The 108260-nt window shown below is 61.1% G+C and carries 131 protein-coding genes, 1 tRNA gene and 2 pseudogenes (1 of these 134 running past the window's edge); 75 read left to right on the forward strand and 59 right to left on the reverse strand.

Annotated features, from left to right (window positions below; all coding sequences use genetic code 11):
* From K288_RS44560 to K288_RS0103940, 9 genes and pseudogenes are all read left to right on the forward strand, one after another.
* A pseudogene (locus tag K288_RS44560) lies at positions 1-286 on the forward strand (hypothetical protein); the annotation flags it as partial.
* 279 nt (positions 287-565) lie between these two features.
* Entirely contained in the window at positions 566-1840 is a 1275-nt protein-coding gene (locus K288_RS0103905; protein ID WP_043159306.1) for a site-specific integrase, read from the forward strand.
* Complete coding sequence (locus tag K288_RS0103910; RefSeq protein ID WP_027578393.1) at positions 1837-2430, forward strand: hypothetical protein; 594 nt, start codon at positions 1837-1839, stop codon at positions 2428-2430. Before K288_RS0103905 ends, K288_RS0103910 begins: the two co-directional genes overlap by 4 nt.
* Before the next feature lie 185 nt (positions 2431-2615).
* A complete protein-coding gene (locus tag K288_RS44565; protein WP_051334340.1) occupies positions 2616-2831 on the forward strand; it encodes a hypothetical protein in 216 nt (71 codons plus the stop codon).
* 193 nt (positions 2832-3024) lie between these two features.
* Complete coding sequence (locus K288_RS52090) at positions 3025-3204, forward strand: hypothetical protein (RefSeq protein WP_027578394.1); 180 nt, start codon at positions 3025-3027, stop codon at positions 3202-3204.
* 44 nt (positions 3205-3248) lie between these two features.
* On the forward strand, positions 3249-4661 hold the full coding sequence (locus tag K288_RS0103925) for an AAA family ATPase (protein ID WP_160168919.1): 1413 nt from the start codon (positions 3249-3251) through the stop codon (positions 4659-4661).
* A 124-nt stretch (positions 4662-4785) separates the two neighbouring features.
* Complete coding sequence (locus tag K288_RS44575) at positions 4786-5814, forward strand: hypothetical protein (protein ID WP_152535367.1); 1029 nt, start codon at positions 4786-4788, stop codon at positions 5812-5814.
* Entirely contained in the window at positions 5807-6109 is a 303-nt protein-coding gene (locus K288_RS0103935) for a hypothetical protein (protein WP_027578396.1), read from the forward strand. Before K288_RS44575 ends, K288_RS0103935 begins: the two co-directional genes overlap by 8 nt.
* A 163-nt stretch (positions 6110-6272) precedes the next feature.
* Entirely contained in the window at positions 6273-7160 is an 888-nt protein-coding gene (locus tag K288_RS0103940) for a hypothetical protein (RefSeq protein ID WP_152535368.1), read from the forward strand.
* A 282-nt stretch (positions 7161-7442) separates the two neighbouring features.
* Here K288_RS0103940 and K288_RS52095 read toward each other — a convergent pair whose 3' ends face one another.
* The 3 genes from K288_RS52095 to K288_RS53480 all read right to left on the reverse strand — a co-directional run bounded on the left by K288_RS52095 (position 7443) and on the right by K288_RS53480 (position 9002).
* Entirely contained in the window at positions 7443-8216 is a 774-nt protein-coding gene (locus tag K288_RS52095) for a hypothetical protein (RefSeq protein ID WP_152535369.1), read from the reverse strand.
* Between the two features lie 84 nt (positions 8217-8300).
* A complete protein-coding gene (locus K288_RS44580; RefSeq protein WP_051334342.1) occupies positions 8301-8843 on the reverse strand; it encodes a GNAT family N-acetyltransferase in 543 nt (180 codons plus the stop codon).
* A gap of 6 nt (positions 8844-8849) precedes the next feature.
* Positions 8850-9002, reverse strand: a complete 153-nt coding sequence (locus K288_RS53480; RefSeq protein WP_160168920.1) for a hypothetical protein — start codon at positions 9000-9002, stop codon at positions 8850-8852.
* A 612-nt stretch (positions 9003-9614) separates the two neighbouring features.
* Here K288_RS53480 and K288_RS0103960 point away from each other — a divergent pair.
* From K288_RS0103960 to K288_RS0103975, 3 genes are all read left to right on the forward strand, one after another.
* Positions 9615-9902 carry a hypothetical protein gene (locus K288_RS0103960; RefSeq protein WP_027578399.1) on the forward strand — a complete coding sequence of 96 codons (288 nt, stop codon included), beginning with the start codon at positions 9615-9617 and terminating at the stop codon, positions 9900-9902.
* Entirely contained in the window at positions 9899-10189 is a 291-nt protein-coding gene (locus tag K288_RS0103965) for a hypothetical protein (protein WP_027578400.1), read from the forward strand. Before K288_RS0103960 ends, K288_RS0103965 begins: the two co-directional genes overlap by 4 nt.
* Before the next feature lie 185 nt (positions 10190-10374).
* Entirely contained in the window at positions 10375-10578 is a 204-nt protein-coding gene (locus K288_RS0103975) for a cold-shock protein (RefSeq protein ID WP_027578401.1), read from the forward strand.
* 402 nt (positions 10579-10980) lie between these two features.
* Here K288_RS0103975 and K288_RS0103985 read toward each other — a convergent pair whose 3' ends face one another.
* The 35 genes from K288_RS0103985 to K288_RS0104160 form a co-directional block, all read right to left on the reverse strand.
* Positions 10981-12228 (reverse strand): hypothetical protein, encoded by a 1248-nt coding sequence (locus K288_RS0103985; protein ID WP_043159309.1) that lies wholly within the window; start codon positions 12226-12228, stop codon positions 10981-10983.
* Positions 12215-12583, reverse strand: coding sequence for a hypothetical protein (locus K288_RS44585; protein ID WP_152535370.1), 369 nt, complete (start codon positions 12581-12583; stop codon positions 12215-12217). Before K288_RS44585 ends, K288_RS0103985 begins: the two co-directional genes overlap by 14 nt.
* 88 nt (positions 12584-12671) lie before the next feature.
* Complete coding sequence (locus K288_RS53485; protein WP_027578404.1) at positions 12672-13919, reverse strand: hypothetical protein; 1248 nt, start codon at positions 13917-13919, stop codon at positions 12672-12674.
* Positions 13919-14290 (reverse strand): hypothetical protein, encoded by a 372-nt coding sequence (locus tag K288_RS0104000; protein ID WP_027578405.1) that lies wholly within the window; start codon positions 14288-14290, stop codon positions 13919-13921. The genes K288_RS53485 and K288_RS0104000 overlap by 1 nt, the downstream gene beginning before the upstream one ends.
* Positions 14287-16005 (reverse strand): DUF87 domain-containing protein, encoded by a 1719-nt coding sequence (locus K288_RS0104005; protein ID WP_027578406.1) that lies wholly within the window; start codon positions 16003-16005, stop codon positions 14287-14289. Before K288_RS0104005 ends, K288_RS0104000 begins: the two co-directional genes overlap by 4 nt.
* The gene (locus K288_RS0104010; RefSeq protein WP_027578407.1) at positions 16002-16580 is read right to left on the reverse strand and encodes a DUF1643 domain-containing protein; all 579 of its coding nucleotides are present in this window, start codon (positions 16578-16580) and stop codon (positions 16002-16004) included. The genes K288_RS0104005 and K288_RS0104010 overlap by 4 nt, the downstream gene beginning before the upstream one ends.
* Positions 16577-17515 carry an exonuclease domain-containing protein gene (locus K288_RS49400; protein ID WP_160168921.1) on the reverse strand — a complete coding sequence of 313 codons (939 nt, stop codon included), beginning with the start codon at positions 17513-17515 and terminating at the stop codon, positions 16577-16579. Before K288_RS49400 ends, K288_RS0104010 begins: the two co-directional genes overlap by 4 nt.
* Positions 17512-18264: a DNA N-6-adenine-methyltransferase gene (locus tag K288_RS0104020; protein ID WP_027578408.1), complete on the reverse strand. Its 753-nt coding sequence runs from the start codon at positions 18262-18264 to the stop codon at positions 17512-17514. Before K288_RS0104020 ends, K288_RS49400 begins: the two co-directional genes overlap by 4 nt.
* A 184-nt stretch (positions 18265-18448) precedes the next feature.
* Positions 18449-20161 carry a hypothetical protein gene (locus tag K288_RS0104030; RefSeq protein WP_152535371.1) on the reverse strand — a complete coding sequence of 571 codons (1713 nt, stop codon included), beginning with the start codon at positions 20159-20161 and terminating at the stop codon, positions 18449-18451.
* 17 nt (positions 20162-20178) lie between these two features.
* Complete coding sequence (locus K288_RS0104035) at positions 20179-20406, reverse strand: hypothetical protein (protein WP_043159310.1); 228 nt, start codon at positions 20404-20406, stop codon at positions 20179-20181.
* The gene (locus K288_RS0104040) at positions 20406-20789 is read right to left on the reverse strand and encodes a hypothetical protein (RefSeq protein WP_027578412.1); all 384 of its coding nucleotides are present in this window, start codon (positions 20787-20789) and stop codon (positions 20406-20408) included. Before K288_RS0104040 ends, K288_RS0104035 begins: the two co-directional genes overlap by 1 nt.
* On the reverse strand, positions 20789-21613 hold the full coding sequence (locus K288_RS0104045) for a protein phosphatase 2C domain-containing protein (protein WP_027578413.1): 825 nt from the start codon (positions 21611-21613) through the stop codon (positions 20789-20791). Before K288_RS0104045 ends, K288_RS0104040 begins: the two co-directional genes overlap by 1 nt.
* Before the next feature lie 24 nt (positions 21614-21637).
* Positions 21638-22387 (reverse strand): hypothetical protein, encoded by a 750-nt coding sequence (locus K288_RS0104050; protein ID WP_027578414.1) that lies wholly within the window; start codon positions 22385-22387, stop codon positions 21638-21640.
* A 37-nt stretch (positions 22388-22424) separates the two neighbouring features.
* Entirely contained in the window at positions 22425-23303 is an 879-nt protein-coding gene (locus K288_RS0104055) for a hypothetical protein (RefSeq protein WP_027578415.1), read from the reverse strand.
* A gap of 24 nt (positions 23304-23327) precedes the next feature.
* Positions 23328-23864: a hypothetical protein gene (locus K288_RS0104060; RefSeq protein ID WP_027578416.1), complete on the reverse strand. Its 537-nt coding sequence runs from the start codon at positions 23862-23864 to the stop codon at positions 23328-23330.
* The gene (locus K288_RS0104065) at positions 23857-24282 is read right to left on the reverse strand and encodes a hypothetical protein (protein WP_027578417.1); all 426 of its coding nucleotides are present in this window, start codon (positions 24280-24282) and stop codon (positions 23857-23859) included. The genes K288_RS0104060 and K288_RS0104065 overlap by 8 nt, the downstream gene beginning before the upstream one ends.
* Positions 24275-24886, reverse strand: coding sequence for a hypothetical protein (locus K288_RS0104070; RefSeq protein WP_027578418.1), 612 nt, complete (start codon positions 24884-24886; stop codon positions 24275-24277). Before K288_RS0104070 ends, K288_RS0104065 begins: the two co-directional genes overlap by 8 nt.
* Complete coding sequence (locus K288_RS0104075; protein ID WP_152535372.1) at positions 24883-25623, reverse strand: hypothetical protein; 741 nt, start codon at positions 25621-25623, stop codon at positions 24883-24885. The genes K288_RS0104070 and K288_RS0104075 overlap by 4 nt, the downstream gene beginning before the upstream one ends.
* Positions 25620-26267: a hypothetical protein gene (locus K288_RS0104080; protein WP_027578420.1), complete on the reverse strand. Its 648-nt coding sequence runs from the start codon at positions 26265-26267 to the stop codon at positions 25620-25622. Before K288_RS0104080 ends, K288_RS0104075 begins: the two co-directional genes overlap by 4 nt.
* On the reverse strand, positions 26264-27103 hold the full coding sequence (locus K288_RS0104085) for a radical SAM protein (RefSeq protein WP_027578421.1): 840 nt from the start codon (positions 27101-27103) through the stop codon (positions 26264-26266). Before K288_RS0104085 ends, K288_RS0104080 begins: the two co-directional genes overlap by 4 nt.
* The gene (locus K288_RS53490) at positions 27103-27279 is read right to left on the reverse strand and encodes a hypothetical protein (protein ID WP_160168922.1); all 177 of its coding nucleotides are present in this window, start codon (positions 27277-27279) and stop codon (positions 27103-27105) included. The genes K288_RS0104085 and K288_RS53490 overlap by 1 nt, the downstream gene beginning before the upstream one ends.
* Positions 27276-27575: a hypothetical protein gene (locus tag K288_RS0104095; RefSeq protein ID WP_027578422.1), complete on the reverse strand. Its 300-nt coding sequence runs from the start codon at positions 27573-27575 to the stop codon at positions 27276-27278. The genes K288_RS53490 and K288_RS0104095 overlap by 4 nt, the downstream gene beginning before the upstream one ends.
* Positions 27572-28156 (reverse strand): hypothetical protein, encoded by a 585-nt coding sequence (locus K288_RS0104100; protein ID WP_027578423.1) that lies wholly within the window; start codon positions 28154-28156, stop codon positions 27572-27574. Before K288_RS0104100 ends, K288_RS0104095 begins: the two co-directional genes overlap by 4 nt.
* Positions 28153-28569 (reverse strand): hypothetical protein, encoded by a 417-nt coding sequence (locus K288_RS49405; RefSeq protein ID WP_051334345.1) that lies wholly within the window; start codon positions 28567-28569, stop codon positions 28153-28155. The genes K288_RS0104100 and K288_RS49405 overlap by 4 nt, the downstream gene beginning before the upstream one ends.
* Positions 28566-30029 (reverse strand): hypothetical protein, encoded by a 1464-nt coding sequence (locus K288_RS54030; RefSeq protein WP_201449642.1) that lies wholly within the window; start codon positions 30027-30029, stop codon positions 28566-28568. The genes K288_RS49405 and K288_RS54030 overlap by 4 nt, the downstream gene beginning before the upstream one ends.
* Before the next feature lie 18 nt (positions 30030-30047).
* Positions 30048-31157, reverse strand: a complete 1110-nt coding sequence (locus tag K288_RS0104115) for a PD-(D/E)XK nuclease-like domain-containing protein (protein WP_027578424.1) — start codon at positions 31155-31157, stop codon at positions 30048-30050.
* 52 nt (positions 31158-31209) lie between these two features.
* Positions 31210-32559: a hypothetical protein gene (locus K288_RS0104120; protein ID WP_027578425.1), complete on the reverse strand. Its 1350-nt coding sequence runs from the start codon at positions 32557-32559 to the stop codon at positions 31210-31212.
* Between the two features lie 9 nt (positions 32560-32568).
* Positions 32569-33159: a hypothetical protein gene (locus tag K288_RS0104125; RefSeq protein WP_152535373.1), complete on the reverse strand. Its 591-nt coding sequence runs from the start codon at positions 33157-33159 to the stop codon at positions 32569-32571.
* Positions 33160-33300: 141 nt separating this feature from the next.
* Positions 33301-33468, reverse strand: a complete 168-nt coding sequence (locus tag K288_RS53495) for a hypothetical protein (RefSeq protein ID WP_160168923.1) — start codon at positions 33466-33468, stop codon at positions 33301-33303.
* Positions 33465-33716 carry a hypothetical protein gene (locus K288_RS0104135; RefSeq protein WP_027578427.1) on the reverse strand — a complete coding sequence of 84 codons (252 nt, stop codon included), beginning with the start codon at positions 33714-33716 and terminating at the stop codon, positions 33465-33467. Before K288_RS0104135 ends, K288_RS53495 begins: the two co-directional genes overlap by 4 nt.
* Positions 33713-33979 carry a hypothetical protein gene (locus K288_RS0104140; protein ID WP_160168924.1) on the reverse strand — a complete coding sequence of 89 codons (267 nt, stop codon included), beginning with the start codon at positions 33977-33979 and terminating at the stop codon, positions 33713-33715. The genes K288_RS0104135 and K288_RS0104140 overlap by 4 nt, the downstream gene beginning before the upstream one ends.
* Complete coding sequence (locus tag K288_RS0104145) at positions 33940-34176, reverse strand: hypothetical protein (protein WP_027578429.1); 237 nt, start codon at positions 34174-34176, stop codon at positions 33940-33942. The genes K288_RS0104140 and K288_RS0104145 overlap by 40 nt, the downstream gene beginning before the upstream one ends.
* 210 nt (positions 34177-34386) lie before the next feature.
* Positions 34387-34463, reverse strand: a tRNA-Met gene (locus K288_RS0104150).
* 22 nt (positions 34464-34485) lie between these two features.
* The gene (locus K288_RS0104155) at positions 34486-34782 is read right to left on the reverse strand and encodes a hypothetical protein (RefSeq protein ID WP_027578430.1); all 297 of its coding nucleotides are present in this window, start codon (positions 34780-34782) and stop codon (positions 34486-34488) included.
* Positions 34779-35243 carry a hypothetical protein gene (locus K288_RS0104160; RefSeq protein ID WP_027578431.1) on the reverse strand — a complete coding sequence of 155 codons (465 nt, stop codon included), beginning with the start codon at positions 35241-35243 and terminating at the stop codon, positions 34779-34781. Before K288_RS0104160 ends, K288_RS0104155 begins: the two co-directional genes overlap by 4 nt.
* Before the next feature lie 14 nt (positions 35244-35257).
* Here K288_RS0104160 and K288_RS49415 point away from each other — a divergent pair, with 14 nt between their 5' ends.
* Positions 35258-36163, forward strand: coding sequence for a hypothetical protein (locus K288_RS49415; protein WP_051334347.1), 906 nt, complete (start codon positions 35258-35260; stop codon positions 36161-36163).
* Complete coding sequence (locus K288_RS0104170) at positions 36147-36662, forward strand: hypothetical protein (RefSeq protein WP_027578432.1); 516 nt, start codon at positions 36147-36149, stop codon at positions 36660-36662. Before K288_RS49415 ends, K288_RS0104170 begins: the two co-directional genes overlap by 17 nt.
* Here K288_RS0104170 and K288_RS0104175 read toward each other — a convergent pair.
* Both K288_RS0104175 and K288_RS44610 read right to left on the reverse strand, forming a co-directional pair.
* Positions 36649-37050, reverse strand: coding sequence for a hypothetical protein (locus K288_RS0104175; RefSeq protein ID WP_027578433.1), 402 nt, complete (start codon positions 37048-37050; stop codon positions 36649-36651). The genes K288_RS0104170 and K288_RS0104175 overlap by 14 nt on opposite strands.
* Before the next feature lie 286 nt (positions 37051-37336).
* Positions 37337-38113, reverse strand: coding sequence for an XRE family transcriptional regulator (locus K288_RS44610; RefSeq protein ID WP_084799466.1), 777 nt, complete (start codon positions 38111-38113; stop codon positions 37337-37339).
* Positions 38114-38142: 29 nt separating this feature from the next.
* On the opposite strand from K288_RS44610, the gene K288_RS44615 reads away from it, so the two are divergent.
* Both K288_RS44615 and K288_RS50360 read left to right on the forward strand, forming a co-directional pair.
* Positions 38143-38439 (forward strand): helix-turn-helix domain-containing protein, encoded by a 297-nt coding sequence (locus K288_RS44615; protein WP_084799467.1) that lies wholly within the window; start codon positions 38143-38145, stop codon positions 38437-38439.
* A gap of 3 nt (positions 38440-38442) precedes the next feature.
* Positions 38443-38982 carry a GIY-YIG nuclease family protein gene (locus tag K288_RS50360; RefSeq protein ID WP_051334349.1) on the forward strand — a complete coding sequence of 180 codons (540 nt, stop codon included), beginning with the start codon at positions 38443-38445 and terminating at the stop codon, positions 38980-38982.
* Between the two features lie 2 nt (positions 38983-38984).
* On the opposite strand, the gene K288_RS0104195 is transcribed toward K288_RS50360, so the two are convergent.
* Positions 38985-39281 (reverse strand): hypothetical protein, encoded by a 297-nt coding sequence (locus K288_RS0104195; protein ID WP_160168926.1) that lies wholly within the window; start codon positions 39279-39281, stop codon positions 38985-38987.
* Between the two features lie 37 nt (positions 39282-39318).
* Between K288_RS0104195 and K288_RS0104200 the strand changes: the two genes are divergently transcribed.
* The 11 genes from K288_RS0104200 to dnaN are packed head-to-tail and all read left to right on the forward strand — an operon-like array spanning position 39319 to position 45155.
* Positions 39319-39759 carry a hypothetical protein gene (locus tag K288_RS0104200; protein WP_152535375.1) on the forward strand — a complete coding sequence of 147 codons (441 nt, stop codon included), beginning with the start codon at positions 39319-39321 and terminating at the stop codon, positions 39757-39759.
* Entirely contained in the window at positions 39756-40004 is a 249-nt protein-coding gene (locus tag K288_RS0104205) for a hypothetical protein (protein ID WP_152535376.1), read from the forward strand. Before K288_RS0104200 ends, K288_RS0104205 begins: the two co-directional genes overlap by 4 nt.
* On the forward strand, positions 40001-40597 hold the full coding sequence (locus tag K288_RS44625; RefSeq protein WP_064737295.1) for a GcrA family cell cycle regulator: 597 nt from the start codon (positions 40001-40003) through the stop codon (positions 40595-40597). The genes K288_RS0104205 and K288_RS44625 overlap by 4 nt, the downstream gene beginning before the upstream one ends.
* Positions 40594-40830, forward strand: coding sequence for a hypothetical protein (locus K288_RS0104215; RefSeq protein WP_027578437.1), 237 nt, complete (start codon positions 40594-40596; stop codon positions 40828-40830). The genes K288_RS44625 and K288_RS0104215 overlap by 4 nt, the downstream gene beginning before the upstream one ends.
* Complete coding sequence (locus K288_RS0104220) at positions 40827-41183, forward strand: hypothetical protein (protein WP_084799468.1); 357 nt, start codon at positions 40827-40829, stop codon at positions 41181-41183. The genes K288_RS0104215 and K288_RS0104220 overlap by 4 nt, the downstream gene beginning before the upstream one ends.
* A complete protein-coding gene (locus K288_RS0104225) occupies positions 41180-41554 on the forward strand; it encodes a hypothetical protein (RefSeq protein ID WP_027578439.1) in 375 nt (124 codons plus the stop codon). Before K288_RS0104220 ends, K288_RS0104225 begins: the two co-directional genes overlap by 4 nt.
* Positions 41555-41556: 2 nt before the next feature.
* Complete coding sequence (locus tag K288_RS0104230; protein WP_027578440.1) at positions 41557-42225, forward strand: group I intron-associated PD-(D/E)XK endonuclease; 669 nt, start codon at positions 41557-41559, stop codon at positions 42223-42225.
* Positions 42222-42902, forward strand: a complete 681-nt coding sequence (locus K288_RS44630; RefSeq protein ID WP_051334350.1) for an MT-A70 family methyltransferase — start codon at positions 42222-42224, stop codon at positions 42900-42902. Before K288_RS0104230 ends, K288_RS44630 begins: the two co-directional genes overlap by 4 nt.
* A gap of 19 nt (positions 42903-42921) precedes the next feature.
* A complete protein-coding gene (locus K288_RS0104240) occupies positions 42922-43461 on the forward strand; it encodes a hypothetical protein (protein WP_027578441.1) in 540 nt (179 codons plus the stop codon).
* 21 nt (positions 43462-43482) lie between these two features.
* Entirely contained in the window at positions 43483-44040 is a 558-nt protein-coding gene (locus tag K288_RS0104245; protein ID WP_027578442.1) for a hypothetical protein, read from the forward strand.
* A complete protein-coding gene (dnaN, locus tag K288_RS0104250) occupies positions 44037-45155 on the forward strand; it encodes a DNA polymerase III subunit beta (RefSeq protein ID WP_027578443.1) in 1119 nt (372 codons plus the stop codon). The genes K288_RS0104245 and dnaN overlap by 4 nt, the downstream gene beginning before the upstream one ends.
* Before the next feature lie 120 nt (positions 45156-45275).
* Here the strand turns inward: dnaN and K288_RS52105 are convergent, their stop codons facing one another.
* Positions 45276-45698 (reverse strand): hypothetical protein, encoded by a 423-nt coding sequence (locus tag K288_RS52105; protein ID WP_152535377.1) that lies wholly within the window; start codon positions 45696-45698, stop codon positions 45276-45278.
* Positions 45699-45752: 54 nt separating this feature from the next.
* On the opposite strand from K288_RS52105, the gene K288_RS44635 reads away from it, so the two are divergent.
* The 13 genes from K288_RS44635 (at position 45753) to K288_RS0104340 (ending at position 59452) form a co-directional block, all read left to right on the forward strand.
* Positions 45753-47756, forward strand: coding sequence for a DNA cytosine methyltransferase (locus K288_RS44635; RefSeq protein ID WP_152535378.1), 2004 nt, complete (start codon positions 45753-45755; stop codon positions 47754-47756).
* Between the two features lie 334 nt (positions 47757-48090).
* Positions 48091-48897 carry a prohibitin family protein gene (locus tag K288_RS0104275; RefSeq protein WP_244443057.1) on the forward strand — a complete coding sequence of 269 codons (807 nt, stop codon included), beginning with the start codon at positions 48091-48093 and terminating at the stop codon, positions 48895-48897.
* An 89-nt stretch (positions 48898-48986) separates the two neighbouring features.
* Positions 48987-49793: a hypothetical protein gene (locus K288_RS44640; protein ID WP_051334351.1), complete on the forward strand. Its 807-nt coding sequence runs from the start codon at positions 48987-48989 to the stop codon at positions 49791-49793.
* Complete coding sequence (locus K288_RS0104290; protein ID WP_027578446.1) at positions 49790-50146, forward strand: hypothetical protein; 357 nt, start codon at positions 49790-49792, stop codon at positions 50144-50146. The genes K288_RS44640 and K288_RS0104290 overlap by 4 nt, the downstream gene beginning before the upstream one ends.
* Positions 50143-50826 carry a hypothetical protein gene (locus K288_RS0104295; protein ID WP_027578447.1) on the forward strand — a complete coding sequence of 228 codons (684 nt, stop codon included), beginning with the start codon at positions 50143-50145 and terminating at the stop codon, positions 50824-50826. The genes K288_RS0104290 and K288_RS0104295 overlap by 4 nt, the downstream gene beginning before the upstream one ends.
* The gene (gene queD, locus K288_RS0104300) at positions 50823-51200 is read left to right on the forward strand and encodes a 6-carboxytetrahydropterin synthase QueD (protein ID WP_051334352.1); all 378 of its coding nucleotides are present in this window, start codon (positions 50823-50825) and stop codon (positions 51198-51200) included. Before K288_RS0104295 ends, queD begins: the two co-directional genes overlap by 4 nt.
* Complete coding sequence (locus K288_RS0104305) at positions 51200-52312, forward strand: hypothetical protein (protein WP_027578449.1); 1113 nt, start codon at positions 51200-51202, stop codon at positions 52310-52312. The genes queD and K288_RS0104305 overlap by 1 nt, the downstream gene beginning before the upstream one ends.
* Complete coding sequence (locus tag K288_RS44645) at positions 52303-52953, forward strand: HNH endonuclease (RefSeq protein WP_043159315.1); 651 nt, start codon at positions 52303-52305, stop codon at positions 52951-52953. Before K288_RS0104305 ends, K288_RS44645 begins: the two co-directional genes overlap by 10 nt.
* Before the next feature lie 35 nt (positions 52954-52988).
* On the forward strand, positions 52989-54266 hold the full coding sequence (locus K288_RS0104315; RefSeq protein WP_256378814.1) for a site-specific DNA-methyltransferase: 1278 nt from the start codon (positions 52989-52991) through the stop codon (positions 54264-54266).
* Positions 54263-55690 carry a DnaB-like helicase C-terminal domain-containing protein gene (locus K288_RS0104320; protein ID WP_027578451.1) on the forward strand — a complete coding sequence of 476 codons (1428 nt, stop codon included), beginning with the start codon at positions 54263-54265 and terminating at the stop codon, positions 55688-55690. Before K288_RS0104315 ends, K288_RS0104320 begins: the two co-directional genes overlap by 4 nt.
* A gap of 375 nt (positions 55691-56065) precedes the next feature.
* A complete protein-coding gene (locus K288_RS0104325; protein WP_210164426.1) occupies positions 56066-57475 on the forward strand; it encodes a hypothetical protein in 1410 nt (469 codons plus the stop codon).
* Between the two features lie 183 nt (positions 57476-57658).
* A complete protein-coding gene (locus K288_RS0104330; RefSeq protein ID WP_027578453.1) occupies positions 57659-58642 on the forward strand; it encodes a hypothetical protein in 984 nt (327 codons plus the stop codon).
* Positions 58643-59101: 459 nt separating this feature from the next.
* Positions 59102-59452: a hypothetical protein gene (locus K288_RS0104340; protein ID WP_043159316.1), complete on the forward strand. Its 351-nt coding sequence runs from the start codon at positions 59102-59104 to the stop codon at positions 59450-59452.
* A 412-nt stretch (positions 59453-59864) separates the two neighbouring features.
* Here K288_RS0104340 and K288_RS0104350 read toward each other — a convergent pair whose 3' ends face one another.
* The 13 genes from K288_RS0104350 to K288_RS0104435 form a co-directional block, all read right to left on the reverse strand.
* The gene (locus tag K288_RS0104350) at positions 59865-60200 is read right to left on the reverse strand and encodes a hypothetical protein (RefSeq protein WP_027578456.1); all 336 of its coding nucleotides are present in this window, start codon (positions 60198-60200) and stop codon (positions 59865-59867) included.
* Positions 60201-60293: 93 nt separating this feature from the next.
* Positions 60294-60668 carry a hypothetical protein gene (locus K288_RS0104355; RefSeq protein WP_027578457.1) on the reverse strand — a complete coding sequence of 125 codons (375 nt, stop codon included), beginning with the start codon at positions 60666-60668 and terminating at the stop codon, positions 60294-60296.
* The gene (locus K288_RS0104360) at positions 60665-61234 is read right to left on the reverse strand and encodes a hypothetical protein (RefSeq protein ID WP_152535381.1); all 570 of its coding nucleotides are present in this window, start codon (positions 61232-61234) and stop codon (positions 60665-60667) included. The genes K288_RS0104355 and K288_RS0104360 overlap by 4 nt, the downstream gene beginning before the upstream one ends.
* 12 nt (positions 61235-61246) lie before the next feature.
* Positions 61247-61693, reverse strand: coding sequence for a hypothetical protein (locus K288_RS0104365; protein WP_027578459.1), 447 nt, complete (start codon positions 61691-61693; stop codon positions 61247-61249).
* A gap of 396 nt (positions 61694-62089) precedes the next feature.
* On the reverse strand, positions 62090-62368 hold the full coding sequence (locus K288_RS0104380; RefSeq protein WP_027578460.1) for a hypothetical protein: 279 nt from the start codon (positions 62366-62368) through the stop codon (positions 62090-62092).
* A gap of 1 nt (position 62369) precedes the next feature.
* On the reverse strand, positions 62370-62927 hold the full coding sequence (locus K288_RS0104385) for a hypothetical protein (RefSeq protein WP_027578461.1): 558 nt from the start codon (positions 62925-62927) through the stop codon (positions 62370-62372).
* 78 nt (positions 62928-63005) lie between these two features.
* Entirely contained in the window at positions 63006-65306 is a 2301-nt protein-coding gene (locus tag K288_RS49425; protein ID WP_051334353.1) for a DUF3560 domain-containing protein, read from the reverse strand.
* Positions 65307-65882: 576 nt separating this feature from the next.
* Complete coding sequence (locus K288_RS0104395; protein WP_027578462.1) at positions 65883-66446, reverse strand: hypothetical protein; 564 nt, start codon at positions 66444-66446, stop codon at positions 65883-65885.
* A gap of 62 nt (positions 66447-66508) precedes the next feature.
* Positions 66509-66712, reverse strand: a complete 204-nt coding sequence (locus K288_RS0104400; RefSeq protein WP_027578463.1) for a hypothetical protein — start codon at positions 66710-66712, stop codon at positions 66509-66511.
* A 91-nt stretch (positions 66713-66803) separates the two neighbouring features.
* Positions 66804-67256, reverse strand: a complete 453-nt coding sequence (locus K288_RS0104405) for a hypothetical protein (protein WP_027578464.1) — start codon at positions 67254-67256, stop codon at positions 66804-66806.
* Between the two features lie 298 nt (positions 67257-67554).
* On the reverse strand, positions 67555-68433 hold the full coding sequence (locus K288_RS0104420; RefSeq protein WP_027578465.1) for a DUF932 domain-containing protein: 879 nt from the start codon (positions 68431-68433) through the stop codon (positions 67555-67557).
* Between the two features lie 447 nt (positions 68434-68880).
* Positions 68881-69060, reverse strand: coding sequence for a hypothetical protein (locus tag K288_RS0104430; protein ID WP_027578466.1), 180 nt, complete (start codon positions 69058-69060; stop codon positions 68881-68883).
* Positions 69061-69194: 134 nt separating this feature from the next.
* Positions 69195-69515 carry a hypothetical protein gene (locus K288_RS0104435; RefSeq protein ID WP_027578467.1) on the reverse strand — a complete coding sequence of 107 codons (321 nt, stop codon included), beginning with the start codon at positions 69513-69515 and terminating at the stop codon, positions 69195-69197.
* Between the two features lie 1120 nt (positions 69516-70635).
* Here K288_RS0104435 and K288_RS0104445 point away from each other — a divergent pair.
* The 31 genes and pseudogenes from K288_RS0104445 to K288_RS54615 all read left to right on the forward strand — a co-directional run bounded on the left by K288_RS0104445 (position 70636) and on the right by K288_RS54615 (position 101097).
* Positions 70636-71022 (forward strand): hypothetical protein, encoded by a 387-nt coding sequence (locus K288_RS0104445; RefSeq protein WP_152535382.1) that lies wholly within the window; start codon positions 70636-70638, stop codon positions 71020-71022.
* A 170-nt stretch (positions 71023-71192) separates the two neighbouring features.
* Positions 71193-71705: pseudogene (locus K288_RS55655) on the forward strand (terminase large subunit); the annotation flags it as partial.
* Between the two features lie 33 nt (positions 71706-71738).
* A complete protein-coding gene (locus K288_RS55660; protein ID WP_343207742.1) occupies positions 71739-72764 on the forward strand; it encodes a terminase TerL endonuclease subunit in 1026 nt (341 codons plus the stop codon).
* A gap of 63 nt (positions 72765-72827) precedes the next feature.
* A complete protein-coding gene (locus K288_RS44655) occupies positions 72828-74468 on the forward strand; it encodes a phage portal protein (RefSeq protein WP_051334354.1) in 1641 nt (546 codons plus the stop codon).
* Positions 74440-75816, forward strand: a complete 1377-nt coding sequence (locus tag K288_RS49430; protein WP_051334355.1) for a S49 family peptidase — start codon at positions 74440-74442, stop codon at positions 75814-75816. The genes K288_RS44655 and K288_RS49430 overlap by 29 nt, the downstream gene beginning before the upstream one ends.
* 18 nt (positions 75817-75834) lie before the next feature.
* Positions 75835-76884, forward strand: coding sequence for a phage major capsid protein (locus tag K288_RS0104465; RefSeq protein WP_027578471.1), 1050 nt, complete (start codon positions 75835-75837; stop codon positions 76882-76884).
* Between the two features lie 158 nt (positions 76885-77042).
* On the forward strand, positions 77043-78380 hold the full coding sequence (locus K288_RS44665; RefSeq protein WP_051334356.1) for a phage major capsid protein: 1338 nt from the start codon (positions 77043-77045) through the stop codon (positions 78378-78380).
* Between the two features lie 92 nt (positions 78381-78472).
* Positions 78473-78916, forward strand: coding sequence for a hypothetical protein (locus K288_RS0104475; protein WP_027578473.1), 444 nt, complete (start codon positions 78473-78475; stop codon positions 78914-78916).
* Positions 78917-79011: 95 nt separating this feature from the next.
* Positions 79012-79590: a Rho termination factor N-terminal domain-containing protein gene (locus K288_RS0104480; RefSeq protein WP_152535383.1), complete on the forward strand. Its 579-nt coding sequence runs from the start codon at positions 79012-79014 to the stop codon at positions 79588-79590.
* Positions 79591-79656: 66 nt separating this feature from the next.
* Positions 79657-80322 (forward strand): hypothetical protein, encoded by a 666-nt coding sequence (locus K288_RS0104485; RefSeq protein WP_027578475.1) that lies wholly within the window; start codon positions 79657-79659, stop codon positions 80320-80322.
* 71 nt (positions 80323-80393) lie between these two features.
* Entirely contained in the window at positions 80394-80675 is a 282-nt protein-coding gene (locus K288_RS0104490; protein WP_027578476.1) for a hypothetical protein, read from the forward strand.
* Positions 80675-81328, forward strand: a complete 654-nt coding sequence (locus tag K288_RS0104495; RefSeq protein ID WP_027578477.1) for a hypothetical protein — start codon at positions 80675-80677, stop codon at positions 81326-81328. The genes K288_RS0104490 and K288_RS0104495 overlap by 1 nt, the downstream gene beginning before the upstream one ends.
* Entirely contained in the window at positions 81328-81801 is a 474-nt protein-coding gene (locus K288_RS0104500; RefSeq protein ID WP_027578478.1) for a phage tail terminator-like protein, read from the forward strand. Before K288_RS0104495 ends, K288_RS0104500 begins: the two co-directional genes overlap by 1 nt.
* Positions 81802-81812: 11 nt before the next feature.
* Positions 81813-82064, forward strand: a complete 252-nt coding sequence (locus tag K288_RS0104505; RefSeq protein WP_027578479.1) for a hypothetical protein — start codon at positions 81813-81815, stop codon at positions 82062-82064.
* Between the two features lie 63 nt (positions 82065-82127).
* Positions 82128-83615, forward strand: a complete 1488-nt coding sequence (locus K288_RS0104510; RefSeq protein ID WP_027578480.1) for a phage tail tube protein — start codon at positions 82128-82130, stop codon at positions 83613-83615.
* Between the two features lie 35 nt (positions 83616-83650).
* Positions 83651-83980 (forward strand): hypothetical protein, encoded by a 330-nt coding sequence (locus tag K288_RS0104515; RefSeq protein WP_027578481.1) that lies wholly within the window; start codon positions 83651-83653, stop codon positions 83978-83980.
* A gap of 239 nt (positions 83981-84219) precedes the next feature.
* Positions 84220-85314: a hypothetical protein gene (locus tag K288_RS0104520; protein ID WP_152535384.1), complete on the forward strand. Its 1095-nt coding sequence runs from the start codon at positions 84220-84222 to the stop codon at positions 85312-85314.
* A 10-nt stretch (positions 85315-85324) separates the two neighbouring features.
* Positions 85325-85720 (forward strand): hypothetical protein, encoded by a 396-nt coding sequence (locus K288_RS0104525; protein ID WP_027578483.1) that lies wholly within the window; start codon positions 85325-85327, stop codon positions 85718-85720.
* Between the two features lie 127 nt (positions 85721-85847).
* Positions 85848-86639: a class I SAM-dependent methyltransferase gene (locus K288_RS0104530; RefSeq protein WP_027578484.1), complete on the forward strand. Its 792-nt coding sequence runs from the start codon at positions 85848-85850 to the stop codon at positions 86637-86639.
* A 349-nt stretch (positions 86640-86988) separates the two neighbouring features.
* On the forward strand, positions 86989-87432 hold the full coding sequence (locus tag K288_RS0104535) for a hypothetical protein (RefSeq protein WP_027578485.1): 444 nt from the start codon (positions 86989-86991) through the stop codon (positions 87430-87432).
* Positions 87433-87623: 191 nt separating this feature from the next.
* Positions 87624-87830, forward strand: a complete 207-nt coding sequence (locus tag K288_RS0104540) for a hypothetical protein (protein ID WP_027578486.1) — start codon at positions 87624-87626, stop codon at positions 87828-87830.
* 1 nt (position 87831) lies between these two features.
* The gene (locus K288_RS0104545; protein WP_027578487.1) at positions 87832-92184 is read left to right on the forward strand and encodes a phage tail length tape measure family protein; all 4353 of its coding nucleotides are present in this window, start codon (positions 87832-87834) and stop codon (positions 92182-92184) included.
* A 3-nt stretch (positions 92185-92187) separates the two neighbouring features.
* Entirely contained in the window at positions 92188-92559 is a 372-nt protein-coding gene (locus K288_RS0104550) for a hypothetical protein (protein ID WP_027578488.1), read from the forward strand.
* Positions 92559-93086, forward strand: coding sequence for a DUF1833 family protein (locus tag K288_RS0104555; protein WP_027578489.1), 528 nt, complete (start codon positions 92559-92561; stop codon positions 93084-93086). The genes K288_RS0104550 and K288_RS0104555 overlap by 1 nt, the downstream gene beginning before the upstream one ends.
* Positions 93083-93496: a hypothetical protein gene (locus K288_RS0104560; RefSeq protein WP_027578490.1), complete on the forward strand. Its 414-nt coding sequence runs from the start codon at positions 93083-93085 to the stop codon at positions 93494-93496. The genes K288_RS0104555 and K288_RS0104560 overlap by 4 nt, the downstream gene beginning before the upstream one ends.
* Positions 93496-96990, forward strand: coding sequence for a host specificity factor TipJ family phage tail protein (locus K288_RS0104565; RefSeq protein WP_027578491.1), 3495 nt, complete (start codon positions 93496-93498; stop codon positions 96988-96990). Before K288_RS0104560 ends, K288_RS0104565 begins: the two co-directional genes overlap by 1 nt.
* A complete protein-coding gene (locus K288_RS0104570) occupies positions 96990-97433 on the forward strand; it encodes a hypothetical protein (protein WP_027578492.1) in 444 nt (147 codons plus the stop codon). The genes K288_RS0104565 and K288_RS0104570 overlap by 1 nt, the downstream gene beginning before the upstream one ends.
* Positions 97434-97816: 383 nt before the next feature.
* Complete coding sequence (locus tag K288_RS0104575; protein WP_027578493.1) at positions 97817-98302, forward strand: hypothetical protein; 486 nt, start codon at positions 97817-97819, stop codon at positions 98300-98302.
* Positions 98303-98315: 13 nt separating this feature from the next.
* The gene (locus K288_RS0104580; RefSeq protein ID WP_027578494.1) at positions 98316-98777 is read left to right on the forward strand and encodes a hypothetical protein; all 462 of its coding nucleotides are present in this window, start codon (positions 98316-98318) and stop codon (positions 98775-98777) included.
* Entirely contained in the window at positions 98777-99100 is a 324-nt protein-coding gene (locus K288_RS0104585; RefSeq protein ID WP_027578495.1) for a hypothetical protein, read from the forward strand. Before K288_RS0104580 ends, K288_RS0104585 begins: the two co-directional genes overlap by 1 nt.
* A 92-nt stretch (positions 99101-99192) precedes the next feature.
* Positions 99193-101097 carry a hypothetical protein gene (locus K288_RS54615; protein WP_027578496.1) on the forward strand — a complete coding sequence of 635 codons (1905 nt, stop codon included), beginning with the start codon at positions 99193-99195 and terminating at the stop codon, positions 101095-101097.
* Between the two features lie 48 nt (positions 101098-101145).
* Here K288_RS54615 and K288_RS0104595 read toward each other — a convergent pair whose 3' ends face one another.
* Both K288_RS0104595 and K288_RS55495 read right to left on the reverse strand, forming a co-directional pair.
* Positions 101146-102318 (reverse strand): acyltransferase, encoded by a 1173-nt coding sequence (locus tag K288_RS0104595; protein WP_152535385.1) that lies wholly within the window; start codon positions 102316-102318, stop codon positions 101146-101148.
* 602 nt (positions 102319-102920) lie between these two features.
* The gene (locus tag K288_RS55495) at positions 102921-103046 is read right to left on the reverse strand and encodes a hypothetical protein (protein WP_256378812.1); all 126 of its coding nucleotides are present in this window, start codon (positions 103044-103046) and stop codon (positions 102921-102923) included.
* Between the two features lie 114 nt (positions 103047-103160).
* Here K288_RS55495 and K288_RS49435 point away from each other — a divergent pair, with 114 nt between their 5' ends.
* From K288_RS49435 to K288_RS0104615, 4 genes are all read left to right on the forward strand, one after another.
* Positions 103161-103946: a glycosyl hydrolase 108 family protein gene (locus K288_RS49435; protein ID WP_051334357.1), complete on the forward strand. Its 786-nt coding sequence runs from the start codon at positions 103161-103163 to the stop codon at positions 103944-103946.
* Positions 103947-103989: 43 nt separating this feature from the next.
* Positions 103990-104346 (forward strand): hypothetical protein, encoded by a 357-nt coding sequence (locus K288_RS44675; protein WP_043159319.1) that lies wholly within the window; start codon positions 103990-103992, stop codon positions 104344-104346.
* A 1-nt stretch (position 104347) separates the two neighbouring features.
* Positions 104348-104800 (forward strand): hypothetical protein, encoded by a 453-nt coding sequence (locus tag K288_RS0104610; protein ID WP_027578498.1) that lies wholly within the window; start codon positions 104348-104350, stop codon positions 104798-104800.
* Positions 104801-104874: 74 nt separating this feature from the next.
* On the forward strand, positions 104875-105141 hold the full coding sequence (locus tag K288_RS0104615; protein WP_152535386.1) for a hypothetical protein: 267 nt from the start codon (positions 104875-104877) through the stop codon (positions 105139-105141).
* 110 nt (positions 105142-105251) lie between these two features.
* On the opposite strand, the gene K288_RS0104620 is transcribed toward K288_RS0104615, so the two are convergent.
* Positions 105252-106037: a hypothetical protein gene (locus tag K288_RS0104620; RefSeq protein ID WP_027578500.1), complete on the reverse strand. Its 786-nt coding sequence runs from the start codon at positions 106035-106037 to the stop codon at positions 105252-105254.
* A gap of 2 nt (positions 106038-106039) precedes the next feature.
* Positions 106040-108260 carry the 3' portion of a glycosyltransferase gene (locus tag K288_RS49440; protein WP_051334358.1) on the reverse strand. 779 nt of this gene lie beyond the right edge of the window, so the window shows 2221 of its 3000 coding nt (coding positions 780-3000); its start codon lies off the right edge, out of view — the gene reads right to left on this strand; its stop codon occupies positions 106040-106042.

The raw sequence follows: 108260 nt of genomic DNA on the forward strand, positions 1-108260 counted from the left end.
ACTCTACACGGCCTCACCGCGTCCCTACGATGGGCTGCCCGAGCTGGTCTATCCCTTCCACGACCGCGACGTGCTCGTCACAGCTTGCGGACGGCTCTGCCTGCACCGCAAGAGGATCAACATCTCAACTGTGCTGGCCGGTCAGCGGCTCGGCATCAAGGAAGTCGATGACGGCATTTGGCTCGTCAGCTTCATGCACTATGATCTGGGATACTTCGACCTGGAGCAGAAAACCCTGCAGCCCCTCGACAACCCGTTCGGCACGAGGTTGTCACCTATGTCCTAGGTACGTTCTGTTACCTATCTGTCCGGGCTGGACATGATTTTGTTTGGTGAGCGCGGAGGGACTCGAACCCTCGACCCCATGATTAAAAGCTAGGGGTGTGTACACAAGCCAACCATTTCCGAACATTGAATTTTCTCCTATGAGCCAAGAAAACCGCATAATATCAGGCTTTTCTACAATATCCTACACATTCCAAGAATTTCCTTGCGTTGACCTGCCAGTGTGTGCATAGAGTGTGCACATAGACCACGTAACTGATTTGTGTGCACGGGGCAGGCCATGCAGACCAAGATCACCAAAACGCAAATTGACCGCATGACGGCGGGACAGATCCTCGCCGACAAGGAGGTGAAGGGGTTCGTGGCGCGCAAGCTGGACAGCGGCGCCGTCACCTATGGCTACCGATATCGGGACAAGACGACGGGCAAGCAGCGATGGCTGGGTTTGGGGCTGCACGGGAGCATCACAGCGGACAAGGCTCGAGACCTCGCCAAGAAGGCGGCGGGCGAGGTTGCCAATAAGCAGGACCCGGTTGGGGAACTTCAGGAGGCCCGCGCCGAGGCCAAGCGGGAACGGCTGGCCGAGATCAACACCGTCAATGCCGTGCTGGACGCCTTCGAGAAGGACCACGTTGAGGGCCTGCGCAGCGGCGATCAGGTGAAGCAGGCATTTACAAACCACGTTCGCCCGCGGATTGGGGATAAGTCGATTTACGACCTCAAGCGCAGCGACATCACGACCATGCTCAACGAGGTGAAGGAGGGCACCGGGCCCGTCATGGCCGACCGGGTGCTGGCCCATGTCCGCAAGGCCTTCAACTGGCAGATGACGCAGGACGACGAATTTAAGTCGCCGATCGTGCGCGGCATGGCCAAGACCAAGCCGAAGGAGCGAGCTCGCAAGCGCATCCTGGCCGACGACGAGATCCGGGACATCTGGAAGGCCCTGGACCAATGGAAGGATGGGCCGGCCTGCTATCCCCGCTTCGTCAAGTCGCTACTGCTCGCCATGACCCGCCGCAACGAGTCCGCCAGATTGCATACCGAGGAATTGGAGGGCGATCTTTGGACGATTCCTGCGAGCCGGTACAAAAATAAGCGCGATCACGTGATCCCGATTACGTCGGCACTGAGGGAACTGCTTGGGGATAAGCCGGACGGCTGTAAGCAAAACTCATGGTTCGTGTTCTCGACCACGAAGAAAGACGGCAAGCCGGATGGGGCAAAGCCTTTCAGCGGCTTCAGCAAGGCCAAAAAGGATCTGAATAAGTTGATTGCCAAGATCAGGAAAGCCGAAGGCAGGCCACCGATGAAACAATGGCAGTTGCACGACCTGCGCCGCACCGGCCGAAGCCTGATGAGCCGCGCCAAGGTCGATGCCGATCACGCTGAGCGCTGCATGGGGCACGTGATTGGCGGCGTGCGCGAAACCTACGACCGATACGAATACCTCGAGGAGAAGCGCAAGGCATTCGATGCCCTGGCTGCTATGGTGGAGATGATCCTCAACCCGCCGGCAGATAACGTCGTCCAGTTCTCCGGAGAGCGGAAATGAACACCCATTACCAATTGCAGTTACTTCTGGATGCGCTTCGCTATTTTAACGACCACATCACCGCCAACAACAATCTATCCGCCCAGGGAATGGCTAGCCAAATTCGGATCGAGCGGATGCTTGCGGACGCGGTTATGTTCAACGCTGGTTGGCATGCAGCCAAAAGCAATCCCGTCGAAGACCTCAAGGGGAGGGCTTCCACCGAAAAGCTATTGCCACTTCTTTTGGAGGCCAGTGAACGCGCTCGCGATTTCGCGCAGGCCACAAGTCGTGTGCAGGAACTCGATGCCAAATTGGGAGCCGCGAAGAAGCCGGGTAGAAAAAGGGGGTCATATCAGGAGTGGCACTACGAGCCCGGATATCTGGTGGTGGTTGCGATGATCGAAACCCAGCCGGATAAGCACGTGGCCAGCCACATCCGCTGGGCGGTGAAGGAAGGCTGGCTCGACGAAGACACGCCGGATAGCAGGCATGAGCGCCGCATCGGGCTTATAAGAAAGCGCCTGGCTGAAGAAGATGCCGAACGGCTCAAGGCTCTTGGCAGCAACGTGGTGAAGTTCACGCCCCGCAAACGGAAGAAGCTACATTAATGCGGCGTCGCGATTTTGTAGCGGCAATTGGCTACAAAAACTCTGACGCCGATTTTTGTAGGGTCGTTTCGATTCTGTTCTGATTTGTTCTGTGGTGTTCTGTCTCGGTATTCACCTTACCGAGAAATTCCGGAAAAGGTTTAGCGTAACGGGTTTCTCGGTAGCAGAAGCAACCGAGGACTTTGATGGACACTCCGAACAAAGCGCATCGGCCGCCGGTCGATGTGAAGGGCGCCGCAGTTTATACCGGCTTCGGCGAGGGATATCTCAACAAGCTACGCTGCACTGGCGGCGGGCCCGTTTACATCAAGCGCAACGGCACCATTCGCTACGATCTAGACGACCTAGACGCCTGGCTGTCAGCGGGCAAGGTGCGGTCTACTTCGGAGGTTGCCGCTTGATGCAGCCTCATAAGGAAAACCCCGCGCTGGTGACGCGGGGCGTTCCGAACTCTGATCTGGCTGGCGCTTTGATCGGTTCGGAAGATACAAAATCGCTCTGCTATTTTCAAGCAAACAATCTCACTCGCCGCTGCGCCATCTCGTTCGCGATGGCTTCGGTCGTTGCACCTCTCCTGCATGGGGAGGTGTCGCGATGAGGATGCCTGCGCTTGCAATTATCGGGCAGATCCGCGCCATCGGCGAGGTATGCCCGCGGGACTATTGGCTTCCAGAGGAACGGAAGGCCTTTGCCGATGCGATCTATGAGGCCGCCGGCAACATCGAGCAGGCCATCTCCAAACGGCAGCGCCTCCCGAAGGGAGATGCGGCATGAATGCACACGTATTCAATTTCACTCCGCGAGAGGTCGCGCTTGCATTGGGCGGCGAGGTCACTGGCAACCAGGTTCTGGCGCCCGGTCCCAACCACTCACCCAAGGACCGTTCCCTTTCGATCAAGATCGACCCGGCCGCGCCTGGTGGCTTCGTGGTGACCAGCTTCGCAAACGATGATCCGTTGGCCTGCAAGGACTATGTGCGGGAAAGGCTCGGCATTCGTTGGGAGCCGACGCGCCGGCCGCTCGTCGACAGCATCACCAGGATGGCCGATCGCGTGCGCAAGCCGGTTGCGAAGGCCGGCACCCCGCCAGCGGAGTACGTCTACAAGCAGGCTGACGGTACGAACTACCTGCGTGTCGTGCGTCCCGGCTTCTATCAATCGCACTGGAACGGAAGCGCGTGGGTGACTGGCGCGCCCAAGGGGCCGAAGATCCCGTACCGGCTGCCCGAATTGCTCGAGGCTGAGCATGAAACCGTGTTTGTGGTCGAGGGTGAAAAGGACGCGGACAACGTTGCGGCGCTGGGCCTGACGGTCACCACCAACCCTGGCGGCGCCGGGAAGTTTACTCCCGAGCTGGCCGAATACTTTAGGGACAGGGATGTCTATATCCTGCCGGACAATGACGAGGCCGGCGCCAAGCACGCGCAGCAGGTTGTTGAAACCGTGCTCAACGTCGCGCGGTCGGTTCGTATCGTGACGCTCCCGGGCCTGCCCGATAAGGGCGACGTGTCGGATTGGCTTGAGGCGGGCGGCATGGTCGAAAAGCTCGTCGATATAGCGCGCCATACTCCCGAGATCGAGAAGACCGAAGCGCATCATCTGGTCGAAACAAGCGCGGAATTCATCGCAACGTTCGTTCCGCCTGACTACGCAATTGACGGGTTGGTGCAGCGGCGGTTCTGCTACTCGCTCACCGCGCCAACCGGTCACGGCAAGACCGCTGTTGCCTTGCTGATCTCTGCTCACAAGGCTTTGGGCCTACCGCTCGGCAACCGGGATGTTGAACCCGGCCGTGTTCTGTACCTTGCCGGCGAAAATCCCGATGACGTTCGCATGCGGTGGATCGCCCTTGCAGACAAGATGGACTTTGACCCCGAGACGATCGGGGTTCACTTCGTGGCCGGTGTCAAGAAACTTTCAGAGATCGCGCCGCGGATCCGGGAAGAAGTGCAGCGCATTGACGGCGGGGTATCGTTGGTCGTGGTCGATACCAGCGCGGCATTCTTCGAGGGCGACGAGGAAAACGGCAACGTCCAGGCCGGCGCCCATGCCCGCATGATGCGCTCGCTGGTTTCACTGCCTGGCGGACCGTGCGTCCTTGTCATGTGTCACCCGGTCAAGAACGCGCAGCAGGACAGCCTGCTACCGCGAGGCGGCGGCGCATTCATTGCGGAGGTCGACGGCAACCTAACGTGCTGGAAAACGGACATCCACTGGCGCCTCGAATGCTGAAGAGCTGATCTTCGACAACATCGATAGCGGCTATCTGGTCTCTGTGGCGACGCAGGAAGGCGCCGGCCGAAGCTCCACCGCGCAGATGCTGCATGCCTCTGAGGCGGCGTTCTGGGTGTCGTTGATGGAGCAGCTTGCCGCGCTGATGCAGACCATCCCGGACATTGACGGCACCGAGATCATTCTCGAGACGACCGGGAATCAGTTCGGTGACGAATTCCACCAGCTGTGGCGACGCTCCCAGGCCGGGGAAACCGCCTTCGTTGCGATCTTCCTGCCGTGGTCGATCGATGCGACCTATCGCAAGCCGGTGCCCGAAGACTTCACCATGACGGCCGATGAGCAAGAGCTTGCAGACCTGCACAAGCTCGATGCCGAGCAAATCTATTGGCGCCGTTGCAAGATTGCCGAGATTGGCGGCAGTGAAGACTATTTCAAGCGGGAATATCCGCTGACACCTGACGAGGCGTTCATGGCCTCGCAGTTCGATAGCTACATCACCAACGATCTTGTGTTGAAGGCCCGCAAGACCACGGATATTGAGCCATATGGGCCGCTGATTATTGGCGTCGACCCCGCCGGCAAGGGTGCGGATAGCACCGCCATTGCCTGGCGCCGCGGTCACAGCATCACGAAGACACAGCGCTGGAAGGGTCTGGACACGATGCAGGTTGCCGGCCTGGTCGGAAGGATCATCCGCGAGGAGAAGCCGGCCAAGGTGAACATTGACGTTGGCGGCCTTGGTGTGGGTGTCGCCGATCGGCTGGAGGAGCAGGGTTACCAGATCAGCCGCGTGAACTTCGGCGGTAAGCCTGTAGAGCCACCGCCGTTTGATGAGAACGGCAAGCCTGCGGGCGGCCCCGCAAATCGACGTGCGGAGCTATACGTCAACCTGAAGGCAGCGCTGCAGGGGCGTTTCTCGTTGCCGGACAGCGACAGCCTGCATTCTGACCTGGTGAGCATGGGCTACAAATTCATGTCGGACGGCCGTCTGCTGCTCGAGAGCAAGGAAGACATGCGCAAGCGCGGCATGCCGTCGCCTGACGAAGGCGATGCTGTGGCACTGTGCTTCACGGAGCCGGACGGCTCTCCGTTCCCGCATGCGAGTAACTTCCACCGCAAGATTGAATACCCTGGAGGGGCCTATGTCTGAGGTGAAGCAGGTAAGCGCGATCGTCGCCAATCCGAGCATGCTGCGCGACAACGATCCGGGCCAAGTCACGATCGGCTACTACACCCTTAAGGACGATGTGCTGACGATGACGGACGGCACGGGCGAACCGGTGCGAAACCGGTATGGAGAGAAGACGACCCACAAGCTGCAGGCAGGGGAGGCCCCCGATGTCATCGCGAAGCGTCTGACGCTGAAGATCTATCGGCGCATCAGGGGCAGCGATGACATCGGGTTCGGCCGGCGGTTGGTGTATCCGAAAGTCGGGATCGCATAGCCCGTAATTTGGGCCTAAGTCGGGGCGCCCAACGGTTGAGATCGGGCCGAACCACAATCGCGATATCGCCGCTTCTTTTTGGGGCGGTAGCGGTATTTATAAAAATGGTTAACCAGCAGGCGAGGCGAATCTGCTATTGCCGGTTGTATTGGGGGGTACACAGTTGACTATTGCTGCTTGCTATCTTTCGAGCGAAGGGGTGGTGCTGGGCGCTGACAGCACGTCGACGTACACGCTCCCGTCCGGGAATCATTACTTTAATCACGGCCAGAAGATATTCGAGATCGGCGAAAATTCGACGTTTGGGATTGTGACGTGGGGGCTGGGCGGCCTCTCCGTGGGGAGCCATCGCACGTTGGTGGCCTTGCTGGCGGACGATCTCAAGAAAAAGAAACCAAAGAGCATGCAGGAGGTGGCCGACCGTTGGTGCGCTCATTTTTGGACGGCATACAGCTCGTCCTTGAGCGCCGACATCCAGCTATGCGGCACCCTCTCCAAGCTGTTGCCATACGACCCTCTTGCCGTACCGCCGGCCCCTAATTCGCGGACGAAAGACCAAGAAGCTCAATATAATGGCCTACGGAATAACCTGACGGTGGGCTTTTGCATCGCAGGATATGTGTCGCCTGACCGTAAGCCGCAGGCCTTTGAAACCGTATTCGATCCCCAGAACGGGAAGCCGCAACCAAAGGAAATACCGGCCGGGGGGCAGCGCTTTTGGGGGGCGCCGAACATGATTGCCCGCCTGCTCCACGGGTATGATCCCGCTCTACGGCAAGCCTTGCTCAGTTCGGGCAAATGGAGTGGAACCGAGGCCGAACTAGATGGTTTGCTCCGAAAACAGGCTCTAACCCACCTGCCGGCGCCAATCCGCGATGCAGTCGACTTCACGTATACGTGCATTCTGAGCACCATTAAGGCTTTGAAATTCTCGAGCTTTGCACAAACCTGTGGCGGGCCGATCGAGATTGCGGTAATCACCGCCGACCGGCCGTTCAGGTGGGTGCGTCACAAGGCGTGGGATGCAGCCATAACTGAGGGAGAACCGTAATGCCGGACCAGTCAAGGAAGGTAAATCAGTTGGACCCGCACTATTCTAGCGATATCCGATCAGAGATCGTCACGTCGTCTCCCTGCGATCCCAACGATATTTATGGCGTGTTGGGTGATCAGCGCGCACATGTCGAGGTGCGCACCGAGACTGAGTATTCCCTTGCGGCAGCTTGGGCACCGGTTGCTGACGAATAGTCATCCTCAAGCGAGCTGATCGAAAAAAAGCCGCCTGATAACCAGGCGGCTTTTTTATTCCCGGTTTGTCGTAGGTGTGGAAAACCTACTCGCTCCACAATCCGCGGCTGATGGTCTCCACCAGTCGCGTTTCGCCTTCCTGAAACGCCGGCATATCCAGCGAGAGGGGGCCGAACTTGTTGTGGTCTATGCGGTAGCTGGCGCGCACGAACTGGCCGACGTGCTCCGCTATAGCGTTGATGCGCACGCGGCCCGACAGCACAGCCTCCACCATGTCGCTGATGATGTCGTCACGCTGATCTTTTGGAAGCCCGCGGGGCACTACTGCATTGATGCGATCGAGGAGATCCAAACTCGCCACGCGGATGATCGCAGGTGCTGCTGGCTTTATGATCTCGACGCGAAGCTGGCGTTTCTTTTCAAATACGATCTTACGCATTTGCGCTGCGATCTTTGGATAGAAGAAACGCACCGCCCCCCAACGCCATTTGCCGACGATGACTTGTACCTCTGTCATCTGTCCCGTTTGTGCGGCCGTCTCAAACGCGGAAGAAAGCGTCTCGCGACCGATGAGGCTTAAGACGTTCGGGCCGTATCCGTTGCGGGCCTTGCCTTCTGCACGCAGCCTGCGAGATCTGTTGCGACCGTTTCGCCGCTGAGTTTCCTTATATTTTTCCGGATGCGTTGCGCGCCACTCACGTTGAGATGACCTGATCTGCTCTCGGTTGGCCTCCCGCCAATTGCGCGCGTTGATGTTATGGCACGCGCGACATGTACGTTCGCCGGCTTTGGTAATCCTCAGATTGTCGCCTTCGAGCGGGTGGCCATGCTTACAATGAGTTTTCGTGGCCTTCGGCATGAGAAGGGCTCCGTTTGAAGCCCCAAGCCCGCATGAATAGCCGCTCCTGAGTCGCGGCGAAGTGATGGCGCGATAGAAATGGAGTTAGCCAACCAGAGATTCGCGGGCAACACTTAGAGGGAGGAACATCTGGAGCTCACCAGTCGTAAAAAGCTCAAAACCGAGTGCCGAGTAGAATGCTGCAACTTCTTCATCTAAAGCATCGAGCGCTAATGCAAACGCCCCGGCGATTTCTGACACTTCGACCGCCCGCGCAATTGCATGGGCGAGAAGCTTTTTGCCAATTCCGCCCCCCGCGCACTCGTCCGTTACGCCAATCATCGCGAGATAGATCGCCGGCACCGCGGACACGCGAGAGAACTTTTCCTTAGCGGCTTCGGATACGTCTTCGGGAATAAGTGATTTGATCGTCAGGCTATAAAAGCCCAGAACCCTCTTTGTACTAGGCGCCACCGCCACATACACACGCACCTTATATGCGTCGTGATCTTTCCTTGCGTTGTTCCTGCAATAGTTCTGGATCCTTTTGGTCGAAGCGCAACAGAAAGCCCCTCGTTCATGGGTAGAATCGAGGGGCTGGATTTCTATTTCGATCGGATCAGGACGATCACCCTTGGCAGTCGGCATGAACCTCTATTTTGATTTCTTGTAGCTCAGCATCAACCGCTTCAAAGCCTCGCTCGGCTTCTTGGGTTCTTCGATGGCCTGCAACAGCTTGGCAAAACCCTCGTTCGAAACGGGCTGCGACCACTGCTCGGTCTCATGTTCCTTCAAAAGAGCGGCCATCCCGACCTCCTCTCACTGTCTTGTACGTACAGATATGTACCATCTGTACGAGTCTTAGCAAGGCCGCCGGGCTCCAAAATACGGCAATTTTGTTGGCGTTTCTTGCGGGAACCACCTGTGGTTCCACCCCCTTGAGGGTAGATTTTTAACCAAATCAGTGATGGAGTGTTCGCGGAGCCTAGACAACTCCCGAAGCGGTCCCTTGCCGGGGATTGCGCTTCATCCGCGATAGGCGGGCCATCGGCCTTGCCGGGCCTCATGTCCCGCTGAAAGTAACGACGCGCCCATTTGCCGTGGGCTGCGACCGGCGCATTATGCCGGGAGTGCCACGGCTATACAAGACCTTCGGGAAAGGTCGTGGCGCACGCTTCGCGGCGTGTTGTCTAGCTCCCGGCGCCAGCCCGTCGCTGGCATCCCCGGTCTAGACAGCCGGTTACCGCGAGCAACCACCATGAAAACGACCGTAGAACGGCCAGCGGACTCCGCTGGTGCGCTATATTTCAGAACCGACATTTCCCCCGAGCAGATCTTTCAAGCGATCGGCAGACTCCGCAAGGAGGCGAGGGACGAGATTGACCGGCTATCCGCTTCCTGGATGAGACCGACAATCACATGGAGCTCGAGCCGGATGGGGACGACGAGCCCTCGCTAGGCTGGACTGAGCGCGGTGCTGGCTTGTCTGGTACCGACGACCGCGAGCTGGACACCGCGGACGATGAGGACGGCGGCGACGCCGAGCCGAGCCTTGGCAGCCGCGATCACTACCACAGCCAAGAGGCGTGGGCAGTTGGCGATCGGCGGGACCGGGAGGAGGATCCGGCCGAGAGTGGCATCGCGGATTTCGAGGGCCTGCTTGAGCAGGTTGGTTCCGGCGGTTGGATGCAGACGGTGATGGCATGACCGAGACCCCTGCACAGATCATCAGGGCTACCGAGTGGCCGCTATCGCAGATGGACGAGTGCATCACGGCCGTCTTCCAGTATGCGACCCTGCTGAGCGTCCTGACTGCCCAACCTGATGCCGAAACCGCAATGGATGGCATCTGGCGGGTGGTGGGAGACATCCGCGATCGGGCGCAAGACCTGCGGGACTTCCACACCAATGCATCGCAGGCTCTTAGCCGGCTGGCGCGGCTTCAGCAGGACTTACCGACGGTTGTCCGCATTGGAGGTGGTCAATGCGCCTGATCCGGATCCTGATAGCGAGGGCGCTCATACGCACAGCTCTGTGGCTGGCGATCAATGCTCAGCGCACGATGATCTAACCAAGAGATCCCCGCCTGTGTGCTACTGCGTGCAGGCGGTTTTTTCTTGCCGCGGATCGTCCGGCCGCACTAGACTACCGCCATTGGTTCAAAAACGGAGTGCCGGGCGTGGCAACAGGTGTTGTGAAGTGGTTCAATGCAACCAAAGGTTATGGATTTATTCAACCCGACAAGGGCGGCAAGGATGTCTTCGTCCACATCTCGGCGGTCGAGAAAGCAGGACTGAGCAACCTCAATGAGGGTACCAAGGTCAGCTACGAAGAAATGACCAACAGGGGCAAGACCTCCGCTGAAAATCTAAGAGTGGGATGAATTTCAAGTCCGCCAGTTTCAGCGCTGGCGAGCCCTTCGAAATCGACGATCTGGAGAGGACGGCTCAATCTTGGGCCGTCCTTTTTCTTCGTGAGAGAAACCAGCGGACGACGATGGCGAACAGCATGCCTGCAACGAGGCCAGCGATTGCGATCACGGCCTCTCTCCGGTGTGCATGGTGTGTGCACGACCGGATTTTGATCTAGATTTTGGAGGCTTGATTTTAGGGCTAAGTGCTTGATTTTGTTTGGTGAGCGCGGAGGGACTCGAACCCTCGACCCCATGATTAAAAGTGAAGTATTCATGAGGATTTTCGCAGCAAATTCAACGAAGCGAGTTTACAACGGATTGCCTGATTTGTGCCCGAACTGGCGCTAAGAATCGGGGGTTTGTAAACCACTTTCAGCCCTCCTTTTTCTTCGCGCCGAGGACGTGGATGCGCTGCTGCGCCCAGCCGTCTTCGAGCAGCTTCATCGCGGAGCGGGCGAGGCGGAATTTCGAGACCTCCTTGGCGTAGTGCCGCACCATCGCCGGCGACATGCCGACGATCGCCGACACTTGGTCCTCTGTGCAACCGACCTCGAGCAGCATGCAGACCGCGTTCTTGCGCAGGCCGTGGAACACCCAGCGCTTCTCGGTGAAGCACGCCAGCGGTTTCTCGCCATTGACGGTCTTGTCGACCTCGCGCTGCCAGGCGGTCTTGAAGCCCTCATAGGTCCACGGGCTGCCGTCGGCGCGCAGATGCAGATTGAGCTGCGGCGGCTTGCCGGCCTCCTTGTCCTCGCCGTTCGGCGTGGCGTCGATGATGACCCGGTACTCGGAATGGATCTGGACCGGAACCTTGTCGTCGGTCTTCTGCGCAATGATCGGCATTTCGGTCGCGGCCACCTTCGGCCGCAGCATCTTGAGTACGTCGACCTTGCGCTGTCCGGTGAACAGGGCGCTATAGACCGGCAGATGCACGTCGACGCGGGCGTGCTCGAACCAGAGATCGAAGGCTTCGGGCGGCCACGGCGAGTATGTGCCACCGCCGTCGTACCGCTCGGTGTGCTCCACCGGATTGTCTTTCCGAAATCCCCGTGGAATGCCCCAAGAAATGATCCGGCTCAGTGTCGACCGGAAGACGCGGCCCGCGGACGGCGTGTCGGCGAAACCCTTGTCGAGAACCCCTTGGATCGTCGTCGCCTCGAGGGACTCGACAGGGTCGTCGCCCCAAGCCGCCTCGATTATCTCGATGTACCGATCGTATTGTTCCCGCATGCTTTCACCGATGTCTTTGGTGTAAGCGTTGTGCTTCTTGAACTCGGCGATGAGCGCTCGGAAGGACCGAGTGTTGCCTGCCTTGACCTGGATGCCGATTTTCTCTGCCTTGTCGACGGCTTCCCAGAACAGGCGATGGTCGGCGGGTTCGGGCAGGGGGTGGCGCCGGTCGGTGACGTCGGTGAAGAACCACGACCAGACGCCTTCTGCGCTTTTGACGGCGTCAAGCTTGTCCAGCTGTGCGGCCCGCTTTGCGAATTCCTCAGACAGCGGCTCGGCGGTGATACGGACGCGCGGCCACTCTCGCTCTGTCCGGCGGAATTTTGAGTAATAATAATAGGTTCGGCCGTTCGGCTTCGATATCGAATGAACGTGCTCAGGAAGGGCCACGGTTCCCCCTCCCACTCTTGGCCTGCCGTTCTTTCGCATTGAGGAACCGTTCGGTCATACCCGGTTGAGCCTGGGCCTCAGGCTGCGCGGGCGCCGGGGCCGGCGTCAATGGCTGTTCTCGACCAAACCGCAGCTTTCTCCATTCGTCGATCTGGTCGAGGTCGAACATGCCGGTATCCGGATCGGCCGGCGGGAAGCCGCGCTTCAACAGGTTCGGCAGCAGTTCGTTGAATCGGTCCAGCGTCAGGTGCAGACGGCGGGCTGCCTTTTCGGGCGGCACGTCACCGGGATCCACCCGGAAGCGGATGTCTGCCCCGCGCAGCGCCTCCGATCCCTCTCTACGTGCTGGGTTCACTGTGCCGACTCCGTTACGATGCCGCGCTCGACGGAGTCGATCCCCGGCCGCATCTCACGGCTCGTCCCGGAAAGATGCCGGTGCCAGTTTAATAGCGCTGCGGCGGTCGAAATCGTGTGGTGTTTCGCCTTATCAACGTCTCCCGCAGCCGCCGCCGTGGCGGCCTTACCTGCGCCCGGACAGCCTCGCAATAGATCTCGATGGTGTCGGCCGTGTATCGGCGAACCGCAGCCATCTGCTTATCGTATTCGCTGGGCGCGAGGCCGTGGCGGCGCACGCGGTCGAGCACATCGGCGTCGACCTTTGGCGTCTGGGCGAGCCGCGCCTGGACGACGGGATGCTCGGCACCCGCATCGCTGATGTTGAACAGGTTGCCGGTCTGGATTATCGCGGACGCCTCGCCGGCGCTGACATGCATCGCGATCGCGGCGAGTTGGTCGAGGGCGGGCGTCCCGTCGAAAAAGACGCAAACGTTGGCTAACCGGGTTCCATCCGGAGCGCGGAGCTTCACGTCGAGAGCGCCGTGACCGACGGTGGCGATCGAGCGCGCGCGGGCCACCTCGATCGAGACGTCGCAGCCGGCGAACGTAATGGCTTCGCCGCGGGCGAACGCGCCGACGCTGGCCGGACCGAGCACGCCGGCGCAGAACATAGCCGCCCGCCGGATGGCGCGGCGCTCTCGCTCGAGGTCGACGCCGGAGAAGTAGCGCCGCCGTTGCTGCGCCTCGAATTGCTGCCGCGCCCTGTAGTACTCAGCCTTGTAGGCTTCGCGCTGCTCTTGGATGAGGTCGCTGACGAGATCGACGTCCGGCGGGGCCGCGGGCGGTAGCCGCCTCAGCCGGCCGGCCAGCAGCCGCGCCCTCGGCATCGAGCAGTCTTCGTGCCGAGCATATCTCCGGATCGCCGCCGGGGCGTAAAGCTTCCGCCTGGCGCCCGGAGTCGGGTCGTAGTTGGGGGCGCACCGCTGGTACCGTCGGAACGGAATGCCTGCGCCGCCGCGCGTCTCGTCCTCGAAAAAGTAGTGAGCGAGATATTCGGCGATCCGCAGCAGCCGGAGCGGCTCCCAGCGCAGCCCGACAGCCACGAAAGATCGCTGCTCAGGTTCCGGCAGGTCGGCAACCATCTGATGGGCGTAGGCGTCGAGATCGTGGCACTTGCCTTGGCGCGCCCGCAGTAGCCGACCGCCGCCGCCTCTTTCGATGATCTCCGGCACGATCTTCCGGCTGCCGAGCAGCGTCAGCGCGGCATGGGCGAACGAGCCGAGTTCGTCGTACTCAACCGCGGAGTCGAGGAAATACTCGACTTCCGGAGGGAAGGGCGCCCGCTGGTACTGCATTAGCCGCCCCGCATCGGCCGGACGCCTACGGACTCGCCGGCCGCGACCTCGCGCGCTGTCTCGGCCTTGCGCACCGTGCGCGCCGGCGCCGCCGGCGTCTGGACGAGCTCGGCTTTGCCTTCGGACACCATCGCCTCGAAGTCCTCGTCCTTCATGGACAAGGCGCGGTGCTTCAGCGAGTCCTTCACCTTCTTGAGCGGCTTGCTGGTGTCCGGCGCGACCAGGCCGCCGATGCGCGGCTCGATCAGGAAGAACGTGATGCCGGCCTTCATCTTCTTCGCGATGATTTCCAGCATGCGGTCGTCGTTCTCGGCGTCCCAGGTGATGGTGACGTCGCCGGTCTCGTTGAGAATGGTCAGTGCGCGCTTCATGGCCGGAAAAGCTCCGTGAGTTCGGCGATGCCGTTGCGAATTGTGAGAACGTCGTTGTCGCGAAGTTCCTTCCAGCCGGAATTCCAGTGGCCGCCACGGGGCTGCATGTCGAGCACATCGGCCACCTTCGCCTGGGACATCACGCCACCGTTTTCGAAGATAGTACGGAGAAATTTCGGGGCCGCGCCCGATAGGCTGCCGCACCAAAGTTCGACCAGTTCGGCCGGCGGGATGCTGCCCGTCACGGCGGCCGAGCTCGGGGAAGCGATCGAAACGAAATCGCCATCCTCCTTAATCAGCCCCGATCCCTGCAATCCCTTTTTGCCGGTGTTGAAGTGACCGCCGCGCGCCTTGAGTCCAGCGAGAGTGGCCACCTGTCTCCACGTACGCCGGACAGGCGGGTTGGTGTCGAGTACGGCCAGCATCTTCTGGCCAGCTGAGTTGAGAGCGCCATTGCCGCTCGCCGCCGGCAATGGAGGAGGCGTCGCCGGCCGCACCGGTGCGCGAGGTGGGGCTTTCAGGGATGGCGAGCCCGGGTTCAACAGGGAGCGGTGGTTGCGCGGTTCGCGCGCGTGCGGTGGCGCGTGGTCCACTGCATTTTTGTGCTTCGCTTGAACTTCACCAACGCGAGCAAGCAGATTTCGCGTGGCCACGCCCAGCGAATCCAAATCTTCGGACAATTCGAGGAATGGGTGCAGACCGTCCCATAGCCCTTCCTGATATGCGGCGTCGATCTGGTCCTGTGCTGCCGGCGTCGCGGAGCCGCCCTTTGCCAACTCGGCGTTGAGGCGCGTAATCTCAGCCCGCAGCCGCAGGACATCGTCCTCCTCCGTCTGCTTCACGGCGTCGCCAATGATGGCGCGCAGGCGTTCCCGATCGACAGGTGCAGTCTGGACATGCTGGTCGGCCATCTCGCCCGTCGGGGTCGCCGAATTGTCGAACGTCGAGATCTTCGGGAAAAGCAACATCTCGGCCACTTGCGCCTCACCGGAGCAGATCCAGCCGGTACCGGTCTTCAGGGAGGCGAGAGAGGTCGAGACGCGCTCAAAGGTCTCCTTGTTGACGTTCGCCTTCAGCCACTTCTTGACCGGCTCCTGATCCGCCGGCGCCGTCAGGCGATGCGCGATCATGGTGTCGCAGCTACCGAGCACGGCGTTGTGCAGCGACTGCGTCCGCTGCGTCACCACCATTAGGCGGACGCCCTTCGACCTGCCGGCGGTGGCCAACTTCTTCGCGTTGTGAATTGCAAGGTTCTCGGCGCCGATGCCGGCGCGCTCCTTGGGCGCGAACTCGTGTGCCTCTTCGATGACGAGATAGACGACGCCACGCATCCGCTTCATCAAGGCAGGGGCGAAGTCATTGAAGAATTTCTGCAGCCCGCCGGCGTTGAAGTCCGCCATGTCGATGATCGAGAGCGGCAGGTTGCCCGACGCGACGAGCTCGCCGATCGCCTTGCCAGCCGAGTCATGCAGGGGAACGTGTCCGCGCGGACCGCCAAGGATGTAAAACGGCAGGCCGGCCCGCTTGCCGTCGGAGCTCGACGTCATGCCCCACCAATCCGACTTGATTGGATCCAGCACGCAAACTCGAGCGGCGGGGTTGTCGCGAATGATCTGCTCGACGGCGAGCTTTGCGGTCGAGGTCTTGCCGCTGCCGGTCTTGCCGAGAAACGCGGTGTGTTGCTCGATCACCGCGCGCGGGAAAGCAAAAGTCATACAGGAATCTCCTTAAATTCGACAAGAGGCGTGTCGCCCTTGACGTAAAGCGGGTGCTTTGGCGTGCCGCCCTTGTTCACGCCCAGGCACCAGAGCTCGTGGTCATCCGCGCGCAAAGCTGACTCCACCTCGATGGCGTGATCGACGAGCCGCTTATGGATATTGCCCCAGGCGCAGACGATCTTTTGCGCCTGTTTCGCGGTGTCCCGGATGAGCGGTAGGTTGCCTTTGCTGCGCGGCACGACGCCGGGCTTGAGCAGCATCTCGGGCTTAGTCGCGCGGTAATCGCAGACGTTCATCATGGCCAGGCCGTCAAAGCCCCACTCCATGGAGAAGTCGATCACCCTGTTCAGCGTCGGATCGTCGACGTTGGCGTCGGCCGTGGATGGGTTCATCCCGATCCATAGGACGAAGTTGTTCGGCAGCCTGGTGCCGGCGGTGAACAGGTTCACCCACTTCCGGGTCAGCATGGGCCGATAGCATTCGTTCTCGCCCCAGAACATGACGTCGCCGTGGACGCCGTCCATCAGCGTGAGGCGGGCCTTGCCGCCGGGATTGTGCGCGTGCGCGTTCATGTCGCTGCCCCGGGCGGTTCGAACTGGGGCTCGCCGGTGCTGAGCAAGTGTTGCTTCCGGTCGGCGCAGGCGCTGCGCAGCGTCTCGTATTCTTCGGAGCCGACGAGGATGCCGTGCGCTGCCCAATGGTCGGATTGCCCGTGCCACCAGTTCTCGAGATCGCGCACCGACACAGCACCGGGGATGGCGGCGATGGATTGCTCGAGGTATTGCCGGCGGGCGCGCGCGGCTTCCTCAGCCTTGGCGTTGGCGCGCCGCTCGATCTCGCGCCTGGCGTTCCAGCGCCAGTCCTCTCCCAGATTGTGGTCTTTGTTGCCGAGCCAGTCGAGATAGCCGGCGTCAGCGGCCGACAGCGGCTTGCCCTTGAACTGGCCGAAATCGAATTTGGTGAATACCGGCGGCTCGGCGCTCCACGCGATCAGCGTCTCGAGGGTCTGGTGCTTCAGGAGTTCGAGGACGAGCAGGCCGCAAACATAGGCGTCCGGTTGCGCTCGATGGGGCGGCATGGCCAGCGCCGCGTCGGCCGGCGTCAGCTTCAGGGCATATCGAAGCGCCTGCAGCGAGTGGCTTTCCATGTCCGGCCACTGCCGAAATGAGCATTTCCACGTGCAGATCCATCGCGCCTGGATCAATGGATCGAGGAAGGTCCGCTCGAAATGAGCGGAATGGGCTGCGAAGATCAGTTCTTCGGCGTCGTCATCGCGCTCGACCAGCAGGCGCCAGACCGAATTCCAGGCGGGCGCTTCAGCGACATCTTCGTCGACGATGTGGTGAATTGCCGATGAGCTCGGCGGGATCGGCGCCGCCGGCTTCACGAACGACCGGCGGCCGGTGGTGTAGAGGTGCCCGTCCCGGATGTCGTGGTAAGCGAGTTCGACCACCTCGGCGGTAGGCTCGAGGCTGGTGGTCTCGAGGTCGCAAATTCGAATGATCATGACGCGCTCCATTGTCCACGTCCGACCCGCACGCCGGCGCCCATCTGGAGCACCTGTCGGATCTTTGCCTGGTAGTTCGGGTTAGCTGCGGCCTTCGGATGTGCCGCGAACGCTCGGTAGATCTCGGCGAGCGGCACAGGACCCCGCTGCGCGCGCATCCAAGCCACGATTGCCTCACGCCAGGTCGGCTCGATAGCCAGAACAACGACACTCCGCGGCAGTCGGAGAGGCACGAATGCCCCGTTCAGCCCGCAGAAGGCGAGCATCTCGGCGTCGCGCGGGCCGTAGGCGCAGAGCACCGACGGAGCGCCGGCGTTTGCGGCGCGGCCTGACTGCCGCTGCGCCGTCCCGCCGTCGACGGTGTGGAAGTCGAGCCGGCCGCGCAGGAAGAGCAGCGCGGATGCCTGTTCCCAGACGTACCGGAAGAAGGCCTCGGTTTCGGTCCTGGCGAATATCAGCGCGATGCCACGACCGTGGCCGGACATCCGTGCCAACCACTTGCCAATGACGCTCCGATGATACGGCGGGTTGAGGAAGACTCGGCCGAACCACGGCAGAAGCAGCCCGTTGTCGCGGATGGTGTAATGGTGTGCGGCGGTCGGCCATGGCCGCACAATCGGCGCGCACGGATCCAAATCAAACGGGCCCAGGGCTTTCAGCACCGCGGGCGGCGTCAACCACTCGTCGGTGCGAGTCCGCCGCGGCGTCTGGTGGGCGCCGATACCGGCAAAGAGCGGAGCGGTCGTCATGCTGCGTTCCCAGCGTGTATTGCGCGTTGGAGAGCGCGGTTGACGATCTTGATGCGCTCAAGCTGGTACTTCGCGCTCCAACTCGCCTGAGCCTCGGCGATCTTCTTTGCTTCGGCATCACACTCCCGCATGAATGCGGCTTCGGCTGGCGTGAGGTGCTTCCGCCAATTCCACTTCTGCCTCTTCACGGCGCCATCATCATCTGCCAAACGGCGCCGTCGATCAGGTAGACGATCCGCTCGCCCCAGGTCGCCAACTTCATCGCTGTGCTGACGCCGGTGTCGCGCACCTTGTTCACGACACCGGTGGTCGGCACAAAGATCGTGATCTCGAAATCATCGGTGATCGTGGCGACGACGCCGCGGGGCAGGATCGCCATATTGAGCTCGGGGCCGTCAGCCGGGCCGACCCATGCCTGGTAGCGGGTGAACGTCTTGTCGAAGGTGAGTTCGACCCTGCCGTAGACACCCTGCTTATCGAGGACGGTGAAGGCCGCGAACTGGCTGCAGGCCTTGCCAGTGACAACGGTGCGGCCATCGAGTTCCGGCACCCGAATTTGTGAGATGCCGCCGGCATGCGGCAGCACCACGAAGGCGTTGCCGAACACGTCGGTGACGGCGACGTCATCCAACCAGGTTGTGGCTCCGACCAGAATGTTCCAGCGCCGGTCCATGATCATCCGCGGTCGGCTGCCGGTATCGTTGAGCTCGAGCTCGATCAGTTCTCGGTCGGTTACTCCGAATAGGGTCTCGCCGGCCCGGAAGACGCGCCGGAGCGGCACTGGCTGCGCGATAAACCTGCGACCGCCGGTGCCTCCAAATGGGATATGTGCGAAGTCGGTCGTGGTCGGGAGCGATATCACCCAGCCTTCCGGGACCTTGATGACCTCGGCATCGGCCGGCACCTGGTGCGCGATCGTGCCTCCGGTCGCCAGGTCGACGACTTCGCCGGACGTCAGCCGGGCGGCGCCATTCGCCCAGACTCGGGTGACGGGATCGCCGGCGCGTGCGAACAGATTCTCAAACACCAGAGCGCCGCCGGCTGCCGTCGTCACGGCGCGCATGATCTGCGCGGCCTTCGCCGGCTTACCCATCGTGGTTGGCGCCGGCGGCGAGCCGCGCTTTCCATGTTGGAACGTCGCCTGGAACCAATCCAGCAGCGGGCCCGGAATGCAGGAGAAGCCACGGACCGACAGCGGCAGTTTCGCGCGCCGGTCGAAAACTGAGGCATTGTCCTTCATCCGCCGGACGAGATCGCCGGGTTTGTAGCCTTCAATCCTGCCCTTGTAGGGGTGGATGCCGGTGAAGACCTGGAAAGCGACGACCGCCCAGGCAAACCAATCAGTTTCGGTCGAGAAGGTTTTGGCGCTCCAGTCCCTGATGGACGGCATGATGACCGTCGCCGGCCAGCGGCCGATCGCCCAGGAGTCGACATCGATCACAGAGGCGGCCGCGGCATCCCCCTTCGTGAAGTGGACCAGCCAATTCAGTTCGTTGGCGTCGACCAGCAGGGCCTGCTTCGTGTGCGCATAGGCTACGATATCGAACATGCACTGGGTAAGCGCGACGGCATCCCATTCACCGAACCCGGTCCGCGTCCGGTAATCCGAGACGAACACCCGCGACATCGGCTCGCCGTCGACGAACGGCATGTAGAAGCCGATCGGCTTCCCGGAGTCATCCAGCACCAGGCCGTGCGGAGCCACGATGCCGGGATGCTGCAGCCTGGCCAGCATCTTCACCTTCTCCGGCATGCCGTCGCGCGCCATCTTGTCGGCGTCGGTGTACAGTTTCACCACGGTCTGGCCGGTCCTGTAGATCGAACCTTCTCCGCCCGAGGTGACGTAGTCGCCGTCGCGTAGCGTTACCGCACCGCGGCCCTCCAGAACGATCTTCACCGACCCTTTCCTCGAGGTCATGGCTCGACGACCTCGCGAAGATCCGCGGCGGGGATCGTGAAGCTTGGCCGACCACCGTTGGGATCAAGGGTGACCGAAACGTGCTCAACTCCGGTCAAACGACTGTCGTCAGAAGCCAAGTCGTAGTCATGCTGTAGGAAATCAAAGACGATCGTACCGGCGGCGGCGAAGAGCTTGGCGCCAATAACGCGATCCTTCAGCACATGGAATCTCTTCGGTGCCATCAGTAGTATTCCTCCGGCTCGTAGGGTTCGTAGACGTGGTGCTCGATGAGCCATTCCTCCATGCGCTCGCGCTCGGCTTCCGATAGGGCGGCCGGGAGTTCTCTAAGCCAGATCTCCAATCGCAGGATCTGAAGCGCCAGCCAGACAAATGGCTTCTTCCAGCCCGGGTGCCGGCTCCAGTGCAGATCGTTCCGGATCCCGCAAATGCGATCGAACTCCGACGAGTTCGGCCATGACGCTATGATGTAGACGTCGCACGGATCGCCGCCGTCGGCGCCAAACTTCGGCGAATAGGTGGTCTCACTTCCGGGCCGATAGCTGTATTCGACCGTCACCTGGAAGCCGTTGTCCTTGCAGAAATTCTGGAAATAGGTCTGCGCCATCACACCGCCTCGTGGTCGATGTGGATGCAGGCCATCGCGATGTCGTCGATCGGACCTCTGCCGTGCTGCTGGCAATCCTTGAGGAAGCGGAGCATCCGCCGTTTCACGAAAGTGCCCTCGGTTGACTTGAAAGACATGAGCTCGGCGACGACGTCGCGCCAGTCCATGCCGTCGACCTGGGTGACGCCGTCGGAGAACACGGCGAGGAATCTGAACATCCGCAAATCGTGGTCGATGCTGGTTCCGACGAGTCCGTCCTCGACCGTGTGGCGGGCAATAAGTTCGCGGGGATCTTCGTCAGGAGCAAAGATGTGCTGCGAGAAGGCCCTCGTCTCCATCCCGCCATGTGCCGTGACAAACCCGCGATACTCGTCGGTCCGCCAATAGGCACGGTAGACCGGCATATTGTTGGCCCACTCGATCCGGTTCATCACGAGTTGGCCATCTCGATCGATGCCGGCTGCGACGCCATCGCCTACAATCCGAGACGTCGCTCTGTTGCCCCAAATGGCAACGTAGGCGCATGTCGCCAGCAGATCATCGGGTCGAAGACACAGTGCCGCTCGCGCGCGTTCATCGCGACGATGGCTATAATGATCGACAATGCGCTCATTCAACTCTGGCGCCTCTATCAGAGATGTCAGTGTGGAATGCGCGACGATTCTGGCTCCGACGTCAGTACGGCCGCCGCTCGAACAGCCGTCTGACACGACCGCGGCTCCGAAGATGCCGTTGGCTTGCGACAATGCGTAGTCCTGGCACGGCAGGCCGCCGCGGAGATGCTGCGATCCGATGTGAAAGGCGTGGTCGGCTGTGAAGCGCATGGGGTTCTCCGCGGCGGCCGCTGGTCAGATCGTGGCCGCGATGGCTTGGCTCGGGCCACCTGTTCCCAAAGCTTGTGACGTGCTCGAGATCGACTGCGAGACGAACTGCGCCAGCTTCGCCAGCTTGCCCTTGGTCGCGTCGCCGGCGTCGATGTATTGGGTGATGCCGGCCTCCCGCTGGAAGTCACGGAGCGCGCCGCTGCAGCTTCTGGCGTTGATCCCGATTAGGATGCTGACGTGGCTCTCCAGCAGTTCCTCACGTTGTGCCAACTCGATCTCGGCCCTGATCTGAGCCGGCCGAATTGTTGAGTCCGTGTCTTCCCCATCGGTGATGAAGAAGCTGATGGCGTTGGCATTGAACTCCTGGTCGTAGAGCATCTTGGCGTAGGCATTCGACGCGCCGACACCGCTGTAACAGGCATCGAACAGCGGCGTGCCGCCGCCGGCACGTAGCGTGTCGTAGGCGGCAGGATCTATGCTGGAGAGCGGGATGAACCCGTGCACCTCATTGAGGCCTTTATGGTAGGCCGTGCTGAAGGCGGCGACGCGAACCAGCAGGTTCTCGGATCGCGGCGACTTCCGGCAGGCCTCAACGGCCGCCTTCACGGCCTCGATAAGGTCGGCCCGGAACGGAATGACCGATCCGCTCATGTCGACCTCGATGTCGACGAGAGTGTATTCGGTGGCGCCGAGATCCGTGATGCGTGCGCCGGTAAACGAGAAGTTGCCGCCCAAGGTGTGGGTTTCGACATCGGTTCCATCGAGACGGGGCATGAAGTCTCCTTTATGAATTCGGGGTGAGGGGAAGCGATCAGGACAGGAAGGCGTCAGAGGTGGTGAGCACCAGGCCGCGGGCTTCCATGTCCTTGAGGAACTGCTGCGCGATCGCCGGGAAGTCGGGGCCGCCGGGCGCCTGCGGGACCGGTGACATGCAGTCTGCCAGGATGTGGATCTTCCGGAGATGCTCATCGCCGATGTTGTCGACGATCTGCCGGATGGTGGTCGCGACGCAGTGGGACGAGGCCTCGCCGGCGATGCCGATGACATCGGCCTCCTGGAGCACGCTGAGGAAACTGCCGTTCAATTGCGTGGACGGGTCGGCCGGATCCGGCACCTCCGCCATCAAGGCCCCGTAGTGCTCCGTGAAGGTGTTGGTCCCCTTGGTGACGAAATCGACGGTTGCGAAGTTCTCGCGCTCCCAGTCGGCGAGGGTGGTCCGGAGCTCATCGACAACGTTGTGTCCCCAGCTTCCGATCAGGCAGTGCTCCGGCCAGATCATCAGCATGAACTTGCCGGCGGCCTCGAGCGAGGCGGTGTAGTCGAGCATCCGCTGGCGGTATGCCTGGTTTCTCGGAGACCACATGCCCGACTTGATGTCGGCATTGCTGATAATGGTGAAGGGCGTCGGATGCTTCCCGTTCTCGCCGCGCCAGAAGCCTGGATGAGCGACGTCGACGACGCGATGCGAATCCAGGGTAACGTGGATATCGTTGAGGCGCCTGCCGACCCGTTTGATCAGGGCTGCGACGCGCGCCATGTCGCCGAGCGCGCCCGGGACGGGGAGCGTCGAGCGAAACTTGGCGCCGCCAGGCAGCGCGAAGCCGACGGGATCGCCGGGGTTGGCGAGGATATCCATGAAATCATTCTGTGGATCGATGATGACGAGATCGGCTTTGATGGTCTTGCGCATGCGGTGAACCTCCTTTGATGTTGACTAGCCGTAGAAAAACCGGACTCGCTTGCCGCAATGGCACGTCGCTCTGATGCCGCGGATCAGCGGCCCAAACGAGTCCTGTTCGATCATGTAGAATGAGATGCGGGTGTAGCCGCGCTTTTCCAGCGCTGGCCCGAGAATGTCGCGCTCGCCCTCGTAGTATTCGTCGAAGCTGAACTTGTCGGCGTCTGCGCCGAGGAACGACATCAACTCGAGCGCTTCCGCTTCTTCCTGATCTCGCTCGGCCAGACGTTTCTTCCGTTCGGCATGCCTCTCCGCTTCGCCAGGCGGGACCTTGACCGCGGACTTGCTGAGTTCAATTTCGGCGCTGATGTCATGGCCGTGGCTTGCAAGATATTCGGAGTCGGGCTTGGCGCCGTACGCCGGGTTCGTGTTTGCCGGATCGGCGCCGTCGTATTGGAGCACGACCTTGCCGGTGAGGCGATCGGTCCAGACGATGTCGTATGTCCGTTCGTCGGGCTCGAAAGTCGACCGGACATAGCGCGGGATCATCTGCGAAGGTGCGGCTTCAGACATGAATGCCATCCCGCTGCAATGCATCTGCAATCTCCGGTGCGATCGCCCCGCCGGTCATGACGAGGTAGGCCGACAGAAGAGCTGCGGCCAGTGTCTCGCCCTCGAACCTGCGGTCGACCCAACCGGTGTAGTCACCGCAGGCCTCGATCGCGTTGTTGGGGCCGAGATTGAAATCTGGGTTATCGCAAACGAGGGTAACGCTGTGACCTTCCTCGGCGCGCAGGGCCTCGATCAGGATCCATGCCGCCGGCGCCGGCTGCAACCGCGGAACGGACCATGCCTGAATGCTTGCCTCGCAGTGGCAATCCCTGCACTGGACCTTCTTGATCTCCTTCAGTCCGTCGTCGAGCGAAACCCAGTGGCTGAACCTATTCAGGTTGGTCGAGCGGCAGAGCGGGCAAGGCAACAGATCAGCCATTGGCCGGCCTCTTGATGTCGGCGATCACCTGGGCCGCGGCCTTCTCAACGGCGAAAGCAAGCCGGTCCGCGTCGCTACCGTTCATGAAGGCACGGAGCTTGCGCTCCGCAGCACGAGCGCGCTCCTCCAGCTTGTTGTTGAATTGGAGGAGTTCGGTGACACGCGCTTCATGCACCACCTTCGGCACGGTCTCAGGATTGTACTTTCGGGCCCGTTCGGCGGTTTCTTCAGTCGTCATGACGAGTGCGTCGATCAAGTGTCGCTTCGGCTTCAGCCGCCCGCCGAGCGCTCGTATCCACGAATTTTGAATGGATGCGATCTCGATCAAAAGCTGGTCAGGCGCCTCCGGCTTTGGCTCAGCCGGCTTCGGACACATGCCGAGTTCAGCAAGCCGGCAATCAATCTCGTAGATCGTCAGACCGACCGCATGTCTCACCGCGGAACGGATGAACTCGGTATTGATCGTGCCCAGAACATGGGTCTGGTGGCCTTCGTCCCAGACGGTGAAGTCGATCGTCCCAGTCGTGATGACGTCGGCCAGGCGCTGCGCGGCTTGGCGCCTATTGCGCAGATGGAGAGCTTCGTCGAGGAAATCGAGTTTCATGCCGCGCGCGCCTCCAGTGCGTCGATGTTCGCCTTGATGACTCGGAAGCTGATCGCGACGACGTCTGGATTGTCGTCCCAGGACTGCTTGCCGTGCAGGGTGCACCAAAGATTGGCGAACGCTGCTCTGGCGCTTGGAAAGCAGAAGTTGGATCCGAGTGCCGCCTGGTCTGGATTGTGATGCCAACCCTCGGCAAGTTGACCGTCAGCGCGGAAGCCGTGATCGACGTAGACCATACCCTCTGCGATCGCGTCCGTTTCGCTGATCTCTTGGACTGGTTCGATCTTTGTCGATGTCACAAGCAGCGTGATGCGCGACGCCCAGCGCGGCAGATGCATGCTAGCGCGTCGTCGGCCTAGCCATGAAGGACGTTCGCCCGCCGGTGGATAAGATCGATCTGGCGCCCAGGTGCCGGTTTTCTGATTTGCGATCGATCCGCCGGCATCGAAAACCACCGACATCTTGCGAGGCACGAGTTTGGAAGGCGGCACCGCATCCCATCTATTACTGACGCGCCAGTCCTCACGGACCCAGAGCCGATCGCCAGGCTTCACCTTGGTCCAGAAGGACGGCCGGTCGACGACGAAACCACCTTCGACAGCCCGCGCGCCGGCAGGAATCTTGGCATCCGGCCGGTAGAACCGTTCGGTCACGGCCGAGCGCCTCGTCATGGTCTTAAGATCGTCCAGCTCCGCATTGACCATTGGCGCTGAGAATAGAGCAGGAATGTCGGTCACCGCGCGGCTCCATAAATCGCCTCGCGGACAGCGCGGCATTTCTCGATGTCGAACCGGTCGTCGGTCCGTACGCCGCTCTCCATGTCGATCCAGTACCGGCCGGGCATCTGCTCGAGCACGGACATGACGCCACGAATATTCTCAGGGGATATGCCGCCGGCGTATCCGACTAGGCGGTTGCCGCCGGGATGCATGGGCCAGGCGGTCGGGGTCTCGCCGGTCCCACCAGAGCGGTCAAACAGCCAGTCGACTGAGGTGTCGCTCGGGAATTCGTCACCACGGCATTGCGCGATACCGCGCTTGATGCCCCAGCCGCTCCGGAAATAATTGATCCGTGCCGGAACCGGAGCGGCATGGTTGATTTGGCAGCGCTTGAAGTACCAGAAGTCGACGGGCGGCCGCTCGATGTCGCGCCCTTCCATGATCGCGTCGCTGTAATCGCCGCAGATGTGCGCGGACAGGCGAAGATTGCTCCACATGATGCGGGACAAACCATCGCCACCCGGATACCGCGGATCGACACCTTGACGCTTTGGGCTGAAGAGAACGCCCCACTCAATCGGATATAGCGAGGACAGATGTGCCATCGCTCGGACGCAGGTCCAGTTGTCGACACCGGCGAACGTGATGAATTCTGGCGTCATGCTGGCGCTCCATGATGCTGCTGGACGCGCAACGGGTTGTGGTAGCCCGTTGGCAAGTGTTCCTGCAGGTCCCGCTTGACGTAGTGCTTCACGCCGAGCGCCTGGCAGACCTCGATGATGCGGAGGGTGTAGTCATGCCAATCAATCGACCTCGCGACCTTCGGCACGTAATTCACCTTTCCAATTTTGTAGAGGTCGACGAATTCATGGGTCTCCTTGATGATCGCGATCGACGACTCCGCGGACAGCGTCGGCTCGAGCGACACCCAGGTGAAGATGCCGGCTTCGTAGAACCGGCGCAGCGTCTCGATACGGTCCCATGGCAGCGCCGCTTTGCGCTCCCATTCCTTCGAGATCGCGCCGTCCAGAGTCGTCAGCGTGCAAGCGTAGGCGTCGCGGTCGCGGCGGTAGAGGTCGATGAAGGGGAGGGCGCGGCCACCACCTTTCGACAACGTGCAGAACGCCATCCCGCCATCAATCAGAGCCCTGATAGTCAGTTCGGTATGCGCCAGGTCCCCGAGATGAAAGGGATCGCTGGAGAAGGTGATGAAGATCTGCTCATTCGGTCCGCCAGCAACGCCGGCGGTTCGGTAGCGGACAATGTCGCGGCGAAGACGTTCAAGATAGCCTGGCCGCGGCTCTGCCTTTTCATTGAACGTGTCACGAGGGATGTGCGTTGCGAGCGGGACATAGCAGTAGAGACACTCATGACCGCAACCGCGATAAGGATTAGTGGCCAGCGGCGCATATTCGCCGGCGTTACCCTTCGGTCGATAGATCACGTCCGCGCCGGGCACGACGGGCTGATCAGCAAAGTATCCATCCGCCGTGATCATCAGACGTCGTGCCTCGGGCAGCCATGGACCCAGTCGGCGCCAACCTGCGTCGCCTTCCAGCCTTCGCGTTTCGCCCGCGACCAAAAGACGTTCCAGTCCTCGCCGTGCTCCGCCTGGACGATCTCGTCGCAGGAGTCGCACTCGACGACATGATGGCCGTGCTGGAAGTCCTTCACTTCGTGGCTCCTTCTGGCGCCGCGTCGGTCCATTCCTTGTCGCGGCGGGTTTGCTCGAGCTTGGCGAGATAGGCCTCACGGAACTGCGCGAATGTCTCGAATTCACGGGGATCGTCGCGAAGCTTGAAGACGTCCCGCGATTGTCCGGCGTTTCGTCCGGTGCCGAGCCACGACGACAGCGAACCGATTACCTCGCCGCCTTCGTCGAGAAGGTCGTGACCGTAAGTGGAGCCACCGGTGGCGCGGATATGAAGCACCAAGCGCCGTTGGATGATGGGTTTGGCAGAATCCGTCATTCTCGCCCTCCCAGAGAGCAGGACGCGCCGTCGTACATCTCGACCAGGATGTCCTCGATCAGGGCGCCGACCCGCCGGCGCGCATTCCAGACGCAACTGTGATCGACGCCGAACGCGAGGCCGACAGCGTTTGGGCTATCGGACACGAGGCGGTGGGCGAGGCAGATCGAGATCAGGCGAATCCGGCAAGACCCGCTCCAGCGGGACTTCTCAAGAACGATGTGTCGGCCAACCTTGAATGCGCTGGCGATCGCGACCTGCAGCAGCTTCAGCCGAACCTTCATGCCGTAACCAGGCGGCGTATCGGCGGCAATCTCGAAATAGGCAGTGATGGCGCGGCGGATCGCCGTCTGCTCGGCATCCGCGCTCAGCCGAACAACACGCTCGCGTGGCTCACGCCGCTGATCTGGAACGATGTCGGCCGGCGGCGGCAGCATAATGACGACCGGCTTCGGCAGGAACGGATTCGGTCGCGGCGCCGGCGGGATGACGCGTGGCAATCGGGACCGGACCGCCGCATAGTGGCGGGCCAGTGCCGAGGCGCTCGAGAACTCGGGTGCCGTAGCCAGCAATATGCTCATGCCATTTTCCTGGACTGGAAGCCGCGACCTTTTGGAAATGACGACCGACCCTTGAGCTTGCGCTTTGGCTTGTCGGGCTTCGGGCTGGTCATGCGCTTGACCTTGGCGCGCCGATGGGAATCGGATCCCGCCGTCGTAGCCCCGTTGCCGTGCGTCCGGACATCGTGGCCCGCAACGGTGCACGCATCGATGTATCCAGGATCGTTCGCCGCTGGGATCGTGTCCTGCGCAACCGTGTCGAACTTCCGCTCCCAGAGCGCCGGGCGATGGTCAAACCGGGTATTGGCGAGTGTGCCAAGCTTCTCGCCGGTCTGCTTGCATCTACCCTCCTGGCGAATGACGACGTCGAGTTTCACTCGCGTCGGCATCGCTGGACGCTTCCATTCCGGTGGCGGACGATCGAGGATCGTCATTTCGCGATGATCCCTTCGACGCGCTTGTTGCAGGCAGCCATGTCGATGGCACCGGTCAGCCGCTCGACATGCACCGCATAGACCTCGGCGCGCTTCTTCTCCTGGCCGCCGGTGAACTTGCCGTTCTTGTTGATCCAGGAGTCCGACATCCTGCCGAGCTTCGGCGGTCCGCCGTTCTCAATCGTGGCCAACGTCTTGTGATAGGAAGAGAGGTCGGGAGCGGACCCGGTTGTCCCGCCACGGGAATCCTTGTCCGCTCCCTCAGCCGATGGTTGGGACTCACTCGGCTGCGCTTTGCTCCCGGCGGGGGGCACCGTACCGGACAGCAAATCAGGTTGGGACGAGCCATTGTCGCTCTGGCTCGTCCCGGCATCGGCCGGGGCTGGGGAAGCCGATGCCTGGTCTCGGGACTGCGTCGCTCCGCTGGTGCCCTGACCTGAATCCGTGGCCGGCTTCTCACCGGCCTGGCCGTTTTGCTGGTCGGCTCCAGATCGATTTTCAGTCTCGGACGCATCGGCCTGATGCGTCTGACCCTGTTGGGATTCGTCGGCTACTTCATTCGCGCCTCCCGTGGTCCGTTGATCGTTCGCGCCGGTCGTACCCTTGACCAGCGGGTTGTAATTTGGATCGCTGTCGGCCGGTTTCTCCTTTGCAAACATCTCCTCGACCGTCGCTTCCCCGTTCTTGATCGACATGAACATGCCGCGCAGGGTCGCGATGTGGTCCAGTTTGATGTCGCCTTCGCCCTCGATGCCGAGAGCCTCGAAGATCTGATCGGGCGTGACGCCGAACGATGCAAAGGCCTTAATCGCCTTTTCCCGGTTCTCGGACAGGGTGGCCGTGGTGCCGGCCACGATGGCACGCGCGGCATAGTAAGCTTGTCGGGTCACGCCGCGCGGAATGCCGGCGAGGATCGCGTTACGCTTCGCGATCGCAGCGGCCGCATTGCCGGTCACCGTGATCATGTCATTGGAGAAGACATGCCCTCCCGACGTCAGGATATTGCGCCGGATCGTGGCTTCCGATGCCATGTTCGTTTCGAGATCGTGGAACACGCCGAGCGCCTCGACCCAACCGTCCTTCTTATTGACGGTGATGACTCGAGCCTTGATGCGATTGTTGCCCCAACACTGCGCGGCAATCTCGGCCAGGCGGATGCTCGGTCCTTCGATCGGCTTGTTCTCGGTATCGTCGGTCGGGCCGTTCCGACCGCGTTGCTTCTTCTTACGAACAAGCGCGTAGAGACACTCCGCAGCGGTCTCCTCGTCGAGGGTCGCCAGCGTGCAGATATTCTCGATCGCCTTATGGATGCTCCGCGGGAATGCCTTCGCCGTTGCGATCTGGCTGTCGATCTCTGCCTTGAGGATTGCAGGCAGTGCAGAATCCATCATGTGGTCCGGCACAAGTCCGGTCGCCTCCATCCGGATTGCATCTGCGGGTGAAATGATCTGTTGTTGCATGTCGGTTCCTCAAGGTGATCAGATGAAAGAGTAGGGCGACCAGTCCGTATCGCCCCATTTCTGGGCCGGCAGGTCCGGCACCCATTCCTGGTCCGGGCCGAATTTCTCCACGAGCTCGCGATAGGTCACGATCGCGCTCTCGACGTCCGCGACGGCCGTCTTGAAGATCATGCTGCTGAGATCGAATTCACCGACGACGGGTTGCGGCGCGCCGCTCGCCTTGATCATGACCCAGACCCACTTCATGGCATCGTCGGAGTCCGGATCGGTCTCCGTGATGGCAAGCGCCTGAAATACTGCGTCCAGGAATTCTTTCGGGTATGGGTTGTTGAAGACCCGGCCCTCGGCATAGAGCTTCGCCGCGGCGCGTAGCGCCTTGATGTAGGAACCGGTCTGGAGATCGTAGCGCATGAGCGAGACGGCCTTCTTCGCCGCATCGATCGCGCGCACTTTGAAGATGGGGCGGAACGATTTGAGGTCGATGACGGCGTGAGATAACAGATGATCAATCCGCGCCTTCAGCCTGACGCCGTTCTCCGTGTAGAAGATGCTGACTTCGCTGGCGCCGGCAACGAACGTGCCGTCCTGCATGACGGGAGCCAGTTTTCGCTCCCGCTGCATCCAGCGTACCGCCATTTCGATGTGATCGAGAGCGCCGCGTGGAATGATAGTCCTGCCGACATTCTCGGCTTCAAACTTCGCGATGATCTCGTCCCAGATCAGGACGTCCTTATCGAACTCGCGAATTGCCGCGATCGCCTCTTCTTTCTTCTTGCCTGGCTTCACTCCGATCAGTTTGCAGTGGCGCCGGAGGTCATCCATCGTCACCAAGGCACCGACGTAATCGGTCACCGCCGGCGCGATGGCGAACCGTTCCGCGAGGGAGAGCCGCCCTTCCAAGGCACGGCAATGAATCGCATGGCCCCATTTGAGCGCCATGGTTTCTTTCTCATTCCCCGGGTAGAGCCGGTCATACTGGTATTCGATTGGATCGAGCACGAGTTCCTTGATTGAAGTCGACCCGAGCGCTTCGTCGGCGTGATAGGCGGTCTCGCCGAGGCCAAAGTATATGCCGTCCTCATGGCGGACAGTGTTGTTGCTGCGTGGAGCGGAGACGAGCGCGTTCATGGGCGAACCTTGGGCAGGACGTGGATTTCGACTTTGACGTTCGACACGGTCGTTACTCCGCCGCCTGGCGCACAGCGCCCTTGACGTGACCATCTTCGATGTGAACGGCGGTCGGTCGATTACTGTTGACCGTCTCAGCTATAATGAGCAGATCCTGCTGCTCGGCGAGATTGACGAGGGCTTTCCAGCTATCGTCATCAAGCAGCGCCGCATTCTTCGTCGTGATGAATCGGAGCTTCGGTTGCAACGCCACGGCAATCGCGATCGCGGTGCTCAGCTTCTGGGCCTGGCTCGCTTGGCCGAGAGGGTGACCGTCGAGGAGAACGACGCCGTCGCCGAAGGTGATGCCGGCGATCGGCATCTTGGCTTCTGCGATCGCATCCTGCTTGGCCTTCTCCCGGTCCTCCATCGCCTTGGTCAGGGCGGCGGACTGGCGCTCGAGAACCGTTGCCTCCTGGATGAGGCGTTCCTTTTCGGTCCGCATGCGCTCGGCGGCATCGAACTTGGCGTTCGCGTCCCGTGCCGCCGTGATCTTGGCTTGGAGATCGCCGGTATCGACAAGCGTCGGCTCGTCGCCGGCGTCGGCGATCTCCATGCGGACATCGGCTGCGGCAGCTTCGTCCTCCTGTTCGCCGAGTTCCAACCGGTCGATCTCGGCACGCAGTTCCTGTATGCGCTTCCGTTTCTGCTCGGCGGAGGCGTCGAGGCCGTCGGCGCGCTGCCGGCGCGCTGCCTGGGCTGCGCGGAAGCGCTCCACCTCGGCGTTTTTCTTGCCGGCTGCGGCGAGCTCGGCGACCAGAGCCGCCTCATCGAGGCGGGCCGCCGGTGCATTTTCGTCAATTGTGATGGCGTCCGCACGGGTCCTTTTCGATTTCGCATCCCGATTCACGTCGGTGCGATCGTCGAAGTCCTTCTGGTAGGCCGCAGCGATCGCATCGAAATCGACCCCGGGGACAAAGCGCTTCAGGAGGTCGAATTGATCCTTCGGCTTCATCGCGATGAATTCGAGAGGATCGCAACTCAGGGCGCCGATCAGGCCATTCAGCAGTTTCTGTGGATTCGAAAATTTCTCACCGTCTGCACCTTCGATGATCAGGCTGGTGTTATAGCCTTTCTCGTTATCGGCCTTCTTGATCCGGCGCGTGACCTTGTATTTCAAGCCGGAGTCATTGCCGATGTCGACAACGATACGTCCCGCATCCTCCCCATCATGAATTGGGTCCGATGGAATGAATTTCTCGCCACCCAACGCGGCCCAGAGCGCTTCGATGATGCTGGACTTGCCCTGACGATTCTTCCCGGTCAGTTCGAGCACGCGGCCGTCTGGCTTGATATGCACCGCGACGACGCGGAGAATTCCTTCAACGGCGAATGACAAAATTCGGTACGAGGTATCGGTCATCTGAGGTCTCTACTTGCTGGCCTGGCCCGGGTAGCCGAGCGCGGCCGCCAGATTCGGGCGAAGAAATGCTGGTGGACCTGGGGGAAGCCCGGTGCCGTCGTCCTGCTCCTGTTCGCGTCGAACATCTTCCAAGGTGCGCGGTGCCGGCCGCGCCGACGCGCGAGGAGGTGCGGACTGCTGGGGACGGGAGGCAAACGCTTCGTCCAATTGCTCTCGTGCCAATTGAGCAGACACAAATTGACGTTGCTCCGGCCGTGGCGCGGTGGTGCCGTCAGCACGGACCGGTGGTGCCTTCGCCGCCGGCGCGACCCGCGCACCTTCAGAGGCTAGGTTGACGAGAGAGGCGAGGGTGTCACGCGCGCTGAGCGACGATTGCACCAGCGCGCGCATCTGCGCCTCGAGGTCGGCATTGCGGCGGACCAGATCCTCGTTTCGCTCGCGCTCGGAGTGCAGGTCGCCCTGCAGCCCGCTGGCGCGGTCGACCGCTGCATTGAGCTCGCGCATCAAGGCCTCGACTTGGCCGTTCGCTGCAGCAAGGGCATCGACGTCGCGCTGCCAGGCTTCGCTGACTTTGTGCATGCTCTCGCCGAGCCGGAGCATGACGGCCGGATCCAATGTGACGCGGTGCTCAGCCATGGCCGACCCCCAATGCTGGCGCGGCGGAAACCACTAGGCCGAAGATCAACCCAGCGGTGGCAACGAACGCCAAAAGTTCACGACAAAATGTGCGCGCAAAATCAGTCACGCCTCTGAAGCCCTCTCACCGAAGCAAAATGCGACGCCGACCAGGACGCCGAGAATGAGACCCAATACGAGTCCGATGCCGAAACCCTCGAGCGAGTCACCGCCGATCAACAGGCCGGCGATGGCCAACAGAAGCAGCACTATGACGATGCGCTCTATCTTCATGCCGCCGTTCCCGCATTCAGATCGATGGGACCGAGCACGCGCGCGCGATCAATCGCGGCCAAAAGGCGCGGCTTGATCTGGGCATAGGTGTAGCCCCCAGTCGCCGGCCCCCACAGGATGGTGAAGGCGCGGTTTACGATGCGCTCGACCGGCCCGTCGAACGACAGGTTGTTCACGCGCAGCACCGTCGCCATCGCTTCGGTGAGGTCGAGATCCTGTGTCGGCGGCACGAAGCGGGGATCGCTCATGGCGCACCCCAGTCATCATTGAGGCCGGCGAGGGCGCGGTCCACCGCATAGTCTTCGGCCAGATCGGCCCCACTCTCGCGGCGAAAGCCGTATTCCTCGGGATGAGCGAGCAGGTCGCTGACGATGCGGTAATAGGCTTCGCGCTCATCGGATGGCGCCGCCTCGATCTCGGCACGAGACGCAAAGAGAAGGCTGATGCCTGGCGGCGGCTGATAGCCGTCGCTCACCGAATAGGGGCCGGCTTGTCGAAGCCAGGCGTCCACCCGTTGTCCAACGTAATGACCTCGTTCCCAACCCGCTCGAGGCGCTGCACGTCGAACCAGTGCGATTCCTTGTATGCGCCGTTCTCGCCGACCTTCGGCACCAGCAGGGCCTGGTTGCAACCGCTGATGTATTGGCAGTGACCGACGACCACTCCCTGGAAGCCGGTGATCTTGTCCCTCTGTGTCGTACCGAGCATGTATCGAATCCCTTATGACTGTGATGGAAACTGCTTCTCGCGGGCCGAGCGCTACTTCGGCGACCACGCCGCCGCGAGAATGGTCTCGGGTGACGGCGGGGCACTTAGCGGTTTCAACCGCCCTTCCCGATGGAGCCGTCATCGCTTCGCGACCGCCCCATGTCATTGACCCGGGCTCATGGATGCCAAGGCCGTCACCCGAACTGAAATTGGTTGCGGAGACAGGATTCGAACCTGTGACCTTCTGGTTATGAGCCAGACGAGCTACCGTGCTGCTCCACCCCGCAAAACTGGTTGCCGCTGCCGACATCACGAAACCGCCTTCGGTTGCGAGTGCCCGACGCAGGGCGGCGAAAATTGCAAAATCTTGGCCGGTGCCCGCTGCTGGACGAGCAGGCGCTCGACGGCTTTGGTCTGCAGTTCCAAATACTGGTTGCACGTATCGTCGTGCAGATCCTGAACGGCCTGGCGCAACTGCTCCGCCGTCGCACCGCTCCTCGCAAGAGCATGCAGCCGATGAATGTTCAGTTGGACGATCTTTTCGAGCTCGGCGGCACGGAAGCCGAGATCGTCGACAATCAGGTTAGGGTCCCGAGGAGCGGTCATGCCGGCGCTCCCTCGACGATCACCGGCGCAACCTCGAAGATCTCGAACGTCGCTTCATCCTTCCGCAGATGTGACGTGCTGGTGCACATCGCCTTGAGCGCGTGCCTCTCGCTCTTGGTCGAGAAGCCGTACATCTGCCAGGCCTTACCGCTCTTGAGACGGCCGCGGGCAAGCCAACCATGAGTCACGGGAATGTTCCGCACGGACTCGGTCTGGATCCTGCCGTCGGCGAATTTGGCGACATAGCGGGATCGCGCAGGGCGCCCGGACGGAGCGTCCAGGTTCACTAGGCTGGTTGTGGAGGGGGTGTCGAGCAAGTCCAGATCTCCCGTGGCAGGGAGATTGAAAGCATAGCTTACAAAACGATGCAAGCAGAAAATGAAAGTATTGCTTTCAAAATGTTTGGCGAGGTAGGCTGAGGCCTCATCGGCGCCTTTAAGGCCCGAATCGTCGCCCTCCAACTTTTCGGCTCGGGATGCCTGATCGCGGCTACATCAAGCTCTACCGCTCAATCTGGGATCACCCAGCATTTCCGAACGAACCGTACACGCGTCGTGAGGCATGGACCTGGCTAATCAGCAAGGCTGCGTGGAGGGCGACACGTGTCAGAGCAGGCGAACACATCGTCGACCTAGATCGCGGTGAAGTGCCCGGCGCCGTGCGCTATCTCGCGGCGAAATGGCAATGGAGCAAAGGCAAAGTGGAGCGCTTTCTTGAGTCGCTCAAAAACGAGCACATGATCGAGACGCGATCCGGGACAGGGATCACGGTCATAACAATATGCAATTACAACAGTTATCAGGGTGGGGATGATGATGACGGGACGCCGGCGTTCCCGGAAGCGGGACGCGATCGGGACGCGACCGGGACAGGATCGGGACAGAGGCGGGACGCAGGCGAGGACAATAGAAAAGAAATAAAACATTCAAGAAAGGAAGAAGGGGAAGAAGGGAATAGTGCGCTCGGCCGAACGGCCGAGCTTCAGTCCGAGCAGCCATCCTTGCTACAGGACGATGGCATCCCCCCCAATGCCGTACCGGCCAAGCGAAAGCGCCGGCGGCGGATGACCGAGCCGCTTACGCCGCTAGATCCGACCTGGCGATTGTCTGAGAAAGACCGGCAGTACGCGCGCGACCGCGGCTGGTCGGATCGCGAAATCGATTTTCAGTTCGAGAAATTCCAGAACCATCACATTGGGAAGGGCAATCTTTGGGCGAAATGGTCTCGAGCCTGGATGACCTGGGTCGGCAACGGCTACGATTTCCGTGGCAGCCGACCGCATGGCGGTCCCGGCACCCCAATACCGAACCGGGCGGATACAGCGATCGAGGGGATGATGCGAGGCCTAACGGAAGAGGATTATTTTGCGCGAGATCGATAAGAGGCCGGCGCGGGCAGGGGAGGTATCCGTGCCAACATTCGGAGAACTGGATCCGCTGTTGCGCGAGCTGGCCGCCGCCCGCGAAGCGGCAGCCGTGGCGCAGTCCCCCACACCGGAACTGCTCGTCATGCTCGACGCCGCCATCGCCATCTCGGCTCAGCATGCGGATCGGTTGGCGGAGGCCACAAGAGCAATCCCGCGGGCCGGTGTCGTGGCCTATCTCGGATTGCTGCTCAAGGCCTATCCCAACCCGGGAAGCCAGGATGCGGCGATCTTCGGCGGGTTCATGAGGGATGACGTGATGTCGCTTGAACCGTCATTCGGCGCGGTCGAGATGGCGTGCCGGCGCTGGCGACGGAAGTCGAAGTTTCTGCCCGCGATCGCTGAAATGATGCTCGAGGTGAAGGTGGCCAATGACGAACTCAACGGCGCGGCCGATTTCGTCCGGAGGCTGCCAAGACTACGCGCGGCCTGCGCGGCCACCCTCAGTTCGTCTTGATCGGTAGCGGCAACGCGCCGAAGGTCCCGTAATTCGGGAGTAGGGTGCACATCCAGCCACCGGCGTCGAGGCGCAGGCAGGACGCCAGGATCTGGAGCGAAGGGTTTGGATCCGGCACGCGGATGTAGAATAGCTTACGATCGCCCGTCGTTTTCGACCCAATGAGCGTCGTCTTGTGGTGTGCGAAGTACGACGCGTACTTGGCGTTCATCGCCCGTTTGACAGTTTCGAAGCTGAGACCCTGATCGGTCTCCTTCGGCTTCTCGGCGTTGGCCTTGTCGAAGCAGGCCAGGCGGGCCGACGCGTCGGAGATTTCCTTGCAACTCTCGCCGCGCGCGCCGGCGCCAAGACTGATCAGGATGACGCCAACGAGGAATGATCTCGACATTGAAGCCGTGGCCGCCCTGGCTCCTGCAGTGCGAGCAGAAGAGGTGAGACCCGAGCATGTCGATCGTCGTGTCTGGAGAGATCCCGTAATATTCAACATCGTCTTCGGTCCAGACCGTACCGTGACCACAATCGCTGCATGAAATTTCGAGAAAAGGCTGCGAGACAACGGTTTTCGCAGTATTGCCGCCCATGAACGCCCCGGTATCGACTGGTTGTTTTGGGGCATGATTAAATCGTTTTGGGCGAGAGTCGAATCGATTCTTGGGCGACTATCTTTGGTAGAGTCAGCCCTCACCGGTGCCCACGATCTTGTGGACTGAAACCACGCTCGAGCGACGGAAACGCATCTCGCGATCTTCGCCTTCCGGTGGGTTCAATTGCTCCACGACTAATTCCGTAGCGCTATACCGCTTGAACCGCTTAACGTATCCTGAGAACTCGCCGTCGTCTTCGCGGATCTTGATAACGACATCATCGCCAGGAGCGACGGGCCGGTGCGGATTGACGTGGAGTATCTCTCCAGGCCTGAACCGCTCAAGCATGGAGTCGCCATGCGCGTAAACGGCGTAGGCATCGTTGACAGCTTCCAAGCTCGGCGGAGCGAAAATCTCACCGACCTGGTGCTCGTTGAGGATGAATCGCCCGTTCCCGATGTCGCCCATCACAGCCTGTCCCCGGATAGGTATTCTTTGCCGCGTTTGCCTCGGAAGCGGCGGAGCAGATGAAGCATTGGGGGCGGCCCGTCCCGGTCGTTGCGTCGGAGCGGAGAGTGGCGGAGCGGCCTGCGCGCTGCCTTCGCCGTCGGCAATGAACTCGACCGTCGAGTTAAGCACTTTGGCCAATGCGACCAGGTTCTTGCTGTCGATCCCCTTGTTGAGCTCCCAGTTACCGACTGCTCCGCGCGTGATCTTGGTCCTGGTCTCGCGCGAAATCTCGTCGGCGAGCTCTTCCTGCGTGAGCTTCGCCACCTTCCTTAAGTGTTTGATCCGAGAGCCAATAGTGTTCATTCCCGGACCTTTGCATGGAAAGGGAGATGCAATCACTGACAGAGATGCTTGCATTGTATTGAAAGCTATGCTTTCAATTCGAGATGGCCGACACGCACCGAAAATCCGCCGACGAGATCAAAACCGCCGCTCTCCGAAAGGTGAAATCCGCCTTCCGGGGCGCCACGGGCCTGTCTCGCGCGCTTGCGGAGCGCGGTACCAAGCGGCCACCCAGCCCCCAGGCTATCTCGCAGTGGGAGCAAGTGCCGGTCGAGCGCGTCGCCGACGTTGAATCGGCCACGGGAATCTCTCGTCACCTGCTTCGGCCTGACATCTACGGCCTGCCGAATGACCCCAGCCTCGTGGACTCGCTCTTCGAAGAAGCCGGGGCGGAGGGCTGATGCATGTCCCGCCCGCTTGTTTACTTCGCGCAGGCCGGTGACGGCGGCCCTATCAAGATAGGATTCACCTCTGCTGATCCGAGCGATCGGATCGCTGCGCTGCAGACGGGATGTCCAACAAGGATATCGCTGCTCGGCTATTTGGCTGGAAGTAAGCGTGACGAAGCTGGCCTCCACCGCCGCTACTCGTATCTTCATCTGAGCGGCGAATGGTTTCGCGCAGACGAGAGCCTTATCGAGGCGATTGGCGCAATGCTCCAGCCTGAATTTCAGTGGCCGCCGGAGGAGAGAGTCGTTTGCGCACGGGCCCTGCCGCTGGAACCGACGATATCCGACATCATCTGGGCAGCAGGCGGCCCATCGAGAATAGCCGAAGCATCGAAAGGTGAGATCAGCGTTGATGCCATTCACAAATGGCGCCGCAACGGCATTCGCGATTGGCACTGGGCTCTGTTGATGAGCCTGTGCGACGTTTCCGTCGATCAACTCTATCGCGCCAATCTCACTGCGGCGGACTTCAACCGCATGTTGGAGGTCGCATAGCGTCATGATGGTTGCTGTCCGTACAACACGCGCAGGGACGCCGCCTTCGTCGCCAGCCTCGTCGCCTGGTCGATCAGTTCCGGTGCCCGGATTGCCCAATGCGTGTCGGTTCGGCCGCTGGCGTGCATCAACAGGCGTGCCGAAAGGCGGTCGAGCATGACCGCGGCGCAACTCTTCGGCACCAGCCCGCCATCGATCAGCATCTGCAGCATCGCGTCGAAGGATTCCTCCGCGATCAGCATCCGTGTTCCGGCCAGGGCGGCGCGCGCCCAGTCATCGTCTTTGATGTCGATCGCCACCGGCGCGGCAATCTCGTTTTTCCTCGGGAAATAGGGGGTGTTCATCATGGGAACAACATCGCTCAGCATCGGTCCCGGAGCAAGGAACCACGCTGCAGCTTCCCGCAGTGCCGATTGCAGGAAGCTGCAGTCAGGCAAATTAACCGCTGAAATCATTCGCATTTCTCAGAACGCGATAAAGGGCGGCAGCTTTCGAAAGATCCTTGCCGACCGCGCGAAGTGCTCGCTGCGTACGATCGATGCGTGGATATCGCGCGAGAGCCCCATGGGCTTAGAGCATGTGTTCAATGTGCTCGATGGGCCGGATGGTGTCGCTTGCCTCGAAGCCTTCTGGGAGCAAGTGCCGGAGCACGTTCGCGATCGATTCCTGGAGCGCCAGATCCTCGAACGAGAACTTCGCGAGGCCGAAGAGAAGATCCGTCGGGTGCGGCGCCAGAGCGAAGACCTCCAGATCACCATGGACTTGAAGCGGCGTTGACTGTGTACGCGCCGCGCGGCTCGCGGCAATCGAGTTTCTACAGGTTCACCGTGTTCGACACTCTTGCCGCGATCGCTGCCATCATCGCGGGTTTCTGCAAGCAGCGGACAGACCGCCATGCCGAGCGCGGCGAATTGTGGTCGGCGCGCGCCTGGCTTTGGCTAGATATCGAACGCTGGCTTCGCCTTCGCTGCGTGAAGACGCTCGCGGAAATTCGCGCCAACCGCGAGGCCATGAAGCGATGACGGAATTGACCTGGACCGACGAACGCGTCGAACAACTGAAGAATCTTTTCGCGGCCGGACTTTCCTCGAGCCAGATCGCTGCCGAACTCGGCGGAGGCATCAGCCGCAATGCCGTAATCGGCAAGGTTCATCGGCTTGGGCTCAATGGCCTCCCGCGGAAAGAGCCGTCGCCGGCGCCACGCGCTGGAAGGCGGCCATCCACCAAACGGTTTATTCGCATCGAGCGACCAGAGCCCAAGAAAGAAATCATTGTCGATGAGCATGCCGCGAACATGCCCGATGTGATCAATCCGGATGCGGTCAGCGCATTCGATGCCACGATTCCGGTCGCGCGTCGCAAGGGTCTCATGGATCTGCGGAAGTGTGATTGTCGGTGGCCGGTCGGAGATCCTGCGTCCCCGGATTTCTTCTTCTGCGGTGGCCCTACCAAGAGCGGTTTGCCGTACTGCGAGCCTCATTGCCGCGTCGCATATAAGGATGCGGCCCAGCGGCGCCAGGAGCGGGGGCTACTTTCATCCGAGGAGAAGGCTCGTCGCGTCATGCAAGGAAAGGCACGCGCCGAGCGGATGCGCAGACAGGCGGCCGCAGAATGACCGCCCCGACCATCATGCAGGACTATGCCCGCAAGGAGTGCATTGTATCGCTTATGGTGGTCGAGCATGCCGGTGGCAAGGCCGCGGCCAACTTGGTCGTCGAAGCTCACCTTCAAGCAATCGCAACCTACCTCAAGGGTTCGATCGGCCCGCGCGCGGCCTACGACGTTTTCAGCAGGCATGCCGACGAGATCATTCGGCCGACCCTTGATAACTCGAGGGCGGCACCATGATGGGTCTTACCGCGGTCCAATCACGCTGCTTGGTGTTCGTGCGCGACCGGATTGCGGAGCGCGGCGTGTCACCTTCGTACCGGGAAATCGCCGATCACCTCGGTATCAAGAGCAAGGGACAGGTCTCGAAGATCGTCGACGAGCTCGCCACGCGAGGCGCCCTGGTCCGGATCCGCAACAAGGCCAGGACGCTGGCGCTGCCTGAGCCCGTCGCCGGATCTGGTCTCCTCGTCAAGCCGCATCCGGAAGTTCGCCGGGCAATCGAGGCCTACGCGCGCCAGCACCACATCAGCGTCCGGACGGCAGCCGAAGAGGCCCTCCATGTCTATTTTGTGGATGCGGCCGCCCAATGAGCGCGATCATCCAAAAGCTGCGCGATCGCATCGCCGACCTCGAGGAGGAAGTCCGCCAACTCCGCGAAGAGTTGTCGGGCGATAGGTTTAGCTTCCCCGCGGAGTGGAAGCTGGCGCGCCAGGAACGGCTGGCATTGAGCTCGCTCTATGCATCACGCGCAGGATATCGCTCGACGAACGCCCTCCATAGCGTGATCTCGCGATCGAGCGCGGATACCCAGCCGCAAATGGTGATCACGATCGTCTACCGGCTTCGCCATAAGGTTGAGCCGTTCGGCGTATCGATCGAGGCCCGCCGGGGCGCCGGCTACGCCTTGACGGCGGCCGGCCGGAAGAACCTCAGCAAGTTCGTGATCGAGGCGAGGCGCTGAGCATGATCATCAACATCGATCACTTGAAGCGTTTGGCTGCAGACCCTAGCCACGCACTCGAACTCGGTAAGGCCGCCGAGCACATCGTATGTGCCGATTTGATCCTGAAGGGGTATCGCTGCTACCTGAGTGATCAGGGCCTCCCATATGATCTCGTCGTCGACCTCAAAATCCGGCTTATTCGGGTCCAGGTAAAGGCCTGCTGCTTTGCGCGCGGACGCAATGCCGGCCGTAAAGAACTGAGGTTCGCCTACTCGTGGAGTATCCGCCAGCGCGGGCGAGGTCGAAAGGGAGCGCGCCTGAGCGCCGAGCACTGTGATGTTGTGGCGCTCGTCGCGCTCGACATCGGCGTCACCGCATATCTTCCACTCGAACTCTGTGGGCAAGGACTACGGCTCGAGCCGCCTGGTTCGCCGCTAAGCGCTTCGTTCACCTCTGGATCGCGATGGGCTCGAAATGTAGACCAATTTCCTTTCGAGGAAGCGATCGGAGGTGATCTGTCAAGCTACAAGGCAAGCCGCGGCGCGCACACGCATTGCATCCATGGGCACGAACTGACAGCCGATAACATCTATGTTGACGCTCGCGGCAACCGCCTGTGCCGCAAATGCATCAGCGCGCGTAGCAAGTCCTATCTGGAGCGAAAGCGAGCCAAGGGAGCTCAAGAATGAGCACCTGGTATTTCGACCCGCTCCCGATGTTCGGATTTGACGTAGTGGACGTTGACCCTCCGACGCACTTCCAACTTTATTCCGAGAAGGGCAACAGAAAGTCGGCATCGGCACAGTACGACATCATGTCGTGGGATGATCTGGCAAAGATGCCGGTTGGCCATCTCGTGCGCGGCAACGGCATCATCACGCTTTGGGCTTGCCCACCGACGCTCGAGCAATCGCTTTGGCTGTTGAGACAGTGGGGCGCCCGCTTCAAGACTGAGCTCGTGTGGCCAAAGGGGCGCATGACGACGGGCTATCGGTCGCGCGGCATGCACGAGTCCGTTTTGCTCGGCGTGTTCGGCGACGAGCACCAGATCCACGACGCGCTTTACGGCGTGATCAAGGGTAAAGCGCGCGGTCATTCCCAAAAGCCGCGCGAGTGGTACGCGCACCTCCGCAAGAAGACGCCGGGCCTCAGCCGGTTGTGCCTTTTTTCGCGTGAAAGCCATGAGGGATACACGCACTGGGGCAACGAGGTCGGCCTACTCGACAACGATGTGAAGCTCGCTCGTCAGCAGAAAGAGAAAGTAATCGCGCCGACGCCTCTCTTCGATCGATTGGGAGAGGCGGCCCCGACCAGCGGATGCATCGAGCCTATCGAATTCGCGCGAGCGAATGAACTGCTGTTGTAACCCCAACCGGAGGACTGCTATGACCACTGAGCCGCCCAAAAATGAATATCCGCAACTCTCAATCGATGCCGTGAGCATCGCGCTGATCCGTGAGGCAAAACGGGTCAAGGACAAGAAGCAGGGCGAGTTGCGCGCCGCCTACACCACCGCTGATCTCCGCGGGCTTGACACCGAGGCGGCGAAGGTCGCGATAAAGCTCGTCGAGGACGGCAGCGAAGCTATCGATGCCTACTTCAATCAATTCAAGAAGGTCGGCGAGTACATCGGCGTGATGGGCAAGGTGTTGGCGCCTGCCCAGTACGAGATGTTCGGGCCCAAGATTGGACCGGTCCCAGAGGACGAGCGCGCGAAGCGTGAAGGACGTGCCGCCGGCTTCTCCCTTGACCCGGAAACTTCCGACAAGAGCAACCCTTACGACATCGGCTCCATCAAAGGCCAGCAGTGGCTCAGGGCCTTCGACGACGCCCGACAGGAGCGCGATAGCATCATGTCAATGCAACCGCCGGCGCCGGAAGGGGCTGCGGCAAAGAGCGACGGCGAAGAGGACGGCGGGGCCTGACCCTAAATGCGCATCCTGGGCATGGACATCGCGACGACCACCGGCCTCTGCATGCTGGACGGTGATCGCTATGTCTTTGCCCGGGCGTTCCACTGGGAAGGGAAATACTCCGGCCAGGTTTTCAGGCACTTCAGAAAGACGCTCTACAAGATCGTCGAGGACAACCGCATCGAGTATGGCGCCGCCGAAGAGCCACTGCGCACGGATATCGAGATCAAGGGTAAACCAACCGAGGACAAGCCAGAGCCGGAGTCGACGCGCCCTCCTATGAAGACGTTCCAGCGCATTTACGGTCTGTGCGCAATCGCGGAGGAGGTCTTTGAGGCGCACAAGGTCCCGTTCAAATATGTCAACCAGGGAACATGGCGAAAGGCCTTCACCGGAAACGGCCGCGCAACGAAGAATGACTCGCTCGCCTACGCCCAACTGATCGACAAGACGATCACCTCACTCGACGCCGCCGAGAGCCTCGGCGTGGCGTGGTGGCTTCGTGGCCATCTCGATCCGCGCTTCGCATCACCGCGCGGCGATCTCTTCGAACCGACGCTCATACCGACACGAAAGGAGACGCCATTTTGAAAGCCACGTTAGAACACGCCGCACTGTTGAAGGTGCTCGGCAGGGTGCACCGAATTCTGGAACGCCGCAACACCATTCCGATTCTATCGAACGTCCTTATCGAGGTCGACCAGGACGTCATCAACGTTCGCGCTACGGACCTGGATATTCTCATAGCCGACCGGATGAAGGCCGAAGTTGCGCGGAAGGGGGCCACCACTGTCCCCGGGCATATGCTGCATGAGATTGTTCGAAAGATGCCGACCGGCAGCCAGGTCTCAATCGAGGTCGATGAATCGAAGTCGCCGTCGATGATCGTAAAGTCGGGCCGGTCGCGGTTCACTTTGCAGACCTTACCTGTTTCGGATTTCCCCGATCTGTCGGCGGATGATCTGTCGACATCGTTCTCGATGCCGGGCAAAGATCTGTTGCACCTTGTCGAGAAGGCGCAGTTCGCGATCTCGACCGAGGAAACTCGCTTCTATCTGAATGGCATCTTCTTCCATTGTGCTGGCGGCCATAACGCGCCGACGCTCCGTGCGGTCGCCACAGATGGCCACCGGTTGGCGCAGGTTGAAATTCAACTGCCCGACGGCGCTAAGGACATGCCTGGGGTCATCATTCCGCGGAAGACGGTGGGCGAGTTGTCGCGCCTGTTCGGTGCCGACGACACCATTCAGATCGAGGTATCGAGAGGGAAGATTCGGTTCTCGGCAGGCGACATCGTCCTGACTTCCAAGCTGATCGATGGAACCTTTCCGGATTATCAGCGTGTCATCCCCGTCAACAACGACAAGGTGTTGAAGGTCATTTGCAAGGACATTCGGTCGGCGGTGGATCGCGTCGCCACCGTCTCCTCCGACAAGGGAAGATCGGTCAAGGTTTCGTTAGAGTACGGCAAGGTCACCCTGTCGTGCCAGAATCCCGATGCTGGCACCGCTACGGACGAGTTGGAAGCGGAGTTCGAAGGCGCCTCGCTCGAGATCGGCTTCAACAGCCGGTACATCGGCGACATTCTGGGGGAGATCGACGGCGATGTTCTGACCGTCAAGCTGGCTGATCCCGGATCTCCGACCATCTTCACCGGCAGCGACGCCGGTTCGCTCTACGTCCTCATGCCGATGAGGGTGTCGTAGCGTCATGGCAGATTGGCGGAAGATCGAGACGGCGATCGAGGATTACTTTCGTCGCCAAGGCACGCCAGCCGCACGAGCGGGCGGTGACCTCTTCGTTGGCGCGATCACCCCAGAGGTCACTCATCGAAGTGCCGACGATGGCCACGCGACGACCGTCCTCACTATCGACGAGGAAGAAGAGATCGCGTTCGTTTCGTTGAGCGATCTCGCGCGCGAATTGGAGGCGCTGAAGTGACAGCGCTTTTTCAGGTCGACATTAACCATGCTCATCTTTTCTGCGGAGTCGGTGGCGGTGCAAAAGGATTTAACAAGGGCCGTGCAAAGGTCGGAAATCTCGTCGCTCGATTCAGATGCCTTGGCGGGATCGACAGTGATCCGGCGGCATGCCGCGACTTCGAGTCGCTGGTCGGTGCCAAAGCTTCCTGCCGCGATCTTTTCTCCCGGGAGCAATATCGGGACTTTCACGGCCACGAGCCACCCGCTGGCTGGGTCGAGTCGCAGCCGGATGATGTTCGCCGTGATTTCGGCAACGAGCATCCGCATATCTGCTTCCTGTCTGCACCCTGTAAGGGCTTCTCGGGACTGCTGTCTGAGAAGATGTCCGGGACACGCAAGTACCAGGCGCTGAACGGTCTCACGCTGCGCGGCATCTGGCTTGTGCTCGAGGCGTATAAGGACGATCCGGTCGAGCTCATCGTGTTTGAGAACGTGCCGCGGATCGCGACGCGGGGTCGCTATCTCCTTGATCAGATCGTCGCGCTGCTGCGTGCGTACGGACGCCTCGGACAGAGCCGCAAGCGGTTCCTCCTTGTGGCGCGATACGCCGCAAAGGTTCCGCCATTCGTCTACACGCCGGTCAAACACCCGCTGCGCGGCGTCGGCGAGATCCTCGAGAAGCTTCCGATCCCCGGCATCATCCCGGGCCTCGGCGGTCCGATGCATAGGATGCCGGCGCTGCAATGGAAGACGTGGGTCCGGTTGGCGTTCGTTCGCGCCGGCGCCGACTGGCGCTCGCTGAACGATCTTGCGGTGCGGGACGGCCATCTCCGTGACTTCGGGATAGTCCCGGACGAGGATTGGCACAGAGGCGTGCTCGGCGTTCGTCGATGGGATGACACATCCGGCACAGTGACGGCGCGAGCCAATCCGACGACGGGGGCATTCAGCGTGGCGGACCCCCGCGAGATCCGCGCCCAGGACTTCCACGGTCTTAGGGTGAATAACTGGAAGGGCACGGCCGCCGCGGTGCCGACACAGCGTAGCCCTGGCTCAAGCGCTCAATCCGTCGCCGATCCCCGGATCGACGGTCACGAGAAAAGCGTGCAACTCGGCGTTGGTCACTGGGACCAGCCGTCGGCGGTGGTGAAGGGGGATGTCTCGGTCGGTACCGGCCGATATGCCGTGGCGGATCCTCGACTCGAGCGCGAGGTCTTCAACTCGACGTTCCGCATCGTCTCCTGGCCGGAGACATCGCCAGCGATCGCCGGGCCTGGTGGTGCTGGTGGCGGGCTCGCCGTCGCGGACCCGCGTCCGGCGCAGCGGGATGACTACAAGCAAACCAAATATCGGGTGACTGGCTTCGATGAGGCCTCCGGCGCGGTCATCGGCGCCTCGACCACCGGCACCGGAGCTTTCGCTGTCGCGGATCCCCGCCACCACAACTGGCATCCCGGCGCGTCGAGTTCGAAAGAGCGCGTCACGGCATGGGATGAAACGGCGCGTCCGATCACCGGATCTCAGCAGGTGGCGTCGGGTGCCGGAGCCGTTGCTGATCCCCGGCCAGGCTTTGGGAAGGGAACGCATCACCACGTCTTGAAGGTGACCGGTTGGGATCAGCATGGCGGCACCGTAACGGCGTCAACGCATCCATCTGGCGGCGCGCTCTCCGTGGCCGATCCGCGTCTCGCCGACGGCACCCGCAATTCCGCGCTGGGAGTCCAGGGCTGGCATGATCACTCCGGTGTTGTAGCCGGCGAGAGTCATCCGACCAACGGCGCCTTTGCCGTTGCCGACCCACGGCCGGAAGCGCTCTCGGACGAGAAGCGCGATGCCTATCTCACCGGTGGTCACTACGGTGTCGTGCCTTGGGATGAGCACAGTGGCGCGGTGCCGGCGCACGCTAAAAACAACAACGGGCCATGGTCGGTCGCCGACCCACGCGAGACCGGAGACGGTCCGACGGACGAGACGGCACCATGGGACAAACTCCCGGCCGCCAATGACAAATTGGTGTGCGTCATCCGTGCCCTGGACGGGACATGGCACAGGCCATTCACGACGCTCGAGCTCGCCGCGCTGCAAGGCCTCGTCGACCTCGACGACGAAGAGGAGAGGGCGGCGCTTTCGCTGGATGCGCGCGACCCGGAATGGGTCGCCCACATCGAGCGGATGAACAACGTGCTGGTGCTGGACGGTGCGTCAGATAGCGCCTGGCGCGAGCGCATCGGAAACATGGTCCCGCCGCCTGCGGCGCAGGCGATCGCCGGCGTCTTCGGCACCACGCTGCTCGGCGCCTGGTCGGGCCAGACCTTCATGATGGGATCAACACCGATTTGGGTGCGGCCGGTCGCGGTCGCGCTCATGGCTGCTCAATCCACCTAAAGGAGAAATCGATGAGCGAGTTTGCCCAATTCGTTGCCACGGTCGCGCTGCTGGCGCCTGTCGCCGCATATGCGGTCTACCGCCGGTGGTCGAAGTTGAAAGGCAGCACCTGAAGGAAAACACATGCAGGTCATCGCGGAAATCGTCGGTGGATTGGTCCTGATCGGACTCGTCCTCGTCGGCGCGGACATCGTCGTCAAACGCCTAACCACCAAGCAGAGGAGATAATAGGAAAATGCCACAGATAAGATACCGGGACGAAGAGATTTCAGTTCAGAGCCGAATTGGAGGCTACGTCATCCTTGTCGGGATTGCCGCGTGCGTATTGCTTGGCATGACCGTTCTATTTGGTAGCTGGTACACCGTAGATCAGACCGAGCGCGGGGTGCTTTTGCGCAACGGAGCCGTCGTCGGAGTTGCACAGCCTGGACTCGGCTTCAAACTCCCGATGATCGATGGTGTGACGAAGATCAGCGTCAAGACGTCGACGTACACCTGGGACAAGATGAACTCCTACTCCTTCGATCAGCAGCCTGCTGATCTCAAGGTGAGCGTTACCTTCCGCATATCCCCCGAGAAGGTATCCGATCTCTACGGGAGGTTTGGAAGTATCGAGACGGCGCTCAACCAAGTCGTCAGCCCGGTCGTGAACCAACAGGTCAAGGTGGTCTTCGGGCGGTACACCGCGGTGCGGGCGATCCAGGAGCGCGGGGCGCTGAATACGTCGATCAAGGACGCAATCACCGCGACCTTGAAGGACGATCCGATGATCATCATCGAGAGTGTGCAGCTCGAGAACATCGACTTCAGCCAGAACTACCTGCACTCGATCGAGCAGCGGATGCTTGCGGAAGTCGAAGTGCAGAAGCTGCAGCAGAACGCCGAGCGCGAGAAGGTGCAGGCCCAGATCACGGTGACGCAGGCGACGGCGAAGGCCAACGCGATTCGCGCCGAGGCTGAAGCGCAGGCCGACGCCATCAAGCTGAGGGGCGAGGCTGAAGCCTCCGCCATCCGGGCACGGGGCGGAGCGCTCGGCGATAACCCTCGTCTCGTCGAACTCGTCCAGGCGGAAAAGTGGGATGGGAAACTGCCGGTCACGATGGTCCCCGGCGGGGCGACCCCGTTCGTATCCGTGAAGTAGCGATGTCGACGGAAGTCATTCTCGGGCTCTTGATGCTGGCGGTCGCTGCCGGCGGCATCATCGCCTGGATCAAACTGTCATAGGTCGACATGGCGAAGACACCGAAACCGTTCGAGACAGAAGCCGCTCTTTGTGCGCGGTTTCTCTCGGCATTGCCAGATGGGTGGACGGCCTATCCGGAGACGGCGGGATGGGACATATTGCTTGCGCGCAATGCTGATGGCTTCCAGATCGGCATCGAAGCCAAACTTCGGCTCAACACCGAGGTCATCTCGCAGGCGATTGAGGAATACGGAGCGTTCTCCGCCACCCGACCGGGCCCCGATTGCAGAGCTGTCTTGGTGCCGGCGTGCGAGCCTGGCGGCTTCGGTCGCATCTGCGAGTACATCGGCCTGACCATTATCTATGTGAGGTCGGAAGCCGAGATCGAGCAGACGAGAAAGCGGCACTACTATAAGCCGAAAGTCTTTGAGCCCGGCCTGCCGGAGTTGCTTCACGGGCGCAACGAGCAAGAATGGTACGAGTGGGCGCCAGCGTCTCGCCATAAATTGCCAGACTACGTCCCCGACGTCGTCGCCGGTTCGCCGTCACCGATCCAGCTAACGTCGTGGAAGATCGGCGCGATCAAGATCGCGATCATTCTGGAGAAGCGTGGCTTTCTGCTTCGCTCCGACTTCAAGCACATCAACATCGACCATCGCCGCTGGCTTCCGTCGGGTAACGGCTGGCTGGTGCTGGATAGAGGGGCGTATCGAGCCTCGATGGGCTTCCCAGACTTCAAGGCGCAACATCCTCGCGTTTACGGTGAGATCGCCGCGGACTACGACAAATGGAAGCCCGCTGATCCCGTCGGTCCGTTGCTGCTTCCCGAGCCGAAGCAGGAGCCGTTGATATGACCGATCGGATCGGCTGCTGCATCTCCGGTTGTGGTCGCACCTTCAAGCGAGAGCCGGGCGAATCCGAGACGACCGTCGTGATGTGCGGCAGGCATTGGCGCATGGGCGATGACGGCATGCGAAAGCGACACAAACAACTGCGGAAGCGGGTGCGTTGGTTCGAGCGAAAGTGGAAGACACGCCGGAACGCGATCGAGCGGGCGCCGAAGGTTTGGGCGAAGTTTCATCGTGCCTGGGAGAGGGCGTGCGCGGCCGATCATGCGCTGTGGCACCGCATCAAGGAAGACGTCACGATTAAGGTCGCCTTCGGCGCCGAGGATGCGCCGCGTCGGCGCAGGAAGGAATTGGCGTGACGATTCACTACCACGGCACGCCGCTGTCTCCGCGCTCCGAGCTCATGAAGATGGCTGGGAAATGCTTCTGCGTCCCGTTCTCGGATGCGCGGGATGCGGAGACATGCGTTTCGCTCGGTCAGTCCGTGATGTTCGACAACGGCAAGTTCGCGGCCCACACCCGAGGAGCTGTCATCGACACCGCGAAGCTTTACGCCTGGCTTGAACGCTTTCTGGCTCACCCCCATTGGGCAGTTGTAGAGGATGAGATTGACGGAACAGTCGAACAGCAGCGAGCGATGACCGCGCGCTGGCCTTTTCCTCGGGCGTTGTCGGCGCCGGTTTGGCATATGGCGCTCCCGATTGATTATCTGCTTGAACTCGCAGACGAATGGCCGCGCGTCTGCTTCGGCTCGACAATGCAGTATTGGCAGGTCGGCTCCGGCGCGTGGTGCCGGCGCGCCGACGAGGCATTCAACGCTTTGGCGAAGCGCCACCGTTACCTGCCTTGGATTCACATGCTGCGAGGGATGTCGCTCGCCGGCGATCGCTGGCCATTTGCGTCGGTGGACTCGGTCAACGTCGCTCGCAACTTCAAGGATTTCAACCTGGACCCTGAGCGCATGGCGCGGCGCCTCGACGCCGTCCAGTGCAATGGCGTTTGGATCGTTCAACCCGAGCAACAGGATATGTTCACATGATGCCACAAACCATGAAGATCGCCGCCACGTACGGTTTCGAAGCGGCCCACCGGCTGCCTTTGCTGCCGAAGGAACATAAGTGCCACAACCTCCACGGCCACAACTATCGCATCGAGGTCGTGGTTGAAGGGCCGGTAGACGAGCGTGGCTTCGTAATGGACTACGCCGAGCTCGATGGGATCGTAAAGCCGGTCGTCGATTTGCTGGACCACAAGTACCTGAATGACATTCCGGGTCTTGAAAATCCAACCAGCGAGGTGCTGGCCATCTGGTTAAAGACGCGAATCTGTCGGGAGTTTGAGACAAATGGCGTAGTCAACAAGAATCTGACCATCCGGATTTTCGAAACGCCGAGGTATTGGGTCGAGGCCTGATGACGCGCAACGACACCGCCGAGATCAAGAAGCGGCTCAACGAGAAACTGGAAGAAGTCTTGAAGCACTTCTGGCCTGGCTTCGTCACGCGCGGGAAGATGGCGTATTGCGCGCCGGCATCAAAGGCCGATCTCGGCTCTTTCATGGTTTACCTCGCTCGAGTCGGTAAGCACGACCGGGGAAGCTGGATCCGCTATTCGGCTGGTATCGGTGGAGACGAGATCAACCTCTTTGCATATGGTCTGACGGGCAATCATCGCGCGACATCGGAGGACGTCTTTGACCGCGCGCGCGAATTTGTTGGTCTTGAGCGCGGGCGAGAGGAGACACCGGAGGAGCGCAAGAAGCGGGAGGACCGTGCTGCTGAGGCCGCCGCGAAGCGGGCCGACGATGATCGCCGCGCGCAGGAGCAGGACCGCGCCAGGACCACTACTGCAGGCGGCATCTGGGTGGAGTGCGTCGCGATCACCGGTACGTTGGCAGAGGCCTATCTCGTCGACGCCCGTGGAATCCCCGTTCCGCCGCGCGGCTGGTACGACTGCCTTCGCTTCCACCCGCGACTTCTGCTTCAGCCTGACGAACCGCCATCGCAATTCAACCAGGCATTTCCTTGCTTGGTTTGCCGAGTCGACGACGTCTTCGGTGATCTGACGGCGATCTGGCGCATCTATCTCGACCCGAAGAAGCCGGCCAAGGCCTCAATACGCGAGGCGAAGATGGGGTTCGGGCCAGCTGCCGGCGGAGCGATCAGGCTCGGCGGCCTTGCCGAACATATCGGCGCTGCCGAAGGTACGGAGTCCGCTCTCGGGGCAAACGCGCTGATCAAATATCGGTACCCGGTGTGGGCGATGATGTCGACGAGCGGTCTAATCGGCTTCGAGGTGCCGATGGAGGTCGACTGGATCACTGGATTCCCGGACGGGGACAAGCCCTGGAAGAAGGAAGGGAACGACATCGTCCTCGCCGAGCCGGCGGGACGCGCGGCTATGCGACGGCTAGGCGAGCGGGTGCGCGCACTCGACAAGCGGTTTGATTGCCAACCGGAGCCGCCAATCCGGACAGACTATCTCGACCTTTATGCTGGACGCCGAAGGCTGATCGAATGCAGTTGATCACGCGAAAGGAGGCGGCGCAGGCGAACCTCAAACGCTTCTTTACCGGGAAACCTTGTCGCAATGGGCACGTTGCCGAGCGATTTGTCTCATGCAGCAAATGCGTCGCCTGCGGCACTGATCAGAATCGCCGCAACGTGCAGTATCGAAAGGACCGATACGCGCGGCTGCGCGATACGCTGATCGTCAACAGCCGAGCTTATTACGCGGCCAACGCTGAGCGCCTTCGGGCGTATCGCCGGGACTATTTCACAAGGAACAAGGAAGCCTGCTATCGCTCAGCGATCGATTGGCGCGCCCGTAACCGGCGTCGTCTCCGTCAATACTACCGCGAATACAAGCGGAACCATCCGCTCCACACCAGGACGGTTTGGCACAACCGACGCGCCAGAAAGGTCGGCAATGGTGGCACGCACACCAATGCCGACATCCTGCTGATAGTACGAGAGCAGAAAAACAAGTGCGCCTACTGCCGGCGTGCGCTGACAGGACTGCGCTGGCATCGCGATCATATCATCCCGCTCGCGTTGGGCGGGACAAACGATCGGATAAATATTCAGGTGCTTTGCCCGCCGTGCAATTGGCGGAAGGGGGCAAAAGACCCGATCGAATTTGCTCAATCCATGGGGCTCTTGCTTTGACAGTTCGGATTATCAATGGGGACAGCAGGTCGGTGGTGCGCGGTCTTGAGCCAGGCTCGATCCATGCCTGCGTTTGCTCGCCGCCGTATTTTCGGCTTCGCGACTACCAAATGCCCGGACAGATCGGGCTCGAGTCATCGCCCGAGGCCTACGTCTCCGAGCTCGTCTCGCTCTTCCGCGACGTCCGCCGCGCGCTGCGCGACGACGGCTCGCTCTGGATAAACATCGGCGATTGCTATGCTGGCTCCGGACGCGGCGGCAATCCCGCAGCCGGCTCGTCGACGCTGCTCGGCACGCTCCAATCACAAGAGGCCTCCATGATCGTGCGCGAGCGCTGGGAGATCGGTGCCAGCTCGAGGAAGGCGGCCAACACGGAGCGGGGCAGCCGCTTGCCGGCCGGCCTTCAGGAGAGGGCGCGCCAGAATAGTGCGATCGGTCGGGCCTGGGAGCCGCCGCCCGCTGGGCTCAAGCAGAAGGATCTCATCGGCATTCCATGGATGTTGGCATTTGCGCTGCGCGCCGACGGCTGGTGGCTGCGCAAGGACAATATCTGGGCCAAGCCGAACGGGATGCCGGAGTCTACCCGCGATCGGTCGACCAGCGCCCACGAATACGTTTTTCACCTAACGAAGTCGGAACAATACTACTACGGCTATGAGGACGTGAGGCTGCCGCCCGCGCCGGAGTCAGTCTCCCGGCTAGCGCGCGCGATGCGCGGCCGCCTTGAAGAAGGCGGTCTCGTGGTCAGCGGCGGCGGGTACGCGCCGGCTGGACAGCCACCGCACACCGGCGCCCGGCGGCGCGATCGCCAGCGGGGACACAGCCGACGTCATGCGGGATTCAATGACCGCTGGGATGGAATGTCGGTGGCGGAACAGCGGGCGAAGGGCGCCGCGCTGCGCTCGGTCTGGTGGGTGGCGCCGGGCGGCTTCAATGACGAATTCTGCACGAAGTGCCGAGCGTTCTACCCGAGCGCGGAGGTAGGCGACCTAAGAACCGAGAAGGTTGAGCGCGACGGCCGGAAACTGACGCTGCGGTACTGCCGATGCGGGGCGTGCGATAGCTGGCTGAACCATTTCGCCGTGATGCCGCCGGAGGTCGCGGCGACGTGCATCCTGGCTGGCGTCCCGGAAGGAGGCTCGGTCTTGGATCCGTTCGCCGGCGCCGGCACCACCGGCCTGGTGGCCGACCAGCTTCAGCGTAACGCTGTTCTTATCGAACTGAACGGAGACTACGCAGAGATGGCAGCGCGCCGATTCGGCGCGCTGCATCCGATGCTGACGAAGGTTGAGCTCGAGCGAGCACCAGCATGAGCAAGAAGCCTGCAGCACACGCTAATAGGCCGACCCAAAACATCCGGGCCGAGGAAGCCGTCATCGGAAAAATTTTGGGGTCGGCCGAGACTTTTTGGGCGGTCTCAGACCGGCTGACCGGGGATCAGTTCTCGGTGCCGCACCACCGCGCCATCTTCAAGGCAGTCCAGGAGTGCTGCGAGCAGGGACCGGGCCCGAGCCTATCGCTGCTCGAGGCAAAACTGCCGACGGAATTCGAGGGTGAGGGCGCCGTCGAGGCGGTTCTCCAGATCCTGATCGAGAAGGCCTCGGACGTCACCAACGCACTCGATTTCGTCGACGACATCATCCTGGCATGGCGGGAGCGGGCACGTATCGAACTGGGGAAGGTGGCCACCGCCGCCGGCAAGACCTTCGATGACACCCGCGAAGATATCGACGCGTTGCTGCGTGTAGTCGACGACCACGACCGAGTTCGGCATGCCGTCCGGGTTGGCGATGCCGCGCGGGCCGCCACCGAGAAGGCCGCAGAAGCCTTCCAACACAAGGGGCGGCGCGCCGTCGGCGTCCTGACCAGGATCGAAGAGATTGACCTTGCGATCGGACCCCAGATCGGCGGTACCGCCATCACGCTCGCCGGCGCGTCCGGTCATGGCAAGTCGGGCTTGCTGGCGCAGATATTCCGGAACGGTGCTGCGGCATCGCTTGACCCGTCGAGCGTATTCCCGTCGCTGCTGATCAGCATGGAGATGTCGCAGATCCAGAATGCTTACCGAAACCTGGCATCAATGACTGGGATCTCGGTGAGGAAGCAGATCAGCGGCGACTTCAACCAGAAGGAATTCATGGACCTGCAGTCCGCAAAGACATCTCTGGATGCTATGCCGATCTACGTCCAGGACCGCGGGCGCCTGACGATCGACGAGATCGAGAAGGAAATTCGCATCGCTGTCCGCCGTTACGGGATCAAGCAAGCCGGGATCGACAACCTCAAACTGATCAGGCCATCTCGCGACAATTGGAGCCTGGTGCAGACGATCGAGGAGGCGACGGCACGCACCAAAGCGTTGGCGAAGGAACTCGATATCGTGATCTGGCAATTGGCGCAACTCACGCGCGATGGCCAGAAGACCGGAAACTGGCGATTCCGCGCCGCCGACATCTACGGCGGCGGTCTCGTCGTCGAGAACAGCGATCTCGTCCTTGGCGTCGCGGTCCCCATCGTGTGGCTGCGCGAAAACAAGCCGGAGCCGCCATCTGAAGCGAACCCGCGTGGGCGCGAAGTCTTTGACAAATGGCTCAAGGACATGGAGGTGTTGAAGCACAAGGCTGAATTCGCCGCCTTCAAGGTGCGCGACGGCCGCGGCGAGACCTGGAAGGAAATGGACTTCGACGGACCGCGGATGCTGTTCGGTGGTATAGATCGAGAGCCAATTCCGTTTTGACCAAAGAACTGGTCCGACGCAGTCGTGACAGTGCCCAGCCGGGCGGCTGTAAGATCCGGTGCTTGGAGTATAATTTCTCCTTAAAGATCACTCGACGCGGATTGAAAAAGGTTGACTCGCTCAAGGTTCGCAGCATGTGAAGTGGACCACACTTATTTGTAGGCCACGGCAGTAAATTGATGCCCGATCCATTCCCCGGGGAGGGCTACGAACATGCAAAGCGCGGCGTGTTTGAAAAGGATACATCCTTGGCAGAAGTGCGCTGCGCTTCTTGCGTTCGCCGGCTGGTGCGGTGGCTGCTTGATCGCAGCACCTAGCGTCTGTGTCGCCCAGAGCGGCAGCGAACCTGAGTCTCCCCTCAACGACACGCGATCGATGACTCCCGTCGTAATCGTCGCCGCAAGAGAATGTAGGTCCTTTGCCCGCGAGCGCCCAAATTGGTCCGCTCCCGAGCAATGGGCGTGGGCAAAAATCTGCGATCATCTCAACATCGATTTTGACGAATTGGAAGCGAATCGCACCGTCGATAGGCTGACGAATGCCGCCGCCGATAAGCTGACAGCGCAGAGGCAGGATCTCTACGAACGGACTGTTGACGAGATTAGAACGAGGAACCAACATGATCCCGAACGGCTAGCCGGCGATTTCTCGCGGCGGCTTAGGTACGAGTTTTTTGCGGAGATTTTCGGCGCCGCGGAACTAAGGAATTTTACCTGGAACGCGCCACTCGTATTTTCAGGGTTCAACACCGACCGTCTTATCATCGACACCGCAGCCCTGAAATCGTTAGACATACGAAATGCACACATCGGACATTTTTCAATCCAGAACTCGACGATTGACGGTGGTCTCAGATTGGAGAACGTGCGCTTGGCCAGCGCCAAAGTACACTTGGTTACGGCCAAGCACCTCCTGCTGAACAATGTATCAGTTGCTGCGAGCAATTTCGGACCCGTCCGTCGCGACGACGGTCGGCCGCCCTTCAGGCCAGCGGAGCGAAATGGAGAACTGAAGATCAATACAGCATCGATCGCGGATAGGCTTTCGATCATACAGGGGGACTTCGACTCCATCGACCTGAACTTCGTTAAAGTTGACGATCTTTTCATCGATAGTCCGGCTTGGAACCTCTGCGGGCAATCCGATAAACCAGAGCTGAGCATTCGCGAGTCGCTGCACAAAGGGCGCTTCACGCTCATGCTCGACCCCGGCGGAAGGTGCTTGCCTCGGCGCATCAAAGTCGACCAGTCTATTTTTGCCAATACTTATCTCGGCCCAGACCCGCTACCGGTCATCCGCGCCATGGAGATGGGTGAGATGATGTCCCGCAGCGGTCCAGAATTAGCCTATGCGCTGATCGCTAAGTCCTATGCAGACCGAGGTCAAACCGCCATTTCCGACCGCGTCCTGATTGCGAAGAATAACCAAGACTGGCACTTGGCGAAGCCCCTGACACTGGATTTTATCGGCCTCACCTTCACATGGCTTGTAGCCGACTACGGCTTCCATCCTGAATGGGGGCTGGTGTGGATCGCCGGGTTCGTAGTGCTTGGCTGGATTATTTTCAGGCGCGCCTCCGGTCGTTTGGCAGCAGGCTCGTATAGGCCGAGAAGCACCTTGCTCTTGGCATTGGATTCAGTGATCCCGGGAATCCAATTGGACAAGAATCACCAGGAGGTGCGTTACGATGGATGGCCACAGATCATGCTCTATCTGCTCCGAGTCCTCGGCGCCGTGCTGGTCTTCGTTGCCTTGAGCTATCTGCAGAAGAGGCTGTTCGGCTGAGCATCCCGCGGTTGCGGTTGGTGCAAGATGAGCCCAACGAAGCTATTGTTGCCGTCAAAGGTCCGAGTTTGGACGGCGAATTGTTGCACCGTTGATAGGACTGCCATTTTCAGCTTGCATTCGTAGACAAATCACCTAGCGATTTTCTATTCGTGATTCGAGACAAGGATCTCGAGGCACGGAATGGCAGAAGGCCAGCGCCGCAAGCGCCGATCGAAACGGACGATTCAGCGAGAGCGCCCGCAGAAGGCGGAGGCTCGAGCCGCGCGCGAGCAGCAGCGTGTCGAGAGGCGAGCCGCAGCCGCCGCGGCATGGGAAGCCGGCTATCCGGAGCGCGCGAAACGATACCAGGCTGAGCACGACCGTCGGCTAGCGCACGACCGCGCCCGCGAAGGGCAGCGGAAGCTGATGTACGCCTATCTCGAATATGCGCATGGCTACGACACGCCCGAGGCCCGCATGGTCGCCGCATATGTTCGGCACAACGAGACCGTTGCGAAGGACAAGCGCCGGAATCTTCTGAAGGGCGGAGATCCGCTGGGACTGCTTGAGCCCAAGGTCAAGAAGACCAGGAAGCAGGTCAAAGAAGAGAAGCGGCAGCAGGAGGCTGCGCGGCTGGCGCGGGGCGAGCGCTTCGAGCGGATCGCGGATCTCGATAACCCGGACCAAAATGTCATCGTCACGACCAAGGCGCATTCTTTGCGCCGGAAGTCGCTCGTCCGAACGCACCACCTGCCGGGGGTGGAAGCCTTCCTGCGCGACATCGAGGCGGTCCAGGGCGGCATCCGTGCTGCCAGCCTGGGAGACAAGATCGACCGCTCCGGCGTGCCGAACATCATTCCGGGCGCGATCCCGGCGGCACAGCGCATCGAGATCTGCGAGACCAGGCTCGGTCAGATCCATTGGTACTGGGCCTGCGGCTACCTGCTGTTCGACATGACGCCGACCGAGGTGCACCGCCGCGGCGGCAGCCAGCACACCACGGCAAGCGCGAAGGTCGGCGATGCGCTCGACGCGCTGTGCGATTTCTACGACCCCAATTTCCTACGTCAGAACCGGGATCTCAACATCCTGATGGATGTCGTGAGCCGCGGCATGGAGGTGATCTTGCAAGGTGAGCGTCTTCTCAACTGGCCGCATCAGCAGAAGAAACACACGGCACGCTGATGTCACTCGGCAGGTTCGCTCCAAATAGTCGGGAGACGCCGCTCGAGACCAAGGCGCGGGTCTGGCGGGAATACGGTCTGCTCTTGGTTGACGTCGACAAGGATCAGTTGACCTGGGACCAGCGCGAGATGCTCAGGGCGATTGGGCGCCGCATGTTTGGTCCAAGGCGAGGGGAACGACAATGAAGCGGAGTGCGAAGGTCTTGTTGTTGGCGCCGTTGTTGTCTGGCTGCGGTGATCGACCAGCGGCCGGCCCCCCATACGCCTCGGCTACGGAATGTCGCGCGCAGACGAAACAGGAATGCCAGGCTGCGCCAAATCCGGCCGGTCATGGCGGAGTCGTATTCGTTCCGAACACCTATGCTCCTGTGGTCGCCTCTCGCAATCCGATGCTCGTGGCGCGGGCGACGCGCGGCGGCTTTGGTTTTTCGGCCAGAGCTATGTCCGTCGGGGCTGCATCGTGAAGCGGGCCCGTATTCCCACCCTCGGCTCCAGGATCGCTACCCTCGACACCCGGAAGGCCAAGCCGCTGCCGAAGAAGGCAGATCCTCACTATCAGAGCGCCGAGCACGAGAATTGGGCACGGCAGGTCAAGCAGCGCGCCGGTTGGCGGTGCGAACATGTCGACGAGCGCACTGGCCGGCGGTGTGAGCGTAGCAAGGCGAATGGTGACCAGATCTACGCCGACCACATCGAAACCATCCGTGATCGCCCAGATCTCGCGCTTGATCTGAACAATGGGCGCGCAGCATGCAATTCGCACAACACCCGAGCAGGCATTCAGGCTCGAGCCCGGCGCATGAAATCGTAGGAGGGGAGAATGTCGAGTTGGCCGCCAGCGCCACCGGACCGAGACGCCTTTGGCGTGGCCGAACTCGGGCGGGTGCGATTCAAACAAGGACTGCTCGGGATACGGGCCGAGCGGCTGTGCGAGCGCGCGGATGGATCGCGATTTTGGCGGCGGCTCCGGATCGGGGAAATCATCGAAACCGCATTGGAGGATACATCATGAAGGAACCATCACCTCGCGCCGACCAGCTTAGGGCCTTGCGAGAAGCCAGATACGCGCGCAATCAGGCCCTGAAAAGCGAGCTCGACGCGCGGGATGCTGCGGCCGCGGCGAAGGAAGCGCCGCCGGCGCCGACAGCAAAGCGACCGCCGGCGAAGAAACGGCGCGCCAAGAAAGGAAGGCGCAGCCGGGGGAAGGACAATCGGTCGTAGCGTCAGTCCTCGACGTCGGCATCAGCCGGCATCTGCCTCAGCTTCTGGTAGGGGAATTCGCCGAGTTCGGGATGGAGTCGGTCCGCCTGGATCATTGCCGCGGCGGCCATGCGCGCGGTCCCGAGCGCATTCGGGACCGTCAGGAGCGTCAGTGCGATCGGCACCCAGGTCGGAATATCCTGGACCTGGCCATCCTTCTCGCGGCCCCATCGGTTCACAGTTACCAGGTTCTGGCAGAACACGCGCGCGAAGGACTTCCGGGTCAGGCCCTGCCGTGCCAACTCGGTATCGAAATCTGCGCCCGAGATCTTGCGGTGAATAAATCGAGGTGGGGCCATCTGAGGATCCTTTCCAATTGGGCACGGTTGCCCGGAATCGGCCGTAGCCGAGGGGTTAGCACAAAATCGATCGTAGCCGGGAGTCCCCGTCGGCTAGCTGAAGTCCAGCGGGGATACCAGGTGCCTGCCGACCGTCATCACCGGCGGGATGACGCCGCCGCGCTCGATCGCCGCCAGCCATTCCTTTTCGGTTCCGGTAAAGCCAGGTCCCGCCTCGACGTGATGGTCGGCCAGCCATTTGGCGAGCTCGCAAGTCGAAGCGCAGGGCGGCGATACCGGTGTCCCGGCGCTGGTGGTCTCGTACATCTGCCAGTGCGTCCGCTCCATCGCCGGCCACGCCGGCATATAGCTGGCGGCAGGATAAGGCGCGGGCGCATCCGGGAGGGCCTCGGCCAGCGGGATATAGCGGCCGGCGGAGTTGCGCGGGTGCTTCCAGTCGGCGGGCACGCGCCTAACGGTTCTGCTCATGACGCCATTCCCTGACGCGCGAAGGGCCAAAGCCATTGGTCGATCCACGCGATAGTGGTTCGGTTGGCTTTGGTGGTGCGGCGCTGGTGGAGGCTGACCAGCCAGTGATATCCGTCCGCGAGGTCATCGGCGTGCTGCCCTTCGCCAAGTCCGATTAGGACGTCACCCCACGACGCAACCATTCGGCGGCCGTCGCGGTCAGGCATGCCGTAGAGATAGAGCGAGCCGCCACCGCCGATCATCGGAGCGACGATCCAGGTATAGAACTTGCCAGAACGGATTGCCGTCTTGAGATCGACAGCGAAGTCCTCTCCCATCGCTGATAAGAGCCGATGGAAAGGCACCTTCATCTCTTCGTCATTCGGATCGACGCCGGCGCCATGCCACTCAGCCCAGCCATGGCTTTGGAAAATGTGCCGGCACTTTGATTCGTAATGCTGCCGCTGGCGGCAAACGAGGCAGTAGACCGTGTTGCTGTCGCAGTCGTCGCAAAGCATATTGTCGCGAAACACTTCGCCCACAGTCTCGCACCACTTACAGGTCCCAAGTTTGTAGTCGGTTGGCATCTATATCCTCCTTCACCTGGTCGGATGGAAGTTCAATTCGACCGATTGCTCGTGAGCGTCGTAAAGCGCCCTGATGTTGAGCCAATCGGTGGAGCGACCGTCGTTAGGACGCAGCCCAACCATGAGTCCGCCTTCCGGCGCCGGTTCAGAGAACAGCGCGCCAGAACCGAGAACAATGATCTGGCCGATCTCCGGTGTGCGCGGCGAAACACCGCGGAAGAGATCGCCAATATGCGTGCTCTCGCGAGTCTCTTTGACGACCGCGACCAGATCGCCTCTGTGGCCATCGAAGATGCGAGCCGTCTCGCGATCGATCAGCGAAGGCGACGGGATCGTGGTGAGCGAGGTCTGGCCGTCCTGGATCAAATAGACCGTGCCGTAACGATCGCTGCGGCGCTCCGACCCGCACCAGGTCAGGGTACCGACACCCAACAGGCGATTGATGACTTGATGTTGCATGCATTCCTCCTTTCGGTTTGAAAATCGATCGTATCCGGGGATCAGGATTGACCGGCTGTCTCAAGAACTCGTTTCAGGTCGAAGAATTCGACCATGGCAGGCACGCCCGTGCCGTCCCATTCCCAGATGACCCCAGTGAAGATCATCCGGTTTGCATCGCTGTGCTTGGTCGAGATATACGCCTGGGCCTCCTCCAGTGTCGGATAGCCATCGGAGTGGTGACCGATCGACTTGTAGCGCTAAGCGGTCATCTCGGCATCGGCGTTGCCAGGCATCGGGTAGGCACGGAACGGAATCGGGTGAAAGCGCCCAGTGGCGGTGTTCTTCAAAATGCCGGTGGGAAAGACGTTCATTGCGGGTCTCCTTTCTTCTGAAAATTGATCGTATCCGGGAGGATCAGAACAGTGAGCCTTGCGCCACATCTTCTAGCGGCGCCGCCGGCGTCCGACCGAGATGCTCGACCGTTTCGCCTATGATCTGGTCGCGGTCGTCGTCGATGAGAAGCCAACCGCGATCGCCGCCGGCAGGATCGTAAACGACGAAGTCGCCGCCCCAGCGCTTGAAGATTCGTTCAGCAACGAGGCGCATGCCGGCGGGCACGTCGGTTGTGGCCTCGAACTCGGCGCGCGTAACGATCTTGAAGCCCGCATTGATCAGGGTCTGTTCTCCGTTCATGTCAATAAACCTCGGCACCGATGCAAGCCGCGACGGCCGCGCGATACTCGCCGCCCGCGCGGTCCATGCGCTGCCAGACCTCCTTGCCGCCGAGCTTGTCGGCCAGCCATGCGAAGTCGGTCACGTAGAGGATGGCGTGCAGCAAGACCCGCTCGCCCGAACTGCAGACGCCGTCGCATTGCTTGGCGAGTTTCACGAAACGCCCTTTGTCAGGATCGTTGAACTGCACGATAGAACTTCGGAGATGCCGCCAACTCTGCGCCGACTCGAGGTATTCGAGAAGACCCATCTTCCGAAAGATGCTGCGCGCCGGCTCACTAGCCTTGAAGCGCTCGAATCTGTGAACGTTCGCGCGTGCGTGGCCGAGTTCTTCGGCGACGTCGGGCATCCTTGCCCAGGTCCGTCCCGCATTCGTGATCTCGATCATACCGGGGTCGACACGTCGAGCCATCCCGGTATTGACGAGAACACGCTCGGGGATGCGGTCGTGATCGGTGCGCGGTCCTTTCATGAGTTCATTGAGCAGCATCTGTTCCTCAGACGTCAGTTGGGTCGACATGGGTAAATCTCCTCTTCAAAATCGGCCGTAGCCGAGGGGAACGGGAAATCGGTCGTAAGCGGGAGGGCGCAGCCGGGGCTATCCCGGCGGCCCGTCGATCACCACCAGCGCGGTATTCACCATCGTGCCGGCAGACTTGAACGAGCCGGCGGGCAGCGGCCTATATTCGAGAGCGATCGGCTCAAGGCGCGCGCGCTGCCGCGGGCCGTCGGCGCAGATCGCGACGAGCCGGCCGCCAGGCCGCAAGAACGTGCGGGCGTGCTCAATATGCCGGATATCGTCGCCATCCTTGAATGGCGGGTTCATCAAGACGCGATCGAACTTGCCGAGCTCGTCCGTGCTGCACTTGAGGAAGTTAGCGCAGTGAATGCGCAGGCCGCTAACTGGCGCACTGGCCAGGGCCTGCACCAATTGCGGGTTGATCTCGACCGCCACCTTATCGGGCGCTGGACCAATCGCCCGGAGGAGGGCGCCGGTTCCAGCGCTCGGCTCCAGGACACGATGATCGGGCTCGATCTCGGCGAACTCGACGACGTCAGCGGCCAGCCTCGGCGGCGTTTCGAACAATTGCGGTGCGACGACAACTTGCACGCCGCCGCCGCGCAGCACCGCCCGCATGGCCTCAAAATCAGCCGTAGGCGAGGGAGGCGGCAAATCGGCCGTATCCGGGAGAGGGTCGAGCGCGGGCGCATCCGGCAGGCTGCAATCCAACGCGCTGCGCAACTCGTCGATCTTAACCCATCTCCACCCTTTGCTGCCATTAAGGCAGGCGGTTTTCAGCTCAACAAAACCATCCTCGGTTCGAAGCACTTCGCAAGACTCGCCTTGAAAAGTGAAGCGGTCGCCTTTGGTGAAAGCGAGCGCGGCCGCATCCAGGGTCATCGCCCGCGGGACAGGGTGCGGCTCGGCCATGATCTCGCCGACCGTCGCCAGCATGTCGTCAAGATCGACCGCGGGCGGCGCGACATACACCGCCACGAATTCGGCCGGCTCCTTCGGCTCCGCGGGCCGCGCGATCTTGGGCGGGTCGACGCGCTTTGCATCCGTGATGAAAACTTGCTGTTTCTTCCAGAACTCGCCAGGCACCGGCATTTGGCGGACACGGTGCGCGCCGTGGGTCTCGGTCTCCTTCACCTTGCCGATATACGGGAAATCAGAGAACTGCCGGCGCGCCTTCCATTCGGCTTCCGTCATCTCGCGGAATCCCTCGCCAGGATAGTTGCAGATCGGCGGGAGCTTGGCGGCGGCCTTCGCCGCGGCGACGTTCTCCGCGCTCGGTGCCCGATAATCGCGGATGCTTTCCACGCTCCAGCGCGCTTGCTTGGAGCGCGATCCGGCCGGCGCGGTCGTCGTCATGCTGGAAACCGAACCGTTGGCGCCCCTGTTGACCTTCAGCACCGTAAGCCATTCGTCGCCGCGGCGGGTCTGCACCTGACCGCCGACCGCGAAGGCGAAGCGGTCCGCAAGCGGGTTGGCAGTCGCCTCCGTGCCGATCTGCTCGGCCAACATCGCCCGTTCATAGGCCAGCCGGTTGTCATAGTGCGCCATCCAACGGTCCCGCCGAGGCCCTGAGCGTTCCAGGCTCGGAATCGCAATGGCGGCAGCCTGCGCGGCGGTGATGACGTTCCCGTCAATCGCCGACCAAAGGCCCATCGGTCCCTCATACTGCGAGGCCGGCGGGTCGCGCGGATAGTCGGCCAGCGGAAACGACATCGACCAATAACCGCCGATGTTGGCCACGGCCAAACCGGCGGCGCGCTGCCTCCCGGGGTCCGTGATGCCGGCGACGATCTGCCAGCCCTTCAGCTGCCTTTCGGTCTCCGCCTGCTGCTTCTCCAGCTTCCGCTTGTCGGACTCAATGCCCTTGATGCGGCGATGACGCACCGCCGGCAACTCCTTATACTTCGCATGAGCGAGGGCGCCGGCGGCTCGCGCCGTCCAATAATTCGAGGTGTCCCAGAGTTTCAGCGCCTTCCGCATGCCGTTGTCCATGCGTTCTTTGTCTTTTCGCGCGCTCTTCTCCGAGTGATGGCCGACGAGGATGGGCTGCCCAAACGCGAAGCGTTCGGCGATTTGGTCGACCGCGTCGCGGGCGCGGTTGGCTTCGGCCAAGCGCTTGTCGCTGTACTCCTCGAAGCGGTCGGCGCGCTGCTCGGCGCGATCTACAAGGCTTGTGTCCTCGTCGCCGATCTCACCGCAGAGCTCAATCAGCAAATCTTCCCGGCTTGGCGTCCAGGTCGGCGCGACGAAAAGCCCCTGTTTCGGCGCCCACTTGAAGCCGGCGGCTTTCACGCGCGCGTATGTCTCGGGATCGAGGCGCGAGACGGAATAGAGGCGAAGGCGGTTGTCGTCAGGGCAATAAGTAGCAGTCATGGTCATAGTGGTTGCTCCTTTCATCTTGCGCACAATCGCGCTTTTCGGGAATCAGCCGTGACCGGGAGTCGCGGCTATCAACGGGAAATCAGCCGTAGCGGAGGCCCTAGCGCAGGGCCTCGCACTGTTCGATATGGCGGACGATCAAATAGAACGGCCGCAACTGGTGACAGTGGGGACAACGCAATTTGCGTGGTTGCGGTTTGCGCGTCATGGCAGCGGCACCGGACCGTCAAGACGTGAGGCGCGTGCGAAGTCCCTCGCGAATTGAACGCGGCCATTCCGGAGGCCCCGCAGATACATGAATCGGTGGTGCGCGATCATGTTGACGAGGCCGAACGGGGTGAGGGCCGTTGTAGCAATTCATCCCGCCCCATGTCGCTTCAAGGTAGATACGGCGCCGGAAGGTTCCGCATTCGATATAGATCGTTCGGCCGACGCGCGAGGGGTGGCGCCGGGCCAGGCGCATTGCTGTTGAGGCCGCGCGCCATTCCGATTGTGAGCGCGGCGCCGGCCTCGACTTCAAAGCGTCGCACATTTCCGAGAACGTCGATTCAGGTTTACGTTTCATCGGCGCCACCGTCAGGCCGCAAGCCGAATTGCGCAGGAAGGCGCAACCGGGACACGCGCCATAACGGGCACAAGGCAAGACGTGCGCAGGATCCTGCCCGGGATCTTGAGAGAAGGCGCAACCGGGACCGGTACCGCTTCCGGAATTATCTCCTCAACCGGTTCGGCGGGCTGCCAATCCCAATTGGGAATCTCGATCCGCGACACGACGTCCCAATGGTGCGTTGTGCAGGCGGTGCGGCCGTAGCCGCTGGACGTGGTCCGACGCTTGCCGAATTCGACCGCACGGACACGCTTTTGCAACTTGCCATTTGGGCCGGTCACGCTGGACCAATCCACCACATACTCAAGCCCCGCCGGAATCTCGATTGCATCGCGGCGCGCCAGCCAATGCGCGTACGCGACCGCATGCCGCGCGTTCAAGTCATCGGCGGAAACGCCGCCGGTGCTGCGCGTGACTTTCGAGCTATGCCGGACCTTGTGCCGCTTGTCGTTAGCGGAAGGCACCCAACGCTTTTCCGGAAGCGGGCCGTGAATCGTCGGATGGTCGAAAAAATCATAGAACAGCCATGCCATGCTAGATTGCTCCTCTTTCAGTTGCGCACAATCGCGCGGTTTGAATCGTCGAAACGGTGCGGCTAGGCTGCCAACTCAACCGGCCGATAAGCCGTGCACCAATGCGGCCCGACGATGTAACCGCAGTGCACGGCGCTACCGTCCGGCTTGTCGCGGTACATTTTCGCGACCCGTCCGCCGCCGATCTTGCTACGCAGCTCCGCAATGGTGCTGGCGCCCCAGCGGTTGCCGAATTGGTCTACGTAGAGAGTCCAAATTCCGCGCATGTCAGTATCCTTTCGAGTTGCGCACAATCGCGCGTTGGCCCGCTTTGGCGTTCCGTGCTGCGCTGGGCCAGGCCAGCGCAGTATCGCAACGTCAAGACATGGGAAGGCGGGAAATGTCGCGGAGTTGCGAGGCCGCGCATTCCGCTGCATCGCGAGTTGTGCAGTCTGTGATTGCTTGCGCCTCGCCGGAATGATGGCGAGCGTAAATCGTCCAGAATTCGGCTTCACTGTTGGACTTCCCGCCGATGGTGAACGTGTCGCCATTTTCTTCCGTCTCGGTGACGCATCCGCCGATTTCCAGCGACTTGAATTGCGACCAATCGGGCGCAATCTGGCCAGAGCAGCAATTGTAAAGAAACGAATTCGGCCGCGCCAAATAGATGCCGGCGGCGCCCTGCCATGTTGTCTCGCCGTTATCCCATTTGACTTGAAGCGGTCCGTTCGCATTGTCGCGGACATCGACAACGATTCCCAAATCGCGGTCATCGGTGCCATTCGTGACGCGTGCGCCTATCGGCGGAAGGTGGGAGTTCTGCAGGTCCATTTAGCGTCCCCTATGGGATGAATAGAATCCGGATCATGAGCAGCGCAAGGCCAGCGTCACTAACGATGTAGAGAAGGCGTGCCAGCCTTGCGAGGTGATAGGCCTTCACAGGCACGAATTCAGAAACGCGCGCTTACCGTGGCTCAATGCGGCGCGGCGAGTCCGCTTATCAATCGGCTTGCGGTCGGAATCGTGGCGACGATACTTCATAGCGGTTTCCCTTTCATGGTTGCGCAATTGCGCGGTTCGGCGGTTGCCGATCATGCCCGGGACAAGCCCGGGCATGGGCTGCAATCGCTTAGGCCGCGAGCGGAGCGGCGCCCTTGAGCTCCGCCATTTTCGCCGCGAGAGTGAAAAGAGCGCGGTTCAGTTTCACGTCTTGATCGATACCATTGACGGCGCGCGTGGTGACGCGGCGAGGGCGATTGTTAGCGTCACGGCCGCGCGCTGTGAGTCCGCCGCGAATGACGTTTTCCTGAACGACGTTAAACGTGGTCCAAAGGTCCGACGCGGTGTCATCACGGCGCCGCGGGCGGAGCAGTTGCGCGGGCTGAATCGGCGTATTGGTTTCGCCTTCCGCGTCGCCAAACCGCAGAACGTGCGCGGACTCCGCCAGCACTTGCTTTTCGTCGCTGTTGAGGGCCAGGCGCGCCCAGTCCTGCGGCGCCGCAAGCGCCTTCTGTGCTTCGCCCAAAACCCGATACGTGCCCTCGATCACCTTGTGCGAAACGTCCTGCGCGGTGCCGGTATGGCGGACCTTCACGGAATCGATGGTGCCGACTTGTGCCACAAGGCTGTTGAGGCAACGGACGCGGAAAAGTCCCGCGATCAGGTCATAGGCTGACGTTCCGTCATTCGCGTTCTTGAGGAGGATTTCGCAGACGGTGTCACCGACGCTATACGCCGCGGCGTTGTCGAGACGGCGGAGACGGATAAGATGCTTCGTGAAGTCGCGGCGATCATCGATCCGCGCGACGCTCTGCTTTGCGCCGACAGGCTGGAAGCCCTCCGCCATCAGCGCGCGCAGCACGTCGAAAGTCGGGATTGGCTGAAAACGGTCAGAACGCGAGTGGTGCGCGTCAACCGCGAAAACGGACGGCGCCAGCTTGCGCAATTCGGTTTCGGTCAGGGCGCGGGCGGAGTCATCGAAGCGGGCGGTTGAGGTGTAGACGGTCATTGCAGATACTTCCTTTTCAGGTGCGCACTATTGCGCGGTTTCGGCGATTTGCCGGTTATGCCGTGGCGTGCACGGCATAGGCTGCAAATCGTCAGATACAGCACGCCACGATGACGAATGTGCCGACGCTGGCGAAGAGGAGAAAAAGCAAAAAGTCTTTCATGATCTTACCTTTCGAATTGCGCACTATTGCGCGGGTCGAAGCTTAGCGGCGGGAACGGCGCGCGCGGTGGCGGATCGCCCGGCGGCGCCGCGGTAGCGGTTCACTGTACTCGAAAACAAAAAGGACGATTAGGCCCAACGCGGCCAGGATGAGCAGGACGAAAACCGGAAACATCGGGTTGGCGATGCAGAAGGAAATGAGAGCGTTCATTTCGCCGGGCCTTTGGAGTTGCGCACAATCGCGCTTGAGAGAGTGGCGCGGCCGATTGACCGCGCCGGTAGTCCTTACTTGATTCCGAAAATCCAGAACGGGTTGGTTTCCGTCTGGGCGGGTTGCAGAGCGGCCGGCTTGCTCTTCTGTTCCTCCTCGATGTTGCGGCAGAGCATTTCGAGATAGCCGATGGTGCCAAGGCCTTGAGTGAAGTCGGGGCAGGGCGGAAGGTCTTTGGTCTTGATGACGGCCATAGTCGTTTTCCCTTTTTCGGTTGCGCACAATTGCGCGTTCAGTGAAAGCACCATACAGGACCGGCCGGCCGTGTCAACAGGCAAAACGCAAAAAAGTGACGTTCGGCCGAAAAAAGTTAGTTCGGCGTCACAGATCAGGGATGCAGCGCGCGGTACTGCGCCAGCAATTTGCCTGCCCGCTCAATGAATTGCCAGCTGTCGCCGGCCGAGATGCCGAGCTCCACCGCCCTGCAGCGCAGCGCGACGTCAGGGCCGGCGCCCATGGCGCGGTAGATCGCTATCGAGTTCGGCGAGGCGAAAATGGCGCGCGCCGCGGCGTTATTGGACAGGCCTAGCCGGTCCTGCCAGGCCACGAAGTCGGCCGCGCTGATTCGCAGTGACGCGTCACCAGATGCAAAATCGCGCTTTTGCGGCGCTCGGACGTCGGCCGACTTTGTCGCGCTTTTCCTCGCCATGCCATCTCACTCCGTAGTGACGTTTCCGGGTTAACCCACACTAGGCGGACCTATCACAGATTTGAGTCGCAGCAACCCGGCGGAGCGCGCCTATCAACGGGCAAGCGCCGCCGCGTCGGTTTGACAGCCGACTCATTTTCCGATTCAGAGCGGGAACAGTGAAGGATTGTCACCACGGGCAACCCGCCAGGCCGAAAGGTCTCGGCGGGTTTCGCATGTCAACGGTGCACCATGGCCAACCCGACCAATGCAGCTGCGCCGATTGCTGGAACGTGGCGCCCAACCGGCAACGCGCGGTTGCGGTGCGGTTGGTTCGGCCGGCCGATAATCGAGATTGAGGAGTCCGCCACGGTGCTGACTGGCGATCCTGCGCCAGGCCAAGCCATCGGGACATGGCGAGTAGCGAAGCGTTGGCGCCGCGCTCGGCGCGGCCAAGTCGTGGCGCTCGGTACCGTTGCAGCCATGGTCGCCTTTGCCCGTGGCAAGGCGGAGCGGTAGCGCCCATGGGTGACGTCGTCGCGTTCGCTGTCCCTGCCGGCGGCGCCGCCGCGCGTGCAGTCCCTGCCAGCGATGAATCCGCAACCGTTGTTATCTTGCCCGTCATCCGCCTAGAGCGCTGCAGCCCCGACCCATGGGACGGGTTGCCGAGCGATAGCGCTCCGCCGCATGCGGCCACGTTCCCGGATGACGGCGCGTAGTCCGCCACGTCAACTGGTCACCACCTAACGCACACGCCAGCCAGGTAACGCCAGCACGTTGCGGCGGGGCGGCGCCGGGTGCCATGGGCGCCGCCGGACATGGTCGGGCAACCCGACCCGCGACGCTCGCAACAGCCAAGCCGGGCCAGCCAACCGCCAACCCGCCCCCCGTCGGCGGACCTCGAGCAAGGGGGGCAGGGGGGGGCAAATTCCCGAAAGACGGCAGGACCCGGGACCGCTTGGGGTCGCATCCGCACAATTTTTTTGAGGCGGCCGAAATTTTTGGCCGAGATCGCAAAATGACCGAAAAACCGGCAGAGCCGAAAAAGCGGAAGACGCGGAAGCGAGCAACGCGGAAACGGAATGCCGGCGGGCGGCCATCCTGGAAGCCGACCCTCGACGATCGGACCACGATCGAGCGGATGAAGTTCTGCGGCGAGTCCGACGCCACGATTGCGCGGTCGCTTGGTGTCGACGTCGACACGATGCGGAAACATTGCCCGGAAGAACTCGCGAACGGGTACGCGAACCGCCGGCGCGAGGTGGTCAACCTGCTCTTCGAGGCGGCGAAAGCCAAGAACACCTCGGCGATCAAGCGGCTCGACGACATGGGGCGGGTTGCCGGTGCGGCCGCAGCGGTAAACGGTCGCGGCGGGAAAATGCCGAAGCCGGAGAAAGCGCCGGTCGCCGAAAAGCCTGGCAAAAAGGAACTGCGGAAACAGGCGGCTGCCCAGGTAAGCGGGGTCTACGCGCCGCCGCCGCCGCCGAGGCTGGCTGTCGATAACACCAAGGCCGCGGGCGGCGAGTGACCCTTCACTGGTCGACGGCGTGTATCGACTGGGAGAGGAGAATCGTCGCCGGCGAGACGCTCGTCCCGTTTGAGCCCCTCTTCCCGGAAGAGGCTTACGCGGCGCTAGATGTTTTCAAATCGCTGAAGATCGTCGATGCCACTTTCATCGAGGATCCCGAGACAGGCGAGATGCGTCCGCCGACGTTCGGCGAGGCCAGCGAGCCGTGGGTCTTCGATTTCGTTCTGGCAATCTTCGGGGCATACGATCACGCCAGCGCCAAACGACTGATCCGGGAATTCTTTCTGCTGATCAGCAAGAAGAACGGAAAGTCGACGATCGCTGCGGCGATCATGATCACCGCGCTGATCCGGAATTGGAGGCATTCCGCCGAGCTCCTTATCTTGGCGCCTACGCTCGAGGTCGCAAAAAACGCCTTTGAGCCGGCGCGCGACATGGTGCTCTACGATGAGCAACTGAAGGATCTCCTGCACATTCAGGAGAACTTCCGCCAGATCAAACACCTCGTAACGAACGCGGTCTTGAAGGTCGTCGCAGCCGACACCGATACCGTTTCCGGCAAGAAGGCCGCTTTCGTTCTCGTCGACGAATTGTGGGTTTTCGGCAAGCGCGCCGGCGCCAGCGCCATGTTGCGCGAGGCAACCGGTGGCCTTGTCTCGAAGAAGGAAGGCTTCGTCATCTTCCTGTCCACGCATTCGGACGAAGAGCCGGCGGGCGTGTTCAAGGAGAAACTCGAATACTACCGCGACATCCGGGACGGACGGATCACGGATCCAAAGAGCTTCGGCATTCTTTTCGAATGGCCCGAACCCATGCTCGAGTCTGAGGCCTACCTGGACCCGGCGAATTGGCGCATTACGAACCCAAACCTCGAAAAGTCAGTCTTCACCGATTGGCTTTTGGAGGAACTCGCCAAGGCGCAGCGCGGCGACAAGGCCGATCTGAACGTCTTCCTCGCGAAGCACCTGAATGTACCGATTGGACAGCGGTTGCGCGCGAACCGCTGGGCTGGCGCTGATTTCTGGGCCGAATCCACCGAACGTGTAACCTCCCTGCAGGATCTGCTGCGGCGTTGCGAGGTTGTGGTTGTCGGCATCGACGGCGGAGGCCTCGACGATCTCCTAGGGCTGGTGGTTCTCGGCCGGCTAAAGCGGCCGTCAGGCGCCGCAGAAGACCTGACGAAGCGGAAATGGTTGTGCTGGGCCAGAGCGTGGGCGCACAAGATCGTGCTGAAGCGTCGGCAGCAAATCGCGACCGAACTCCAGGAACTCGTGAAGGAAAACACGCTCACGATTGTGGAAAATCCGGGCGATGACGTCACCGCCGTCGCTGACATCGTGATGACGATCGAGGAATCCGGAAAGCTTGCCGAAGACGCAGCGATCGCAGTCGACGCCGCCGGCATTGGCTCCATTGTCGACGAACTCACCAGCGAGGCGCGTGGTCTCGAGAAGGAGCGCATCGTCGGTATCTCCCAAGGCTGGAAGCTCAACGGCGCCATCAAGGATGCCGAGCGCAGGGTCGCCGCTGGCACCCTAATCCACGAGGGATCTCGGCTTATGTCCTGGTCGGTCGGGAACGCTAAGGCGGAGCAGCGCGGCAATGCGACGCTCGTCACGAAGCAGATCAGCGGCATGGCAAAAATCGACCCTCTGATGGCGATGTTCAATGCGGTGTCGCTGATGTCGATGAATCCAGAACCGGCAGGATCAGCTTACGAGGACGAAGACGTCCTGGTGTGATGCCGGCGGCCGCGGTCGCTGCCCGTTGGTCTCCCCCGCAACTCATCAGGACAAAAATCGCCCATGGGTTGGATAAACAACGCCGCTGCAGCAGTCTGGTCGCTTGGCCGTCGGGCCGACGATTCCGACCAGGACCGCTACTATGGCGACGACGCTGATTTTTACTACGAGTCGGTAGGAAAGCGCTCGACCGCTGGCGTTCGCATCACACCAATGGCGGCGATGCGCCTCTCGGCGTTCGCGGCATGCGCGAAGGTGTTGGCCGAGACCATCGCCAGCCTTCCGGTCTCGATCAACAAGATCATGCCGGATGATGGCCGTCAGCCATGGCCGAGCCATCCGATTGCGGAACTGATCCGGTATCAGCCCAACCGGACGCAGACCGCTGTCGAGTTCTGGGAATCGATCATCTTTCATACCGTGCTGTTCGGCACCGGCTACGCCGAGATCGTGCCTGGTCCGCGCGGCGCCGTCGATCAGTTGAAGTTCCTGCGCAGCGATCGCGTCGTTCAAGATCAGCTTCGCGATGAAACACTGCGTTTCACGGTATCGAACCCGAATTCAGGAGGATCTCGGGTTCTGTTGCAGGATGAGGTCTTGCGCATTCCGAGCCTGTCGCTGGACGGCGTCAACGGCCTCAGCATGATCGACCTCGCCGCGGAAGCGATAGGTCTCGGCGTTGCTGCCGATCAGTATGCCTCGCGCATTTTTTCGAACAACCTCAACATGGGTGGTTTCATCACCACCCAGAAGAGGATGAGCCGCGAGGCAATCCGCAATCTGATTGCCAGGTTGATGGAGAAGTACGCCAGTCCGGAGAATTTCCACCGGCCGGCGATCCTCCAGGACGGAGCAAAGTTCGAGCCCGCCGCCATGAAGGCGAGCGAGGCCCAACTGTTGGAAGCCCGGAAGTGGCAGATCGCGGAACTCGCGCGCTACTTCCGGATTCCGCTGCACATGCTTGGCGTCGACGACCAGACGAATCGGTCGACCGTCGAAGAGCAGTCCATCAACTTCGTGAAGTACACGATCCGGCCATGGGCGCGCCGGATCGAACAGGCCGTTCGTCGCGATCTCATCATCGCGACGGGGCTGTATGAGATCAAATTTAACCTCGATGCGCTCGAGCGCGGCAATCTCGAGGCCCGTCGGAACTATTGGTCGTCGGCGCTTGGAAGCGGTGGTGCACCTGGCTGGATGACCGTCAACGAGGTGCGGGTCGCCGAAGGGATGAACCGCATCAATGAACCCTGGGCCGACCAAGTGTCCCGCGGCGGGTACGAAAAGGCGTCGCCGACGCCCGCCGGGCAACAGCGCCAAGGTTCGGACGATGAGACGGATGCGATCGCGGCGCCGGCGCCGAAGATCGAGGACAACACGCCGGAAGCAGTCGCCGCTCGAGTCGCCAACAAGGAGAACGCAACCCTCCGCAAGGCGTCGCAGCGGTTCGCCGCGGATCCCGATGGGCTGCGCGAGTTCATCAAGGCTTTCTACGGCGGTCACGTCAGCTTCGTGATGTCGCAACTCGGCATATCGAGGCCGGACGCGAAACGATACTGCGCGCATCAGCGCGATGAGGCGCTGAAGGCGAACGATTTCTTGGCGTTGCTCGATCACCGGGAAGAGAAGCTTGCCGGCCTGATTGCCGCCGTTCTCAAGCAACACGGAGCCCGAAATGGGGAAGATGCAGCAGTTCAAGCGTGAGATCCGGAGCTCAAACGGCCGGGTCTTCGCCTTTGACCTGCGGAACGGCTTCGGCGCCGTCCTGGGCGGCCTGTTCGAGAAGATTGCGCGCGGCAAGGTCCATGACCAGGAAATCCGCGAGATTTATGGACTCGAGGACGAGGGCGATCGCGAACCGATGCATGTGCGGATCGCCGCCGGCCCGCAGATGACGCCGAGCTCGAAGCCCGGCAAGTACACCGCGCTTGTCTCGATGCACGGCGTTGCGCTCTACGATCTGGAATTCCAGCCGTACTGCTTCTCGACGTTGCTGTTGTCCCAGATCATGGATCAACTCGCGAATGATCCCACTGTCGACACCATCGTTCTCGACATCAACACGCCTGGTGGCCACGTCACTGGCACCCAGGAAGCCGCCGATGCCGTGTTCAAGGCCGCAAAGAAGAAGACCGTGGTTGGTATCATCAACCCGCTCTGCGCCAGCGCCGGCTATTGGATCGGCTCGCAGTGCACCCGGCTCGTCGCGGTGCCGTCGGCCGATATCGGCTCGATCGGTGTCTTCATGTGCCACTATGACTGCTCCGCGATGCTGGCGGATTTCGGCTTGAAGCCGACCTTCATCTACGCCGGCGAGTACAAGACCGAAGGCAATTCGATGGAGCCGCTCAGCGACGAGGCGCGGGCGTTCTATCAGTCCGAGGTCGACCAGACCTATGACGACTTCCTCACCGCAGTAGCGCGCGGCCGCGGCGTCTCAAAGGATGTCGTGCTGCAGAAGTTCGGCAAGGGTCGGTGCTACGGCGCGCCGATGGCGAAGCGGCTCGGCATGGTCGACGAGGTCGCCACGATCAAGCTGGCGCTTCAGAGCGTCGGTCTGACCATGGAGATGCCGGAGGACGGCCGCCGGCGTCGCGGCGAGGACCAGGCGCCTGCCGAGGACGCCCAGGCACCTGAAGGCCAGATCGCGCCTGCTGCCGCCGAAACTGAAGAAGCCGCCGTGACGGACCAGGTCGTCGAACTCGAGGGCTGCGAGCCGTTCGCGGTGCGGCGGGATCGGGATGGCGACGCCATCAAGGCGTACGTACTGGAGCCGTGGCCGGCGAAAGTAGTCATGGCACCGGAGTTGTTCCACAGCCAGTCCAGCTACGTGACCGTAACCGGTACCACGGTGACCATCGCGGTCGACAATGGCGCTGCTGTCTACAGCAAGATCGGCATCTCGAGGCAAGGCGACTGGGTCTGCGTGCTCGCCGAAGGCAGCAGTTTCTCGCCGCCGCCTCCGTCACAAGCCCAGATCGACGCCGAGGCGGCGGAGCGGCAGCACCGCGCCCATGTGCTTCGCCGGCGGCTCGCGCTCCTCAGCGTCTAATCGAAATAGCGGGGAACCATGAACAAGGTCCAGGCGCAGCAGTTCGAGAGCTTCGTCCACTTCATCGCGGCAGTGATGTCGGCCGAGGCGAATGATCGAGCGGATCCACGTCTCGTCTATCAGGCTGCGGCGACCGGCCTGAACGAGGCGGGCGGCGCCGCCGGCGGCTTCCTCGTCCCTTCGCAGTTCGCGGAACAGCTTTGGTCGCGGGTTTACGCGACCGGACGCATCTTGGCCCGCTGCGACGGTCAACCGGTTTCGCGGGGTGATCGGGTCGTGATCCCGATGGTTGCCGAGAAGGACCGTATCGACGGCGAACAGCCAACCGGATCGCGGTTCGGTGGTGCCCAGTTGTATTGGACCGATGAGGCCGGCGCGGACAACGACTCGCCCATTCGATTTGAACTCCTAACCCTGCACCTCAAGAAGTTGCTCGGCATGTTCTTCGCGACTGACGAACTCATTGAGGACGTGCCGGCACTTGTTGCTGCTCTTCGGCGGATTTTCGGGCTCGAGGCCTCCTTCTCCATCGAGAACGCGATTGTGTCGGGGAGCGGCGTCGGGAAGCCGCTGGGCGTCCTGCAGTCCGGGGCCCTGATTACGGTGCCAAAGGAATCGGGCCAAGCCGCTGGCACGGTTCTGTATCCGAACCTCGTGCGCATGATCGAGCGGCTCTGGGGGCCATCGCACAATTCCGCCATCTGGCTGATGAGCAACGAGGTGCTCGGGATTGTCCTCCAATTGGCGGCGGACTCGGATGAGAAGTTGCTCACCACGGACGCGGACGGAACGCGTCGGCTCCTGACCTATCCCATTGAGGTCTGCGAATACACTCCTGCGCTGAGCTCGGCCGGCGATATTCTGCTGGGCGACTTCAGCCAGTACATTCTCGCCCAAAAGGACGAGAACCCGGATTTCCTGAGCTCGATACACGTCAAGTTTTCGACCGACGAAAGCGCGTTCAAGCTGCGCTATCGCGTCGATGGTGCGCCGGGCTGGAAGACGCCGATCACGCCCAAGAACTCGACGCTGACGGTATCGCCGTTCGTGGCGCTCGGCGCCCGCTGATCTTCGTCTCAATTCGAATTCGCGGAGTAGGGGCGCTGAAGCGACCCTGATCTCTGCGTTTCTATGCGGGCTCGGTCGAGACCGCACGTCTCCACCTGAGTCCACCAGCAACCAAGGCGCTCCTTCGCGGGCGCCTTTTTTATTGAAGGAGAGATCGAATGTCGATCAAGGCACTGCGCGACAAGAAGGTCGCGTTGATCGCTGAGGCCGGCGCGCTGACGGCCAAGGTGGCCGACGGCTCCATCACCGATGCCGAGCAGGCCCGCCTGTCCGCGATTGTGGACGACCGTGCCGCGGAAGGTGACAAGCCGGCGTATGTCAGCGAACTGACCCGCGTCAACCAGGCGATCGCGGCCGCGGAGCGTCTCATGGATGAGAAGCGCGCCATGACGCCGGCCACGGGCGAGAACGCCGAGACCACCGCCGAACGCACGGAGCGGACCACGCCCACTGTTGCCGCGGAACCGAAGAAGAAGTTCGGAACGCTCGGCGAGCAGATGGTGGCGATCGTCAACGCCGGCCGTCGGATCGCAGTCGACGACCGTCTGGAGTGGCAGGCGGCCGCCGGCATGAACGAGGGCGGCGGCCAGGATGGTGGCTACCTCATCCAGCAGGACTTCGTCGCGGAGCTCATGATGCGGGCCTACGACCGGTCCGACCTGCTGTCGCGGACTCGGCAACTGCCCGTCGGCGCGAACTCCAACGGCGTGAAGATCAACGCCCTGAAGGACTCAAGCCGCGCCAATGGCACCCGCTTCGGCGGCGTCCAGGCGTTCTGGACCGGCGAGGGTCAGCAGAAGGTTGGCACGACGTTGCAGTTCCGCCAGATGGATCTGCGCCTGCACAAGCTGACCGGCTTGCTGTACGCCACCGACGAACTGCTCGAGGACGCCGTCTTCTTGAACAGCTTCATCCCGGATGTTTTCGGCGATGAGTTCTCGTTCAAGATCGACGACGCGATCTTCGAGGGCAACGGCGCCGGCATGCCACTCGGCTTCATCAAGTCGCCGTCGCTGGTCACGATCAACCCCGAAGGTAGCCAAGGCGCCGATACCGTGATCGTCGAGAACATCGTCAAGATGTGGGCCCGGCTGTGGCTGCGTAGCCGGAAGACGGCGATTTGGACGATCAACCAGCAGATCGAGCCGCAACTCATGACGATGAAGATTGGCGACAAGCCGATCTATCTGCCGCAGGGCACGATCGAGGGCGAGCCCTTCGCGCGTCTGCTCGGTCGTCCGATCGTCCCGACCGAGTTCAACTCGGCTCTGGGCGACAAGGGCGACATCGCGCTGGTCGACCTCGCCCAGTACCTCACCATCCAGAAGGGAGGTTTCAAGCAGGACGTCTCGATCCATGCTCGGTTCATCAATGACGAAACCACGTTCCGGTTCGTCACTCGGATGGACGGTCAGCCGATCTGGGATGCGCCGCTGACCCCCTTCAAGGGTTCGGACACCCTGAGCCCGTTCGTCACGCTCGCCGACCGCGCGTAATCCGCGATCGCTGGCCTGGTCGGCGGGGACACCATCTCCGCCGCTCAGATCCCTGGCGGTCATCCTTCAACTTCGAAACGGAGAATCCTCCAATGACTTCTCTCATGAGCGAGAAGGTGCAGTTGGTCGGCATCATCGATCCCGATGCAAATACGGCTGGCACCTTGACCACTGGTTGGGTTTCGATGGCGGCTTTCGAGGAATTGCTCGCTATCGTTCTGGCCGGCGACCTCGGCGTCAACGCCACGATCGACGCCAAGCTGCAGCAGGCGCAGGACTCGAGCGGCACCGGCGCCAAGGACGTCACCGGCAAGGCCATCACCCAGATGACCCAGGCCGGCACCGACAAGTCGAACAAGCAGGCGCAGATCAACGTCCGCGCCGAGGAGCTCGATCGCACGAACAGCTTCACGCACGTTCGTTTGTCCATGACAACGGCGGTCGCGACCAGCGATTCCGGTGCCGTTCTGCTAGGCATGTGCCCCCGCTACGCGCCTGGCACGCCGGCGACGTCTGTCATCGAAACCATCAAGTGATCCTCGCGTTGGGCTGAACTCAGTTCAGCGTGAGCGACGGATCGGGGCAGCCCTTTCGAGGGCTGCCAAACCCATTCTTGGCGGAGTCAGCGAAGATGAGCGACACGGCAAACATTACGTTCGATGAGATGCGAGTCGTCGACGACAACCGGAAGGGCACCCCGGATGAAGTGCGCTTCGAGGATGGCAAGTCCTACGACCTTCCATTGCGATCGGCCGATCGGTGGGTGAAGCGGGGCGCGGCGCATTTCACGTCGCCGGAAGATGCTGCGAAAGCGAGGGGCGCCTCCTCGGATGTTGCCCTCAATCTCCAGGATAGGGATCGGCGCGATCCCAGCGGTACCCGTCGGCAGCCCGAGGCGACCGGCGGCAAGGAAGCCAATGGCAACGGCGGCAGCGATCTCGGCAAGAAGACCGTGGCGGAGCTGAAGGCTCTCGCCGCCAATCTTGGCGTCGACCTCACTGGCCTGACCACAAAGGCCGAGATCGTGGCCGCCATCGAGCGTGACGTCCAGATCAAGACGGCAGTCGCCGAAGGCAATTTCGATGACCTCACGGTGGCTGAGCTCCAGAAGGTGGCCGCCGACCAGAACATCGACCTGACCGGTAAGGCGGAAAAGGCCGATATCATCGAAGCGGTGAAGGCCGGTTACAGCCCGGTTGTCGCTGGCTGAGCCGACCAAGCGAGCATGCCTGGGGCTTTCTGCCCCGGGCCTTTCTATCCATAGGAGGTCTCGCGTATGTTTTCGGTCGTGACGGCCGCCACGGACCGGAAATTGACGACGCGAGACAACGTCAAGACCGAACTCGGCATCACCGGAAGCGCCGAAGACGCCAAAATCGATCGCTTGATCAATCGGCTTTCGGCGATGGTCTGCGACTATATCGACGTGCCGATGGCCTCAGACGGATCGAAGACGTTGGGCCTCGAGACGCTCGATGAGTATTTCGACCACAGCCCGTGGTATCGGCGCCGTCGCCGGCAAATCGTCATGGCCCGGCGCCCGGTGACCGAGATTGTGTCGGTGACGATCGGATCTGTCACGGTCGATCCTTCGGATTACGATTTTGACGGTGCGCGCGGCGAGATGAGGCGGACGGGCGTCCTGCCGCCGCCCAGCCTCGGCTACGCACCTGGTGTCCGAACCGTGGTCCGCTACAAGGCGGGTTGGACGCTGCCGGCGACGGCCAATTTCACGTTGCCGCTACCGATCGAGGGCGCGGTCATTGGGCTGCTCAGGGCCGCGCGGTTCGCCGCGGATCGAGATCCGATGGTCAAGTCGGAATGGACGACTGACATCGAGAAAATCGACTACTGGGTCGGCCAAATCGGGGAGAACGGCGCTTTCCCGCCCGATATCGCCTCGATGCTGGAGATCTATTGCTACGAGCCGGAGTTCGGATAGTGGACACGGCAGGTGCAGCTCGTGCGCGGCGAGGCATCCAGCGCCGAGGGCACGTCGTCAGTTTTCGGCGCATGACAAAGACGACGCCGCAAACCGTTGCAAATCGTGCGGACGTCAAAGTTGTCGCAAAGGGCTATGCGCCTGGTGAACTGGCTCCAGGCATAACCGTCGGCGTTCGCAAGCTGATCGTTTCGCGTCTTGATCTTGAGGACGCCGGATTCCCGGTACCGCCGGTCAAGGGCGACCGGATATTCTTTGGCGCGAACCTCGACGTCGCGACCACGATCGACGCCGTGGACGCCGACCATCGAGAATATCTCGGCTGCTACGATATCACGACATCGGGCGCCTGATGGCGCGGATATCGACCTTCGCCAAGGATCTTCAACTCGCCACCGCCGGCATCGCGCCGGAGAACATCGCCCGGGAATTGGCCGCCTTCGCGAAGAGCGAGCTCGCAAAGGCCATCGCGGACGGCGAGGGGTCAGAGCGATATGACCGCTATGTCAACGGCGTGCTCGGAGCCGTGGAAGAGACGGTCGTGCCGCCGGGCCCGATCCTCTACGTCTTCCAGTGGTGGCGCGAGATCATCGAATTTGCGCTGCAGTCCGCAGTTGAGCGATCGCCGGAGAAGTCGGGCGACTACAAGAAGTCTTGGTTCATCATGACGCCCGGTGGCGTCATCAAGAGCTTCGACGAGATCCCGATCAACTCGACGGTGATCTTGACCAACAATCAGCCCTACAGCCGAAAGATCGACGTCGGGCACATGCGGATGTCGGTGCCGCCAGGCGTCATCGAAGACGTCCGCAAGATGGTGATGGCGAGGTTCGGAAACTTCGTCACGGCCAAGCGGACGCTGATCCCGCTACCAGGCGGCTACATCCTCAAGGGGCGTTTCCGGCGCGGTTATCGGCCGTACGCCCGCACAAAGTTGCGGCCGGACACCCAGGCCGGCGCGCAGATGACCTATCCGGCGTTGGTCATGTCGATGAAGGAGATCTGATGGCCCTGCCGTACGATCCCGTGTTCGACGCGATCCGCGAATATCTCGGGTACACGGATCTCGAGACAGGGGAGTGGGTGCCAGGCAACTGGGACGCCTCGCTAGCGCCACTCGTCTACGAGAACGACAGCGATGGCCCGCCAACTGGCGAAGTCTCAAATTGGGTGCTCGTAGTCTTGGACTCGACCTTGTACGGCCAGCAATCGATCGGCGCCGGCGAGGACCAGGCCGCCAACCGCTGGGATGAAGACGGCACGCTTTGGTTTCACGTCTTCACGCCGCGCGGCAGCGGTTCGCGAGAGGCGCGTCGGATCGCGAAGGGGCTCGCGAATATGTTTCGCGGCGCCACGATGCTCAATGGCCGGCTCGAGTTCATGGATGCTGACATGGGCGCCAGCGATCCCGGCAAAGAGAACGCCAATTATTACCTGCGCTCGGTCAGCATCGACTGGCGCGTCATCGACGCAGAATAGGGAGGTCCGTGATGGACTACGACGTCTTGAAGCCATTCAACACCGTGAACCGTCGATTCAAGCCGGCCGCAGATGCGGATGCGGCGAGCGCGGCCGGTGGCAACATCGTCTTGGATACCGACGATCTCACGCCGCACACCATCGAGACCCTGGAGAAGCGCGGGTTCATCAAGGCCAGGACGGCAAAGCCACCCGTTGCCCCGCCGGCGAACAAGCTGGCGACTGCTGCCATCGAGCCGGGCCCAGCCACCTCCGAAAAATAGTCCGCCCTCAAATCCTGACCTCACGCAAGGCGCCTCTGGCGCTTTTTTCTTTGGGAGAAAGCCGTGACTTCATCCAACCGCACGCAAGTAGCCCTTGTCCGGGAGAGCACGCCGGGAGTCACGCCCACCACACCGCGTATGCGCAAGGTGAGGATCACGGGCGAGTCGCTGCAGTTCGCGCCGACCTATGTCGACTCCGAAGAAATCCGGGACGACCGCATGCTCGGCGACCCGATCAAGACCAACCAGTCTTCATCGGGCGGCCTCAACTTCGAGCTCTCCTACCCGGACGATCTCTCTCCATTGTCTGAGCTCATCATGTCGGCGTTCGAGAATGCATGGGTGAACACCCCGCAGTTCTTCAACGACGGCACCCCGGATAGCGTCATCACCGACGCCGGCACTGCGGCGAATACCTATGCGGTGACGGCGGGCGGCGCCGCGGTGAAGCAGGGCCATCTGGTTCGGGCCACCGGTTTCACGAATGCGGCCAACAACCAGATCTTCCCGGTTGCCTCGTCGACCTCGGGTACCATCGTCGGTACGGCCATCGGTTTGACTGCGGAGACCGCACCTCCCGGCACCGCGAAGTTGAAGGTGGTCGGATTTGCTGGCGCCTCCGGCGACATCACGGCGCTCGCGGACGGTCTCGGCTCGACCACGCTCGATTTCACGACGTTGGGGCTCGTTCCCGGCCAGTGGGTCAAGGTCGGTGGTTCGGCAGCCGCGTCGCAATTTGCCTTCCTCATCACTGCCGGCGCCAAGGCACGCGCTGCGGCGTTCGCCCGCATCACGGCGATCGCCGCCCACAAGCTGACCCTCGACAACCTGCCGTCAGGCTGGACCACCGATACCGGTACCGGCAAGACGATCTGGGTATTCGTCGGCGACCAGATCAAGAACGGCGTCACGCCGAATTCAGTGACGATCGAGCGTGGCTTCCTCGCCCAACCGATCCCGTCGTACATCGTCAACCTCGGCATGCGCGTGAACACGTTCAATATCGAGATGACGAGCGGCGACAAGCTGAAGGGAACAGCTGCGTTCATGGGTCTCGGCGGAGGCATCGGCACCACCGCACTAGACGCTTCTCCTGATGCGGTCACGACCGGCGTCGTCATGGCGGCCAACGCCAACGTCGGCCGTCTCGGCGTCAACCAGATCCAACTCGGCGCCCCGAACTGGGCGAAGGGATTCACCGTCCAGATCAACAACAACCTTCGCGCTCTGGACGCCGTCGACTCCGACGTTCCAGTCGGCATCAACGACGGCGAGTGCACCGTGACCGGCAACATGAGCACGTACTTCGGCAGCAAAGACGAGGTCGAGGCATTCTACAACGGCACGCCGCGGGGGATAAACTCCCGCGTCGCAAAAAACGGCCAAGCGCTGATCTTCCAGGTGCCGCGCGCCACCTATCGCGGTGGCGGCAATCCGCAGGCGACCGCGAAGAACACGGACGTCATGGCGAACTTCGACTACCAGGCCAGCCAGGATGTCCTCACGAACGCGCACGTCCTCCTCGACCGCTTCGAGTATTTCGAGGCGTGAGAAGCGAAGCATCTCTGGCGCAGTGAGGAGGGGCAATGAGCGTGTTTTCTGGCGTCATCGCAAACGGCGGATCGATTTCGGGCGCGATCCCGATCGGCGACAAGGTCATCACTGGAATCGTGATGCCGGCAGGTTGGGACGCGGCCGCGCTGACCTTCCAGGTCAGCATTGATGGTGGCGTCAATTGGTCGAACCTCTTCGACTCGAGCGGAAACGAGGTCGCCTTTCAGGCGGCGGCATCTCGGTTCATCGCGGTCGACCCGACGCTCTGGATCGGCATCAACCACATCAAGATTCGGTCCGGCACGGCGGCTGCCGCGGTGAATCAGAATGCCGAAAGATCTGTTCGTCTGGTTGGTCAATGACGAAGGTGCCGCGCACTCGCCGCGAACTGCTTAAGCCGCGAGGACGACTGATCCTTGGGAGAGTGGACGTCCCGCCATGGGTGCTGCGCGCTGGCGGGGCCGCGGCGGCTGTCGATCTGGATCTAGCCGGGGGCCGATATTTCGGGGGTGTGCTGGCCGACCTGCTTTCGTGCTCGCGGGCTTCGACGGGATATGCACAGACGAGCGCCGGGGTCTTGGTGCCGTTTGCGAACAATGTAATGCGCATCACTGATCTCGGTTGCCTGATCGAAGAGAGCCGAACAAACCTGATGCTGCAAAACCAGTCGGCCACAGCGGCAGCTTGGAATGCGCAAAATCTAAATCGGACCGACAACGCAGCCATCGCTCCCGATAGCACCATGACGGCATCGCTGGTCGCTCGCACCAGCACCGCAGCGAACTGCTATTTTCAAAGCAACATCGCGGTTACAGCCACGGCTGGTGCTACCTATACGGTCTCGCGTTACGTCAAGAAAAGTACGGTTGATGGCTTTTTCGGCCTCCGCATCCAAGGAACTTATCCGGTCAGGGCAGACGCGGTTTTCAACCTGAACAACGGAACCATCGTCGGTACGGCGGTCACCACCTTTTCAGGGCAAAGCGCCACAATCACGCCTTTGGCGAATGGGTGGTATTTCGTGACACTGACCGCCACCCTCGATGCCGGCACCACAGCGATCCGCGTCGTGAATGGCCCAGCGAGCGGATCAAGCGTTAGCTCGTGGGAAGGCTCCAGTGCGACGCTTTCCGACGCTCATGTTTGGGGCGGCAACCTCGAACTTGGTGCATTTGCCACGTCCACGATCCCGACCACGACAACGAGCGCGGTTCGCGTGGCGGACCAAGTTTCGGTCAGCGGGGCGCTCGCCGCGCTGCTGTTCTCCACGTTGGGTTATGCCTTTGCGGCCAAATTGAAGATGCCAACCCCACTCAATGTTGGGAATAACAACTATGTGTTGGCCGTGAGTGACGGGACGCTCAACAATCGGATTTCCAACTTCGTTGTCGGTAGCAGCGGCAATGGTTCCTATCGCCATATTGTCGCCGGCGCAGCCACCAACCCGCTCGATAGATCAGCGTCGTTCCCAGCCGGGACAGCGCACACTTTCGGACGGTCTGTCAGCAATGTGAGTGACACGAGTTACGTTGATGGCATTGCGGGCGCGGCCGTAGGCCAGACGGCGATGCCGACCGTCAATCAGGGCTACCTCGGATCAAATGAGACCGGAAATGCCTCGTTCTTCAATGGCTATATTCCGCGCGTTTCGTTTTGGTCCAATGCCGTGAATCTATCCGGCGTGACTGTTCCGTAGGAGATGACAAATGAAAACGAAGCTTCATTTGATGCAGTTTGACAGCGAGCAGATCGCGCGAAGCGATTTGGTCGTTGGTGAGTATTATTTTCCAGAGCAGGAACAGGGCGGCGATATCATCCCTGGCACTTGGGACCCAAGTCGTACGTTTCCGAACACGTTGGTCTTCATCACGCAAGACGCTCAAAGCGGCTTCTGGATCATAATCGCGGTCGATGACAGCAACACGTCGCTTGCACAGCACGCGAATTGCCGTCTCGCTTGGGACAATCTGAGCGCCGTGATCCTCGGCGGCACCTACACCGGCAACGATATGTCGGCGCTCTACGTCTCCCCCGTGCCAGCAGGCGCATACAATCCTTGGAACGGCCAGCCGCCTGCGCCGCCAGAACAGCCCGCGCAGTAGTTCACACTCTGAGCGTTCTCTGCACCTTATCAAAGCTTCGTTGACCTTGGCGCGGTCGCGGCGATCTTCTTGAATTTGTGGCAAAAGCATGGAATAAACCCTCAGCTTCCCAAAGTATGAGAATACCATGGCAGAGAGCCTAGCCCCGATCGACGCTTGTATCTTCGAGTCTCCCAATCCCCAATTCGCAATTGATCTGATCGAGGGCTGGACATCGGCTTTCCCCTCAGAAGCAAAGGTCACTGCCGGAACCGTCAATTTGTTCGCGGATGACCGTGCAAAGTGGGCGTTCACCAAAATCCGCGCCGATGGACGGGCTGGTGTGGAGGGGATGGACGTTCTGGAGCTCGGGCCGCTGGAGGGCGCACATACCTATATGCTTCAGCAGGCTGGGGCTAAGTGCATCACCGCGATTGAGGCCAACAAGCGCCTGTTTATGAAATGCCTTATAACGAAGGAGGTTCTGGGCATGGACCGCACCAAGTTCATGCTTGGTGATTTTATGCCCTGGCTTGGAACGACGAATCGCAGGTTCGATCTTGTATGGTGTACTGGCGTACTTTATCACATGCCAGAGCCGCTCAAGCTATTGCATGCGGTAAGCAAGGTCACTGACCGTGTGCACATCTGGACCCATTATGTCGATGAGGCTGGGTTAGATCAGCCGTGGGCGTCGCCAATCATCGCGCCAGATGATCGAAATTTCATGGGTCGAACTGTCAGGCACTACCGCAGGAGCTATCACGACGCAGCGAAGAGCAAGACCTACTGCGGCGGCGTGTACAATGAGGCTTCGTGGATCACCAAAGGTGATATCCTCAAACAACTTGAAATAGATGGATTCAAGTCTATCGATATCGCCTTCGACACGCATGACAATCCCAACGGTCCCTGCTTTGCGCTAGTCGCCCAAAGATAGGCATATCGAAACAGATCTGTCACAAAGCCGCCTTCGGGCGGCTTCGTCATTGGAGCCCCTTCGACGCCAGGGCTGATCCCGATGTCTTTCGGACTGCGGCGACCCACAGCGACCTTTCGATCACGCAAGGACTAAAATTGCGGCTGCGAATTGGCCCGCAGTTCGTCCGTGATGGTGGCTCGCACGAAGAGCCGCGACGGTTGGCGGCTGCCGCATAAGTCAAGTACCCGAGTTACCCGCAGGTCTGGGCCGGTCGGTGCCGGCAGAGGATTGGTGTCCTCGTGACCTCGGGATTTCACCGCCCGGCGCCCCGCCGGGCTTTCCCTTGATCCCAAGGTGACACCAAACCATGACTGAATCGCAGAAGACTTCATCTGTTCGTAGAGTCAAACTGTCTTCGCTCAAGTCCGACAGCCAAAAGGAGCGCGAAGGAGATTGGATCCCGGCGCTCGACATCGACCCGGACATCAAGTGGTTTGTCCGATCGACGAATTACGCACCGTTTAAAATTGCTCGCGACGCCCATGCATCGAAACTCGCGCGCAGGCACGGCGACAACGTCCCCGACGACGTCATGGCTGACGTCTATGGCAAGCTCGCCGTCGAGCACCTCCTCCTCGGTTGGCAGGGCCTTGTCGACGATGACGAGCGGGACATCGAATTCAGCCCTGAGCGTGCGAAGGAGATCCTAACCGATCCGGAATATCGGGCGGTCCGTGGGTCGGTCTACCTGGCAGCAACGAAGGTCGGCCGCGAAGAGGTCGAGTTCGTCGAGGCCGGCACAAAAAACTGAGAGCGGCCCTTCGCTACGAGCTCGAGCAGAAGGGCAACGACGAGTGGATCGCTGAGCTCGCCGAAGAAGATCCAGACGCTGCTGAATTCGCCGCCAACGCGAAGCGACCGGCCGATGCCGTCGTTCCGTTTTGGGCCGAAATCTATTGGCGCGCCTGGCACACGCTTCAGTTCGATCGACAGTACGGCGCCATGGGCGGCGAGTCGCCCATCACCTTCCTTTCCCTTGATGCGTACGCGCGACGCTACGGCATCGCCGGCGTCGAGTTCGAGCACTTCCTCGCCTTGGTTGGTGCCATGGACGAGGAATACCTCGAGCACATCGCGCGCATCATGAAGGCGGAGAAGGAGAGGGCGGCCGAAGAAGCCCGCATGAAGACAAGGGAGGCTGCACCCTAAAATGGCCGGTGTTGCTCTTTCATCGCTGCGCGTTACGTCGGATTTCGACGCTTCCGCCTACGCCCGCGGTGCCCAACAAAAGATCGACGCCGACAATCGGATGATCGCCAGCGACCGCGCGCGCAACGCGGCGCTAAAACAAGCCGATGCAGCTCTGGCAAAGGCGATTCCTGGTGTCGGCGGGCTCAGCAAGAGCTTGCTCGAGGGATACAGTGCCGGCGCTCAGTTCGAGGCCATGATCCGGCGCATCAACAATGCCATGGACAGGGGTCTTGGCCTCGACCGTGCAAACCTGTTGCTCGACGCCGCGTATCGAAAATTCGGTCTGTTCGCCGATGCGCAGCAGATAGCCGAGCGCGGCTCTCTCGAGCTGGCAAATGCGGTCAATCAACTCAACAACGCATACTCGGTTCAAGCCGAGGTTGCCGCGCGCGCCGCTGCTGCTGCGGAACAAGCCGGCGCCGCTCAGCAGGCTCAAGCGCGGTATACAGGCCAGTTCGGTATCTCCGGCGCGGCGAGCGTTCCGAGTGCCACGGCAAATCAGGTTGCGGCCCGGGTAGACGCCGAGCAGCGGCTCAGCGCGGTCATGGCGCGCCGTGTTGATCTCGAGGACCAACTGAAGACGGCGCAATCTGCCACGGCCAGCACTGTTTCGGATCTCGAGGCGAAGATCCGAAGCGCTGCCGTCACGACCGATGCCGCAAACAAGGTCGTCCTCGTCAATATTCAGAAGGTCAACGAGCTCTGGCAGAAGGAGCGCGACTTCTTCATCGAGCCGGGCAATCAGGGGAAACTGCCAGGCGCGCTCGACTTCATCAAGAATTTCTCGGGAGGCCAGTTCAGCGCCTCTACGCTCGGCGTTCTCGGGGGCGGACAGGTCGGGTTTGACGATGGGCGCAATCGCTTTGCGGCGATGCGCGATCTGGGGTTCTCGGCCGCGCCGGTCGCGATGGACCAAGAATCCATCGAAAATGCAAAGCGCCTTGGGCTGATCGTTGTTCAAACGGAGCAGGACGTCGCGACCAAGGTCGCCGCTATTCAGCAAAGCATCCTCGAGAACGATCGGCGGGTTGCGCAGGAGCGCATCAACGTCGCTTCGGCGACCCAGGCGAGGATCGACGATTCCCTTCGTGAGGCCCCACAGTCGTCGGAATTCTTCGGTTCGGCGAGAGCGTCTGCTGATGCCTTTATGGCGCAGTTCGGCGGGCTCGAGGGGATCGCCAAGGCAAGAGCGTCGGAAGCGGCAGCAGCGTTCGCGGACGAACTCGATCGCCGGATGATCGCCGGCGCGGCCAAATCCGCGCGGGACTCGGCGAGCGTTTTCGAAGCTGAACTTCGACAGGTCGAGGAGGTCGCCCGTCTGCGCGCACAGCAGGCCGGATCCGAGTTCCAGCGGAGCTTCAATGCTTCCTTGGGCATTGGCGGTCCGTCGGCGACTTCCCAAGGAGCGACCTATTCGGCGCTGGCCGCGCAGATTGAGCGCCTCGACCAGATCGAGCAGGCGAGGGCGGCCCACAACGCTCAGCAGTTCCAGGCCAACATCAACCTGGCCAGCGGGATTGATCGGCAGGCGAAGTCGGCGCGGGACTCCGCGGCCATATTCCTTCAGGCCGCGCAGGCCGAGGAGGCGGCGGCGAAATCGGCCGCCGATCTCCGCGCGCAGATCGATCCGATGGGTACGGAATTCGCGCGGCTCGGCGCCCAGATGGCGGATTACCGCAAGCTGCTCAATGACGGCGTGATCTCCGCAAACGAATACGAGCAGGCCCAAGTCCTCCTCGCGAAGCGGCTCACGGACGTCCAGCAGCAATTGAACACGACCTCGCGCATCGGTCGCGTGACGTCGGGTGAGATGGCGAATCTAGGATATCAGATCAACGACGTCGTCACTGGTCTCGCGCTTGGCCAGTCGCCGTTCATGATTCTCGCCCAGCAGGGTGGTCAGTTTTTCCAGATCTTCCAGGCCTCGAAGGCGAGCCTATCGGAATTCGTCACGGCGGCCAGCAGCGGCTTCATGAGCATCCTGAGCGTCGGCAGGGTGGCGTGGGGTGGTGTTGCCGCGGCAACCGGCATCGCTCTCCTGGCGCTCAACTCCTACCTGACGGCCCAGGAAAAGGTCACCATGGGCCTGCTCGGTGCCGGCCGCGCCGCCGGTACGAACAACGCCGGAATCACTGCCATCGCCGAGGCAGGATCTTCGCCGACCGGACTGTCGGTCAGCGAAGCTAGGGAATTGGCCACCGCGCTGGCATCGACGGGTAAGGTCGCAAACGACAACCTTCTACCAATCGTCCAGACGGGCAAGGACATCTCGCGCATCTTCGGCGTCGATGCGACGGAGGCGGCCAAGATGCTGGCGGACGCCTTCGCGGATCCCATCAGGGGCGCGGATCAGTTGAACCAGCGCCTCGGTTTCATGGACGCGGCGTCGAGGCGCAACATCCAGAATCTTGTCGATCAAAATAACCTCTATGGCGCCCAACGAGCACTGCTTAGCGGCGTGCAGCAGGGCCTTCAGGGTGTCTCTGATGCGACGTCGCTCACGAGCAAGGGCTGGACGGCACTCGGCAACGCGATTTCGAACGGTTGGGACGCTCTCGGCAAGTTCATAACCAAGTCCCTCGGGCTCGACAGTGGCCTCGAAGAGCAATTGGCGAAAGCCAAGGCACAGCTTGATGAGTTGAAGAAGTCGGGCGGCTATCTCTTTGCCTACGGCATGGAGATGCCGATCAAACTCGACAATTCGGCTGTCCAAGCCCAGCAGGAGCGCGTCGATCAGCTCACGGCGGCGATAGAGCGGAACAAAAATGCAGCCTCTGCTGCTGCGGCCGCGCAGCGCTCGTTCTTGGTCGAGTCGACGGCGCGATCGCTAGAGCCCGAGATCGCTGACCGGGAAAAGCTGACCAACGATCTCGTGGTGCTGAAGTCCGCTCTGGACAGCATCGCGCAGGATGAAGCCGCCGGGGCACGACTTCAGCAACTCGAGCTCTCAATGGAGCAGTTGGCGAAGTCTGTCCAGATCGCTAGCGACAGGGCAAAGGCATTCAAGACCGAATTCGAGACCTCGGTTTCGTCGATGAATACGGCGAACCAGGCCATCACGGCGTTCTCGCCATCGCAGAAGGGAGCGGTCGCCTACCAGCAGCAGATGGACTCGACGCTTCGGTCGAACCTGACGCTGACCGAGCGCCAAACCCTTGCTGATCTGGCGGCCGCCAATGCCGTCAAGCAAGCCACGACGGCGCTTTCCGAGCAGGCGCGCGCGCGGGCGCTGACCGCCAATCAGAGCGTCCAGAGCGAGCAGATCGAGATCGACTTGCTCGGAAAGACTATCGGCCAGCAAGCCGAGATCCGCGCCAACCTGCAAGCCCGGCAGCAATTGGAGCAGGAAGCCAGCCAGAACAGGACGGCATTCGACGAGGCGCAGTATCAACGGCTCCAGAAGATCAACGCCGAGCTCGGTCGACGCACGCAACTCGCTGCGGTGGCCGCCGTCAATGACAACGTTCAGTTTGGCGCCAGGACTTCGCTGTTGTCGCCCGATGACGTTCAAATCGCGCAGCAACTGCGCGGGATCTACCCGGACGTCACGCAGGCGCTCAGCAGCGTCGAGGCCGCCGGCCTGCGCGCCAATGCCGCGCTGAGCCAGGTCTCATCGTCGGTATCGAACAACCTCACCACTGGCTTCGCCGATGCAGTCGACGGCACCAAGACGTTCGGGCAGGCGGTGTCGGATACCAGCAAGCTGGTGATCCGGGCAATCGAGGAGATGATCATCAAGATCACGATCGTCGGCCCGCTGCTCCGGGCGCTCCAGACGTCGATCGGCGGGCCGCTCGGAGGTCTCCTCGGTGGTGGTGACCTCGGTTCGTCACTTGGCTCCGCCGGCATCACCTATGGCACGCCCGGGGCAGCCGGCAGCAACCTCTTCGGTCCCCTGGCGCCGAGCGCGCGCGGCAACATCTTCGGCGGCGGCAACATCATCCCGTTCCGGCTCGGCGGCGTCGTGACGCGACCGACGCTGTTCCCGATGGCGAACGGCGGCACCGGACTGATGGGCGAAGCCGGCGAGGAAGCCGTGATGCCGCTGCGGCGCGGTCGTGACGGCCGCCTCGGCGTCTCGGCAACAGGTGGCGCGGCCGCGAATGACAACGTCGGCGCCGGTGTCGTGGTGAACATCTTCAACGCACCGTCGGGATCGACGGCCGAGTCCAGGGTGTCTCAGGGACCTGGCGGAACGACCGTCGACGTCTTCCTCAAGAACGCGGTCACCGGCGTGCTTCTGGATGATGCCGCCAGGAACGGTCCGATCTCGCAGGCGATCGCCGTCCGCCAGCGCGGATATGGAGTGTAACGGATGGCTCTTCCGTCATGGCCGGCCGTTAACTATCGCCCGCAGCGGGACGGCTTCCAACCCATCAAGCGGTTTCTGGATCCGCTTGCAACCGACATGGAGGGCGGCAACACCAGGCAGCGCCCGCGGCCCGGGGACAACGTCGGCACGATCACCCAAACGATCAATCTCACAATAGCCGAGCACAATATCTTCGTGCCGTGGGTGAAAACCACGTTGAACAACGGTACGGCGAGATTCACGGCCAATGTGTGGCTTGGATCTTCCTATGCCTCCAAGACCTGCCAGTTCACGAAGGATGGGAAGCCAACCTATTCGCCGATCTCATCGAGCCACGTCGCGGTGACGATGACTCTTCGGGTTTACGATCTCTGATGCCGACCCATAGCGAAGCGTTGCTCGAGGCCTATGCGTCGTGTCGACCGAGCTCGCGCATCTTCTACACGCTGGAGATCTGGCAGGCATCGTTCGCAGAGCCTGCGCGAGTCGTCACGAACGTCGGAGACGATATGACCTTCGGCATCGAGGCCGGCGCGCCGCGCAACGGCGGCGAGATGGTGACGTTCATCGCCTGCCCGTTCCAAGCGAGTTATCCGGAGCAGCGGGAAGGGCAACCGCCGCAAACCAATATCAAGATCGACAATGTCAATCGCGAGTTGGTGCCCAAGGTCCGCGCTGCGATGTCGGTCCGGCAGTACATCCAGGTGCTGTATCGCGAGTACCTCAACAACGATCTGACGGAGCCCGCCTATGGGCCGGTCGAGTTCGAATTACGCAACGTGAAAATTGTCGGCGTCTCGATGACCGGGACCGTGATGGTGAAAAACCTGCAGAACAAGCGGTTTCCGCGGCTCACCAAGAACTACGACTACGTTCAGTTTCCCAGCTTGCTGCCGACGTGACCCGTTCCGAATTCCTCTCGCCGCTGATCGGCGAGCCGTGGGCTTGGCAATCCCGCAATTGCTGGGACTTCGCCTGCCATGTGCAGCGCGAACTGTTCGCACGCGCGCTTCCGGCGATCGCGGTGCCGGCCGATTTCTCCAGGCGCTGGGTGCTGGACGAGTTCGCGGCTCATCCGGAGCGCGCGCTATGGCGCGAGGTTGCCGAGGGGCCGGGCGGCCTGGTGACGGCCGCCGACGGCGCGTTGGTGCTGATGGCGCACCTGCGCTTTCCCGCGCATATCGGCGTCTGGTTGAGGCCAGAGGCGCGGATCATCCATTGCGACGGCAAGACTGGCGTCGCCTGTGAGACCCCGCTGGCGCTGCGCCAGATGGGCTGGAAGAAGCTGACGTTCTTCGAACCGAGATCCTGATGCACCGAACAGCAAAGAAATTCTCGGCGCTCCCGACGCCGCAACGTTCCCGCGCGCGCCGTGAGCGCCGCAGCGATGCCGCGCGGCAGCCGGTGCTGCATGTCGTCACGCCGGGCCTCGAGGTCGCCCGGGAGACGCCGCGAAAGGGCGAAACGGTGACGGCCTTCCTGCGCCGCTCCGGCTGGGCCACGCATGACCGCAAGTATGGATGGGAATTTCGCAAGGGACTGCCGACCATCCTTGAGATCAACGGCGAGGCGGTGCTGCGCAAGGATTGGCGGCGCCGGCGGATCTCCGCCAACGACAATGTACGGTTCGTTTCGCACCCGCTCGGCGGTGGTGGCAGCGGCGATACGGCCAAGCAGGTGGTTGGCCTGGTCGCGCTCATCGCGGTGTCGGCGTTCGCGCTCTGGGCCGGACCGGCATTGTTCGGCGCCGGCACATTCGGTGCCTATGCAACAACGGCAGGTTTGGGCATCGCCGGCGCGCTTGCGATCAATGCGCTCACGGCGCCCAAGCCGGGTGCCACCAACGCCCCGGATGCGACGCAGGATCAGATCTATTCGGCCTCCGCGCAGGGTAACGTCGCCAAACTCGGCCAGCCGCTGCCGGTCTGGTATGGGCGCCTCAAGCGCTATCCTGATCTCGCCGCGACGCCCTGGAGCGAGTTCGTCGGCAACGATCAATATCTGAACATCTTGCTGTCTGTGACGATGGGGAGCCTCGAATACGAGAGGCTATTCATCGACGACACCGTGCTTTGGGATTTTGTGACCGGGATTTCGGCGTCCTATCCCGGCGCGCAGGTCGCGTTCTATGAGCCGGGCCAGCAGGTCACGCTTTTCCCGACCAACGTCGCGGCGTCGGACGAAGTGACCGGCCAGCAGTTGCCTGATGGTAGCGGAACGACCGGTGGTTTCTTCGTCCCGGCGACTGGGACATCGCCGGGTGCGTGGATCGGGCCGTTCGCGGCCAATCCACCGGGCACGCAGGCGCAATCGCTCGCGGTCGACTTCGTCATGCCGGCCGGCTGCGCCACTTTCAACCAGACCAACAATGGTGGCCGCGTCGGTTATGGCACGGTGCCGCTCACGGCGGAATACTGCCAGATCGACGACGCCGGCACGCAGATCAGTTCGTTCGTGCCGCTGTTCTCCGCCATCCTCAGCTATGGCTCGACCAGCCCGATCCGAGACAGCCGCAAGGTGGATGTCGCGCCGGGTCGCTACGCCGTCCGTTTCCGCCGCAACGATGCGGCGTTCGATTCCTCGCTTGGCTCGAACCAGGTAGTCTGGGCCGGCCTGCGCGCCTTCCTGAAGGGCGACAACTCGTTCCCCGACGTCTCGACGGTCGCGATCCGCCTGCTTGCTTCACAGTCGACGCAGGGATCTTTCAAATTCGGCGTGCTCGGCACCCGCAAACTGCCGGTCTGGAACGGCTCGAGCTTCGTCACCCAGGCGACGCGCAATCCAGGCTGGGTGTTTTTGGACGCCGTCACTAACGCGCAATATGGATCCGGCCTGCCGATCTCGAAGGTCGATTTCAACGCGGTAGTCGCCTTCGCTGCTGGCTGCACCAGCCGCAGCGATACCTTCAATTATTGCTTCACTACTGCCGTCGCGGTGCCGGAGGCCTTCGACAAGGCTCTGACGGTGGCGCGGTCGCGGCATTTCTGGCTCGGTGACACGGTCTCAGTGGTGCGCGATGAGTGGCGCGACGTACCGACCATGTTGCTGACGGATCGCGAGATCGTCCGCGACTCGACGCAGGTCACCATCACCCAGCTTGGGGAGGATGATCCTGACGCCGTCATCGTCGAATATATCGACGAGAATACCTGGCTGGCTGCACAGGTGCAGTATCCGCCGAATTCACCAACCTTCACTGCCCAGAACGCCGAGACGAAAAGAATCGACGGCGGCACCGACCGGAACCAGATGTTTCGAGAATGTGCGTTCTGGTACCTACAATCGATCTATCGCCGCGAGGCGGTGCAGATCGGGACGGAATACGAGGGTAGGGCGATCACCTTCGGTTCGGTGCTCCGGGTACAGTCCGAATTGCCAGAGGCTTACGGCTACGGCGGCGCCGTGGTCGCGGTCGATAGCAACGAACTGACGCTGTCGCCGGCGCCGGTGTGGGATAGCGGACCGTTCTATATCCGGCTGCGGCGGCCGAACGGAAAGTTCTTCGGGCCTGTGCTGGCGGGGCCTGGCTCGAGCGCGGCAATAGCCGTTCTGGACGCAGCCAGCCTTGCCGCTGCCGAGAGCTCACAGAGCACTACGCTCGCGGCTGTGCTGGCGCGCGAGGATGGTGGCGAGGATCCCAGCTTCGAGCTCGGTACCGGCGTCTCTTCCTCGAAGCTCTGCATGGTGCTCAGTGGCCAGCCGAATGGCGAACTCTGCACCCTGAGTCTGGTGGTCGACGACCAGCGCGTGCACGCGACCGATCTCGGTACTCCGCCGGTGCTGCCTGTTGGGCAATTCCCGGCCAACGATAAGGTGCCGCTGATCGTCGGGCTGAACGCGATGTTCAGCCAGGGCATCGCCGAGCCGGTGCTCGCGGCGAGCTGGTTTCCATCCGCCGGCGCGATCTATTACATCGCCGACGTCAGCTATGACAGCGGCAACTCCTGGATCCAGGTCTACGAGGGCGCCGACAACAAGTTCGACAACAAGGTGGTGACGCCGGCCGCGCTGCGGCTGCGCGTGCAGGCCGTCACCAGCCTGCTGCGCGGGCCGTATGCGACGGTAGACCTCTCGGCTCCGACGGTCGAAATTGCCAGCGGCGCGGTTGCGCTGAAGTCGCTGATCGACGGCATCAAATATCAGATCACGACGCTGATGAACGAAATCAATGACAAGATTGTCGATATCAATCAGCGCATCGCCGCAATCGCCGACAAGGACGCTAGCGATTGGATCGACAGGGAGGAGATACGGAGCCAACTGGCCGCTCGGGGTAATGCTGCCTCAGCGGAGATCAACGAGGTACGCCTAGTCGCGGTCGGTACCGCGGATGCATTGGCATCGTTTTCGCAAGAAGTGACAGCGACGTTCGGCCCGGCGTTTTCCTCCGTCAAGACGGTTTCGCAGGCTGTGGCGACACTGGATGGATACGCCGCGGCGTCGTGGTCTATCATGCTCAACGTCAACGGGGCCTGGTCCGGAATCCAGTTGGTCGATGGCAGCGATAGCGAAAGCGTCATCAACCTTCTGGCATCCAACGTCAAGATATCGCTACCTGGCTTCAATGGCGACGATCCTTACGACCTCTTCGCTACGGGCTTGGTCGGCGGCGTGCCATCGGTTGGCATCAACGGCAATCTGATCCTCAACGGCACGATCACGGCAGTCATGATGAACGTGGGGACGCTGAGCGCAATCAGCGTCAACGCCGGTGACATCCGAGCCGGCACGCTTGCCGATCCGACTGCATCCCGCATGTTCATTGATTTGAACAACGCGCGCATAACGGTATCGGATAACACCTGATGGCCCGACGTTTGGTCATCGGTCAGCAAGCGGACGGCAGTTTCGGTATTCGCTGCTCTGCGCCCGGTTTCGATGCGTTGTTCGCGGCGGACGATGGGCGCTCGATCACGTTTGATAGCCGTTGGGCAGACATCGCAAAGATACATGCCGTTGGCATCGTCCCCTGGTCCGCAGCGGCGTGGCAGCAAGTCGATAGCTTGGGAAACGTCCTCACTTTCCCTGGGTTTGCCGCTGTATGGCCTGCGCTTCCGTACAAGCCGTTTATCGAGGTGCGGGCGTTCACTGGCGGAAACGTCGTCCGCGATGATTGGTGGTCGGCGGCGGCGCCGATGGGGAATCCCGCTGCAATTCTCACCAATGCTTTTCGTATGGGCGGGAATTCTAGTTACGCGGGATACAGCGCAATCTATGTCGTCTATCGAATTCCGGTGCCATCCGGATGAGTGATCGCGTTGTTATTGGTCAACGCGCAAATGGTGAATATGGCTTGTTCGTTTCACCGCCGGGCGTAAGCGCAATGTTTGCGCCCGATGACGCGCTGTTGCTAAGCGTTACGCAAAAGGTATCTCAGCTGATCCTAATGGGGCGGGTGAATTCCAATCAAACGATTGCCCTTGGACTAGGGCGTACACCGGTTGTGCTGATCACGAGTCAGTTCAATTGGAGTAGCGTCATTGGTCATTCGCTCGGGCCAGGGCCATTTCGACCATCGCCCGCGCCCGGGTCGGGACAATCTAACTGCATCATCAACGGTAACGGCGCATCGATGACGATACAATTGTCGCTACCAACGACATACCAAGTTTATAATTCGGCAATCACCTAAATGGCCCGACGCGTCATCATCGAAAGCAACGCTGCATCTCCGTTGTTGGTGTCTGTCCCGGGCGTCGACGCGGCGGGCGCGCAATTCAATCAGGTCATCTTCAACGGCAATCAACCGCCGCTCCGTTTGGTCGCAACCGGTGTTTCGCTGGTCCCTGGAATTTTCAATAGCGAATATGCTGGCGGAAAAAACATCAACGAGGGACCACCGACATTTATTTTCACACCGCCACCGGGCGTAACTCCCGTGTTCATCGTCGCGGTTCGCAACATCAACGAAACTAACCCGGTATTGCAAACACCATATTTCGGCATCGGAGCAAGTGGTGGCCCGGGGCAGGCAACCGGAGCAGGCGGCGGCATGGTTGCCGCAGGCTATTTCTGTCCTGCGAACTTCGATGCGGGCTTAATCGTACCACCGGGACAATCGGACGTCGCGGGTGATCCATATTACGTCAATCATTGCGTGTTCCGGAATGTGAACTAGGGGGACGATCAGAATGCTGTACGTCACGTATGATCGAGACGGATCAATCAATGGTCAACTCGGCATGATCACGCAAGCCAATAAGTTTTTCGGCAGTCCGCAGGAATTGGCCTCTTATGAGGAGGTTGCACGCGATCAACTGAAGCAACAGTTCATCAAAGAGAACTCTCCCGGTCTTGTACCACCGGAGTTTTGGTATGTACGCAACGACGCTTTGACAGAACGTCCGGTGTTAACGAGCATCGGCGTTACCAAAACGATAATAAAGCCGTCCAATGGTGACGATTATGCTCTGATCACAGGCATTCCAGCGGATTCGAAGTATAAGGTTTACGGCGCGAACGAATTGATTGCTTTCGGTGTGATGGACAGCACCGAAATGCAAGTCAGCATTCCAGTGCCGATGGTCTACGTGATCTACTTGGACAAGTGGCCCTATCAGACATTCAAACTCGAGATCAGGGCGCAACTCTGATGGTCGTGATCAACATTGACCCAATGCCCGCGATACGCGCCGCCAAGAAAGAAGCGGTGAATGCCAACTTCAATGCCGCGAATGCCTCTCACGTTGAGCAAGCGCACATGCAGAAGCGCCTCTGGGCGCAAGCGCAGGACCAGCGGCTGAAGCCGGAGGCGGACTTGCGCGGCATCACCGTGGCCGATCTCGCCGCTATCATTCTGGCGAAGCCAGACACCTTCGCCGAGCGTGAACTGCAACGCCAGAAGATCATGCTGCAGATTGAGGCGGCAACAACACCGGCCGAACTTGACGCTGTCAATGGTCGAACCGTGACCTGACCGGCTTAGGGCCGAGAACCTCAAGAATTAAATTCTGATTATCGAGGCGCCGAACCGCGCCGCGAACTTCTTTCTATTCAGAAAGGGGAACAATGGCTGCTTTCCCGAGCTACTCGACCGGTACGGTTTCCGTTGGGAACGGTGATCCCACGATCGTCGTCGCCGGTGCGATCTTGTCTGGCGGAAACGCGATGCCTGGTGATGACATCGTCATTCTCGGTCACACCGTGATCGTCCAAGATGTGATCGACATCGGGCAAATCGAAATCGATCCGTGGCCCTACGACGATGTGGCTCCTGGAACGCCATACAAGATCGTCCAGCGATCGCCGCAGCGTTACGGAAGCCAGGAGTTGGCGAATGTCAGGGCTCTGTTGAACGTTCTGCGCGTCAAGGGCCTGCTATGGTATCTGGACGTGGCTTGGGACGATCCGTCAGAAGCACAGCCGCCTCTTACGGCCGTTGACGGGCAAGGCATCCTGCAGATTGCAACAGGAAAACTCTGGGTCATGCAGGGTGGCGCGTGGACGTTTTCCGGCGTCTTCAGAGGGATTAGCCCCAAAGGAGCCTTTGACAACGGAACCGTTTACTCGGCCAATGACATGGTCTCGTCCGCTGGCTCGTCCTACGTCTGGATCAACGAGACGCCAGGATCCGGCCATGCCCCGCCGAACGCGACCTATTGGCAAGTTGTCGGCGAGAAGGGTGACAAGGGGGACAAGGGCGATACCGGCGCAAGTTACGCCGGCACGTCGACGACGTCGCTCGCGATCGGCCCGGGATCGAAGGCCTTCACGACGCAAGCCGGACTGGCGTATCTCGACGGCGCTCGTGTGCGCGCCAGTTCGGACGCGAACACCTCGAATTGGATGGAAGGTATCGCGACCTACAGCGGCACGATCCTGACGATCGCGGTGTCCAAGACCAACGGATCTGGCACATACGCCGACTGGAATTTCAATGTTGCCGGCGAGCCTGGCGCCGGCGACATGACGTCGTCGAATTATGCTTCTGAATACATCGGTCACGAAGCGCAGGTGCGCGCGAACATCGCGGCGCAGGCGCTGGGCGATTACGCCGGTATGAGCAACGGCACACTGGTGGCGTCGGCATCGGCCGGCGCTCTAACCGTCGCTGTCAAGACGTTTGCGGGGGCCGATCCGAGCGCCGCCGATCCGGTCTATTTCTATTTCCGCGACAGCACACTGACGTCTGGCGCCTTTACGCGTATCGCCGTTACATCTGCGCGGTCGGTAGTGATTGGCTCGACCAAGACGCTTGGCGCCGTGAATGGAACTGGCGTGCGAGTGTGGATCACCGCGCATAACAACGCCGGGACAGTGCAGCTTGGCGCGATCAATTGTTCGGACACGTCGGGGGTGTTTTGCCCGCAAGAGCACGTCAAATATACGACCGCAGTCCCCGGTAACGCTTCCAGAGCTTTCTACACGACATCCGCCATTGCCACCGCGGCGCCGATGCGTTTGCTGGGGTTCTGCGAATGGAATTCGCTGACGACAGCAGGAATGTGGGTTGCCCCTGAAATCGTGCAGTTGCTTGGCCCTGGTGTCTGCAGACCTGGCCAGGTCGTCCAAACAGCCTTCACCAAGATTTCAACAGTGACGACGATAACGACTAATACCCCGACGGGAACCGATTTGATTGCAGGTTTCAACCCCACAAGCACTGCAAACCTTGTACGCGGATCATTTACGGGAAGCGTTCAAAGCAATAATACAAATCATCGCGCATTCGTTGCTGTGTTTCGTAACGGAGCTGCGTTTCCAAACTTCCCGTTAAGCAGTGTCTTTGCGACTGGAAGTTTTGCTTCGGCCCCCTGCGCCGGTAGTTGGTTGGATAAGCCTAATTCAACATCTTTGCAAAATTACAGGGTATTCTTGAATAACGACGACAATGCTTCAACTGTTTCTTTCCCAGATAACGTTGGCACTGGTCAACAAGCCGCTTCGATGACCGTGGACGAGATTATGGGGTGACGACTACCGGCGATCTTAGCGTAGCCGTGTGGACCAGATGAAAACGGACTATCGGCCGCGACTTTCCTGCGCAACAGCGGCTTCGGGATGGGGCGTTTTTTCGGGGCTCCTAGCTCTTTCGCTGATCTTGAGCACGAAGCGTCGCGCGGGTCGTTCAAAAAGCCAGAATGATATCGTTGCTGTGGTGATAACCAGGGCTAGAAAGACCGCGATTTCCAATGGCGTCTTCGGGCTCATGACCATCAGAAACGGCCAATGCCAGAGATAAACTCCGTAGGAAATATTCCCGGAGAACGCCGCAGCCTCGGCTGCAATCCCTGTTAACGAGGCATGCGCGAGAGATGCCACGGCAACCGCGAACAGAATGTAGTAGGGGATGTCGCCGGTGGGATGATGCTCCAGAGGAAAGATCGGGAACACCGAAAGCAGGAACGCGATCGTCGCGGCTGTCCATCCGATTTTAGGAGGGATCTGCAGTTGAAGACGATAGAGCGTCCAACCGAGCAGAAACATGCCGAGGCAAACGCCATATCGCGGCGCGAATTGAACTAGAAAGCCATCTTTCAACTCGCAAAGCGCAAAGATGAGGACCGCTGTGCCGATGCTGATCGTGCGAAGGATGGTGTTCCGTGAGCTGAGCGCGATGAAGAGAAAGCCACACCAGAATTCAGCGCCAATGCTCCAGGACGGTGCGTTGAAGGACCACTCGCCCGTAAAGAGGGACTGGGTAAGCGTGATCGTCTCGAACATGGCTGGCTTGAAAATCCAGCTTGAATTTGCGGCACCTAAATAGATCAGCGATCCGAAAGTCACGGCCCAAGTTAGCGCGTGCAGCGGATATAGTCTCGCAAACCTGGCAATGATGAAACCGCCAAAAGACATTCTCCCTGTCTCTATGGCCTCGCCGTAGGCGTGCGAAAGAACATAGCCTGAGAGAACAAAGAAGAATGCCACGCACATTGAGTAGGCGGGGCCGTAGTAATCCGGGATGACCGCGGATGTATGGCCGATTGCTACAATGATAGCGGCAATGCCGCGTAGAAGGTCGAGCGCTAGAAAGGCGAGGCCTCCGAAAGGTGCTTGTTTTTTCTGACATTCCCGCCCCCGAGATGTGGCGGCGATACCATCTTGCGCCAACCAGGGCAACATGTTTGCGGCAGGAAGCTTTGAGTCGGCCCCTTGTGCCGGAAGTTGGCTGAACAAGCCGAATTCAACGGCCACGCGGAAGTACTGGGTGTGGCTACGCAGCGTCGACGGAGCTAGCGCTTGCCGCGTTTCACCGACACATCAATGCGGACTATCAAATACAAAGCAATCGCAGCCATGCCAGCGATTCCGAGTGAGGCATAGACCGCATTCAAATGAACATCTCCGGCTTGAACGGTAGTGGGTGACTAGGATCTGGCATCCACGACCAGTCCTGAGCAGCATTACGTCCTCTGATTTTCCAGAGAATCCTCCGTAACCGACGCAATAGTCTCATCTTCGGCTCAGCTCCCCAGATTTTCCAGATTCGAGAACGTCTGATCCTTTGAGGTTGTCTCCGGACGCCAACCACAATCGGGGCGCAATCACCCCGAGAGGCGGCCGCGTTATCACATCGAAGCGCAACAAAGGCAACCCCGTACCGGCTAGTACACGCAAATCTGAGCGGCACTGCACAGTGCGCCGGCCGACGTGATCGCGTCCAGTATCCACCACCAACCGAACAATCCCCATGACCGATTTCAATTCCCACTTCCGTGAAATACGGAGCCACGCCTATGACTAAGCTGACCAAGGAGGCGCTGGCGGCTGGCCGGCTGTAATTCAATCCTTTGAGTTCATTTGATCGCGCGCCACCAGTCATCCTCGTCCGAATCGGCCTTCTCCCCTGAAGGGGAGTAGATCGCGGAAACGAAGAGCAAAACAAAAATCAAAAGAAAAACGAGCGGAACCGCCCAGAACATTCCCAGCCCACTTCCTCAGCCGGGGCTGACCTCTATCACCACAACCGATTCGGCAACAACCCCTCCGTAAGGAGCGGCCGCCGTACAACCGTACCACCAACCGAGAGCAATCCCATGACCGCAGCGACATACGATGCGGCGATGACTCGCGTCTTCGCCGATGAAGGAGGCTATACCAACGACCCGGTGGATCCGGGTGGCGCCACGAATTGGGGCATCACCATCAAGGATGCCCGGATGTACTGGAAAGCGGATGCGACGCCGGCGGACGTGAAGGCGATGCCGAAGGCGGTGGCGGCCGACATCTATCGCAAGCACTACGCCAATCCGATGCGGTACGATGATCTTCCGGCCGGCTTCGATTATTCGGTGCTCGATGCCGCGATCAACTCCGGCGTCGGCCGCGCGCCGAAATGGGCCGGGCAGGCGCTCGGCATTGCAGCGACATCAATCGGCGCCGTGGTCGGCCCGGCCGCGGCGGCGAAGGACAAGGTCGCCGTGATCCAGAAATACTGGAGCATCCGCCTGTCGTTTTTGAAGGGCCTGTCGACGTTCTGGCGTTTCGGCAAGGGTTGGACGCGCCGCTGCACAGGCGGCGAGGCGGCGGCCGTCAAGATGTGGCTCACGATCGGCGAGAAGCTCGCCAGCACCGACGCCAAGGCGCGGCTGGACCAGGAAGCCGGCAAGGCGAAGGCGCAGAGCAAGAACGCCGCGGCCGGGGCCACGGCGGCCGGATCAGGCCCGACGATCGCGGCGCCGGCGGTCGATCCCGCGCAGTTCACCTGGGGCGGCAAGGTCGCGCTCGGCATCCTGATCGCCTTCCTGGCGCTGTTCGTCATCTACCTGATCCGCCAGGCCATCATCCACAAGCAGCGCGCGGAAGCCTACGCCGCGGCCTGACGTCGTTTCGCTTTCCCTCAACCTCAAATCGGGAGATCTATCCATGTGGACCGTTCTCGCGGCCAGCCTGGCTGCGCTCGGCATCTATCTCGTCCTGCGCCCCACGCTGCATGCGCTGCCGCAACTCAAGGCGGCCTACGCTCGGGCGGATACGTTCTGGGGCAAGGCCTTCGCGCTTGCCCACAAATCCGCGACCATCGTTGTGACCTATGTCGGCGCGGCGATCGGCTTCTTGCTCGAGCAACTCGACACCATCGCCCGCGTGGTTGGCGATCCCAGCTTCCAGGAGCAGGTGTCGAAGGTGCTCGGTGCGGATACTCGCGTGCTCGGCGTCGTGATGATCGGTTTCTCGGCCATCGTGTTCGCCTCGCGCATGCGCTCGATCATCAAGGGCGTCTGAGATGCTGGCGACCATCCTGACATCGATCGCGCCGATGGTGATCGGCAAGCTCGCCGATGCCTTCAAGGCCTATGAGCAGAAACAGATTTCGCTTGCCGAGCTGCAGGCGAAGGTTGCGCAGGCGCTGATGGAGTGCTTCAGCGAGGTGATGCGCTCGGAGACCGACGCCCTGGCCAAGACCTTCGCCAGCTTCGGCCAGGTGATGGCCAACTCGCGCCTGGTGCGTATCGTGTGGGCCATCATCGTGCTCTCGCAGCTCGGCGTATTGGTGTGGCAGCAGCTCGGCGTTCCCGCGGTGGTCTATCTCTGGGGCGGCGTCTGGCCCTCCGCCGGCGCCACAATCGATTGGGCTTATCTGCTTATCGCCGGCATGTGCGGCCTCGGCCCCGTGGTGCTCAACGCCGGGCCCGGCAAGGTCAACGTCGACGCCCTGAAGACTCCGATCGGCAAATAGAAGCGCGGAAAAGAAAAGGCTCTCGCGGAATGGATACCTCAACGCTGGCCGTAATCATCGCCGGAGGCGCGCTCATGCTCAACTTCGTGGACAAGCTATGGGGCGGCGGCTGGAAGCTTTCCAATCGCATCACCAAGCTCGAGACCGGAGTCGACGGCATCCAGTCCGAGATCAAGAAGCTGGTCGAGGCGATCGGCAAGATCGCCGACATGCGTGGTGATATCCGCGTGCTCGACCAGCGCATTCTAACGGCAGAGCAGGACATCCGCGAGCTGCGGCATGGCGACGGCTTCGTTCGCAACCGGGTGCCTTCCGAGCCTGGCGTCAATCGCGAATATTGATTAGGCCTCTTGGCCTTTCGTAACTGCCGGCATCCCTAACCCGGTATACCTCAGCCCTCGGGCCCGTTTCTTTCTCGTTGGCGTTCGGTGAATAGAATGGCGAACGCTCTCTATAGATGCTTATCGGTTTGAAGAAACTCGCCCCAGCTTAGCTTACTCATGTGGATTTTCTCGCCAAATGGTAGACTTTCGAAAGTGCGTGTGACGTTGTCGTGGACCAGCAAATTGTGCTGCGATCCCTGTCGAAAGGTTTGGCTATGCGGCCACCAGTTTGGCGCGTAGCCGCGCCCATCACGACCAACGACTAGAGCCGTAAGGCCCCTCTCGAGTACCTGTCTCGTAATACTAGCACCACCGCTTTCGACCGAGTACGCATCCCATTTCGTGCTCAATTGCACATTCGACAGTAGTTCTAGAAACAAGGCTCGGCGGATCATGAATCCGTTGGTGCGGATGTGTGGATTTGGAAAGTCGGGGAACGAAGGCAGGCTTTCAAACGAGCCTGTCGCACCGACCAGGCCGACGCGGGCAATCTCAAGATTGGCCGAAAGCTTCGCCAGCCATCCATCACAGGCGATTTCACTGTTCGTGTTGAGAAAGCAGACGCGCTCTTGGTGGATCTGGCGCGCGGCCTCTATGTAGGCACCAATGTCAAAACTATCATCGTCGGTGAAGACCGGATCGTAGTTTAGTGAACGGAAGATTCTTTGCCCTTCCGACAAATCAGTCTGGCCTTCAAATCCCTTGAAGATGATAACTAAACGATGATCCACCCCAGCATCATATCGACTGTAAGACTGCAAGAACTTTCTAAATCTAGACAAATGGTCGACGTCGGCTCCCCGCGCAAGATAGACTAGGGCAAGCGGCTGGCTCGGTGCTGCTCCGGTTGTCATGATCAGATCAGCCTCGCATTGTGCTGCACAACAAATTTTGGCGGCGCAACCGCCAAATTTGTTTCGTTGTAAAAGGGATCGACAGCGAAAGTCGCCCATCGCCTATGAAAGTAGCGGAGCTCTGAGAGATCGAGGCGAGGTTCTCTGGACTTCGACTCGAAGTGGATTAGTTCGGCCTTCGGTGCGTAGACAATCGTATGGCCCCGCTCAGATACTTTCAGACAATAGTCCACGTCGTTGAAACTTATAGCTAGGGACTCCGTGTAGCCGCCAACCTGCTGGAAAAGTGCAGCCCTTGTCATCATCACGGCTCCAGTGACTGCGCAATAGTTGCGCGTGCCGCAAGTGCTGAAGAAGTAGCCCTGATCGTCACGTTTTGAGAAACGTCGCACATGGTCTGGATTGCCCGCGTTCACGGCAACTCCAGCGTGCTGCAGAGTGAGATCTGGATAAAGCAATTTTGCTCCCACAACGCCGACGTGTGGCTTCTCGAAGTGTTCCAGCAGGCGTTCGATCCAGTTTGGCGTAAGTGGCTCGATATCGTCATTCATAAGCAAGAGGATCGGTCCTGAAGCAATTGATGCACCGATGTTTAGCTTCTTAGCCACATTGAATTCTGGCTCGGTGAACGTCGCGAACTTCTTGACGCAATCAAGGTGGGCTAGGCGAGCGCGATCAAAGTCGCCATTGTCGATGATGATGAATTCGAGGTTCTTGTAGGTGGAATGGGTTTGAATCTGCTCAATGCAATTGACGATGAGATCGAGTTCTCGGCCATTATGGGCGACGACTTTTCCAGCGGTCGGGATCACGACTGACACAAGTGGTTCTTGTTTAAGTGACACCTGAACATCGTAGCATCCATGATCCGCAACATTCTGCGAGACCACACCATGACGCTCCGTTCGCTGTAGCCGGCCCTCAAGAGCTTGAATGTCCTGAGCGCTCTGTTCAGCCGAAATAGGGCTCAAAGGACCGTGCGCACGATGTAACAGCAGTTCGCGGACATGACGGATGTTTCCGGTCCGTTCAACGAAGCGCAGAGTGAAATCATATAGGCTGCTGGAGGCTGAGAGCGCCTCAATTGCCGTCGAAACACGAAAACAGGCAGCCGATCCAATGTAGTTCATTGCCTCCAGGTAGTCTGGACTCCAGCCAGGTTTATAAAAGGGCCTTTTACGTCCCTCACGATGCCATTCATCCTCGTCGAAGTATACCAAATCCGCCTGAGGGTCAGCGTTCAAGGCCGATGCATAAGCGTAAAGCGCCTTCTCGTTGAGACGATCTCCTGCAGTGATCCAAACAAGATAAAGATTGTCAGTTGCGTCCATCTGACAAACTTCATCTAAAGTGTTCACGATCTGCCACTGGGGATAGAGTTGCAATCGGCAGCTTTCGATAGTGGCGGCACGATCTGCTGGGTTCCCTCCGTCGATGACGATGACGAAGCTCGGCCGATAGATCATCACATCAATGTGCTGCAGCAGTTCGGGCCTTTGTAGAACGTCATGAAGTCGTTCTTGATTTGTGTGCGCGCGATAGGGGTCGGGTGACGGTGAAAAGCCGAGAGTCTTCCCCTCCCGCAGATAGTGAGCCAGTGGATTTATCTTGGCTTCGGCGACATGCGGGTTCTGAGCATTGTACCAGCTGGTTGAGAAGTTGGGGTGCGGATCTCGCCCCTCCATGGCGCCCGAGGAAACATAATGCGCAAGCGGGTTAAGGCCGGCCATAACGACGTCGAAGTTTTCGCGCAGGTACCACTTTGTATCGAAGCGAGAATTCGGGTTGCGACCTTCCCGTGCGCCATACAAGACATAGTGTTCTAGGGGGTCTATCTTTGCTGCGGCAACATCCGGATAGTTCCGCAAATACCACTGCCGATCGAAGACACCTGCATCTTCAATGGTGGATCGCGCCCAACTTTCTTGATCGGTTCCAAGTTGCGTAGCCTTTCTGCGAAGAACGGTTCGGGCGACGCGTCTAGCAAGCCGCGCTCCGAAACGAAGGGGGCGGACATATCGCCAGATTGCGGACGCTTGAATATTCTTTAGATCATCTTCTAAGCGCTTGATGTGCGCCAAGTCTCGCTCGCGCGCCGAGCTACTTTCAGCGAGCTTTAAATTCAGCTGCTGCTTTTCGGCTTCGATGCGCGAAATTTCACGCGCATTGGTGTTCGAGCGCGCGTCAATCTCGTCGTTAATCCTACCAAGAATAGAAGATTCG

It is taken from the genome of Bradyrhizobium sp. Ai1a-2 (assembly GCF_000426245.1).
Lineage (GTDB): Bacteria > Pseudomonadota > Alphaproteobacteria > Rhizobiales > Xanthobacteraceae > Bradyrhizobium.

Bases quoted from the DNA above. Each gene is read 5' to 3' on its own strand.
- K288_RS0103905 (WP_043159306.1), top strand. From the start codon at position 566: ATGCAGACCAAGATCACCAAAACGCAAATTGACCGCATGACGGCGGGA.
- K288_RS0103910 (WP_027578393.1), top strand. From the start codon at position 1,837: ATGAACACCCATTACCAATTGCAGTTACTTCTGGATGCGCTTCGCTAT.
- K288_RS44565 (WP_051334340.1), top strand. From the start codon at position 2,616: ATGGACACTCCGAACAAAGCGCATCGGCCGCCGGTCGATGTGAAGGGC.
- K288_RS52090 (WP_027578394.1), top strand. From the start codon at position 3,025: ATGAGGATGCCTGCGCTTGCAATTATCGGGCAGATCCGCGCCATCGGC.
- K288_RS44575 (WP_152535367.1), top strand. From the start codon at position 4,786: ATGGAGCAGCTTGCCGCGCTGATGCAGACCATCCCGGACATTGACGGC.
- K288_RS0103935 (WP_027578396.1), top strand. From the start codon at position 5,807: ATGTCTGAGGTGAAGCAGGTAAGCGCGATCGTCGCCAATCCGAGCATG.
- K288_RS52095 (WP_152535369.1), bottom strand. From the start codon at position 8,216: ATGCCGAAGGCCACGAAAACTCATTGTAAGCATGGCCACCCGCTCGAA.
- K288_RS44580 (WP_051334342.1), bottom strand. From the start codon at position 8,843: ATGCCGACTGCCAAGGGTGATCGTCCTGATCCGATCGAAATAGAAATC.
- K288_RS53480 (WP_160168920.1), bottom strand. From the start codon at position 9,002: ATGGCCGCTCTTTTGAAGGAACATGAGACCGAGCAGTGGTCGCAGCCC.
- K288_RS0103960 (WP_027578399.1), top strand. From the start codon at position 9,615: ATGGAGCTCGAGCCGGATGGGGACGACGAGCCCTCGCTAGGCTGGACT.
- K288_RS0103965 (WP_027578400.1), top strand. From the start codon at position 9,899: ATGACCGAGACCCCTGCACAGATCATCAGGGCTACCGAGTGGCCGCTA.
- K288_RS53485 (WP_027578404.1), bottom strand. From the start codon at position 13,919: ATGCAGTACCAGCGGGCGCCCTTCCCTCCGGAAGTCGAGTATTTCCTC.
- K288_RS0104000 (WP_027578405.1), bottom strand. From the start codon at position 14,290: ATGAAGCGCGCACTGACCATTCTCAACGAGACCGGCGACGTCACCATC.
- K288_RS0104005 (WP_027578406.1), bottom strand. From the start codon at position 16,005: ATGACTTTTGCTTTCCCGCGCGCGGTGATCGAGCAACACACCGCGTTT.
- K288_RS0104010 (WP_027578407.1), bottom strand. From the start codon at position 16,580: ATGAACGCGCACGCGCACAATCCCGGCGGCAAGGCCCGCCTCACGCTG.
- K288_RS49400 (WP_160168921.1), bottom strand. From the start codon at position 17,515: ATGATCATTCGAATTTGCGACCTCGAGACCACCAGCCTCGAGCCTACC.
- K288_RS0104020 (WP_027578408.1), bottom strand. From the start codon at position 18,264: ATGACGACCGCTCCGCTCTTTGCCGGTATCGGCGCCCACCAGACGCCG.
- K288_RS0104035 (WP_043159310.1), bottom strand. From the start codon at position 20,406: ATGGCACCGAAGAGATTCCATGTGCTGAAGGATCGCGTTATTGGCGCC.
- K288_RS0104040 (WP_027578412.1), bottom strand. From the start codon at position 20,789: ATGGCGCAGACCTATTTCCAGAATTTCTGCAAGGACAACGGCTTCCAG.
- K288_RS0104045 (WP_027578413.1), bottom strand. From the start codon at position 21,613: ATGCGCTTCACAGCCGACCACGCCTTTCACATCGGATCGCAGCATCTC.
- K288_RS0104050 (WP_027578414.1), bottom strand. From the start codon at position 22,387: ATGCCCCGTCTCGATGGAACCGATGTCGAAACCCACACCTTGGGCGGC.
- K288_RS0104055 (WP_027578415.1), bottom strand. From the start codon at position 23,303: ATGCGCAAGACCATCAAAGCCGATCTCGTCATCATCGATCCACAGAAT.
- K288_RS0104060 (WP_027578416.1), bottom strand. From the start codon at position 23,864: ATGTCTGAAGCCGCACCTTCGCAGATGATCCCGCGCTATGTCCGGTCG.
- K288_RS0104065 (WP_027578417.1), bottom strand. From the start codon at position 24,282: ATGGCTGATCTGTTGCCTTGCCCGCTCTGCCGCTCGACCAACCTGAAT.
- K288_RS0104070 (WP_027578418.1), bottom strand. From the start codon at position 24,886: ATGAAACTCGATTTCCTCGACGAAGCTCTCCATCTGCGCAATAGGCGC.
- K288_RS0104080 (WP_027578420.1), bottom strand. From the start codon at position 26,267: ATGACGCCAGAATTCATCACGTTCGCCGGTGTCGACAACTGGACCTGC.
- K288_RS0104085 (WP_027578421.1), bottom strand. From the start codon at position 27,103: ATGATCACGGCGGATGGATACTTTGCTGATCAGCCCGTCGTGCCCGGC.
- K288_RS0104095 (WP_027578422.1), bottom strand. From the start codon at position 27,575: ATGACGGATTCTGCCAAACCCATCATCCAACGGCGCTTGGTGCTTCAT.
- K288_RS0104100 (WP_027578423.1), bottom strand. From the start codon at position 28,156: ATGAGCATATTGCTGGCTACGGCACCCGAGTTCTCGAGCGCCTCGGCA.
- K288_RS49405 (WP_051334345.1), bottom strand. From the start codon at position 28,569: ATGACGATCCTCGATCGTCCGCCACCGGAATGGAAGCGTCCAGCGATG.
- K288_RS54030 (WP_201449642.1), bottom strand. From the start codon at position 30,029: ATGCAACAACAGATCATTTCACCCGCAGATGCAATCCGGATGGAGGCG.
- K288_RS0104115 (WP_027578424.1), bottom strand. From the start codon at position 31,157: ATGAACGCGCTCGTCTCCGCTCCACGCAGCAACAACACTGTCCGCCAT.
- K288_RS0104120 (WP_027578425.1), bottom strand. From the start codon at position 32,559: ATGACCGATACCTCGTACCGAATTTTGTCATTCGCCGTTGAAGGAATT.
- K288_RS0104125 (WP_152535373.1), bottom strand. From the start codon at position 33,159: ATGCTCCGGCTCGGCGAGAGCATGCACAAAGTCAGCGAAGCCTGGCAG.
- K288_RS53495 (WP_160168923.1), bottom strand. From the start codon at position 33,468: ATGAAGATAGAGCGCATCGTCATAGTGCTGCTTCTGTTGGCCATCGCC.
- K288_RS0104135 (WP_027578427.1), bottom strand. From the start codon at position 33,716: ATGAGCGATCCCCGCTTCGTGCCGCCGACACAGGATCTCGACCTCACC.
- K288_RS0104145 (WP_027578429.1), bottom strand. From the start codon at position 34,176: ATGCTCGGTACGACACAGAGGGACAAGATCACCGGCTTCCAGGGAGTG.
- K288_RS0104155 (WP_027578430.1), bottom strand. From the start codon at position 34,782: ATGACCGCTCCTCGGGACCCTAACCTGATTGTCGACGATCTCGGCTTC.
- K288_RS49415 (WP_051334347.1), top strand. From the start codon at position 35,258: ATGCCTGATCGCGGCTACATCAAGCTCTACCGCTCAATCTGGGATCAC.
- K288_RS0104175 (WP_027578433.1), bottom strand. From the start codon at position 37,050: ATGTCGAGATCATTCCTCGTTGGCGTCATCCTGATCAGTCTTGGCGCC.
- K288_RS44610 (WP_084799466.1), bottom strand. From the start codon at position 38,113: ATGCAAGCATCTCTGTCAGTGATTGCATCTCCCTTTCCATGCAAAGGT.
- K288_RS44615 (WP_084799467.1), top strand. From the start codon at position 38,143: ATGGCCGACACGCACCGAAAATCCGCCGACGAGATCAAAACCGCCGCT.
- K288_RS50360 (WP_051334349.1), top strand. From the start codon at position 38,443: ATGTCCCGCCCGCTTGTTTACTTCGCGCAGGCCGGTGACGGCGGCCCT.
- K288_RS44625 (WP_064737295.1), top strand. From the start codon at position 40,001: ATGACGGAATTGACCTGGACCGACGAACGCGTCGAACAACTGAAGAAT.
- K288_RS0104215 (WP_027578437.1), top strand. From the start codon at position 40,594: ATGACCGCCCCGACCATCATGCAGGACTATGCCCGCAAGGAGTGCATT.
- K288_RS0104220 (WP_084799468.1), top strand. From the start codon at position 40,827: ATGATGGGTCTTACCGCGGTCCAATCACGCTGCTTGGTGTTCGTGCGC.
- K288_RS0104225 (WP_027578439.1), top strand. From the start codon at position 41,180: ATGAGCGCGATCATCCAAAAGCTGCGCGATCGCATCGCCGACCTCGAG.
- K288_RS0104230 (WP_027578440.1), top strand. From the start codon at position 41,557: ATGATCATCAACATCGATCACTTGAAGCGTTTGGCTGCAGACCCTAGC.
- K288_RS44630 (WP_051334350.1), top strand. From the start codon at position 42,222: ATGAGCACCTGGTATTTCGACCCGCTCCCGATGTTCGGATTTGACGTA.
- K288_RS0104240 (WP_027578441.1), top strand. From the start codon at position 42,922: ATGACCACTGAGCCGCCCAAAAATGAATATCCGCAACTCTCAATCGAT.
- K288_RS0104245 (WP_027578442.1), top strand. From the start codon at position 43,483: ATGGACATCGCGACGACCACCGGCCTCTGCATGCTGGACGGTGATCGC.
- K288_RS52105 (WP_152535377.1), bottom strand. From the start codon at position 45,698: ATGCGGATGCTCGTTGCCGAAATCACGGCGAACATCATCCGGCTGCGA.
- K288_RS44635 (WP_152535378.1), top strand. From the start codon at position 45,753: ATGTCCGGGACACGCAAGTACCAGGCGCTGAACGGTCTCACGCTGCGC.
- K288_RS0104275 (WP_244443057.1), top strand. From the start codon at position 48,091: ATGACCGTTCTATTTGGTAGCTGGTACACCGTAGATCAGACCGAGCGC.
- K288_RS44640 (WP_051334351.1), top strand. From the start codon at position 48,987: ATGGCGAAGACACCGAAACCGTTCGAGACAGAAGCCGCTCTTTGTGCG.
- K288_RS0104290 (WP_027578446.1), top strand. From the start codon at position 49,790: ATGACCGATCGGATCGGCTGCTGCATCTCCGGTTGTGGTCGCACCTTC.
- queD (WP_051334352.1), top strand. From the start codon at position 50,823: ATGATGCCACAAACCATGAAGATCGCCGCCACGTACGGTTTCGAAGCG.
- K288_RS0104305 (WP_027578449.1), top strand. From the start codon at position 51,200: ATGACGCGCAACGACACCGCCGAGATCAAGAAGCGGCTCAACGAGAAA.
- K288_RS44645 (WP_043159315.1), top strand. From the start codon at position 52,303: ATGCAGTTGATCACGCGAAAGGAGGCGGCGCAGGCGAACCTCAAACGC.
- K288_RS0104320 (WP_027578451.1), top strand. From the start codon at position 54,263: ATGAGCAAGAAGCCTGCAGCACACGCTAATAGGCCGACCCAAAACATC.
- K288_RS0104325 (WP_210164426.1), top strand. From the start codon at position 56,066: ATGACTCCCGTCGTAATCGTCGCCGCAAGAGAATGTAGGTCCTTTGCC.
- K288_RS0104330 (WP_027578453.1), top strand. From the start codon at position 57,659: ATGGCAGAAGGCCAGCGCCGCAAGCGCCGATCGAAACGGACGATTCAG.
- K288_RS0104350 (WP_027578456.1), bottom strand. From the start codon at position 60,200: ATGGCCCCACCTCGATTTATTCACCGCAAGATCTCGGGCGCAGATTTC.
- K288_RS0104355 (WP_027578457.1), bottom strand. From the start codon at position 60,668: ATGAGCAGAACCGTTAGGCGCGTGCCCGCCGACTGGAAGCACCCGCGC.
- K288_RS0104360 (WP_152535381.1), bottom strand. From the start codon at position 61,234: ATGCCAACCGACTACAAACTTGGGACCTGTAAGTGGTGCGAGACTGTG.
- K288_RS0104365 (WP_027578459.1), bottom strand. From the start codon at position 61,693: ATGCAACATCAAGTCATCAATCGCCTGTTGGGTGTCGGTACCCTGACC.
- K288_RS0104380 (WP_027578460.1), bottom strand. From the start codon at position 62,368: ATGAACGGAGAACAGACCCTGATCAATGCGGGCTTCAAGATCGTTACG.
- K288_RS0104385 (WP_027578461.1), bottom strand. From the start codon at position 62,927: ATGTCGACCCAACTGACGTCTGAGGAACAGATGCTGCTCAATGAACTC.
- K288_RS49425 (WP_051334353.1), bottom strand. From the start codon at position 65,306: ATGACCATGACTGCTACTTATTGCCCTGACGACAACCGCCTTCGCCTC.
- K288_RS0104395 (WP_027578462.1), bottom strand. From the start codon at position 66,446: ATGGCATGGCTGTTCTATGATTTTTTCGACCATCCGACGATTCACGGC.
- K288_RS0104400 (WP_027578463.1), bottom strand. From the start codon at position 66,712: ATGCGCGGAATTTGGACTCTCTACGTAGACCAATTCGGCAACCGCTGG.
- K288_RS0104405 (WP_027578464.1), bottom strand. From the start codon at position 67,256: ATGGACCTGCAGAACTCCCACCTTCCGCCGATAGGCGCACGCGTCACG.
- K288_RS0104420 (WP_027578465.1), bottom strand. From the start codon at position 68,433: ATGACCGTCTACACCTCAACCGCCCGCTTCGATGACTCCGCCCGCGCC.
- K288_RS0104430 (WP_027578466.1), bottom strand. From the start codon at position 69,060: ATGGCCGTCATCAAGACCAAAGACCTTCCGCCCTGCCCCGACTTCACT.
- K288_RS0104435 (WP_027578467.1), bottom strand. From the start codon at position 69,515: ATGGCGAGGAAAAGCGCGACAAAGTCGGCCGACGTCCGAGCGCCGCAA.
- K288_RS0104445 (WP_152535382.1), top strand. From the start codon at position 70,636: ATGAAGTTCTGCGGCGAGTCCGACGCCACGATTGCGCGGTCGCTTGGT.
- K288_RS44655 (WP_051334354.1), top strand. From the start codon at position 72,828: ATGGGTTGGATAAACAACGCCGCTGCAGCAGTCTGGTCGCTTGGCCGT.
- K288_RS49430 (WP_051334355.1), top strand. From the start codon at position 74,440: ATGGGGAAGATGCAGCAGTTCAAGCGTGAGATCCGGAGCTCAAACGGC.
- K288_RS0104465 (WP_027578471.1), top strand. From the start codon at position 75,835: ATGAACAAGGTCCAGGCGCAGCAGTTCGAGAGCTTCGTCCACTTCATC.
- K288_RS44665 (WP_051334356.1), top strand. From the start codon at position 77,043: ATGTCGATCAAGGCACTGCGCGACAAGAAGGTCGCGTTGATCGCTGAG.
- K288_RS0104475 (WP_027578473.1), top strand. From the start codon at position 78,473: ATGACTTCTCTCATGAGCGAGAAGGTGCAGTTGGTCGGCATCATCGAT.
- K288_RS0104480 (WP_152535383.1), top strand. From the start codon at position 79,012: ATGAGCGACACGGCAAACATTACGTTCGATGAGATGCGAGTCGTCGAC.
- K288_RS0104485 (WP_027578475.1), top strand. From the start codon at position 79,657: ATGTTTTCGGTCGTGACGGCCGCCACGGACCGGAAATTGACGACGCGA.
- K288_RS0104490 (WP_027578476.1), top strand. From the start codon at position 80,394: ATGACAAAGACGACGCCGCAAACCGTTGCAAATCGTGCGGACGTCAAA.
- K288_RS0104495 (WP_027578477.1), top strand. From the start codon at position 80,675: ATGGCGCGGATATCGACCTTCGCCAAGGATCTTCAACTCGCCACCGCC.
- K288_RS0104500 (WP_027578478.1), top strand. From the start codon at position 81,328: ATGGCCCTGCCGTACGATCCCGTGTTCGACGCGATCCGCGAATATCTC.
- K288_RS0104505 (WP_027578479.1), top strand. From the start codon at position 81,813: ATGGACTACGACGTCTTGAAGCCATTCAACACCGTGAACCGTCGATTC.
- K288_RS0104515 (WP_027578481.1), top strand. From the start codon at position 83,651: ATGAGCGTGTTTTCTGGCGTCATCGCAAACGGCGGATCGATTTCGGGC.
- K288_RS0104520 (WP_152535384.1), top strand. From the start codon at position 84,220: ATGCGCATCACTGATCTCGGTTGCCTGATCGAAGAGAGCCGAACAAAC.
- K288_RS0104525 (WP_027578483.1), top strand. From the start codon at position 85,325: ATGAAAACGAAGCTTCATTTGATGCAGTTTGACAGCGAGCAGATCGCG.
- K288_RS0104530 (WP_027578484.1), top strand. From the start codon at position 85,848: ATGGCAGAGAGCCTAGCCCCGATCGACGCTTGTATCTTCGAGTCTCCC.
- K288_RS0104535 (WP_027578485.1), top strand. From the start codon at position 86,989: ATGACTGAATCGCAGAAGACTTCATCTGTTCGTAGAGTCAAACTGTCT.
- K288_RS0104540 (WP_027578486.1), top strand. From the start codon at position 87,624: ATGGGCGGCGAGTCGCCCATCACCTTCCTTTCCCTTGATGCGTACGCG.
- K288_RS0104545 (WP_027578487.1), top strand. From the start codon at position 87,832: ATGGCCGGTGTTGCTCTTTCATCGCTGCGCGTTACGTCGGATTTCGAC.
- K288_RS0104550 (WP_027578488.1), top strand. From the start codon at position 92,188: ATGGCTCTTCCGTCATGGCCGGCCGTTAACTATCGCCCGCAGCGGGAC.
- K288_RS0104555 (WP_027578489.1), top strand. From the start codon at position 92,559: ATGCCGACCCATAGCGAAGCGTTGCTCGAGGCCTATGCGTCGTGTCGA.
- K288_RS0104565 (WP_027578491.1), top strand. From the start codon at position 93,496: ATGCACCGAACAGCAAAGAAATTCTCGGCGCTCCCGACGCCGCAACGT.
- K288_RS0104570 (WP_027578492.1), top strand. From the start codon at position 96,990: ATGGCCCGACGTTTGGTCATCGGTCAGCAAGCGGACGGCAGTTTCGGT.
- K288_RS0104575 (WP_027578493.1), top strand. From the start codon at position 97,817: ATGGCCCGACGCGTCATCATCGAAAGCAACGCTGCATCTCCGTTGTTG.
- K288_RS0104580 (WP_027578494.1), top strand. From the start codon at position 98,316: ATGCTGTACGTCACGTATGATCGAGACGGATCAATCAATGGTCAACTC.
- K288_RS0104585 (WP_027578495.1), top strand. From the start codon at position 98,777: ATGGTCGTGATCAACATTGACCCAATGCCCGCGATACGCGCCGCCAAG.
- K288_RS54615 (WP_027578496.1), top strand. From the start codon at position 99,193: ATGGCTGCTTTCCCGAGCTACTCGACCGGTACGGTTTCCGTTGGGAAC.
- K288_RS55495 (WP_256378812.1), bottom strand. From the start codon at position 103,046: ATGTTCTGGGCGGTTCCGCTCGTTTTTCTTTTGATTTTTGTTTTGCTC.
- K288_RS49435 (WP_051334357.1), top strand. From the start codon at position 103,161: ATGACCGCAGCGACATACGATGCGGCGATGACTCGCGTCTTCGCCGAT.
- K288_RS44675 (WP_043159319.1), top strand. From the start codon at position 103,990: ATGTGGACCGTTCTCGCGGCCAGCCTGGCTGCGCTCGGCATCTATCTC.
- K288_RS0104610 (WP_027578498.1), top strand. From the start codon at position 104,348: ATGCTGGCGACCATCCTGACATCGATCGCGCCGATGGTGATCGGCAAG.
- K288_RS0104615 (WP_152535386.1), top strand. From the start codon at position 104,875: ATGCTCAACTTCGTGGACAAGCTATGGGGCGGCGGCTGGAAGCTTTCC.
- K288_RS0104620 (WP_027578500.1), bottom strand. From the start codon at position 106,037: ATGACAACCGGAGCAGCACCGAGCCAGCCGCTTGCCCTAGTCTATCTT.